Raw genomic sequence first — 115,343 nt, forward strand, 5'->3', positions numbered from 1 at the left:
ACCTGTCATTTTATCTGCATAAAGAATCGCTTTGCCTTCCAAATTACGAGCAGCGCGACCTATCGTTTGAATTAATGAGCGTTCTGAACGTAAAAAACCTTCTTTATCTGCATCTAAAATCGCAACCAAAGACACCTCAGGCATATCTAAACCTTCACGAAGTAAGTTGATACCAACAAGTACATCAAACTCTCCTAAACGTAAATCACGAATAATTTCGACACGTTCAACCGTATCAATATCCGAATGTAAATAACGTACTTTGACCTCATGCTCTGCAAGATATTCAGTTAAATCTTCTGCCATTCGCTTAGTTAATGTTGTAACTAAGACACGCTCTCCCACTTTTGTTCTAATTCGTATTTCAGATAAAAGATCATCTACTTGTGTTCCGACTGGACGCACTTCAATTATTGGATCAAGTAAACCTGTTGGCCTTACCAATTGCTCTGCGATATCTGTTCCTGATTTTTCTATTTCATACTTACCAGGAGTAGCAGAGACATAAATGGTTTGTGGAGCTAACGCTTCAAATTCGTCAAAACGCATTGGCCTATTATCTAATGCTGATGGAAGTCGAAAACCATATTCCACCAAGTTTTCTTTACGTGAGCGATCACCTTTATACATAGCACCAATTTGGGAGACTGTAATGTGGGACTCATCAATGATCAACAAGCCATCTTTTGGTAAATAATCGAATAACGTTGGTGGCGCTTCACCTTGAGGTCGACCACTTAAATAACGAGAGTAGTTTTCGATACCAGAACAAAAGCCCAATTCATTCATCATTTCAATATCAAACTGAGTACGCTGAGTAATCCGTTGCTCTTCTACTAATTTATTATTCGCCAGTAGTTCTTTTTGACGTTCAGCCAGATCGACTTTTATTTGATCAATCGCTTCAAGTACCTTTTCTCTTGGTGTTACGTAGTGAGTTTTAGGGTAAATGGTACATCGCGGCATATCTTTCGTAATAATAGAGCCCGTTAATGGATCAAATTTACTAATGCGCTCTACTTCATCATCAAACAATTCAATTCGAATCGCTTCATGCTCGGACTCTGCAGGGAAAACGTCCAATACCTCTCCACGGACGCGGAAAGTCCCACGCTCAAACGCCATGTCATTACGTTTATATTGTAATTCAGCCAAGCGACGTAAAAGATCTCTTTGGTTAACAACATCTCCACGTCGTAGATGAAGCATCATGCTTAAGTAGGCTTGAGGATCACCTAGACCATAAATAGCAGAAACGGAAGCGATAATAATCGCGTCTTTACGCTCTAAAAGAGCTTTCGTTGCTGAAAGACGCATTTGTTCGATATGTTCATTTACTGATGAATCTTTTTCAATAAAGGTATCTGTGGTCGGTACATAAGCTTCTGGTTGATAATAATCAAAGTATGACACAAAATATTCAACGGCATTATTTGGGAAAAAAGCTTTCATTTCTCCATATAGCTGAGCCGCTAATGTCTTGTTATGAGCCATGATCACCGTCGGACGACCAGATTTAGCAATCACATTGGCTAATGTGAATGTTTTTCCTGAACCAGTCACTCCAAGAAGGGTTTGATGAGCAAGACCATTCTCTAAACCTTCATTCAACGTTTTTATCGCTTGAGGTTGATCACCTGCCGGCTGATAATTGGACATTAATTCATACGTATTGGCCATTTGTAATACTCCACATACACTCATTTTATTTAGAATAAATACACCCTATCAAATCCACTCGGCTATTTATAGAAACTCTTAACAAGATAAAAGTTTTCCCCAAGGCTGATTAAATTATAAGCATTTAATTTTACCACCACCCACATAGGGCGAATAATAAACAAATTGAACACTCAAACACCAAGAAATATTCAACCGATTGATTTTAATATGAAAAATATTAATTAATCGTAATTAAAAGTAATAGAGATAAGATAAAACCTTACTTTTTCAGAGTTAATATAGTTTCATTAACACACTTATCCACAGTTTTAGTGGATAAGTACCCACAACCATTGATGTGTATAGCGCAGAGCTGATGTCAATGACTTTTTATATTGTTTTTCATATTGTAGATAAAAGAAACAAAGGTTTTTTTTATTGTTATATATTCTTGACATAACATTTTAGAGCCGATAGTATCTCATCCGTTAAATCGATTCCCTTTTAGTTCAGTTGGTAGAACGCCGGACTGTTAATCCGTATGTCGCTGGTTCAAGTCCAGCAAAGGGAGCCAAATTCTAGAGCCTTGTCTTAATGACGAGGCTTTTTTTTGCCTATTTTTTGCTTAAAATTTAAAAACCTATTCTTTCTAAGGTTGTTATCACGCGCTTAAAGTCCGATAATAACCAGATCATCTATTATCATAAAAATCATTGGCATGACTGAGTATCTATTACTACTTGTTGGTACTGTTTTAGTAAACAACTTTGTATTGGTTAAGTTTTTAGGTCTTTGTCCATTTATGGGCGTATCTAAAAAACTAGAAAGTGCAATTGGAATGGGCCTTGCGACAACTTTTGTCCTAACGCTTGCTTCGGTATGTTCATACCTTATTGAAACCTACATTTTAGCGCCTCTTGGCATTGAGTATTTACGCACCATGAGTTTCATACTTGTGATCGCGGTTGTGGTTCAATTTACTGAAATGGTCGTGCATAAAACAAGCCCAACGTTATACCGTGTTCTTGGTATTTTCTTACCTCTAATTACGACTAACTGTGCCGTTCTTGGTGTCGCACTACTCAACATCACGGAAAATCATAATTTCATCGAGTCTATTATTTATGGCTTCGGTGCTGCTGTCGGTTTTTCATTGGTTCTCATTCTTTTTTCTGCCATGCGAGAGCGAATTGCAGCAGCCGATGTTCCTTTGCCTTTTAAAGGTGCTTCTATTGCAATGATCACCGCAGGTTTAATGTCTTTAGCCTTTATGGGCTTTACTGGTTTAGTGAAATTATAAACATGAGTTCAATTCTTATTGCTGTTATTGCCATTGCCGTTCTTGCCTTAGTATTTGGTTTAATACTGGGGTTTGCGTCAATTAAGTTTAAAGTTGAATCCGACCCTATTGTTGAGCAAATCGATGCGATTCTTCCGCAAACTCAATGTGGTCAATGTGGCTATCCTGGCTGTAAGCCTTATGCCGAAGCCATTGCTAATGGGGATGTGATAAATAAATGCCCACCTGGCGGCCAAGCAACCATTGAAAAACTAGCGGATCTTATGGGCGTTGACGTTCCAAGCGCTGATGATGATGTCGTCAATGTAAAAACAATTGCTTTTATTCATGAAGATATGTGTATTGGTTGTACTAAATGCATTCAAGCCTGTCCTGTTGATGCTATCGTCGGTGGTACAAAAGCATTACATACTGTTATTGAAGCGGAATGTACCGGCTGTGATTTATGTGTCGCGCCCTGCCCTACCGACTGTATTGAAATGATACCGGTCAGCACGACCCCTGATAACTGGAAATGGGACTTACAAAGTATCCCTGTTGTTAATCTTCCGGCAGATAAGCCTTCTCAAGCATCGGAGCAGTAACCCATGTTGTCCATTATCGAGCAAATTAAACAAGGTCAACTTTGGGATTTTCATGGCGGTATCCATCCCGCAGAAAATAAAGTTATCTCTACACACAATGCCATTCAGCAAGCAGGTATTCCTTCAGAGTTGATCCTGCCATTAAAACAACATATTGGTGGTAAAGGCGATATCCTTGTCACAATAGGCCAAACCGTATTAAAAGGACAACCACTTACACAAGGTAATATTGCCATGTGTGTGCCTATTCATGCACCAACATCTGGTAAAATTGTTGCGATAGAGCCACGAACTGTTGCTCATCCATCAGGCCTAACCGATCTCTGTATTGTTATCGAAACCGATGGCAATGATCAGTGGATTGATCATCGTGAACCAATCGGTGACTTCTTAAATGAAGATCCTATCGATCTTATTGAGCGTATTCGTCAATCGGGTATTTCAGGTATGGGGGGCGCTGGTTTCCCTACTAGCCGTAAATTACAAAGTGGTGTAGGCAAAGCTGATATTTTAATTATCAATGCTGCTGAATGTGAACCCTATATCACTGCCGATGATCGTTTAATGCAAGATTATGCGAGTGAAATCGTTACTGGCATTAAGATCTTACAACATATTTTAACGCCTAAACTGGCTATTATTGCTATCGAAGACAATAAACCAGAAGCGGTAAAAGCATTAAACTCTGTTGTTTCAGAGCACGATAATATTCTGATCCGCGTTATTCCTACAAAATACCCATCAGGTAGCTCTCGCCAATTAGTTAAGATTTTAACGGGTAAAGAGGTTCCAGCTAACGGGCGCTCAACAGATATTGGCGTTATTATGCAAAACATCGGAACTGTTTTTGCTGTTAAACGCGCTATCTGTAATGCAGAGCCTCTAATTGAACGTGTTGTTACTCTCACAGGTAACAGCATTGATGCACCTGGTAATTATTGGGTTCGCTTAGGAACCAGTGTGCAATTTCTGATGGATCTTGTCGGTTATAAAGCTGATAAAAAACACCCTCGTATTATTATGGGGGGCTCACTAATGGGCTTTACTCTTCCTCATCAGCAAATTCCAATCACTAAAATTACTAACTGTATTATTACGCCAGATAGAAAAGAGCTTCCTCTTTATAATCATGAAATGGCGTGTATTCGATGTAGTAGTTGTGCTGATGCTTGCCCCGCATCACTGCTACCACAACAACTTTACTGGTACTCCAAATCAGAAGAGTTTGATAAATGTGAGGAATATAATTTATCTGATTGTATCGAATGTGGTGCTTGCGCTTATGTATGTCCAAGTGAAATCCCATTAGTTCAGTATTATCGCCAAGCGAAATCAGAGATATACGCTCGTAAACAAGATTCATTGGCAGCTGATCGTGCAAAAGTACGATTTGAAGAAAAAAATGCTCGAATGGAACGAGATAAATTAGAGCGTGAAAACAAATTCAAACTTGCCGCAGAGAATCGTCGTAAAGAGATGAAAGCAGAAAAACCGAATGGTTCTGGTAATGATGCCATCGCAGCAGCTATTGCAAGAGTTAAAGCGCAAAAAGCAGCAGAAGAATCAGGCGTAGCAGCACCAAGACCTGCCGTTGCCGCAGCAATTGCTCGTGCTAAAGCAAAACAAGCAGAAGCAACTAAATCAAGCTCAGATGAACCAGATAATACTGAGATGATGAAGTTGCGTGAGGAACGTAAACAACAAGCAAGAGAAAGAAAGGCCAAGCTAGCTGCTGAAACGGGCGACTCAGAAACAGAAAATTCTGCAACGGCTACTGATAAAAAAGACGCAGTTGCAGCTGCTATTGCTCGTGCAAAAGCGCGTAAAGCGGCTCAAGCTGAAAAAGAAGTAGTAACACCTGAACCTGTTGCGGCTAAAACAGAAGAAACAGAGAGCAGTACTGAATCGGTTGACCCGAAAAAAGCCGCTGTCGCCGCTGCCATTGCTCGTGCAAAAGCGCGTAAAACGGCTCAAGCTGAAAAAGAAGTAGTAACACCTGAACCTGTTGCGGCTAAAACAGAAGAAACAGAGAGCAGTACTGAATCGGTTGACCCGAAAAAAGCCGCTGTCGCCGCTGCTATTGCCCGCGCAAAAGCGCGTAAAGCGGCTCAAGCTGAAAAAGAAGCAGTAACACCTGAACCTGTTGCAGCTAAAACAGAAGAAACAGAGGACAGTACTGAATCGGTTGATCCGAAAAAAGCCGCTGTCGCCGCTGCCATTGCCCGTGCAAAAGCGCGTAAAACGGCTCAAGCTGAAAAAGAGGCAGTAACACCTGAACCTGTTGCAGCTAAAACAGAAGAAACAGAGAGCAGTACTGAATCGGTTGACCCAAAAAAAGCCGCTGTCGCCGCTGCCATTGCTCGTGCAAAAGCGCGTAAAACGGCTCAAGCTGAAAAAGAGGCAGTAACACCTGAACCTGTTGCAGCTAAAACAGAAGAAACAGAGAGCAGTACTGAATCGGTTGACCCGAAAAAAGCCGCTGTCGCCGCTGCTATTGCCCGCGCAAAAGCTCGTAAAGCAGCTCAACAAATTGAAAAGAATAAGGAAGAGTAATAGTGGCCTTTTTTATCACTAGTTCACCACACGCTCATAGTCAGAAAAGTACTAGAACGATCATGAAAATGGTAGCATTAGCAACTATCCCTGGATTAATCGCTCAGACTTATTTCTTTGGTTGGGGAACGATTTTACAAGTTTTCATTGCCATTATTACTGCTATTTTAGCTGAGGCTTTAATTTTACTCTGTCGAAAAAGGCCATTAGCACCCTATTTAAGTGACAATAGCGCCTTATTAACTGGATTATTATTGGCACTTGCTATACCTCCATTGTCACCTTGGTGGATAACAGTCATCGGAGTAACATTTGCTATAGTAATAGCCAAACATCTATATGGTGGGTTAGGTCAAAATATATTTAACCCAGCAATGGCTGCTTATGTTGTCCTGTTGATCTCTTTCCCTGTTCAAATGACAACCTGGCTCCCAGCAAAAGAGCTTCTCATCGAAAGTATTAATTTTTCAGATTCTATCTGGCTAATTCTTAATGGATTAAATCAAGATGGTTTTTCTGTTCACCAGCTCACGATGAATGTAGACGGAATGACAATGGCAACACCATTAGATACCGTAAAAACAGGGCTCAAAGCAGGATTAACAACAAACGAAATCTTATCAGCACCAATTTTTAATGGCATTGCTGGCCTAGGCTGGTTGTGGGTAAATATTGGCTTCTTATTAGGTGGTGTATTTTTACTACAACAGCGCCTTATTCACTGGCATATCCCTGTAAGTTTTTTAGTCAGTTTATTTATCGTTAGTGGTATGTTCTCTCTATTATCGCCAGATACTGCAACCTCACCAATGTTCAATTTATTCTCAGGGGCAACAATGTTCGGGGCTTTCTTTATCGCCACTGATCCTGTCTCTGCTGCGACAACATCAAAAGGTCGCTTGTATTATGGTGCACTTATCGGTGCTCTGGTTTACATTATTCGAACTTGGGGTGGTTTCCCTGATGGTGTTGCTTTTGCCGTACTCTTAGCCAATATGTGTGTACCTCTAATTGATTACTACACAAAACCAAGAACTTACGGTCACAAAAAAGGATAAAACAATGCTAAAGACCATGAAAAAAAGCAGCCTTGTATTAGCGCTTTTTGCTGTTGCATCGACAGCCTTAGTGACCATTACGTTTGCACTAACTAAAGACCAAATCGCGTATCAGCAACAACAACAGCTACTAACTACACTTAATCAGGTAGTACCAAGGTCACTGCATGATAATGAGCTATATAAAGCCTGTACTTTAGTTTCCAACTCTGATGCCTTGGGTACAGAACAACCAATGCCTATCTACTTAGCATCACTGAATGACAAACATTCTGGTGCTGCAATAGAGGCCATAGCTCCTGACGGTTACAGTGGAGCGATTAAAATCATTGTGGGCGTTGATGCCAACTCAATGGTGACAGGTGTTCGTGTATTATCTCATCAAGAAACGCCAGGGCTTGGTGATAAGATTGATACTCGAATTACTCGCTGGGTTGATTCATTCCTAGGAAAAAGTGTCGATAACTTAGAAGATAAAAGTTGGGCAGTTCAAAAGGATGGCGGTCAATTTGATCAATTTACAGGAGCAACAATTACTCCTAGAGCGGTTGTAAAAGCAGTCAAAAAAGCAGTGTGGTTCTACAAAACACACCAAGATGAATTACAGACTCTTCCCCTTAATTGTGAGGCTAACTAATGACAACTCATCAAGAATTAATCAAGAATGGCTTATGGGATAATAACCCTGCCCTAGTACAATTATTAGGCTTGTGCCCATTACTTGCAGTATCAGCCACAGTCACTAACGCATTAGGCTTAGGTATTGCTACAACGCTAGTTTTGATCGGCTCAAACTTGATAGTTTCTCTTGTTCGTCAATGGATACCACAAGAAGTCCGTATCCCTGTTTTTGTTATGATTATTGCCTCATTAGTTACCTGTGTTCAATTATTAATGAATGCTTATGCTTATGGTTTATACCTTTCTCTTGGTATTTTTATCCCCCTTATCGTAACCAATTGTATTATTATTGGTCGTGCTGAAGCTTTTGCATCAAAAAGTGACCCAATACCAGCTGTATTAGATGGATTATGGATGGGATTAGGTATGACTGCTGTTTTAGTTCTACTTGGTGCAATGCGTGAAATTTTAGGTAATGGAACTTTATTTGATGGTGCTGATTTATTATTAGGCGATTGGGCGACGGTATTACGTATTGAGCTATTTCATGTAGATAGCCACTTCCTATTAGCTATGCTTCCACCAGGTGCTTTTCTAGGGGTTGGTTTTCTTATTGCTCTGAAAAATGTCATTGATAAAAAATTAGCTGATCGTCAACCAAAACAAGAAAAAGAAAAAATTGAACGCGCACGAGTATCGTAAATAAGGGCATGAAGCAGTATGAATAATGTAAAACGTCGTGAAATGTTAGAACGCTTAAGAGCCGATAACCCACACCCTCAAACTGAGCTTGAATGGTCTACGCCGTTTGAATTATTGATCGCGGTTTTATTATCAGCCCAAGCAACCGATGTCAGTGTTAATAAAGCAACTCGCAAACTTTATCCTATCGCGAATACGCCTCAAGCTATTTTAGACTTAGGAGTTGATGGCCTAAAAACTTACATTAAGACTATTGGTTTATTCAATACTAAAGCTGTCAATGTCATCAAAACTTGCCAGATGTTAATTGACCTTCATGACAGTGAAATACCAGAAGATCAAGATGCATTAGAAGCGCTACCAGGAGTCGGCCATAAAACTGCAAATGTGGTACTTAATACTGCTTTTGGTTGGCCAACGATTGCTGTCGATACCCATATCTATCGAGTATCAAACCGAACAAAATTGGCAATGGGTAAAACAGTAAACGATGTTGAAAAAAAATTGCTCAAAGTCGTTCCAAAAGAATTTAAGTTAGACGTTCATCACTGGTTAATCCTACATGGGCGTTATACCTGCATTGCACGTAAACCACGTTGTGGCAGTTGCATGATTGAAGATTTGTGTGAGTTTAAAGAAAAAACAGATATTTAAAATATCAATTAATATTAAAAACTGGAGCAAAAAAATGGCTAATGGACGTATTTTACACACGATGTTCCGTGTGGGCAATCTAGACAAATCAATCGAGTTTTATACTAACGTCATGGGCATGAATCTTCTTCGTCAAAATACCAATGAAGAATACAAATACACTCTTGCCTTTCTTGGTTACGGTGATGAATCTCAAGGTGCAGTTATCGAATTAACGTATAACTGGGGTACTGAAGAATATGACATGGGTACTGCTTTTGGTCACATAGCTATCGGTGTCGATGATATTTATGCTACTTGTGACGCAATTAAAGCTGCTGGCGGTAATGTCACTCGTGAAGCAGGACCTGTAAAAGGTGGCTCAACACACATTGCGTTTGTTAAAGATCCTGATGGCTACATGATTGAGCTAATTCAAAACAGTAGCGCCTCTGCTGGCCTAGAAGGCTAATATATTTAGTATCTAAGTAAAGCAGCTTAAAACTTTATTTTATAAAACCTGCGATCTGTGCAGGTTTTTTTATACCCAAAACTTCTAATGATAACCATTCTCAATTAAGATGGCTTTTATCTAGACACTAAAGAAGAAGATATTATGATAGAGCTCTGGGAAAAGCACACTATATTAGCCGAGCAATCTTTTAAAAATAAAGATTTTTGGCGTACTATTTTACATTACCAACAAGCCTATGCTATTTCTGAAGAATTAACCAAGAGAAATAAAGGTTCATTAATTGATCAAGTCACTATCTCTGTTATTTCATGCCATAACTTAGCTCAGTTCTGGCGAAGCCAAAATGATAATCGATTTGAATTAAAATATTTACAGATTGCTTCCGAAAAGGTACTCACATTAGTACCTCAATGCCCGCGCAAAGATTGTGAGTCTTTTGTTTCTAATTTAGGTTGCTGCAAAAATGCCCTTCTCGACTTCATGAAGCGCCATCCTAACCCTGCAATAGCTAAACATATCCAGCATATTGATAGCGCCGTTCAATGTGAACTAATTGCTAGTTTTAAATTACAATAAAAAAGCGCCTATACATTAGACGCTTTTTAAAAACATTTTTCTTAAATAATAGTTCTACCTAAAGAGATAACTACTCTTCGGTTTTTATTCTTACCAATTGGTGTTTCATTATCCGCTATTGGACGACGCTCACCATACGATTGAACTCGAATTCGGTCTGCTGGTAAACCAATTGACTCAAAATAGTTTTGTAATTTTACAGCGCGTCGCTCAGACACTTGTTGGTTCACGTTTTTACCACCACTTGAATCGGTATAAGTCGCAACCAAAACCAAATCTACATCTTTAGTATATTTAATAAAATCTGCAATTTGAGATAGACGTTTTTTCGATGATTTATTTAATTCATCACTATTTTTATCAAAGTGTAAAATAGTAAATGAGATATCTTCAAAGCTATATGGCAATAAATTAGCAATACACATACTGAATACATTGTATTGTTCTTGGAATACAACAGGTGATAACGCAACTTCAATTAGCTGTTTAGGGCTCTGCCAATCAGCATAGGTAAATGTCGGAAAACGTCCATTCTCTAGCTCAGCTAACATCGACCATGCAGTTGTACCACCAACATAGCCATCGAATTGTTTAAAGAATTTTAAATTCGTCATAGAATCAGCACTCTCGCCAGGCATCCAACGAGCAGGCATAGAAACTAAATTAACTGAACGCGTCTCTCCCATTGGTCGACTCATTTTTAATTCAAAATCTAAATTCATCTTTTTATTTGCATAAGCCGTAAACTCTGCATTGCCATAATTGGGGATATTATGAGATAAACGACACTCCAGTGGCGAGTTTTCTAGCATCATCCATTTCGATTGTTCCGGCTTAGCAACATAGTTCTTATTTGCTAATGCTGGCATCGCAATCAATGAGCTTACTAGTAGGGCTGAAGTAAAAAGTGTTTTTTTCATAATACCTAAATCTATTGGTCATGCCGTTGACGATAGATTTAACAAAGCAAAAATTAGACCAACAATATTCATTTCTTAACTCTATTTTGTTTCCGCTTTACCAATCTTCAATAAATATATCTTCATCACACCTTATTTACAGTTTTTATGCTTACGATTATCTGCAATAATAGCGGTAACATTTTCTTACGTACCGAATGATGACTGAAGTAGAGCAACATAATTTATTAAAAAACCGTTTTCGTGGTTATTTCCCTGTCGTTATTGATGTAGAGACCGCAGGTTTCAACTCAAAAACTGATGCTTTACTTGAAATTTGTGCCGTCACTTTGGCAATGGATGAAGAAGGTTATTTAAAACCTGCAACAACTATCCACTATCACGTAGCTCCTTTTGAGGGGGCTAATCTTGAAAAAGAAGCGTTAGAATTTAATGGTATCCGTGACCCCTTTAGCCCTTTACGTGGTGCTGTCACTGAAGATATTGCCTTGAAAGAAATATATAAACAGATCCGAAAAGAGCAAAAACAACATGATTGCCGTCGCGCAATTATGGTCGCCCATAATGCCAATTTTGATCACAGCTTTGTTATGGAAGCTTCTGAACGCTCTAAATTAAAACGCATCCCTTTCCATCCTTTCTGTACTTTTGATACAGCAGCTATTAGTGGCCTAGCATTAGGTCAAACCGTTCTAGCAAAAGCTTGTAAAACAGCAGGTATGGACTTTGATGGAAAAGAAGCACACTCCGCACTTTATGATACACAAAAAACCGCAGAGTTATTCTGTCATATCGTGAATAAATGGAAAGATCTTGGTGGCTGGCCTCTGTTGCCAGAACCAGAGGAAGATAATACTAATAATAATTAATAGGCTACTTTGCTAATGCCAACAACAATGTATATTTTTGTTGGTATAATTACACAACATTTACAGGGAAACTAAACAAAAATGAATCCAATAATTCTTTCTGTTTCAGTAATGCTTATCCTCGCTTTACTTAGAGTTAACGTTGTTGTTGCTTTAACATTCAGCGCACTAATCGGCGGTTTAGTCGGTGGTTTGTCATTATCTGATACGATCTCAGCCTTTGAAGGCGGTCTAGGTGGCGGTGCGACTATCGCATTAAGTTATGCCATGCTAGGTGCTTTTGCTGTTGCTATCTCTAAATCAGGCGTTACTGATTTACTAGCTCATAATGTAATTAAACGCATTAATGGTAAAGATAATCTACATGCAGCCACTGGCGTTAAATATCTATTACTATGCTTAATTCTTTTGATCACTGTTTCATCTCAAAACGTTGTGCCTGTTCACATAGCATTTATTCCAATTTTAATCCCGCCACTTATTCAAGTATTCAATAAACTAAAACTTGATCGTCGCTTAATTGCCTGTGTGTTAACTTTTGGTTTAGTTACCCCATATATGGTACTTCCTGTTGGTTTTGGTGGCATTTTTCTAAATAATATCCTACTAAAAAACCTACATGACAATAATCTAGATGTTGTGGCGAGCCAAGTTCCTTTAGCGATGGCTCTGCCTGCTTTAGGCATGGTGACAGGTCTTTTAATTGCGGTATTCATCTCTTATCGTAAGCCTAGAACTTATGCGGATGTTGATAACGCAGAGATGCAAGCAACAAACGCAACACCTACGTTTAATAAGCGTCATATTCAAATCTCTATTGTTGCTATTATTGCCGCTCTATCTGTTCAATTAGCAGCAGGGTCAATGATTGTTGGTGCGTTAGCAGGTTTCATGGTGTTTACTTTTGGTGGCGTTATTGCGTGGAAAGAGACTCAAGATGTCTTTACTCGTGGTGTGCATATGATGGCGATGATTGGTTTTATCATGATATCTGCCGCAGGTTTCGCTGCTGTAATGAAAGCTACAGGCGGCGTTGAAACTCTTGTTCAGGCACTATCAACTTCTATTGGTGACAATAAACCACTAGCAGCACTACTGATGCTAATTGTCGGATTATTAGTTACAATGGGAATTGGCTCATCTTTCTCTACCATCCCAATTATTGCTACTATTTACGTTCCACTTGCTGTTGCATTTGGCTTCTCTCCAATGGCAACAATTGCCTTGGTTGGTACTGCCGCTGCCTTAGGTGATGCTGGCTCTCCTGCTTCGGATTCGACATTAGGTCCAACATCAGGTCTTAATGCAGATGGGCAGCATGAGCACGTATGGGAAACAGTTGTTCCTACATTCCTACATTATAACCTTCCACTTATTATATTTGGTTGGATTGCAGCAATGGTTCTTTAACCTTATGTATAACAAGGTTTAATTATGTATATTTAATTAAACCTTTATCACCTTTATATAAAGTGGCTGTAATTCTGCCACTTTTGTATAAAGATCATAAAATATATTTTCTAACTTTGGCTTTGGTGTGTTTTTAATGAATACTGTTGCTATACTCTGCCTCTATTTCACTTATCACCTATTTGAGCTTGCATGAAATTAATAAAGCTATCTTCTTTTCTTATTATTGATGACAGTAGCGTTATTCAAAATGCGATTCGTGCGTTATTGAGTCGTATAGGTGTACCTATTAATAATATTGCTTGCTGCCCAACCGCTGGTGCTGCAGTTGGTAACTGTAAGCGTCAAAAGTTTGATGTACTTTTTGTTGATCATAATTTAGGTCATGGAAGTACAGGTCTACAGATGCTAGAACAATTAAAGTTACTACGATTAATTAATGATAATACGTTGATTTATATTGTAACTGGAAATGAAGACCCACAAATTGAATTAGCTTATAGCGATTACAATCCAACAAAATACATTCAAAAACCAATACGCCCAGAAGAAATCATAAAAACGATTAATCATGATTTAATCAAACGTAAATTTTCTATGGGAATGATTGCTTCATACACAAAAAGTGGTTTGGCTGGCGTAAAACCTCTAATTTTTCAATCACCAAGTAAAATGATCTTAAAAGACGCCATGCTTAAATTAGCTTCACGCCTTATCAAAGTTAATCGATTAGATGAAGCAATGAGTGTCAATAAAGCCTTATTATCTATCATTAAAGCATCACTCGAAGCTGAAGTTCAGCAAGTTGAAATATATGTTGCAAGAAAAGAATTTGATGCTGCAAATCAGCTAATCGATACTCTATTACAAAAAGATGAGCAGAATCTTCGCCTTCTTGATTTGAAAGCAGAAACAGCATTTTATCGAAATAATCTTTCTATCGCTGTACGTTACTGGAAAAAAGGGTTTGAACTAGCTCCCTTTTCTTACTTACGATTCAGTCATCTCACTTGGTCATTGCTGGCTAAAGGTGATAGATATGATACCTTCGATTTATTAACTAAATACGCTTATTTACTTCCTCACTCCGCCTTTGATTCTGCAGGTAAACGAGCGATGGTTGCTTGGGGTGATTTATTTTTAGCTCCAGAAGAAATACTTCAAGAATGGTCACCAGAAAGTGCTTGGCAGCGTGCGAGTGCTAAATTAAAAGGTCGACTACGAGGTATTCCCTGTACCTCAGCTCAGCGTGCATTGTCTGCTTTGTGGCAACTAAAAATGAATCGTTATGGTGAAGCAAACCGTTTAATATCTGATATTCAACTGGCAGATATCACTGATTATGAAACTGCTTATATTGTTTATTTAGTGTATTGTGAAATGAAACTTGATGATGAAAAGAAAATCATTGAGGAGAAATGGCTAGCAAAACTGCAGCAAGGAACTTCTATCCTAGCTAAGCTACAAAGCCAAGCATTTGAAAAAGCAAAAATATAGAATTAGGTTCAACTGAAGAGGTAGGCTAATACCACCATAACAATATACTTGGTTAGATAGCCTATTGACGACGCATGAAAAAGCCACGTATTTTATTAATACGTGGCTTTTTGTTATTTTGTACTGGAATTCTTATTCAGCAGCAGGGGCATTACGCTCTGCAGCTTCTTGAACCAATGGCTTTAACTCACCTTTTTGGAACATTTCAAGAATGATGTCACAACCGCCAATTAACTCACCTTCAACCCAAAGTTGTGGGAAGGTAGGCCATTGTGCGTATGCAGGAAGTTCAGCACGAATGTCTGGGTTTTGTAGGATATCTACATAAGCAAACTTCTCGCCGCAATTCATTAGCGCTTGAGATGCTTGAGATGAAAAACCACAGCTTGGAAGCTTAGGTGAGCCTTTCATGTATAGAATGATGTGGTTTTCAGCAATTTGTTGCTTGATCTTATCGATAGTTTCCATTGTATCCTCTAATGGGTCGACACTAAGTTGTATCCATTCTACTTGTTATGCAACCAGAAAAAAATACCTAATATTTGTAGTGGTATTATTTATTGAAAATTCACCACTTTTTCTTTTAATAAAATCAAAACTTGCTAGAATCAGATCGAAGTCAGAATAAATTCTACACTCCATTGAGTGTATATTTTTGGAATTTAGTGAGGCGTAGACCTCTTACAACATGGAGACATGAGCAATGTCATTTGAATTACCAGCTCTACCGTTCGCAAAAGATGCACTATTACCACACATCTCAGCAGAGACTTTAGATTACCACCACGGTAAACACCACAATACTTATGTGGTTAAGCTTAACGGTCTTATCCCAGGTACTGAATTTGAAGGCAAAACTCTAGAAGAGATCATCAAAACTTCTACTGGTGGCGTTTTCAATAACGCAGCGCAAATCTGGAACCACACGTTCTACTGGAACTGCCTTGCTCCTCAAGCTGGTGGCGAACCAACTGGCGCTGTTGCAGAAGCTATCAACGCTGCATTCGGTTCTTTCGAAGAATTCAAAGCGAAATTCACAGATTCTGCAATCAACAACTTTGGTTCTTCTTGGACTTGGTTAGTTAAAAAAGCTGACGGCTCTCTAGACATCGTTAACACTTCTAACGCTGCTACTCCTCTAACAGAAGAAGGTGTTACTCCGCTTCTAACTGTTGACCTATGGGAACACGCTTACTACATCGATTTCCGTAACGTACGTCCTGACTACATGGCTGCGTTCTGGGCTCTTGTAAACTGGTCTTTCGTAGAAGAAAACCTAGCTAAGTAATACATTAGAATTAACTGGTATATTCTGGTTAACTCCCAATCAAAAGGTCAGTATTCGTACTGGCCTTTTTTATCTCTAATCATCTGCGGTAAGTAATTGCCCTAATATTAAAATAATTTCAATAAACGGCAATTATTTTCCTAAAAACACTAAAGTATTTTAATTTCTTTCCGATAAGTATTTATCATTAAGAGGAATTGATTCATGAAAGTACATACTTTAGATAAAGCAGAGTTAATCAACGAAGTTCAATTCGGTTCAAACCTAAACCATGCAATGGAAGCGGGTCGCCGAGCTGATTTTGCTTTAATGATGTCTTTACTATCTAATGACTTACGTGAAAATACGCCTGTTGAAAAAATTAATGAGAAAACATTAACTGAAAATTTGCTTCGTCAGCGTTTCCAGTTAGCTGATGCACAGATCCTTCGCAGCAATGAAGAGAGTTACTCTCGTTCTGCTTCTCAAGCAAACCAATTTCATAATGGTGGCTTAGCAAGTGCAAAGCTACAACACGGCCTAGCACCTGATGCAATGGCTTACATGCCTCAAGACACGTGTGATTTACCAGAAGATGTTTACCACAATTTATCTGGACACCAACGCCGTCAATTAGAATCAGGTAACGAGATATTTAACGCTATCCCTCAAGATCTTTACAATGAATTAGTGACTGCTAAGCGTCATTCAGAAATGAACTTATACGTTTAACGCACACTTAAACTTCTTTAGTTAAGTCATCACTCGATTTATCACCATTTGCTATATCACCCTTACAACTCATTCGTGATTATTATGTGAGTTAGTGCATAAATCCTATCATTGAATACAATTTAACCCTCATTTTCAACAAAGCTCACAGCAGATACCCTATTTCTATCCCATATTAATAGCACCTATTTCAGTTAATTCTGCTCTTCTAAGGAAGGATGCTATGAAAATTGAACACTCAACCATTCTGATAACATCAGCTGGCAATTTTATGGGTCGAGCTGTTGCTTGCCATTTTGCCTCACTTGGTGCACTTCTTATTATTGCAGACTCCAATAGCGATGCGCTTATTGAGACACACCGCCTCTGTAGTCAACTTAATGAAAATGTGATCAGTTTTGAGTTAAAAGATCAATCTTCAGAGAGCATCTGTCATTTATTTAATGCTATTGATAATCAATTCTCTCACGGTATTGATGTTTTAATCAATAACTACACTGATGTTGCTCTCCCTAGTTTATTTACTCCTCATCAAAGTCATTGTTCTTTTCAATTAACTGAATTAGCAACAACTCTGTTTACTTATGGTCAATTCGCAGCTCAGCATATGCGCGACCATAACAAAGAAGGGGTTATCATCAATTTGGGATATCACGAACACTCACAACAAGAGAAAACAATAGAGAGCTCTACTGCTTTACTCGCAGGGTTAACAAAGAGTTGGGCTAAAGAATTAAATCCTTTTAATATTCGCATTGGTGGCGTAGCTCCTCGCTTCTCTTCTGCGTCTTCAGAGCTTAACTTCAATTCAATTAATCAAGAACTCATAAAAAACACAGAGTACATTCTTGAAAATGATTACTTTAATGGCCGGATTATTGAAGCAACTGCTTAACCCCCCCTTGGCACAACAAGAATAAAAACAAAAAAGTAACAGGCATAAAAAAACCACCTTATAAATAAGGTGGTTTTTTTCATTTCAATATTTTCAAATCAGTGAAAACATCTTAGCTTATCCGCATCGAATTATTTCTTTGCTTTTTTAGCTTTAACTTCTTCTTTCACTTCTGGAGCGTCCATTACGTCAGCGTAAGCCGTACCGTAGTAAGAAGCGATTAATACTTCTTTAAGCTCTTTGATCAATGGGTAACGTGGGTTAGCACCAGTACATTGGTCATCAAACGCATCTTCAGCAATTGAATCCACTTTTGCCATGAATTCAGCTTCGTTAACGCCAGCAGCTTGAATTGACAGTGGGATATCCAATGCAGTTTTAAGCTCTTCTAACCAACCAAGTAACGCATTAACTTTCGTTTCAGTATTACCTTCACGGTAACCTAAATGCTCTGCGATTTCAGCGTAACGAGCACGTGCTTTAGGACGGTCGTACTGAGAGAACGCAGCTTGTTTAGTTGGGTTGTTAGTCGCATTAAAACGTACTGTGTTAGCAATTAATAACGCGTTAGCAAGGCCGTGTGGAATGTGGAATTCTGCACCTAATTTATGCGCCATTGAGTGACACACACCTAGGAAAGACTGCGCAAAAGACATACCAGCGATTGTTGCTGCATTGTGAACTTTTTCACGTGCAATTGGATCTTTCTTACCGTTAGCGTAAGAGCTTGGTAGGTACTCTTTAAGCATCTTAAGTGACTGTAGAGCGTGACCGTCTGAATATTCGTTTGCAAGAACAGAAACGTAAGCTTCTAATGCGTGCGTTACTGCATCGTAACCACCGAATGCACATAAAGACTTAGGCATATCCATAACAAGGTTAGCATCAACAACAGCCATGTTTGGCGTTAGTTCGTAATCTGCTAATGGGTATTTTTGACCTGTTTTTTCATCAGTTACAACAGCAAATGGGGTAACTTCAGAACCTGTACCAGAAGTCGTTGTGATACATACTAATTCAGCTTTTTGACCCATTTTAGGGAACTTGTAAATACGTTTACGGATATCCATAAAGCGCATAGATAAGTCTTCAAAATCAGTTTCTGGGTGCTCGTACATAACCCACATGATTTTCGCTGCATCCATCGGTGAACCACCACCAACCGCTAAGATAACATCAGGTTGGTAGCTTGCACATGCTTCAGCACCGGCTTTAACTACTGCTAATGTTGGATCAGCTTCTACTTCATGGAAAACTTCAACTTCCATGCCTTTTTCTTTTAAGATTGAGCGTAGGTCATCGATATAACCGTTGTTGAATAAGAAACGGTCAGTAACGATTAATGCACGTTTTTTACCTTCAAGGTCAGTCATTGCGATTGGTAAACAGCCGCGACGGAAGTAGATAGATTTTGGTAGTTTATGCCATAACATATTTTCTGCTCGCTTAGCTACAATTTTCTTGTTGATAAGGTGCTTAGGACCTACGTTTTCAGAGATAGCGTTACCACCCCAAGAACCACAACCTAACGTTAATGAAGGTGCTAATTCGAAGTTGTAAAGGTCACCGATACCACCTTGAGATGCAGGTGTATTCACAAGAATACGAGCTGTTTTCATCTTGTCGCCGAAGTACGCGATACGCTCTTCGTTGTTATCTTGGTCAGTATAAAGAACTGAAGTATGACCAACACCGCCTATGTCTAATACGATACCCGCTTGACGCACAGCATCTTCAAAGTTTTTCGCTTTGAATAGACCTAATGTTGGAGATAGTTTTTCATGAGCAAATTCGTCATCCCATGAAGCTTCTAAGCCTTCACCGATAAGAATTTTAGTAGAAGTAGGTACTTTAACATTTGCTAGCTCAGCAATTTTGTATGCTGGTTGGCCAACGATTTTAGCGTTAAGTGCGCCATCGATAAGTAATACTTTACGTACTTTATTTGCATCTTCTTTGCTTAGAACAACCGCGCCCGTATTTAGCGAAACGAGCTTTAACTTCGTCGTAGATAGATTCAACAACGATTGCCGCTTGCTCAGAAGCACAGATAACACCGTTATCGAATGTTTTAGACATTAAGATAGAAGAAACAGCACGTTTGATATCAGCAGTTTCGTCGATAACTACAGGAGTGTTACCCGCGCCAACACCGATTGCAGGTTTACCTGAAGAGTAAGCCGCTTTAACCATGCCTGGACCACCAGTAGCAAGGATCATGTTGATATCGTCATGCTTCATTAGGCCGTTTGATAATTCAACAGATGGTTGGTCAATCCAACCAATGATGTCTTTTGGTGCACCAGCTTGAATTGCAGCATCTAATACAACTTTAGCTGCGTAGTTAGTTGCATTTTTAGCGCGTGGGTGTGGTGAGAAGATACAACCATTACGAGTTTTAAGACAGATTAACGCTTTAAAGATTGCCGTTGAAGTAGGGTTTGTCGTTGGAACGATTGCACAAACAATACCTAGTGGTTCAGCAATAGTGATCGTGCCACCTTCATCGTTACGGTCGATGATGCCACACGTTAATTCATCTTTGTATTTATTGTAAATAAACTCAGAAGCAAAGTGGTTTTTGATAACTTTATCTTCCATGATACCCATGCCAGATTCAGTTGCTGCCATTTTTGCTAGTTCAATACGAGCTGTTGAAGCTGCTAGAGATGCTGCACGGAAGATTGCATCAACTTTCTCTTGAGGAAAGTTCGCAAATTCTTTTTGCGCCGCTTTAACGCGTGCTACTAGAGCATCAAGTTCAGCTAAATTAGTTACAGGCATATTGTTTCTCCTAAAAATAAAAATTATAAAAATCGTTAAAAACTATTTAGTAAGGATTTTGCTTTTACATCCTTTCAAGCGATTAAGCTTAACCATTCATTTCTGGTTACCTTGCTTTGCTTACTTAGTAAATTGCTTTCAAAACTGATTATATTCTTTCACAATTTTAAAAGTATTGATTCAGATCAGTTATCGGAAAATATTTACCACTTTCGTCTTACCCCTAACGGGTATCCCAATAAAAAGACCTTTTACATCACATACTTAATACAACTTACGATCCACATCAAAAAGTAGACTAGTAATAAAAGTATCATTTAAGCTGACACTAACTGTAATAAAATTACATATATCAGGTCAAAAATGACAAATTATGGCGAAATCTCCGTGCCACTAAAGAGTAGTATAACTGATAATAAAATCACATCATTTATCACTAAAATAACCTGTTCCAGATCACTTTATGATGAATATTTTACAATTGGGATATAAAGGTAGGCACAGTCATTCCAATCTAGGTGAATATTTGCTCAGAAAATCGTTCAGGAAATTCCCTAAAAACCTAGATAAGGACAAAGTGAGCTAAAATAACTAGTAAAGCTGACTATTTATTAGGTATGCTCGATTTGAGCAAGGTAGAATGCTCAATTATTTAGATTACTATTATAGTAAAGACAATTTATTACGCTTTATTCAAACCGTTCACTTATTGGTAGCTATGAAAAAACAACGTATAAAACATTATCTATATACCATTATTTTTGGTACACATACTAAAGCAGGTAAACGATTTGATATCATGTTGATTATCTTAATCCTCACCTCTCAAGCAACTTTAGTTTTAGATTCTATTAGTTCTATCAATGCTAGTTATGGTCATATACTGTGGCGACTTGAATACACCTTTACTGCAATTTTTACACTTGAATATCTTTTGCGGCTCTATTGCTCACCTAAACCTCGTTCTTATGCCCGTAGTTTTTATGGTGTTATTGATCTACTGGCGATATTACCTACTTATTTAGCTCTGTTTTTCCCTAGTGCCAGCTATATTGCCATTATTCGATTATTACGAGTAATGAGGATCTTTAGAGTATTAAAATTAGTCCGCTATTTACAAGATTCTAATATTCTCTTACGTTCTCTGCTCATGGCTAAAAGAAAAATTTTCATTTTCTTTAGTACGGTTGCAATTCTTATTTCGGTATTTGGTTCATTGATGTTTGTAATTGAGGGGCCAGAGAATGGTTTTACAAGTATCCCACAAAGCATTTATTGGGCAATAGTGACAATAACAACGGTTGGATATGGTGATTTAGTACCTCATACCGCATTGGGGAAAGCAATAGCATCCATAACAATGTTATTAGGCTATTCTATTTTAGCGGTACCAACGGGCATCATTACTGCAGAGTTAAATCAAGAAATGAATACTCATCGAAATTTAGTTCGCTGCCCTAACTGCTTAAAAAGCGGGCATGAATCGGATTCTATTCATTGCAGGCATTGTGGGGGACAGCTTCCTGAGCCAGAGAGTCGAGTAATCACAAATCACTCATAAGATCGTTGGCTCAGAAAAGAAACGGGGCTATATTATTCAGAATAAAGGGTTACAGTTCCTTGTGATGCGCTATTTACAGTTTCACCCCCGAGGAATTTTGGAGCGGCAATCACTGCAAGTAAAACGAATACAGCGGCAAATGCTGCAAATTTAGTAAGAACCTGTCCTTTGGTTTTTTTCATAATAACGTCTTATAATTTATTAAATTGTCGATAATCTACTTGAGTAAATCCCTATCGACAATATTATAAATTCATTTTGGGAGCAATGTAGCATTTATATTCTTATTGCTGATAATTTAAACATTATAGTTACATTAATCCAGAGAGACATTAACACGCACAATATCTTCTTGCCCTTTAGAGAATTGCTTCTTTAATTCAGCTTTTGATTTAAAGGCAATTTCACCACCTTCTGCCACTGTCATATGTTGTGCATCTTTATTATGTTTCGATTGGTACAGCATCATCGCTTGCATACAAGTGCTTCGTTGCTCAGCAGACAAAGGGGTTCCATTATGCCACTTTCCTGTTTCTACTGCATATTGCAAATTTTGAAACACGTCTGGGGTCATCGATTCTAATAATTTATTTACGTCCATCATTCACTCCATATCTAACGACAAGTAAACGATATCTTTTCATTAATGTTAGTCAACAAAGTGCCGATAAATAAGAGTAATGGATCACACTTCCCTCTTCTATATATAGGATTATCATGTTTTCAACTATTCAAAGATTTTCTTTACTCACTCTGACGACTCTTTTGTTATCAGCATGCTTTGACTCAACCCCTACTACTGAACAGTTATGTGAAGAGCACAAGGGTTTACAATGTAATCAATTAAACATGCATGATGGACAATGCTTACGTCAGCGTGACGCTCTCATTTTAAGCCGTTTTAAAACATTAAAAAGTCAACATGATTTAGATAAACTAAACACGATTAAACTCACTTATAATTATCAACAATGTTTAGGTTCAGCAGCACAAATTGAACCTATTACCGCTAAAGAAGTTAAATCTAAACGCTCAGAAGCTTTATTACATACTTATGATGCAATTGAAGCAATATCACTTGATCTACAAGATTCAAAAGAGCCTAAAGTGCTTTATTATCGTTGGGTAACCGGTGATAAAAGCGCATTACGTGAATTTTTACAACTTGAAGGCACTACAAAATTAGAATCAACAGAATTACAATATGCTCTAGCAACTTTCTATACTCAACGAGATGGTAATAAAACAATTTTGATTTTAAATCATGCTCTAGAACTACTTACAGAAGATGATTATGAAAAAAATCTGCACGCTACAGTTATTAAATCTTTAGCAAGTATTAACCACAAAGAAAATAATAAAGAACACGCTTATATCTGGGCGTTAGTTGGGAAAGAGTTTGAACTTCAAGTTGCTTCTGAAAAACAACTGTCTTTGCTGTATAACTTTTCTGCTATAGAAAAAGAAAAATTAGTACAATTCAGTGAAGCTATAACTGAAAGCATCAAGAATCAAAACTTTAAAGCCTCATTATGAAGTGACCCCGTTAAGTTGGACATTTTAGTTAAGCGGCTTGTAAGGCCTGGTTTCGATATTCTATCGGAGTCAGGCCTTTTAGTTTTACCTTAATCCGCTTCGTATTGTAATACTCGATATATTCTTCGATCTTTTCTATTAACTCATCTGCATCCTTGAAGATGTATCCATGATACATTTCAGTTTTAAGTAAACCAAAGAAATTTTCAGCTACTGCATTATCTAAGCAGTTTCCTTTTCTAGACATACTTTGTTGAAGCCTATGCTTTACAAGTTCCTGTTGATAAGTCTTATGTCGATATTGCCAACCTTGATCACTGTGTAAAATTGGCTTCGAGCCCTTACTTAGTTTGCCTATTGCTTCTTTAAGCATATCCGTGACTAGCGGTAAACGTGCATTCTTTGTCACTTTATAAGCGATAACTTCTTGATTGAATAAATCAACCACTGGCGATAGGTAAACTTTTTGTCCGTTAACTTTAAATTCTGTTACATCGGTTACCCATTTCTCATCTGGTTTCGTAGCACTAAAATCCCTTTCAAGTACATTTGGGACTGATTTACCCACCTCTCCTCGATAAGAACGATATTTTTTGGGTCTTACTATAGATTTTAGGTTTAGTTGCGCCATCAGCCTTTGTACTGTTTTATGATTCAGCTCTACACCTTTTCTTCGCATAGCTAAATGGATCCGTCGATAGCCATAACGTCCTTTATGTTCATGGTAGATAGACTCAATCATCTCTAACTCATGCTCATAAGTATCAGGCCTTCTACTTATTTGAGCCTGATAATAGAAGACACTTTTTGCCAAACTGGTGATACGAAGTAAATATTTTAAAGGGTAATTAGCTTTGAGAGCTAAAACAATTAACGCTTTTTCTTTGTTTGTTGGCGTTTTTTCTGTTTCAGCTCTTCGAACTTTTTTAGAACAGCATTCTCTGTTCGTAAATAACTTAACTCTTCTCTTAGCTCTTCAATGGTCATTTCGTCATCTGATTTTTGTGTAGTATTGGATAATAATTTCATTGAAGGCCTTCCTATATTACTATTCTTGAGTCCCTTAAACCCCGCTTCATTATATGTTTTAAGCCAGACTGATAGCGTGCCAGGGGAGGATAAGTTTAATACTGCACTAGTGTGAGTGAGAGACCAACTGTTAGTCCACATTAATTTCAATGCTTGTAATTTTGTTTTGGCATTATCGGCATGTGTAGTTGGTAAAAATGAGTTTTTACCATGGATAGAAAATACTTGAGTCCAATATCGTATCTGACGAGCAGATATCGAATATTCTTTAGATAATTGAATTGATGTACGACTAACTAAGCACTGCTTAGCAATAATTAGTTTTAGCTCACGACTATATTTGGACATAAAAAAGACCCTCAGTAATTGGTTGTCCAATTATTGGGGGTCAGTTCATTACTACCAGCTGAAATAAAATAAAAATTTAGCTTATATCATTAATTAAATGCTCAATTTATTACTGGTATAGCTATGTTCATCAATAATTTATTTAAGTAATGAAGGCCAACGCCATACCTTCATTACTTTCTAATTTCTTTTTTCAATAACTAAATGAAAAGCTACTTCTGTATTTTCATTCCGCTATCACATCGTCATTAAAACTTAAAGAAACTGAATTAACACAAAAACGCTCACCTGTCGTTTTAGGCCCATCATTAAATACATGCCCTAAATGACAATCGCAAGTCCTGCACCTGATCTCAATTCTCTCCATTCCATAACTGCTATCTTTCAAGTAACGAAGCACATCTTTATTAATTGGCGCATCAAAACTTGGCCAACCACAACCTGAATCGTACTTGTTTTCAGATTCAAATAAAATTGTCTGACAGCAAGTGCAGGCATATTTCCCTGTCGATTTATTATGCAATAACTTGCCAGAAAAAGGGGCTTCTGTACCTTGTTTTCTACAAATATCAAACTCTTCTTGTGTTAAACGCCCTTGCCAATCTTCTTCTGTTAATTCTGAAAAGGGTTTTGATCTATCCATTTGAAATTCTACCTCTTAAGACTTATTTAAATTAAACCTTGCTTATACTCACCTTTGTAGCACATACTTTGCCAAAGTAATTTTACACCAACCGCGAAAAATGTGATTGACAGTTATGTCACTATTTTTCACAAAATGTCATTAAGGTTATTAAGTAACCAACATTTCTATAAATTACGTAAGAATTTTTCTTAATGTTAACAGAATATGGTCTATTTTTTGATTTTAAACAATATAATTGGCATTTTCGCTTGCAGGTTGGCTCAGGATTTTGTAATTTTACTACCAGTTAATTTAAACCTGAAAATCAAATTTAAGTTGTGGAGCAACATATAATGACTATCAAAGTAGGTATTAACGGTTTTGGCCGTATTGGACGTTTTGTTTTCCGTGCATCTGTAGAGCGCAACGACATCGAAGTTGTTGGTATTAACGATCTTATCGACGTTGAATACATGGCTTACATGCTTAAGTACGACTCAACTCACGGTCGTTTCAACGGTACTGTTGAAGTAGTAGACGGTAACCTAGTAGTTAACGGTAACACTGTACGTGTAACTGCTGAACGTAACCCAGAAGATCTTAAGTGGGATGCAATCAACGTTGACGTTGTTGCTGAAGCTACTGGTCTTTTCCTTACTGACGAAACTGCTCGTAAACACATCACAGCTGGCGCTAAGAAAGTAGTTCTTACTGGTCCTTCTGGTGACGTACCAATGTTCGTTATGGGCGTTAACGCTGCAGATTACGCTGGTCAAGATATCGTTTCTAACGCTTCTTGTACTACTAACTGTCTTGCACCTATCGCTAAAGTACTTAACGACAAGTGGGGCATTGAATCTGGTCTTATGACTACAGTTCACGCAACTACAGCAACTCAAAAAACTGTAGATGGTCCTTCTGCGAAAGACTGGCGTGGTGGCCGTGGTGCTTCTCAAAACATCATCCCATCTTCAACTGGTGCAGCTAAAGCAGTAGGTAAAGTAATTCCTGAGCTTAACGGCCTTCTAACTGGTATGGCTTTCCGCGTACCAACTGCAAACGTTTCTGTTGTTGACCTTACAGTTAACCTAAAAACTGCTGCAACTTACGAAGAAATCTGTGCTGAAATGAAGCGTGCTTCTGAAAACGAATACGCTGGCGTTCTAGGTTACACAGACGAAGCTGTTGTTTCTCAAGACTTCATCGGCGAAACACAAACTTCAGTATTTGATGCTGCAGCTGGTGTTGCTCTAACTGACAAATTCGTTAAGCTTGTATCTTGGTACGACAACGAAATCGGTTACTCAAACAAAGTTCTTGACCTAATCGCTCACGTTTCTAAGTAAGCATTAGTTTAGACTTTCTTTGAAAGCTAACTTAAAAGGTTTTAGTATCTTTTAAGAATGAAAGGCGACTTAATTGTCGCCTTTTTTGTATCTGTAATTTAATACCATTCCATAAGTACCTATTCTTTTGCTAGACCAATTCAACAATTACTATCTAAAAAAGAATACGTATTTACTATTTTAGGAGTTACCTATGAATCTTACTCACCTTCCAACCATCAGTGTGTTATCTGATTGCGTTACCATTACTCAATTAGACGATGTAAAAGTAGTTCGCATACTTCATGAGAAAGCAGAGGCCGCAATTTCATTACACGGTGGCCATGTATTATCTTTCACTCCAAAAGGACAAGACGACCTAATTTGGATGAGCAAAGACGCTATTTTTAACCCTGACAAAGCAATTCGTGGTGGCGTGCCTGTATGTTGGCCTTGGTTTGGTCGTATCGCAAACCCAGCACACGGTTTTGCTCGTAATAGCACTTGGACATTAGTAGAGCATCGTGAAAACGAAAATGGCGTTATGGTCGTTCTTGGATTAGAAACGTCTGAAGAAACCAAAGCTATTTGGCCATGTGAGTTTGAAGCACGATTAACAGTAGAAATTGGCGATCAGTTAACGATTACTCTTAATGCGAAAAACACAGATAATAAAGCGTGGAACTGCTCAGGTGCATTACACACGTATCTAAATGTTGCTGATATTAACACGACAACAATTACCGGTATGGGATCTAGCTATATTGATGGCTTACTGGAAGGGAAAGTATGTTCGGGCGGTGATACATTATCGATTGATGCGGCTGTTGACCGTGTCTATACCCAACCACAAGAGACAATTACAGTATCAGACACGCAACGTAGCTTATCTGTCACTAATGCGGGTCACAATGCGGCTGTTATCTGGAATCCTTGGATTGAAGGTGCAGAGTCTATGGGTGACATGAACAATGATGGTTACCAAACCATGGTGTGTGTTGAATCTACTTATCATGCGACAAGTCTTGACGTTGCTAAAGTCATTCAACCTAATGAGTCATTTGTATTAAGCACAACAATCTCAGCTTAATTATTTAAATTCTAAAAACAAAAACGGAAGCACTAAGCTTCCGTTTTTTATATCATCTGCTTTTTATATTTTCATAATAAGCACACGCTGACATTATCTTTCCCAGTACGACTCTTCTAATGAATCTTCACGCTCTGGTAAACCACGAGATAAACGTGGTGAATGTTGCGCTAATACTTCAAAGCTTACGCGGTTTGAGTACTTACATACTTGAGAGAACGAAGAGTATGTAAGGTATGAGTGCTGATGCTTACTTGAGTTAGGTACATTATTACGGTGGTAATGGTTTGCTGCCATATCGTGTAATAAAGCCGATAACGCTCCATCACCTGCCCCATTAGTATTCTTGATTTTTTCTGGGCCACCCATGTATGGTGAAATATGAGAATACACCTTCATTGGGTTTTCACAGCTATCTTTAATAGCAGGACGACTAAATTCATATTGGTTGAATTCCGCAATCGTACCAGGAAGCAATGGCAAAGAAGTTTCACGCTTTGCTTCGTCTTCAGTATAACCCGCCATATAAAGCCCTACAGGGCCCGCAGTACACAATACAAGATCAACCCACTCAAGAGCCTTATCTGCTGCTTCTAGAGGATCTGAAGCACCAGTAAGCGCCTCTCCTTCCTCTTCATTCATAGCAACCACTGATACATGATCTTTTAGAAAGTCACGCCAGTATTGTGGGTCATCTTGAACAACAAACTTAGTACCCATAGTCAATACTACTGGTACGTCATGCTTTTTCGCGTACTCAATGGCTTGCATCGTAGCAGCTGGCATTGGATCACCATCTTTGCAGCGAACTAAATAAGCCGTCAGTACTAATGCAGACGCATTTTTAAAAATTTTCTCTGGAATGCTTTCTGCACGAAGTTGGTTCATGTCACCTTCGCTGATCGCAAACGTACGCTCTCCATCTTGGCTAATAAGCGCAAAACAGCGACCAATTGCACCAGGTACCGGCTGAAGATAGTTCAAATCCATTCGGCTAGACGTATTACATAAGTAGCGGTATGAGTAGCTACCAATATGAATGTCTTCACTCATCACACCTAGCAATGTAGATTTATCATCTGCTAATACAGAGTAGTTATGAAGTGTGTTACCAATTGTACCACCAGCAAATTCATTGGTGATCATGTTGTTATCTTTAAGCTCGTTATAAAGCATTTCCGCTTTATCATTATCGATAACCAGTGAGTGCCCTTTACTCAAGCCATACTTTTCAATAAAAGCATCATCAATTCGAGCTTCAATATCCACTAACGTTTGATCAATACCGATAATGTGCGTACGCGACATTTTTTTGGTTTCTTGAGCTTGGCTAACTAATGGATCACGAGCGTGAACTGGAAAATAATGCTTGGATTTACGCTGACCTGGAAATTTCATAAAATAATCATTCAACTGGCTAATGGAAGAAGTGCGAAGTTTAGCCGCTGAATAACTCTGCCGCAACTACTGATATTAGCCTCAACGAAAAGCAAACGTTTGCTCTTTCTATTTGTTGATAGCTCTAGCCTTATAGAGGACATTCGTGATAATTTATGAGCGTATTTTTTAAAGGTAACCACCATGACAACTGAACTAATTAGCTATGATGACGTAATCGAAGTCGCTTACGATATTTTCCTTGAAATGGCTCAAGACAATCTTGAACCTGCTGACGTTGCATTATTCACTCTGCAATTTGATGATCGCGGTGCTGCTGAAGTCGTTGATACTCGTGATGACTGGGCTGAACACGTTGGTTTTGAGGTTGATGGTGAAGTATATGCAGAAGTTCTAATTGGCTTAGTCAATGAAGAATCTGATGTTTTAGATGATGTCTTTGCTCGTATGCTAATAAGTCGTGATCCTGAACACAAGTTCTGCCACATGTTATGGAAGCGTGATTAATTTCACCAACCTTACCATTTCATACTAAGGAGCATCTATTTGCTCCTTTTTTATTGCTCTTTCTAATTGAATATCTCACTTAGTACCCCCATTATTTCTTTATGCTCACAAACTGCTGATAGCAGAAAATAATAAAGGAATACCATGACTCAATTTCAATCTCGATGCCCATCGTGTAATGGACTCAATCGCCTTCCTATTGAACGTATTAATGACACGGCTACGTGTGGTCGCTGTAAAGAGCAACTATTAGATGGAAAACCACTAGAAGGAACATCTGATAATCTTGCCGCTTTAATGAATAGTGATAAACCTGTTGTTATCGACTTCTGGGCCCCGTGGTGTAACCCGTGTGTTGGATTCTCTCCAGTATTTGAAGACGTTGCTGCTGAACGTAATGGCCAAGTTCGTTGTGTAAAAGTAAATACTGAAGCTCAACAACAAATTGCTGCACAATATCAAATCCGTTCTATCCCTACGATTATGGTATTTAAGAACGGTCAACGTGTAGATATGATTAATGGTGCATTACCAAAAGGTCAATTTGATCAGTGGCTAAATCAAGCACTGCTTAAATAAGCTATAAATAATTTAAACAACAGACAAACAAAAGCCGCTTTATGACTTAACATAAAGCGGCTTTTTAGTGTTTATCTAGTCTATGTTATAGAACAGATTAACCGATGAACTCTACATCGTTCATGTACTTACGTAGTACTTCAGGGATAGCAATCTTACCATCAGCTTGTTGGAAGTTCTCTAAGATCGCAACCATTGTACGACCTACAGCAAGACCTGAACCGTTCAGTGTGTGAACTAATTCTGGTTTTTTCTCGCCTTGACGACGGAAACGCGCTTGCATACGACGAGCTTGGAAATCCCACATGTTTGAACAAGAAGAGATCTCACGGTACGTTTCTTGTGCTGGAACCCATACTTCTAAATCGTAAGTTTTACGAGAACCGAAGCCCATATCACCAGTACAAAGAACTACTTTACGGTAAGGAAGTTCTAGTAGTTGAAGTACTTTCTCAGCATGACCTGTTAGTTCTTCAAGAGCTGCCATTGAATCTTCAGGTTTCGTGATTTGAACTAATTCAACTTTGTCGAATTGGTGCATACGAATAAGACCACGAGTATCACGACCGTAAGAACCCGCTTCAGAACGGAAACACGGTGTATGAGCCGTCATTTTCAGAGGCAAGTCAGCTTCTTCAGTAATGGTATCGCGTACCATGTTTGTTACTGGTACTTCAGCTGTTGGGATAAGTGATAGCATCTTAAGAGGAACATCACTTACTTGCTCTGTTAATGGGCTTGTGTGGAATAGATCTTCACCAAATTTAGGTAATTGGCCAGTGCCGTATAGGCTATCGTGGTTAACTAAGTATGGTACGTACATTTCCATGTAGCCATGTTCTTCTGTATGAAGATCAAGCATGAACTGCGCAAGTGCACGATGAAGACGTGCAAACTGACCTTTCATTACGATAAAACGAGAGCCTGAAATTTTAACAGCACTTGCAAAATCAAGACCGTCAGCAAGCTCACCAAGAGCTACATGATCTTTAACTTCAAAGTCATACGCTAGCGGTGTACCCCAACGTAACACTTCTACGTTTTCTTCTTCATCTTTACCATAAGGCACAGAATCATCAGGAAGGTTAGGTACAGACAATGCGATTGTGTCGATCTGTTGCAGAAGATCAGCAAGTACAACTTTTGCTTCATCTAATTCAGAACCTAGGTTTGCAACGTCAGCCATGATGCGCTCGGCTTCTTCGTGATCACCCTTCGCTTTTGCTTGACCAATGGACTTCGAACGGGAATTACGCTGCGCTTGAAGCTCTTCAGTTTTAACCTGAAGGGACTTACGTTGTTCTTCAAGGTTGCGAAGTGTCTCTACGTCTAGCTTAAAGCCACGACGTGCCAGTTTCTCTGCTGTTTCATCCAGCTCTGTACGAAGTAATTTTGAATCAAGCATTTGTAATCCTATGCCTTATGGTCATTGTGTGTTCAAAGTAAACGAACTCACTTAATAATAAAATTTTGTGCAATTTTTAATTCTAAATTGCGATTTGAATAAGATACCGAAAATGCCCTTTTATTGGTAGCGTTTTAAGGTACTGTTTTGATCTAATTTAGCTAAATACTCTAGCTTTTCGCTAATTTTGGTTTCTAGACCACGTTTTGTAGGAAAGTAATACTTACGATCCTGCATTTCTGGTGGAAAATAGTTCTCACCTGATGCATATGCATTTGGCTCGTCATGAGCATAACGATAGTCAGCCCCATACCCCATATCTTTCATTAATGAGGTTGGCGCATTACGTAAATGATTAGGCACATCGTAATCTGGTGAGTTAATGGCATCCATTTGAGCTTGTTTCCATGCCGTATAAACCGCATTACTTTTTGGTGCACACGCTAAATATACCACCGCTTGGGCAATTGCTCTTTCCCCTTCTGCCGGACCAATTCGCGTAAAACAATCCCACGCATTCATCGCAATTTCCATCGCACGAGGATCGGCATTACCGATATCTTCAGAAGCAATCGCTAATAAACGACGTGCAACATAAAGTGGATCACCACCTGCGGCAATAATACGCGCAGTCCAATATAAAGCTGCATCAGGATTAGAACCACGAATTGATTTATGAACGGCTGAGATTAAGTCGTACCACATATCCCCTTTATTATCGAAACGCGCCAGTTTTTCACCAGCAACTTCCGCTAATAAAGGCAAGTCCACCACTTTCTTACCTTCGTGATCTTCTTCTGCCATATCATGCAGAAGCTCAAGATAATTGAGTGACATACGAGCATCACCCGATACTAAATCGGCCAATTGCAGTTTTACATCATCAGGAATAATAAAATTATCATCATTTAAACCACGATTTTTATCAGTTAGTGCCTGATCGATAACGTGTACAATATCTTGTTTTTCTAATGATTTTAATTTGTAAACTCGTGCACGTGATAACAATGCGTTATTGAGTTCAAAAGAAGGGTTTTCTGTTGTCGCACCAATAAAGGTAATCGTACCGTCTTCAATGTGCGGTAGAAAAGCATCTTGCTGGCTTTTATTGAAGCGATGGACCTCATCCACAAACATGATAGTTCTTCTACCTGTTACTTGATTCTCTTTCGCTTTTTCTATTGCAGCACGAATGTCTTTTACACCAGAAGTGACCGCCGATACTCGTTCAACTTCTGCATTGGTGTAATTAGCAGCCACTTCCGCTAATGTTGTTTTACCCGTACCTGGAGGTCCCCATAAAATCATGGAGTGGATCTGACCTGCCTCAAGTGCACGACGTAACGGTTTACCAACACCTAATAAGTGCTGTTGACCAATGTATTGCTCAATATTTTGAGGGCGCATTCTAGCAGCAAGGGGACGAAAATCGTCCCCTGCTGAAAAATCTAAACTGAAGTTACTCACGTTTATCCTTTATCTTTCATTAGCGTTGGTCATCAATATCAACACCTGCTGGCACAGTAAAACTAAAATTACTTTGTGCTGGTTTTTTCGCTTCAAATTTCGTAAAGCTAAAGTCACTACGTTGTCCGTCTTGCTCTACAACAGAGAACCCGGTGACATTACCTGATGGCTGTATATTCACAATAAAGTCGCTTTTTACTGCTGAATCAGACTTTGGAGACACCGTAAACGCATCACCATTTTGTGTCACAGAATAATTATTCCAATCAGAAGACTTATTACGTGTCAGTAATACAAATGGGGTCTGTGTCGTTGCTTTTTCAAGTCCCATCAAGGTCACTTGTTCAACAAATGGATTGTAATACCATAGTGTTTCGCCATCAGTGACCAATAAATTCTCATCGGGAGTTTGAGTATGCCAACGAAACAAGTTAGGACGTAGGATTTTTACATCCCCTTCCCCTTGCATTAATACGTCCCCTTCAGGACTCACTACTTTTTGAGTAAATACCGCTTCAAAGCCAGCATTTTGATTTAAACGCTCAGTTAATTCACTTTGAGGAGATGCCAACGCTGCAGCGCTAAATACGCCAGAACTTAACAAACACAGAGAAACTAAAAATTTTTTCATCAATAATTTTCACTTATCTAAATAGAAATAATGCCAATACCATTAATCGCCACTGCCTACTGGAGGTGGGGCTATCACTTCACGGTTACCATTATGGCCCGGAGTACTTACTATTCCATGAGCTTCTAATTGTTCAACAATACGAGCTGCACGGTTATAACCAATTCTAAATTGACGTTGAACCCCTGATACTGAGCCTCTTCGAGAGGTCGTTACAAACTCAACCACTTGGTCGAACAATTGATCAAGCTCTTCTGCATTATCCGATTTTTCACCTGGTAGCAATGATTCTGCACCTTGTTCACTCTTGGTAATTGCTTCAATGTAATTTGGACGACCACGAGCTTTCCAATCATTCACTACGGCATGCACATCATCGTCCGATGCAAACGCACCATGAACACGAACCGTATGGTTAGAGCCTGGAGCTAAATACAGCATATCACCCATACCTAGTAGTGATTCAGCACCACCTTGATCAAGAATCGTTCTTGAATCTGTTTTGGTTGATACAGTAAAGGCAACACGTGTTGGAATGTTAGCTTTAATTAACCCCGTAATTACATCTACCGATGGACGCTGTGTTGCAAGGATCAAGTGAATACCCGCAGCACGAGCTTTTTGAGCTAATCGTGCAATCAGTTCTTCTACTTTTTTACCAACAACCATCATCAAATCAGCAAATTCATCAACAATAACAATGATAGAAGGTAGTTTCTCTAACAATGGTGGCATTTCATCCATGCTATCACCCGGTTTCCATAATGGGTCATGAATTGGATGCCCTGCTGCTGCGGCCATTTTCAATTTATCATTAAAGCCTTGTAGGTTACGAACCCCTAACGCTGACATTAATTTATAACGACGTTCCATTTCACCAACACACCAACGCAATGCATTACCTGCGTCTTTCATGTCAGTTACAACTTCAGTTAATAGATGTGGGATTCCTTCATAGATAGAAAGTTCCAACATTTTTGGATCGATCATGATAAAACGTACATCTTCTGGTGTTGCTTTATAGAGCACACTCAAAATCATGACATTTACACCCACAGATTTACCAGAACCAGTAGTACCAGCAACCAGTACGTGAGGCATTTTTGCTAAATCAGCAATAACCGCTTCACCTGCAATATCAAGCCCCATAACGACAGTTGTTGGCGATTTTGCATTAATAAAGGTTTCACTGCCTACAACATCAGAAAAGAAAACGGTTTGACGATTAAAGTTAGGAAGTTCAAGACCTACATAAGGTTTACCAGGAATAACTTCAACAACACGTACAGCCATCGCAGATAAAGAACGCGCTAAATCCGTTGCTAGTCCTGAAATTCGGCTTACTTTAACTCCTGGAGCTAAATCCAATTCAAAACGTGTAATTACCGGACCTGGGAAAATATCGACTACTCTTGCTTTAATTTTATAATCGGCTAACTTCGCCTCAACTAAACGAGCGGTTCGCTCTAGTGATTCACGTGACTCTAATTCTTCACGAGTATCTGGAGCATACAATAAATCCAACGTCGGCATCGGAGAAGTCGGTTTTGGTAAATTCGCCTCAGATTGAACTAAAAATGGATTCTGTAATGCGGCTTTCGTTGCTTTTTCTTTCGCCACCAATGCTTGGAAAGCGGCAATATCAGCATCACTATGTGTCGGTAACTCTTCGGCAGGTACAAGTTCTTCAGATACTAGTTCCTCAGCAGTCACCTCTTCAAATATATCATTAGCTTCAATATTTAAAGAACTCTCAGTGTCACTCTCTTCTGCAATGGCACTAAATGCTGGCAACTCATCATCATCTAAAGAAAAAGGCTCTTGTGCTAATAGTGGCTCTTCATTTATCACCACTTCTTCTATTGGTTCAAGCTGAGTTGAGAATGCTTCATTCATTTCAGCTTCAGTATTAGTGCTAACTTCTAAATCAGCATCTGAATCTAGATCGTTATTCTCTTGAACCAAAAAGGTGCGTTCTTCTTCAAGTTGCCAAAGTTTTGGTTCATTCGTAAGCTCTTCTTCTAATTGCTCATCTGTAGATTGAGCAAGAATTTCATGATTATCATGATTATTTTGTACAATAATAGGCTCTTCAGGCATTGATAAAAACGGTGCTGTTTTTTCAGCATTATCTAAATTTAAAAGCGGATCTTTTTCTTGTGCTTCACTTTCTAATTCAGCTATCGTTGCCTCACTACACGTTACTAAACTAATACCATCATCTAAGTCTTCAGGATCATCCATTCCGTCTAATAACTCAGAAACTGTTGGTTTATTTGCTAAATCAAATTCTGTTGCAGTTTCCACTAATTCAGATGTCACTAACACTTCACTACTATCAATACCAGCCATGATCTCAACATTAGTAACTGACTCTTCTTCAGTAACTTTAACCTCTTGCTTCAAAGTATCAGGTGTCGATGGAGAGAAAAGTGGATCATCAAACAACTCTAGAGAATTATCGTGTTCATAAGTACTTTCATTTCCAAGCCCCAACGCTTCTTGAGATGAGATTTTAGGCGTTTCAAAAGGGTCTATATCTACAATTTGCTCTTCTTTAATAGAAGTAAATGAGGGGGTATCAAGCAGCGTTTTTTCTGATTCGTCTATATTAATGTCATCTTCTACTTGATATGTTTCATCTTCTGTCTTTCTCATTTTATTAACAATAATTCGAATGCACTCTAAAACGAATCCACCTAAATTATCCACAATAGTAAGCCAAGATAGCCCTGTAAATAATGTTAAGCCAGCCCCCCATAGGAACATAAAGATAAGCGTTGAACCTAATAAATTCAAAGTCGGAGTTGTAATGCTAGTCAAAACATCACCAACGACACCGCCAGATGAGAAATACCAAAGATCATCAAAGCTAGTATCAGCGAGAGCGCAACTGGTAAAGAATAAAATTAGCAAACCAAGAATACGGCTACCAACAATCATTAAGTCAAGTTCTGCTTTTTCTACTGGTTTTTCTTTTTTTCTAAAAACTAACCAAGTGCAGCCCATTAAAATCACAGGTAACAGATAAGCAAGTGAACCAAAAGCAAAAAATAACGTATCTGCTATCCAAGCCCCCAAAGAGCCCCCTGCATTTTCAACCTTTCCACTCCATGACGTTTGGGTCCATGCTGGATCCGCAGGATTAAAGCTAAGCAAAGAAACGGTAATAAAAATGGTTGCTAATAAACCAACAATAAACAACGCTTCTTGTAAGCGCTGATTACCATTTAAACGTTCTTTTTCTGGCTCAATAACCGACTCAACTTTTAAAGTGGTGAGTTGTTTTTTTCGTTCTGATATTTTTTCTTTAATCTTGGTAAACAAAATACTATCCAATGCTACTGTACTTAGATTTAGTCATCCCTCTTTAATACAGTCGTATATTCAGAAGGCACAGTAAGAGTAGATCACTAAATCTTTATAAATTAAAAACAAGTCGAGCGGCATAATGCCGCTCGTCATTGCTTAAAGGCCTAAACAGATAAAATATACCTAAAAACCTTTAAGCTCTTCAAGATTATACAAATTAAAAACAAAATATTCTAATTTTCAACCTTGATTCAATTAGCGAGTTTTAATCACTAAATGATTAGTTTGTTTTACCTCTTCCATAACAACGTAAGTACGTGTGTCATTTACCCCAGGAAGACGTAATAGTGTATCACCAAGTAATCGACGATAAGCACTCATATCTGATACTCGAGTCTTTAAAAGATAATCAAAATCACCAGATACAAGGTGACACTCTTGAATATCATCTAATAACTGTACCGCTGTATTAAATTGCTCAAATACATCCGGCGCACCACGATTAAGCGTTATCTCAACAAATACTAATAATGATGCATCAAGATATTGTGGATTCAACAAGGCTGTATAGCCATTGATGTACCCTTGACGTTCTAAACGACGAACGCGTTCTAAACATGGAGTAGGCGATAAACCCACTCGCTTAGATAATTCAACATTAGAAATTCGCCCATCTTTTTGAAGCTCATTTAAAATATTGCGATCGATACGATCCAGTTCCTTGGATGGTTTCTTATTATCTACCATTTTTTATTCCACCTTATTACTTCCTTGCAAAAAAATATACTACAACTTTTTAATATTTAGCATCAAATTCTGCCAATTACAATCTATACTAGATTAAAGTTCGAAACAAAAACCCTACAAGCAGTCAAAATAACTATAACACAAAAGGAAATCAGGATGATCATTGGCGTACCTAAAGAAATAAAAAATCATGAATACCGCGTTGGCATGATCCCAGCGAGTGTTCGAGAATTAATATCTCATGGCCATAACGTTTTTGTCGAAACAAAAGCCGGTTCTGGCATTGGTTTTACTGACGATGATTATATCGCAGTAGGCGCATCCATACTTCCTACAGCTGAAGACGTTTTCGCTCAAGCTGACATGATAGTAAAAGTTAAAGAGCCGCAAGCTGTTGAGCGTGCAATGCTACGTGAAGGGCAAATTTTATTCACGTATTTACATCTTGCACCAGATTTTCCACAAACAGAAGACCTAATTAAGAGCAAAGCTGTCTGCATCGCATATGAGACTGTAACAGATTATATGGGTAGACTGCCACTATTAGCACCAATGTCTGAAGTTGCAGGCCGTATGTCTATTCAAGCCGGTGCTCAAACTCTTGAAAAATCAAACGGTGGTCGTGGTCTACTTCTTGGTGGCGTACCAGGTGTTGAACCAGCAAAAGTTGTTGTTGTTGGTGGCGGTGTTGTGGGTGCAAATGCTGCACGTATGGCTGTTGGCATGCGTGCTGATGTAACGATTTTAGATCGCAACATTGATACTCTTCGCTCTCTTGATGAAGAGTTCCAAGGTCGTGCTAAGGTAGTTTATTCTACGGTTGACGCGATTGAAAAGCATGTATTAGAAGCTGACCTAGTTATTGGTGCTGTACTTATTCCTGGTGCAGCAGCTCCAAAATTAATTACAGCAGATCACATTAAGCGCATGAAACCAGGCGCGGCTGTTGTTGATGTTGCTATAGACCAAGGCGGTTGTTTTGAAACCTCTCATGCAACAACACACGCTGATCCTACTTACATCGTAGATGAAGTGGTTCACTACTGTGTTGCTAACATGCCAGGCGCTGTTGCACGTACTTCAACATTTGCTCTAAATAATGCAACACTTCCTTACATTATTAAACTAGCGGATAAAGGCTATAAAGCAGCACTTCTTGAAGATAAAGGCTTCCTAGATGGCTTAAACGTTATTCACGGTAAAGTGACTTGTAAAGAAGTAGCAGAAAGCTTTGATTTAGAATATGTTGCACCAGAAGCAGCACTAACTGCTTAAAAGACATATCCTATAACAAAATCATTTGAGGGCACCCACTGTGGTGCCCTTTCTTTACTGCAATAAATTCCATACAATCACCTTAATCACTAAGGATGATGAACACACCCTTGTCGTTCCCACCTTAATTTCCTGTTTTTTTTGATTTTAGCTCGGAGATCCTATGAGCAACGTTAAGCATTCTAAATTATTGATCCTTGGTTCTGGCCCTGCTGGTTATACTGCTGCTGTATATGCTGCACGAGCAAACCTAAATCCTGTAATGATCACAGGTATGCAGCAAGGTGGACAATTAACTACAACGACAGAAGTTGAAAACTGGCCAGGCGGCGCTGCGGATATGACAGGCCCAGGTTTAATGGAAGAGATGAAAGCACACGCTGAACGTTTCAATACTGAAATGATTTTTGATCATATTAACGAAACTGATTTCAGTCAGCGTCCTTTCCGTTTAAAAGGCGATTCTGCTGAATATACCTGTGATGCTTTAATCATCTCAACAGGCGCTTCCGCTAAATACCTAGGCTTAGAATCTGAAGAAGCATTCAAAGGCCGTGGAGTTTCAGCTTGTGCTACGTGTGACGGTTTCTTCTACCGTAATCAAAAAGTTGCGGTTGTTGGCGGTGGTAACACTGCTGTTGAAGAAGCACTGTACTTATCAAACATCGCCGCTGAAGTGCATTTGATTCACCGTCGCGATACCTTCCGCTCTGAAAAAATCCTAATCGACCGTTTAATGGATAAAGTTGAAAACGGCAACATCATCCTACATACCGATCGTACGCTAGATGAAGTACTAGGTGATGAGATGGGTGTTACAGGCGTAAGATTAAAAGACACAAAATCAGACGCAACCGAAGACTTAGAAGTCATGGGCGCATTCATTGCTATTGGTCATCAACCAAATACCGCTATTTTCAATGGTCAACTTGATATGGAGAATGGCTACATTAAGGTAAAATCAGGCCTTGAAGGCAATGCGACTCAAACTAGTATTGAAGGTATCTTCGCTGCGGGAGACGTTATGGACCATAATTATCGCCAAGCAATTACCTCTGCTGGTACAGGTTGTATGGCAGCATTAGATGCTGAGCGCTTTTTAGATGCGTTAGAAGCAAAAGAAAGTTAAACTATCCCCTAGTTAACGTTAAGCCCGAAGTAAACACTTCGGGTTTCTTTTGCTCACCTTATTTTACTGATGTACATATGGTTTCTTATATTCTAATTATTAAAATAGATACTGTACGTATGTAAAATAATACAAAACGTAAGCCTTCAATATTATGGATAAAAAACAACAACGTGAGTTAGGACAATGGCTCAAAGGCCAAAGTAAACTTGCAAAAAAATGGCTAACCCTCTCTATCGGGCTTGGCTTTCTTTCTAGTATTTTTCTTATAGCACAAGCTGCATTACTTGCCGATATATTACATCAGCTGATTATTGAACAAGTTGATAAGTATGAACTCATTTCCCACTTTATCGCTATTCTCGCTATTGTTGCTATTCGAGCAATTTGTAGTTGGGGCCGTGAGATTGCTGGCTATCGATGCGGTGAATATGTACGTGTACATATCCGTCAATTGGTAATGGATAAACTTCAAGAGTTAGGCCCTGCCTATATAAAAGGGAAACCTGCAGGTACATGGGCAACCTTGTTACTCGAACAAGTAGAAGACATGCAAGATTTCTTCTCTCGCTATCTGCCACAAATGTCTTTGTCCGTATTAATTCCTTTTGCCATCTTGATTGTCGTCTTCCCACAAAACTGGGCAGCCGGTTTAGTGTTCTTATTAACCGCGCCATTGGTTCCATTATTTATGGCACTGGTTGGTATGGGTGCTGCTGACGCTAACCGCCGTAACTTTAAAGCGCTACAACGTTTGTCAGGCCATTTTTATGATCGCCTACAATCGATGACGACGATCCGTTTATTCAATAAAACAGCTCAAGAAACCGAGCATTTGCACGGCGCTTCTGAAATCTTCCGTAAACGCACTATGGAAGTATTAAGACTGGCTTTCTTATCTTCTGCGGTATTAGAGTTTTTTACTTCAATTTCAATTGCTATCGTAGCGGTTTACTTTGGTTTCACCTTTATTGGTGAATTAGACTTTGGCCATTACGGAACCACAGTTACGCTATTTACTGGTTTATTTATTCTTATTCTTGCGCCAGAGTTTTATCAACCACTGCGAGATTTAGGGACTTTTTACCATGCAAAAGCACAAGCTGTTGGCGCTGCTGAATCTCTTGTTGAGTTTTTAAATACTGACACTAATGCTCAAACTAATGGCACTAAAAAAGTGTCTGATTCCACCACGCTTGATATTCAAGTTACCGATCTGATTGTGACTACGCACGATGATAAAACGTTATTAGGCCCTATCAGTTTTCATCTCTTTGAAGGTTCTCAAACTGCCTTAGTCGGCCCAAGTGGTGCGGGTAAAACTAGCCTAATTAATGCCATATTAGGTTTCTTGCCTTATCAAGGCAGCATTAAGATTAATGGCATAGAGCTATCTGAGTTAGATAAAAAACAGTGGTATCAAGAAATTAATTGGGTTGGACAAAACCCTACCTTAGTTCATGGCACCATCGAAGAAAACATCACCTTAGGTAAGCAAGAGATCACAAAAGAACAACTTGATTCAGTAAGCCAACAAGCCTTTGCTAATGAATTTATTGATGGTCTTGGTTATCAGCATGCTATTTCAGATCGCTCTGGTGGTTTATCTGTTGGGCAGGCTCAACGTTTAGCGTTAGCTCGTGCGCTATTACAACAAGGTCGCTTATGGATTTTAGATGAGCCAACCGCTAGCCTTGATGCAAAAAGTGAACGTCTGGTAATGAAGAGCTTAAATGAAGCGACTCAAGGACTAACCACCTTAATGATCAGCCATCGTTTAGATCAACTTCATGCGATGGACACCATTTTAGTTATGGATAAAGGTCAAGTGGTTCAATCTGGTTCATTTGATGAAATTAAAGACTCCGGCTTATTTGCAACCATGCTTGCCGCAAAACAACCAAAGCAAGGTGATCTTGATGCGTGATTTACTGCCTTACATTAAATTATACAAAAAACATTGGTTCGGCCTAACACTAGGTATGTTACTTAGCTTTGCAACCTTATTTGCATCTATCGGCTTATTGACTATTTCAGGCTGGTTTATTTCAGCCTCAGCTATCGCTGGTTTAACCATTGCTCGTGAAACGTTTAACTACATGCTTCCTGCGGGAGCGGTACGTGGTTTCTCTATCGGCCGAACCGCTGGTCGTTGGGGAGAACGAGTCGTTAGCCACAATGCTACTTTTAAATTACTGACTGAATTACGTATTTTCTTCTTTAAAAAGCTAATACCGTTAATTCCTGGTCGTTTTTCAAAGCTGCGTGATGCCGATTTATTAAACCGCCTCGTTGCCGATGTCGATGCCATGGACCATGTCTATCTGCGTCTTATCAGCCCAATTATTGTTGGTACACTAGGTATTATCGGACTAACCGCTTTTCTTGCGTGGTTTGATCTCACTATTGGCCTTACTCTTGGCGCGATTCTATTTTCTCTACTGCTTATCTGGCCAACGCTTTTCTATAAGTTAGGCAAGCAAAATGGCGCAGATCTTACTCAAAATAAAGCCACATTAAGAATTAAAACGCTTGATTGGCTTCAAGGAAATGCTGAACTGCGTATCTTTGGTGCAGAAGAGCAATATCACCAACGAATCCTTGATGCTCAAGTCGCGCTGTTATCTAATCAACGTCACATGGCAACATTGACCGGTTTAGCCAATGGACTGCTGCTTTTAGCTAACGGATGGACACTGCTGTTAATGCTGTGGATCTCTGCAGATGGTATTGCAGGCATGACACCGGATCCAATGGTAGCTATGGTTGCCTTTGCAACAATGGCAAGTTTTGAATTATTAATGCCGATTGCTGGTGCTTTCCAATATTTAGGTCAGACATTAAGTTCTGCACGTCGCTTAAATGAAATCATCACCGCTGAACCAGATACCGTCTTTGATGAAAATGGCGTGACTCAAGAGATAAAAGGTAACTTAACCATCTCTGATGTGAGTTATCAATATCTTGATGCAGATACAGATGCAATCACACACGTATCATTAGATTTACTTGCAGGTCAAAAAATGGCGATTGTAGGTCAAACAGGCTCAGGTAAATCAACCTTATTGCAATTATTGACTCGTCAGTGGGACCCTAAATCAGGCTCTATTGCCATTGATGGTGTCCAACTACCTAAGTGGAAAGAATCAAGCCTACGCAGCGCAATGTCTGTTGTTAGTCAACGTGTTGATATTCTTAATGGCTCGTTAAGAGATAACCTCTTACTCGCAAACGATGAAGCAAGTGATGAGTTATTAACCCAAACGCTAAATAAGGTCGGCCTAGGCGATCTTACTGCTGATGAGGGCTTAAATACGTGGCTAGGAGATGGCGGACGTCAGCTTTCTGGTGGAGAGCGCCGCCGTATTGGTATTGCACGAGCTTTATTGCACAACGCGCCTATCGTATTACTCGATGAACCAACCGAAGGCTTAGATCAAAAAACAGAGCAACAAATAATGTCTGTACTAAATGATCATATTAAAGATAAAACGGTGGTATTTATTACCCACCGCCTAGTTAATTTAGAAAACATGGACCACATTTGTCTTATGGATCACGGTGAGATAACTGAACAAGGCACACATGAGAGCTTACTTGCACTCAATGGAGCTTATCATCAGTTGTGGCAACGTTTCTAAATCAAGCATTAACTCATTAATCATCTGCTTATTATGAAACCATAAAAAAGCCGATACTGTTTATTCAGTATCGGCTTTTTATTTATTCTGTATTTAGCTCATCTACTAATTAGATAAAACCAACACCTTATGCGTATTTAGTTTCAAATTCTTTCATAAATTCAACTAACGCTTGAACACCTTCTAGTGGCATTGCGTTATAAATCGATGCACGCATACCGCCAACCGCTCTATGGCCTTTTAAAGCTTTTAGACCAGCATCATCCGCTAATGATAAGAATTGATCATCCAGCTCTGGATTGGCTAATTGAAATGGAACATTCATTAAAGAACGGTTATTCGCATGAACATCATTACGATAGAAATCAGATTGATCAATATAATCGTACAATGCAGCCGCTTTCTTACGGTTATGTGCTTCCATAGCCTCAATACCACCGTTCGCTTTTAGCCATTTGAAAACTAAACCCGAAAGATACCAAGCGTATGTTGGCGGTGTATTGAACATAGATTCTTTATCAGCCAATACGCCATAGCTTAATACACTAGGAAGTGCATCTGCTGCTAGTTCAAGTAAATCATCTCGTACAATAACAATGGTTAGGCCAGCTGGACCAATGTTCTTTTGCGCACCCGCATAAATAACACCGTATTTTGATACATCAATTTGACGCGATAAGATCGTAGACGACATATCAGCGACAATGGGTTTATCAGTGACTGGTAAATCATTAATTTCGATACCGTCAATGGTTTCATTTGGACAAAAATGCACATAAGCCGCATCATCACTTAATGCCCATTCAGCGGCAGGCTGAACGGCTTTTTTGCCATCTACAGTAATAATGGTTTCAATGACATTCGGCGTACAATATTTTTTTGCTTCAGTCACCGCACTTTGAGCCCAATAACCCGCATCCACATAATCCGCTTTAGTGTTTCCACCAAGTAGATTCAATGGAACTGCTGCAAATTGTGCTCGTGCGCCACCTTGGCAAAACAATACTTTATAATTCTCAGGAATTGATAATAAATCACGCAGATCTTGCTCAGAATCTTCCGCAACTTTAATGAACTCTTTACTACGGTGGCTAATCTCCATAACTGAAGTGCCTAAACCGTTCCAATTCACCAATTCCTTTTGAGCTTGGGCTAGAACGTCTACTGGCAGCATTGCTGGACCAGCACAAAAGTTAAATACTTTTTCCATGTTTCTCAAAGGCTCCTGCTATTTTATAAAAGGTATTTACATAAAATAATGTATAGAAATTAATACCACCTTTTCTCTCACAAGGAAATCAGAAAGTGATCTAATTCACTAAATCACTCAAATATTGTCCCTAGATAAAAAAATAGCCCACCTAGTGAGCTATTTTGATTCAATAAAAGCGGTTAACGTAAATAGCTTAAAAAGCCTAATAGCATAAACAACGGCATTTTTTGTCCGTTAAGTAACTCAATTTGACCATCTGCAATAGTTGCAGATAAACGGTAATTATCACCCTCTTCTACAGCAAACTCATTAATCAATAATTCATCCATTTGCATACGCAATTCTGGTGTCTCATCGACCAATTTCTTTGCAATAACTAATTCTGTTTTCCCTTCTAGGGTTTGAACTAATTTATCTGCATTTTGAGAAGCTCTTGCTGTGCCAGCAGGCAGTGTTAATTTAATACTGCTATCGACTTTACTACCAAGTACTTCAGCACTGAATTGATTAATATTAACTTTAAAACCTTTTGCGGCTAACAAGTCAAATGAAAGCATTAACTGCTCTGTTTTTTCAGGAGTAAGCTCTTGATCTTGCAGTAAAGGAATAAGTTTTACTAAGCCGTCATAATTAAGATCTTCAAAGCTAATATCAAAGATACCATCTTTTAAAACACCAGCACTAGTTACAACTTCAGCAAGTGATACTGTGTTTTGAGAGGTAAAAGTTGCCTCTTCCGCTCTATCTTTAACTTCTACTAAACGATTACTAGTCGAGTAATTAAAGCCTTTAACTTCATTTTGGCTAGCAGTATCGATATCATTAAATATTAATTTATCTATACCTCCATTTGCTTCACCAATGAAGATATCGCCCACATAGTGACCCACACTTTCACCTGAGATGTTATCCATAACAACTTCTGACTGGTTATTTAAACGTAATTCCGCTTTTGGCAACTGATAAAACAGATTAAATTTACCATCTTTCTCAATCGTTGCTGATACCTGACTCGCTGCAAAGTACAGTTTTTCAATCCCTTGAGAGCGTAAATCTTCCGTAACAAAGTCATTTTCTTGGCTAGTTAACAATAAATCTGTTGCTCCTGTTAACTTGCTTTGAGTCGTTAATGTTAGCCCCTGAATAAACGCAGATGGTTCTATAGCATTTTTTTCTATAGATTCTTCAAATGTAGAAACAGAAGATACTGATAATAAACCGTGTGATATTTCATGGTTAATTATAATCTCAGTAGGATAACCAGCTTCTTCAAGCTCGTGACTTAGCCCTTGATCTATCACATAAATTCTACTTTGAGCTTGCGAGCTTAAATAACCCCTATCATAAGAGATTGATTCTATAGTAATAATAGAGTTTTCATAAGACGAAATGCCATCTTTAAAAATAGCTTCTCCAATCTTTCCCGTTGCAAAAGGCCAGCACGCAACAAGTGCTATCGCACCACCAATAGCCGCGTATTTCTTTAAGTCATTCATATTATTGTCCATTTTATTTATTTTCCCCAGTGTACCTAAGGCTATCAATTTAATACAAGTCAATTTATAACTATCATCTCTGTCTATATAATGGGTTTACTCTAATAGCAGGTTTTAGAACACAGCTTGACTTCACTCTGGCTTAAATATTGCATAAGAAATAAGTAAGAACACGTAATTTTTTTGACAATTTGCTGCAACTTCAAATTTATATATTGCCATCTAGTAAAAATGCTTCTTTCTGTTAGTATTTATGGCATATTTTATTTACAGCACTCAATTGATAGGTTTCAAGTATCATGATCCGTAAAACACTTTTAGCATCAAGCCTAATGTTTATCTCTGCGACATCAATGGCTGCCGATAATGATCCAAACAATACAATCATGAGCAACTTTAGTTATGATTACATGGAAGCTCGTATTGGTTTTAGTCCGTCAACATTTGGTGGTGGGTTCAGCAAATCTATTCACCCTAACGCACATGCAATTGTTTCTCTTGATTCTGAATTAGATGGCGATTTTGATCTATCTACAGGCCTAGGATTTCATGCTCCTGTAAATAATTGGGCTGATATCACTGGTGAAATGCTATTTCGTATGGTTGATGACAACAGTAAATACGATGGTGATGCAGGTATGGAATTAAACTTAGGCGTACGCCAATGGTTAGGTCCACAACTTGAAGTCGGTGGTAAAGTTGGTTACCTATCAATAGATAGTGAAGATGATACTTTATTCTCTGTATATGGTCGATTCCATTCAACAGAACTATTCTCTATTGGTGCTGAAGGTCGATTTAACGGCATCTATGGCGATCAAGTTATGCTAACTGCTCGCTTTAAGTACTAGCTAAGTTTTAATATCAAAGAAACAATTTAAAACAAAAAAACCTCGTTATTTCTTAGTCTCTAAATAAAGAAATAATGAGGTTTTTTTATAGCTATATATTTATCTGTCTACAATAGAAATTAAACCAATGTGAAATTGGTATTAAACCTGCCGTAATAAGGCTTTTTTAGCTGGGTCCTGTAACAATGTCCAATGCACTCCTGACTCTGCGCCAGCAAACTTCCATAAAAGCTTCACATCTACATCCCCACCATAGGCATGATTTACCTTTCTAAATACATCCACAGCGCCGATCTCTAAAAAAGCATCTACGTCTGGCACACCTGATTTTTTTACCATTCTTTCTAATGTTAATTGCATGTTTGGTAAATCACGTAACCGACGGTTTTCTTTAGATTTCTTAAATTCTCGCTCCGCTCGTGAATTATCCATTGCCTCTTTAATAATCGTCAGCAATAGCGTTGGTTTCTTCTCAAATAACTCACTGATATCAAAATAGTTAACCGTTGCGATAGTCGTTTTCTTTACGTGTTTAAAACGCTCACAGCCTAGTTTTTCAAATTGGGCGTCTACCTCACCACCACCACGAACATATAAACGTCCTTCAGTAACCAATGAAAACATAGCTTCGTCTGTAAATAACCCTACACCACCAAACATTGATCGTTTATTAAAGTGACCGAGTTTTTTTACAAAGTTAAAAAAGCGTTCTTCTAGATGACTCATATTAGATCTCCTTGATCTTGAATTATTGACCCCCGTCCCTGTCATAAAATTGACATCAAGCAATTGAATCTTAAACACACAATAAATAAGTTACTATGACTTTTCGCTTACACCCTGAATTTACTCTATATTTTTTTATTTCGATCACACATTTTAGTATTATTTCATGTAACGAACTAAGTTTTAATTCAGGGCCTTATCACATTATAGTCTCACATCATGTCCTATTGATTCGTTGATGAAGTTCACAAGATTCATTTACAATGCCAATAAATCGACTCTTATTTCTCAATTCGTAATAACTTTTAAATCACTCAATATAAAAATGATCTTTTTTCCTGGTAACTTCTCTCAGTTTTAAGAGTTTTTTTTAAGATTCAATGAAAATGATGTATGATTAAAACATTATTTAAAGATATGAATTAAGAATGGATCATTTATCGTTTTTCTGGCTATCCCACGATAAAGAAAAAGTGCTAGCTGCCTTAAGAACTGAATTTAGCCAATTAGCAGCTAAAAGTATCTCCTCAGGAAATATTCAATTACCACCAATCCCTGATGTTGTACTAAAAATTCAAAAATTATGTACTCTTGAGTGCACATTGATTAAAGAGGTCTCTGATACTCTATTAGAAGATCCCGGCCTTACTGCAATTGTCATTCGAATGGCAAATTCTGTTGTCTTCAATCGTCGTAATATTACCTGTACTGATGTACTAACTGCGGTTTCACGCCTGGGGATTTTCCGCGTTCGTGATATTGTAACAGCTCAAGCTATCGAACAATTAAAACACTCTAGCGATTTAAATAAAGACTGTAACACCCTACTTCGCAAAAGTGCGGCACGTTCACGAGAGTTTGCTGCTGTTATAACGATGGTTTGCCAAGAGCTTATAAATTCATGCGAGGATAACTCTTTAGATTATCTTGAACCAGAAAAAGCCTTACTGACCGGGTTACTTGCTGATATAGGACTATTCTGTCTTGTAAATGAATATTATGATTACCTTGAGAGAGGTAACTACTTAGATCTCGATTTAGCAATATATGTTTTTGATAAAGAATGTAATGACACAAGCTACCATATTTTAAATCACTGGCAATTTGATGTGGATTTTTTAGCCGTTGCTACTAATGAGCATAAAAAATCAAACACTCAGCAGTCTATTAATTACCTCGACATGGCTCGTATTGCTAATCATCTTCTTATGTTTAGAAGTAAAGACGATGCTATTGAAGATCATGACATTGAAATTACTCTTGAAGGAGCGGAAGCACTATATACGCTCAGTAACCTAACAGATGCTCAATTCCGTGACCGAATTAAAGAAACACTGAGAAGTAGTGGTTTGTAATTAAATTACAAAAAAACGAATAACTTATATTGATGTACTTAATAAGCCTTGATATTCTCAAGGTTTATTCATGGACGAGATAAAGAATAATGCTTTCAGGAATGCTATTTGTTTTTTTACCACTACTTTTTGGCTATTTAATCCCCTTACATAAAAAAAAGCCCCTTCAACATATTAATGCAGCAACTGGGCATCTAGTAACCGTTATCCTTGCTTTAATGGGATTAAGCCTTGCGGCTCTCGATAACCTTGCTGAAAATCTCAACCAGATAATTATCATTACTGTTGTATTTTTTGCTTCTATTAGTGTATGTAATTTGGCTATCCTTCCCATTATGGATAAACTCTTCCCTCTAAATTCAGAAGGGAATAAAAATACCCTACCTTTATTTAAAATGATCCTTGAGTCCGCTAAGTTATTACTTGCAGTCGCTGGTGGCTTACTTGTTGGTTTATTGAGCGGAATTGACTTATCTTGGGTTGAAGAGGCTAGTGAGCTTACCTTACTTATCTTATTATTTCTTATTGGTATTCAGCTAAGAAATAGTGGCTTATCACTTCGCCAAATTTTACTTAATAAACACGGTATTATCATCGCTGCGGTCATCATGCTGACCTCTTTGATTGGGGGATTGATTGCTGCACTAATTCTAGATATCCCCCTACAGCATGGACTTGCTATGGCTTCTGGCTTTGGTTGGTATTCTCTTGCTGGGATTTTAATGGGAGATGCATTAGGACCGGTGTACGGTGGTGCAGCCTTCTTAAATGAATTAATGCGTGAACTGGTCGCTCTTTTATTAATTCCAACACTAATCCATCGCTACCCTGTTACTTCTATTGGTTATGCTGGAGCAACAGCAATGGACTTTACTCTACCGGTGATTCAAAACTGCGGCGGTATCCGTTGTGTCCCAATAGCTATTGTCAGTGGATTCATTCTTAGTTTATCCGTTCCATTCTTAATGCTATTTTTTGTTTCCCTGTAATATTTATTTTCCAATATTAAATTTAAGAGGGAAACATCACACTGTGGATTGTTTCAATTGCATTTAATGCAACGATCCCTACAATCACAACCAATAATAATGATTCATTTCTAAGGATTTGTAATGAAACTTGCTGCTATTATCTTGCCGTTTGCTTTGCTAACCACCTCAGTTCAAGCTGCCGATACTGAATGCTTAAGCAATAAATACAGCCAATACGTAGACGCATCTTTAACTTGGTATAAAGAGTTAATTGCGATTACAGTAAAAAAAGATCCTAACTTACAAAGCGTAGGAGATTGGTTTCTAGAAGGTCGTCAGCATCACTTTGAACTAAATCGCGCAGCTGTTGATTTCTATCTTAAAAATGATTCATCAAAAGTAAAAACAAATCAGTCTATTGAATCTTGGTTACAATTAGATCAAAAAGAAATTAAAAACCTAGCTTCAAATAATGACGAATTAGGAAAAATAGCCAAAATTACCTTTGATGATCGTCAAGCTCAACCTCATAAGCAAAACTACGAACTACGCTCAGCGTTTGCCGATATCTTAAGTCACCCAAAAAATATTGATACTCCATTAAACGCGTATAATCAGAAAATGACTGAGATCAGTGAAATAAACTGCAAATAAATTGTTTATTATTTAACCTTTTGGTTTGATTTTATAACAAATTGCCTTATCAATCGTTTGTATGGCACATTTTAGACAAGACATTTTTCTTATTTTGTTCTAAATTGTGCCTTTCGTCGTAGGTAAAGAGAGTGATCCCTTTGCTTTTCAATCATCAACAGAATAGAACAGATACCATGGTAACAGACAACAAAACAGCGGATGCCAATTTAGAAAGCATGCTGCGAATTTTTACTGTTCCGGAAGCTCCCGATTCGACTCTTGGAAAAATTGAGCAAGAACTCTCTCAAAACCTGAATCAATTCTTACGAGAACATATTGTCGCAGAAGAGAAACCTCTCAGCGAAATTGAAAAAGATTTTACTGATCCTTCAATGCCAGAATCTCCTACCTATGTTTCTGAGCATACCGAGCATTTACTAGATACTCTAGTTTCTCAATCTGTTCATACTTCAGCACCAAGTTTTATTGGTCATATGACATCAGCATTGCCTTATTTTTTAATGCCGCTGTCAAAAATCATGATCGCGTTAAACCAAAACTTAGTGAAAATTGAAACCTCTAAAGCGTTTACACCACTAGAGCGTCAAGTATTGGGCATTTTGCATCGTCTTATTTATAGTAAGAAAGATAATTTCTACCAACATTGGATGCACAGTGCTGATCACTCTTTAGGTGCTTTCTGTTCAGGTGGAACCATTGCCAATATCACTGCATTATGGGTAGCAAGAAACCGTTTATTACAGCCAGATGGCGACTTTGAAGGTATTGCAAAGCAAGGCTTATTTGCTGCATTAACTCATTATAAATGCAATGGCCTTGCTATTTTTGTTTCTGAACGTGGTCACTACTCCATCAAAAAAGCCGCTGACGTATTAGGGATTGGTCAAGATGGAGTTATCGCGGTAAAAACAGACAATAATAATCGTATTTGTTTAACTGATTTAGAGAAAAAAATAGCGGCAGTAAAAGCAAACAACATTAAACCACTAGCTATTATCGGTGTTGCAGGTACAACAGAAACAGGCAGTATTGATCCATTACGTAAATTAGCTCAAATCGCTCAACAAGAAGGATGTCATTTTCATGTTGATGCAGCTTGGGGTGGTGCGACACTGATGTCTAACACATACAGAGACTTACTCGATGGTATAGATTTAGCCGACTCTGTCACTATTGATGCCCACAAACAACTTTATGTCCCAATGGGCGCAGGCATGGTTATCTTTAAAGATCCTGAATTAATGTCTTCTATTCAACATCATGCTGAGTATATCTTACGTAAAGGTTCTAAGGATCTAGGACGCCATACTCTAGAGGGTTCTCGTAGTGGAATGGCAATGTTGCTTTATTCTTGTTTCAATGTGATCAGTCGCCCAGGCTATGAACTATTGATTAACCAAAGCATTGAAAAAGCAAAATACTTTTCAGAGCTAATTCAACAACAAGATGACTTTGAAATTGTTTCTAAACCTGAACTTTGCCTGCTAACCTATCGTTACGTACCAAGCAAAGTAAAGGCAGCACTAAAAATTGCAAGCGCTAATCAAACAGCCGAAATTTATGAACATTTGGATAATTTAACCAAATACATTCAAAAGACTCAACGAGAAACAGGTAAGTCCTTCGTCTCTCGAACTCGACTAACACCACGAGCATACCAATATAACCCAACGATTGTCTTTCGAGTGGTATTAGCCAACCCGCTAACCACCAAAGAAATTTTACAAAATGTATTAATTGAGCAACGAGAAATCGCAAGTAGCAGTAAAATATCTTTACCACAACTGATAACGCTTGTTGATACTATTCTAAAGTAATCTGTTTTACCCTTACAATAAATAGGTTGTTTTATCGCCATAAAGTAACCTATTTGTTGTAATTATTTTCCCTTGCTACTGAAATTTAATCACAAAACCTCACGCATAATGACGAAATTATCGCATTTATAAATAAATCAACTTTCAAAATTGAAAGTATTTTTAGAGTTCTGTCATACTATTGTTATTAAAATACACTCAAGCCTGCCATTTGTTAGAGGCTAACAAAACAAACGTATATACTAATTATAAACTAGATAGCATTAACCAAAGTAATCTGAAACCTACTCATTTTGGTTAGGGTTATACCAAGAACTGAATGTAGAAGAGCGCATTATGAATACCATTGAAAGAATACAAAATAACCTAGATAATTTCAGTAAGTCAGAGCGCAAAGTCGCTGAAGTTATTATGGCATCACCACAAACTGCTATTCACTCAAGTATTGCAACACTTGCCAAAATGGCAGATGTTAGTGAACCAACAGTGAATCGATTTTGTCGCCGATTAGATACCAAAGGCTTCCCAGATTTTAAACTTCATTTAGCTCAAAGCTTGGCTAACGGCACTCCATATGTAAACCGTAATGTGGAAGAAAATGACGGTCCAGACGCTTACACTCATAAGATTTTTGAATCTACAATGGCGTGTTTAGATGTTGCAAAAAACAGTTTAGACCCGATGCAAATTAATCGTGCAGTTGATTTATTAACTCAAGCGAAAAAAATATCATTCTTTGGCCTTGGAGCATCAGCCTCTGTTGCTCATGATGCGATGAATAAATTTTTCCGCTTTAATATCCCTATCACTTGTTTTGATGACATTGTAATGCAACGCATGAGCTGTATTAACTGTACAGAAAATGATGTAGTCGTATTAATATCTCACACTGGCCGTACAAAAAGCCTAGTTGAAATTGCTGAACTAGCAAAATCAAATGGTGCAACAGTAATAGCAATTACAGCTAAAGATTCTCCGTTAGAAAAAATAGCTTCTTTAGCAATTTGTTTAGATGTTCCAGAGGATACCGATGTCTATATGCCAATGGCAAGCCGTGTTGTACAAATGACAGTTATTGATGTATTAGCAACAGGCTTTACACTTCGTCGCGGTGCAGGATTTAGAGATAATTTAAAACGCGTTAAAGATGCACTTAAAGATTCTCGTTACGAAAAAGACAGCTCAAATTAATTATTCGTTTTAAGAACTGCCTAGAGCGGTAATGCCGATCATTTAAGGTAAATATGATCGGTTGACCGATCCTTTTTAGATGTCAAAATCCAAGTGTATTTTATGCACTTGGATTTTTTTATGGATGTTTCTCAAGCTCTAAACATAATCAATGACTGGAAACCTAGCAACGTTGAGACACTCGCTGATTTACTTCCAATCCATCTGATTGATGAGGCTTATTCTCTCACTGATACGGTGACGATGAGGAAGCGAAAGCTTACTCTTGAATCAATGGTATGGTTACTTGTTGGTATGGCTATCTATAACAATAAATCCATGAAGGATTTAGTTAATCAGCTTGATATCGTAGACCGTACAGGTAAAGCTTTTGTCGCGCCTAGTGCCCTTACTCAGCGCCGGAAAAAATCTAGGTGAAGCAGCAATGAAAGCAGTCTTTGAGCGAATGACAAGTTCCTGGCTTAAGAGTGCTAATCTTCCTAAATGGAATGGGCTAACTCTCTTAGGGGTTGATGGAGTTGTATGGAGAGCACCTGATAACCAGCAAAATGAAGAGGCTTTTTCTCGCCAAAAAGGAACTCAATACCCACAGGTAAGAATGGTTTGCCAAATGGAGCTAAGCAGCCACCTTATTACAGCGAGCGCTTTCGATAATTACAATACAAATGAAATGATATTGGCAGAGAAGTTAATAGATAGTACACCTGACCATAGCGTAACCATGTTCGATAAGGGGTTCTATTCATTAGGATTACTACATAAATGGCAGATGACAGGCTCAGAGCGTCACTGGTTAATTCCCCTTAAAAAAAATACTCAGTATGAAATAATTCGATCGCTAGGTCGTAATGACAAACTTGTTATTCTTCGAAGTAACCCAAGAGCAAGAAAACTGTTTTCTGATTTACCTGAAACGATGACAGCTCGTCTCGTGACTCGAAAAATTAAAGGAAAAGATTATCAAGTTCTGACGTCAATGATTGACCCATTACGTTACCCATTAAAAGATATTATTGGTCTTTATGAGCATCGTTGGGAAATAGAATTGGGTTACCGAGAGCAGAAACAATACATGTTAGGAAATCGCTTAACACTACGAAGTCGTCTGCCTGAATTAGTGAAACAAGAACTATGGGGTATCTTGTTGACTTATAATTTAATTCGCTATCAAATGGTAGAGCTTTGCTTTAATTTAAAAGGAAATTATCTCCCTTATCAATTGAGTTTTAATGGGACTCTTGCTCATGTATCTGCGTTATTAGTTGGTTTACCATACTCAACGCCAGGAGCGATCCCTCGACAATTAAAAGGCTTCCATCAGATGGCTGAAAGCTTAATACTTGATAGGCGAAGAGAAAGAACATTCCCTCGAATGGTAAAACCAAGACCTCAACGATATGCCAGAAATAAGAATGCCGTTCACCCTTAAGTGAACGGCATTAGCCTAGAGCGGTTCTTTTTTTATAAAAACCATTAGCTTACTCGCTTTATTATCACATTAATTACCCACACAATTAATAGGTATTACCAATCAATCAAAAAGGTGAAACCATCTTTACTTTGCTAATTTCAACAGGCATAGTGTACTTATTGATTGCGAGTATTACGCATAATTTACTAATTGTTTGGAGTTAACACTATGTTTGTTGTTATTTTTGGTCGTCCTGGTTGCCCGTTTTGTGTTCGTGCAAAAGATCATGCGGATACGCTAAAAGAAAAGCGTGAAGACTTTAACTACCGCTATGTTGATATTCATGCTGAAGGTATTTCTAAGGCTGATTTAGAAACAACTGTTGGTAAGCCAGTTGACACTGTTCCACAAATTTTTGTTGACCAAGAGCACATTGGTGGCTGTACAGAATTTGAAGCGTATGCAAAAGAAAACCTAGGTCTTTTTGATTAATTCATCGCTTAAATCAATGTATTCTAAATCACCGCTTATTAGCGGTGATTTTTTTTAATTTTATTTATAAATACGGTTATACATTCACCATTTTTACGTTAGACTTGCATCACACTTTCTTCTTCTAAATTTCAGGCAAAATACAGTGAACATTGATGTTGCGACATTATTATCGCAAAACGATATCTTACTTTTATTCGTTGTTCTCGCTCTCGGCTTATTTATTGCTAAAGTTAAAATCGGCAGCTTTCAATTAGGCAGTTCAATTGGTGTTCTTATCACCGCCCTCTTTATGGGAAGCCTCGGCTATACCTTTACTGCAGACTCACTCAATATTGGCTTTATGCTATTTATTTTCTGTGTTGGCATTGAAGCTGGGCCAAACTTTTTTGGTATTTTCCTTCGTGATGGTAAACATTATTTATTATTAGTGTTGGTTGTCCTTATCTCCGCGATCTCTCTAAGCTTTTTGATCGACCACTACTTTCAATTAGATTATGGCCTTTCTACCGGAATGATGGCTGGTGCTCTTACTGCAACTCCTGTATTGGTCGGTGCAAAAGATGCCTTAAACTCTGGGTTAGCAGTACTCCCTGAAGGCGTTGATTTTAGTAAAGTCATAGATAACTTAAGTGTGGGTTATGCTTTTTCTTATCTAGTAGGTTTAACCAGTTTAATTTTATTAGCCCGTTTATTACCTACATTGCAAAAACAAAATTTACAAGACAGTGCAATGCAAATAGCCCAAGAACGTGGTATTGGCAGCGCAGGACAACGTAAAGTTTATCTTCCGATTATACGAGCTTATCGCGTAGGCCCAGAATTGATTGAATGGACTGATGGAAAGAACTTACGTGAACTAGGCATTCACCGCCAAACAGGTTGTCACATTGAGCGCATTCGTCGTAATGGTATTCTTGCGAACCCTGATGGCGACTATATCCTACAACAAAGTGATGAAATAGCGTTGGTTGGCTACCCAGATAGTCATGCTCGTCTAGATCCTAGCTTCAGAAACGGGAAAGAAGTATTTGACCGTAACCTATTGGATCTACGTATTGCGGAAGAAGAGATCGTTGTAAAAAATGACAACATTGCAGGAAAGCGCCTTTCTGAGCTAAACCTTTCTGAATACGGCTGTTTCTTAAACCGTGTTGTCCGTGCTCAAATCGAAATGCCGATTGAACATGATATTGTGTTAGCTAAAGGGGATATCCTTCAAGTTAGTGGTGAAAAGAGTAAAGTTCATCATATTGCTGATAAAATTGGTTTTATCTCTATCCATAGTCAAGTATCAGACTTGCTTGCCTTCTGTAGCTTTTTCATCTTAGGTATTATGTTTGGGATGATAACGATGAGCTTTGGGCAGGTTACTTTTGGATTAGGTAATGCGGTAGGCTTATTAAATTTCAGGTATCACTTTAGGTTTCTTACGAGCAAACCACCCTACTTTTGGCTATGTCCCACAAGGAGCGCTAAATATGACCAAAAACCTTGGGCTACTTGTTTTCATGGTTGGGATTGGTCTGAGTGCAGGTGGAAATATTAGTGAATACTTCTCTGAAGATGGCTTAAAAGTACTCGCAGCAGCTCTCATTGTCAGTGTCGTACCTGTTATCCTTGCTTACCTTGTTGGTGCTTATATTTTAAATATGAACCGTGCGTTATTAATAGGTGCCATCATTGGTGCTCGCACCTGTGGCCCTGCAATGGATGTCGTAAATGAACACGCGCGTAGTACTATCCCAGCATTAGGCTATGCCGGTACTTACGCTATTGCAAATATCTTAATGACCGTAGCAGGTACCATTATGATCTTACTGGCCTAACTCATTTATACCAATACACCATTTATACAAACAATTTTTTAGTGGTGGGTAATAAATAGTAAAAAGCCCTAGAATGATTATTCACTCTAGGGCTTTTTTTCTATTCATTGATTATAGCAAGGCTATTAATTAAATAGCGGCAACATCAAACTCAACCATTGGGTTCACGTCTGCGTCGTAATCAACACCATCAACGCCAAAACCAAACAGTTTTAAGAACTCTTCTTTATACTCAACGTAATCCGTTAAATCTTTTAGGTTCTCAGTCGTTACTTGTGGCCATAGCTCACGACAATGTTTTTGAATGTCTTCACGTAGTTCCCAGTCATCTAGACGTAGACGGTTTTTATCATCAACTTCAGGAGCTGAACCATCTTCTTTATATAGACGTTGGCTAAACATACGTAAAATTTGCTCTTGGCAACCTTCGTGTACGCCTTCTTCACGCATTTTCTTAAATACCATTGCGATGTAAAGAGGCATAACTGGAATTGCAGAACTTGCTTGAGTCACTACTGACTTAAGAACCGCCACGTTTGCAGTGCCACCAGTCGCTGATAATTTCTCGTTTAGCGCTGTCGCTGCACGGTCTAAATCCATCTTAGCTTTACCTAATGCGCCATCCCAGTAGATAGGCCAAGTTAGCTCAGTACCAATATAGCTATAAGCAACAGTTTTACAACCATCAGCTAAAACACCAGCATCAGATAATGCGCTCATCCAAAGTTCCCAATCTTCGCCACCCATTACAGTAACTGTATCTTGGATCTCTTCTTCTGTTGCAGGCTCAACTGAAGCTTCAATGATTGCATCTTTGTTAGTATCAACAGCTGTTGCTGTATACGTTTCACCAATTGGTTTTAGTGAAGAACGGATCACTTCACCTGTTTCTGGCATTTTACGTACTGGAGAAGCCAGAGAGTAAACCACCATATCAATCTGACCTAAGTCTTCTTTGATTAGATCGATTGTTTTTTGTTTTGCTTCATTAGAGAAAGCATCACCATTCAAGCTTTTAGAGTAAAGGCCTTCTTCTTTTGCAAGTTTGTCAAAAGCAGCTGAATTATACCAACCTGCGGTACCTGGTTTTTTCTCTGTCGCTGCTTTCTCGAAGAAAACACCAATTGTTGATGCACCACCACCAAACGCAGCAGTAATGCGAGAAGAAAGACCGTAGCCACTTGAAGAGCCAACAACCAATACACGTTTTGGTGCATTAACAATTGGGCCTTGCGCTTTAGTTAGAGCAATTTGTTCTTTAACGTTGTGCTCACAACCAACTGGGTGAGTGGTTGTACAAATGAATCCACGAATTCTAGGTTTGATGATCATGTTCAACTTTCCTTTTAATAATTACCTCTAGGATAAAAGGTTCTTATCCAGTTCGCATCCCATTTATGACAATTTTTGTCAAAATAGTGAGTGGTTGGAGGTGTGAAACGTCTTTTCATCATAAAAATGGAATTATCTTCACTTTTTTTGAACTATCTAAAAAATACGAAGTCTGATGTTATGTTCATAATTCCACTGCTTTTTCTTGATTAATTCAAGTAACCCGTTATCTCGCTTTTAGCACTAAAGATAACGGGTTTTTCTTTTTAAGCGATAAAACAAAAAATAAATATAAAAAATTGAACTAACTCGAATATCGCTAGTCATAATAAATACCCGTTGATAATAAACGACTATAAGATTTAGCAGGCCGCCAGATTTTATATTATCAACTACATAGCTTTTTCATAACTCCTTATATTCCTTTGCCCATTCATTTTTGTTTGGGCTTTTTTTTACCTTAAGAAAGGTGAAAGCCCTATAATATCTCTATTAATAGGGCTTTCTGGGGGTCTTATATCTAACTCAATTAAGCATACTATCGGCTCTTAATTAGATTAATATTGATATAATAGTTATGGCTTAAATAATACTTTGACACTCCCGTCAACATTAGCTTCGTCAATGTAACCAATGCCTTTAGGATTTTGAGCTATCATCGCTTTAATCATATTCGAATTTGAAACTTCTACTGGTGGCTTTCCTTTACCGGTAAATAATTGCTTTGACCAGTAAGATTCTAGTTGAGCCAAACTCTTTTTTGTTACCTTACTGTGAAACTCTTCTTTTTCTGCATTCGCGCTAGTCAGCTCAATTACCTTTAAGTTACCACCGGCATATTTTGATTTTTTGCCTAAGAAAACTTTTTTCGCATCACTTTTTGACATGCCATCAGGCAGTGCTGGGTTTCCAACAACCACTACATCAGCTAAGCTAGAAAATGAAAAAAGAGAAGTAAACGCTAAAATAATAATATTCTTTTTCATGATTCTATCCTTAGAATGTAGCATCTAGTTTAATTGTGTATACCATTGCACTGTCTTCGTCAGTCGTGTTTCCTGACATACCACCAGCAGTGTCACCAAAGTTAGTGGTATAAGTGGTATCAAACTTCATTGCTAAACCAGGTTGAATATCCCAACGAGCACCTAGGCTATAAGCTACGCGCTCATAGGTTAATGTTTCAAATCCAATAGAATGTATAGGGTGAGTCGTAATTCGCTCATCATTGTCCACGGTTTCTAAGCGTGCTAATGATACATACGGCATTACTGCATTAATGTGATAACCCACGGTTACATAACCAGAATCTGAATCAGAGAAGTAGCCATCTACACGAGTTTGAGTAGCTTCACCCATTACTAACCAAGTTTCGTCTTCATAGCGAATACCAATACTTGCATATGATCCTTTTTCTGAATCTATCTCAGGTAAAATGGTTGCAGGGCCACTTGGTAAAACAATCGATGGAAAATTTACATCTTTAACTGTTGCAACAGTATAGCTACCACGAACAGTCCAGTAGTCATCACTCCATAACATCACTGCACCTACGATATCTTCTACCTTACCAGAACCACCAGCAGCACTTGCCCCACTCATGTTCTCATTACCAGTAAAACCTTGCAGATTAATGTAAGAATCATCTAGTTCTATTTCATAGTTTACGTCAACACCTGTAAATGAAGTGATAGGTACGCGACCATACACTTCTTCAGGGCTAGTAGCCCACGGCATTGCATAACCCACATCGATATATTCAGACAACATAAATAGAGGAAGACCAAGTTTACCAATACGTACTTTTACATCGTTATCAAATGTGTAGCCTAAGTATGCCCAAGTAATCTCTGGCTCCCAGTCATACTTCCCTTTTGCCACTAATTGAATGGTTGCTTCAAAATTTTCAGTAGCTTGAAATGTCCCTTGCAAACCAAACAATGAATCTTGATTATAACTACCATCAGTTGTGTAACCTTTGTAGCCTATATCATTATCAGAGATACCAAACGCACCAGAAGCAAAGCCATTTACACGTACTTTTTCAGTCGTTGCGGCAGCAACTAAACTGCTAAGTGAAGCAATTTGTTGCTCAAGCTTTACAATCTTTTCGTCTGTAGTTTCTGCCATTACAAATGGACTGGCTAATGCAGCGGTTATCGCTGTTGTGATTATTGTTTTTTTCATGATTTGTCCTAATTCCTATTTCTTGGCAGACTAAATTTTAAATTGTTTAGTAAAGTTAAATAATTCGTCACTGACCGATTGAACTTCATGGCTAATTTGAGATAGTTCATTGGCATTATTTTTAACTTCGGAAGAACTACTTTCAATCGTGTGAATACTGGTTTCAATTAAATGTGATGATGAGCGCTGCTGCTCCGCCGCAGAAGCTATTCGCTCATTTATCTCATTTATAGCGCTGACCTTTTGCGTTATTCTTGCAAGAGCTTCAACTGCATTGTATGACTCTTTAACCCCTTCATTTGCTTGCTCAACACCACGATGCATTGCTTGTGAAGCAGTTTCTGAAATTTGATTAAGCTCTGCGAGCATTCCTTTAATATCAGCTGTTGACTCTTGCGTTCGAGAAGCCAGTTTTCGCACTTCATCCGCAACAACAGCAAAGCCTCGCCCTTGCTCTCCAGCACGTGCAGCTTCAATTGCCGCATTTAATGCCAATAGATTCGTTTGTTCTGCAATATCGCCAATAATATTAATTGCCCCACCCACTTTTGACGTGTAAGAGACTAATTGATTAACTACATCTGCACTATTTTCAACTTCACTTGCTAGTGAGGTTATTGAAGTAATTGTATTTTCAATAATACTATTACCTTCAATGGCATTATCGTTTGCTTCTGTTGCCTCTTTTGAAGCTTCTAGCGCACTTTCAGTTATTGAACTAATTGCTAAAACCATCTCATTAATACTACGAGATGTTTCTGAAACCTCATTTGCTTGTTTTTCTGAAGACGATACATTGTTATTACTGTTATCTTTAAGGCTCTGGGTAATCGTTACTAATTTATCAACATTTTGAGTAGTATGTTTCATTGAGGTTTGTAAACGCTCAACAAATCGATTGAAACCACTTACAAGCTCAGCAAGTTCATCTCTTCCTGTATATTCGATACGAACTGATAAATCACCATCACCATCAGCAAAACCTTCTAACGACTTACTCACTGCTTTTAAATTTTTACTCATTGAGGAGTTTGTTCGCCATGCGTACCCGCCCATTAACATTAGTCCACTTAGTCCAATAATGTTAAACCAAATAAATCGTTTTTTAGCAACATGTCCTTCCTCTAAAGTAGAGGAGATCATTTGCTCAAACTCATGCTCTAGTTGTCTTTTTAATAATTCAAAACCATCAACTAAACCACGAAATTCCTCATTATTTCTTTGAGCGTTAATTAATAACTCATCCATACTTTTTTCAGAATCAATAAAGTCCATTGCTAATTGATTCGCATGTTGAGCATAGCTCTGTAATGCAGTATTAAGCGAACGTGCATCTGATTGATATAATGTTGTAATATTTAATAATGTATCTAGATTCGAACTCATCGTTGTTGCAATATCAGTCGCAAATTCCAGGTTCTCTTCTTCTGATAGCGTTACTGCTGTCTGTATATGCTGATCAAACTGCATCAGTAAATTATTATTGGTAATAGCCAACTCTAGAGATGGATAAAACTCTGTTTGAATTTGCTTTAAATTGGAGCTCATCACATCTTCTAATTGGCCATGCAAATAAAATGACGTACCGAATAAACCAAAGATAAAAGAAGCAAATAATAAAAATTTTAATGTCAACGTCATTAGCATGCCGTATTGTTAAGTGGATGACAGAATGATATATCGTTATATTTGGAATTACAAGAACTTAACATTACGTTTACAGTTCATTATTTAGCCAATTAAAGAGAGGAGCTCGGATGAGTTAGGTAAGGTATTGTTAAATATTATTTTTTTAAATATAACAACAATTGTGAGGATGTTTAGAAATGAGATATTTATTCAAAATTCAGATAAAAAAATGCCCCGTATTAAACGAGGCATCTATTATTTTAGCTCAAACTATAAAGCTTATGCTTTAGTTTTCTTCGGTAAAGAAACGCTCAATAACACGTAACCAACTACTGCTGCTAGCGTCGAGCCCATTAATATACCCAGACGAGCCAATTTATCAAACTCAGGATTTACCCCACCAAAAGCCAGTGAAGAGATGAAAATCGACATGGTAAAACCAATACCACATAACACAGACACTGCAAATATGTGTCGCATCGTTATTCCTGTTGGTAACTTAGCAACACCAGACTTAACGGCAAAATAGCTGAAGCTGAAGATACCTAATGGCTTACCAAGGAACAAACCAAGTGCCACACCTAATGGTAATGTTGTCGTTAAGCTATCTAATGATACGCCTTCTAATGAAATGCCTGCATTGGCAAAGGCAAACAACGGTAAAATAGCAAATGCAACGTACGGATGAAGCGCATGTTCCATATGTTTAAGTGGTGAACGTTCACCTTTATTGCCTTTAAGTGGAATCGCAAAACCAAGAACAACGCCTGCTAATGTAGCGTGAACACCAGATTGAAGAACGCTGAACCATAAGATAAAGCCAACCAATAAGTACCAACGGATCTTAGAGACGTGCTTCGCATTTAGTAAGAACAAAATCCCTGTCATGATAAAGCCAATCACCAGTGCTAAGATTGACAAATCACTTGTATAGAAGAAGGCAATAATCACGACAACACCAAGGTCATCAATAATTGCTAAAGCAAGTAAGAATACTTTTAAGCTTACAGGGACACGATTACCAAGCAGTGCCATGATACCTAACGCAAAAGCAATATCGGTTGCCGCAGGAATTGCCCAACCAGATAACGCTTCTGGATCACCAATATTAAATGCAACATAAACGAGTGCAGGAGCAAGCATACCACCGACCGCTGCAATCGCTGGAAAAATAGCGGTTTCTTTAGATTTTAAAGCACCTTCAAGTAGCTCTCGCTTCACTTCCAAACCAATTAAGAAGAAAAAGACAGCCATTAAACCATCATTGATCCAATGTGAAACTGACATACCACCAATATAAGTATGTAAAAAGGTATTGTACATTGGTGCTAAAGAAGAGTTTGCAATAATCATAGCAATAGCTGCTGCAATAACCAGAAGGATCCCTCCAGCTGACTCTAATTTAAAAAAATTCTTAATAACATCACTCATAAGATGTCCTTCACTTATAATTATAGTTTATTGAAATAATGAATAGGAAAAGTCTACCTCTTGTTCGAGATCAAGAATAATCGCTTCTTCAGAGAAGTACCATCGGAAATTCCGAACTATTAGTCCTTATAGTCTGATTTATTCGCATCGAACAGAAATCAGTTCTATTTAGTAGACATTATCTAAACTCAAGATCTATTAATATCCCGTCAACTGCATAAAGCCTGTTACTTGATGAGAGCCTGTTGTGGTTATCGGTCCCTGCCAATAAGGAATAAGGGTATCTAACCACTGTTCATTTCTTACTACCTGTGTCGTGAGGTTAATATTGTAACTAGGCAAATTAATTATCCACTGAAGTGGTAATCTTCGGCCATTTTTTAATTTACGAGCAGGCAATGTTTGTAAAGAGAAGTCATCTTCGCTAAGAGGTTTATATTCCCCATTTTTATAAAGTAACACACCATAACGATAAGGTGTCTGATTTTTATGTCTATATTGAGCTACCAGAAGCTTACTATTTTGATCAATATTTATAATGAACCAGTCCCAACCCTGTTGGTGTTCATCTAGAAAACCACTTGCCCATTCATGTTCTAAAATCGCCTGACCTGAAATAGTGTAAATTTGATTATTCAAAGTTACATTTCCACGAACGCTAAGAAACGGAAAAATATATTCATAAGAAGCTACGGGGATTAAATCGTGTTTTCTAGAATAGCCATCCTCACCAAGTGGGATTACTGGAGAATTGGAATTTATAGACAACTTTAGTGAAAATTCATCTGATATTATGGATAATAATCCAGGAAAAGGGCTACTACCTAAGCTTCTCCATTGCCAATCGTCAACCCACATACGATAAGGCTTAGCTGAAACCCCAGCTTGACCAATCCCTCCACGAGCTAAACGCTCCTCAACCCATTTACCATCTTTTGTAGTAACAACGACTTTGGCCACATACAAACGAGGATCTAACCAACCTTTTGTTTCTCTATCGTCATTTGAAATACGAAATATTGTCCATTGAATAGCAATCTCTTCGCCCGCTTGATTCAAAGCATTTACTGTCATCACCCACTTTTCATGCTGAAAGCCAGAGTGCTCACTAAAATCTTTAGGAAAACGTAAGGGTGAATTAGGTAAAACAGGATCAAAGTAAACCCCATCTGATTGGGAGAAAATAGAGTTGATCTCGTTACTTCCTTCGCTATCAACTTTTCTCCAATTAAAATAATAAGCAACGCTAAACATTAAGACACATACTACAATAATGAGGGATACTTTTAGGTTGTAGGCATTTTCATTATTTTCCAGCATTACAAAGACTCCCTCAATGAAGTGATAGCTTGCCGTTTAGTTACTCTCCACACGGTGGCGGCACCTGCAATTGTTAAAACGAATAATGTCCACATGAATGTTCGTAGATATTCTAATGGATAATAGTTAATTTCCATTGTCCATCCAAATGCATATTTCATAACAATATCAATTAGTAACTGAGAGAGAACCAAGCCTAAAGGCAACGCGATCAAAATGGTAAATAACCCAATAGTAAGTAATTGTAAACCACCTAATAAGATCAATTCTTTTCCTGACAAACCTAAACAACGTAATAAAGCAGTTTGTCTCTGACGAGAGATCTCACCAACCAATGTAGCGAAAAATAGCCCAAATACAGCAATAATTAATGTCAAATTGCCTAATGTGCCAGTCACAATAAAGGTACGGTCAAAAACCTTCATTGCTTGAATTTGAATCGAATTATTATCACTTATTTGTTCAATTGGTAATCGATACTGCTTTAAAATCCTATCTATTAACTCTGTGCGTTGATCTTTATCCGTAAGCACAACCCCTATTCCGGTCTTGCCTTGTCCACCAAATGCTTTTAACCACGTTTTATGAGAAAGCAGTAACTGATTATAAGGATTACCGTAGTCATAATAGACACCAGAGATCTGCCAGTTGTCTCCCATAGGTACTGGTAAATCTAAATAATCCCCTGGTTTTAAATCCCATTTCAAAGCCATTGATTCGCTAATTAATACGCTACGGCGATGATGAAGTGAATACCAAAATTCAGGAATAGCCACTTTCATAGTCAGTGCACTCTTCTCCCCAAGAGTAGCTCCTGTGCTTAAAATCTCAAGATTACCATATTCAGTTTGATAATCTATTTGCCACTGTCTCCATACCGATTCTACTTCTGGTTGCTTTTCCAACCAGTAGCTAATACGACTAGCAGAAGCTTTACTTGGTTGAATATAAATATCAGCAGCGAGGCGCTGTTCAAGCCAGTTATTAGTTGTTGCTCTAAAGCTTCCGACCATAGTTTCAACACCAATATTGGAGGCCAACGCCAACATAAAGGCCATTGCTGCAACACCACGATAACTTAGGCTAGCTGCAGAATCAGAGAAAAACCACCGTGCTTTTGCTGAAGGTAGTCGATAAGATAACCAATCAAAGAACTTCCAAATAATATATGGGGTTATTAAACCAACACTAATCATTAAAAAGCCAATAAGGTAAAATCCATTTTCATGGCTATGAGGCAGTAAATTAATTAAATAAGCTGCTACAAAAAATACACATGCAATAATGGCTTGAACTTCAAACTCTTTACCTGCAAAACGAGCGATAGACAAACGTGCAGTTAAGCGAATAGGCTCAATGCTCAATAGACGGTAAAGTGGCCAACCACAAGCCAAAATACAACCTAAGATGGCCATCCATAAACTTTGATAGCTCCAACTCCATGAGATCAAAAGATCTACGTCTGCGTTATAGAGTGAATATAAACTATTAGATACCGTTGGTATTAACTGGTTTGCCAATATTAAACCAAAGAAATTACCACTAACCCAACCGACTATAACCCATAGAAATACTTCCATCCCCATAGCCAAAATAAGCTCTTTTGTAGACACTCCTATCTGCCTTAACGTGCCAACAAGCGGCTGTCGTTGAACAAAAGAGAGAGACATAGCTTGATAAAAGATAAACAAACCCACGACAAAAGAGAGCATACCCATAGCAAGTAAATTAGTATGAAATGCTTTTGTTAATGCTGTTAATCCAGATTCTTTATGCGTTTCTAACTGTAAACCTCGTGGTAACATTCTCTCTAATCGTGCTTTTTTCTTATCTGACATTTCACCGCAAAGAATAATATCTAAGCCAGTTTTGTGTCCTAACATTTTGGTTAAAGCAATATCAGAGAAAATTCGAGAACCTGATAAACGTTGGTTTTTATCGATAATAATAGGGCCAACATTCGATTCATTTTGCAAATCGATGTAATCACCATCGCTAAGACCAAAATACGAAGCTAAGGGCTGGCTAACCAATACAGGGAACGGAGGTCTAATTAAAGAAAGCATGTCTTCTGTACTAGCTAAGTTTTTTACTGATATTTGCATTAAGGCAATAGGGTCAATACCGACTAACGAAATATCAATATCATTTTTTGTTTCTAAATGTAGAGTTTGTACTGGCATACAAGAGGAGTAACCAGCACGACGTAAGTTTATATAAAACGCCTGAGGGATCGTAATGCTTTCTTGAATAGCGCGAATACGATTAGGAAAAGGATTAGAGAATAATTTCTCCCCTTCACTATAGCTGGTTTTTGCATGGTTATTAATCGCTAGAACACCGACAAGCAGTGACACGCCAAGCGTTAAACCAAGCCAGACTAAAAAAATTTGTAGGGGATGTTTTCGGTAGTGCCCAAAAAGTGCTTTAGCTACCGGGAATAACATTTAATAACCCTCCTTGAAGCTTAACTAAACCATCCATATGTTCAGCCACTTTTTCACTGTGTGTCACTAATAAAAGCGTACAGTGAAGATCGCGAGATAAACGCGTCAATAATCGCATTACCGCTTCTGCATTTTTCTCATCTAAACTTCCTGTTGGTTCATCTGCTAACAATAGCTTAGGTTCCATATATAAAGCACGAGCAATAGCAGCACGTTGTTGCTGTCCACCAGAAACTTCTTCAGGATAACGACCGAGTAATGGCATAAGATCCAATGCAGAAATGATTTGACGCCATAACGCACCATCATCTCGCAGCCCTTTTAATTGGCGACAAAAACGAATGTTATCAGCAATGCTTAAGGTCGGTAGAAGATTAAACTGTTGAAAAACAAGGCCTATATTATTACGGCGATAAGAAGTCCGAGAGCTTTGTTTTGGAGAATGCATAGAAAAGCCAGCAATATCTATTTGACCACTGTCGACACTATCTAAACCTGCAATTAAATTTAAAAGGGTACTTTTGCCTGAGCCACTTTCACCCATTAATGCAATTTGAGCGCCCTGCTCTATTGTTAACTCTGCCCCTTGAAGGATAGGATGAAACTCTCCACCATCCAAGTAACCTTTATTCAGGTTTGTCAGCTTTAACATGTACCCTCTCAAAAGATGTTTTGTGATATCGGTAACAGAATTTACACTATAACCCTGCTTTCATAAAGCTTTTTATACCTTAGGTTACGACTCTGTTCCGATAGCAACTAAAACCCATCTTTTGTTATGCATCTACCAGATTTTTAATCCATTTTTTTGATTTCATTCTATAAATTGAACCAAACCATTTTACTATTTCTTCAACAATAAATAGTGCATAAACATACTCAGGAGGGAAGCCTAAAACTAATGCTCCAATAGCTGCGATAGGAATACCAATAAACCACTGTGAGATAATATCCTGATACAAACAGTACTTAACATCCCCACCCGCTCGCAACACTCCTACAATAGCCGTTAAAGGCACACTTCTGATCACAATAATAATGGCAAGAATTGCCATAAATTTCTCAGCAATAGCACGAGTTTCATCAGTTAATGCAGGGAACATATCCAAGATTTGATGCTGAAAAATCATAACAAATAACGCAATGACAAAGCTCGTCACTACACTTAAACCTAAGACTCCCCAACTTTGGTAATAAACCGCTTCGTATTTTTTTGCTCCCAACTGATTTCCCATCAATACTGACGCAGCCCCTGCCGCACCAATAAGAAAACTTAATGCAATAGATTCAATTGGAGAAATAACAGATAACGCAGCTAAACCTTGAACTCCCGATTGACCCATAATGGCATGATAAGTAAATATACCCGCCGACCAGACTAAGAAATTAAACGTCGTAGGCAAAGATAAAGAGAGGAACTTAGATATTTTTGGCCAATTTAATACCGCTTTAATTTCAACTAAGCCAAAACTTAATAAATGAGAACGACCATAGAGGTAACCATACAAGCAGATAATCTCAATAACACCACTGATCAAGGTTGCTAAAGCTGCCCCTTTTATCCCCATAGCAGGCGCACCTAAATGACCAAAAATCAACACCCAGTTCAAGAAGACGTTAGAAACGATCCCTATCCCACTAAAAAATGTACTAACTCCTGGTTGATGAATAGAGCGTAACCCTACCGCCATACTGCTACCACAAGAAACAACGTACATAGTTAATGCCGTTATAAATAGATACTCCGCCCCTAGGTCAATAACTTCTTGAGAATCGGTCGCTAAAGACATAATTTGCTCTGGGATCAAAAAGAACAGAGCAACAGGAATCGTCGCCATAGCCATGCTTACCATCCAAGTAAGCGCCGTACTTTGACGAACTCCTTCCTTATTTTGAGCTCCCCAGTATTGGGCTGTTAATAGCGCACCACCTGTTGTTACACCAACCAACATAATGGTAGTCACAAATGTTGCACGGCTAGCAACACCAACTGCAGCAATATCTGCTTCGCCAAGTTGACCTAGCATAAGCACATCAACCAAACCACGGCTAGAGAACATAATATTTTGCAGAGCAATTGGAATTGCGATCATCAATAATCGCTTTAGAAATTCACCGCGAGTGTGTAGTGCAACATTGGAAAGAAAAGTAGACATAAGCGCCTCAAATAGAATAACAAATCATACAATTCGCAACCCACAATATTCTATTGAGTGTATGCCTATAAATTGTACTATCACCTATGAAAATTTCATATTTATATTCTTCAATTATACCAATCTAAATAATTACATGGATATTAAGAAAAAATCTTAAATTAAAAATATAAAAAAAGCGCAGATAGACCGCGCTTTTAGGCTGTATTGACCTTTCGTACTTATTTTTTCACATTAAATGAAAATGGGATCTCACCTAGCTGTGTTCCCTGATTGTTAGGATAAATCAGGTATTCACCGTGATATTTTACTTTTGACTTATAGTCCGAACGTTTATGCACAATAAATCCATGTTCATAGGCAGATTCAATAAACTCATGATGATTACCACGAACATAACAGGTCAATGGTTTGATTAACTCAGCTGAGCCATCCTCACCGTCAAAGCAAGACTCTAGTTGTGTTGAACAGATAATCAACGAGTGATCACCATCCGAAAATAACGAGGCTTTTGGCAATACTTCGTACTCAGTTGTCACACACCAGTCTTTATCTTCTTCTAAAAACTCACTCCACACGCTAAAATCGCATCTTTTGTGATAGGTTTTGTCGCTTCAGCAGGTGCTAATTCACGATACAATCGTGAATAATGCTCAAAACGTGTCGGTAGCTCAGTACCCGTTCCTTTTGTACGACCTTCTTTCTGCCACGTTACTAAATCTTTTGCAGCACAATGAGCAAAACGTTGTGTTTTAATTGCCGTAGTTACCCAGCGAATTAAAAAGTGATTTGCACTTACAGGGTTCTTAGGTAAGCGTCCACTGTCTTTACTTTCTTGTAAATCACCTAGTGCCGCATTGATTACACATTGAATTTCTTGATAATACTGCGCTGATTTTTTTTCACTCATTTACTATTTTCGCCCAAAAACAAAATAACAACCAAAAGATAAAATAGAACACGCCGTCATTGCACTAACCATAGGCCACGCTGAATCTGACGGCAACATGGCAATACTAGCACCAATTAATGAGCCAGTACCAAACCTCAATGTACCCGCAAGTGATGACGCCGTTCCTGCCATCTTAGGGTAATGACTTAATAACAGAGCCATACTATTACTACCAATAGTAGAAATACAGCCAACAAATAGCACTACAGGGATCACTGTGCCCCATAATCCCCATTCAAACCATTGACCAACGACCATCAATAAGCCTGCAAATAACTGAATAGATAACCCCAACTTAAGCATATTATGAGAGCCCATTCTTTTCACAATACGGCCATTAATTGTGGTCATAATAATTAAGAAAATGATATTTAAGCCAAAAAGATAACCAAAATTAGAAACACTCACACCATAAATATCAATATAAACAAATGAGCCTGCGGTTAAGAAAGCAAACATCCCTGAAAATGAGAATGCTCCGGCAAATATCAAACCAAGCGACACTGGGTTTTTAAATAGAGATAAGTAATTACGAAAAGAAGTTGTTAGCTTAAAAGGTTCTCGATTCTCTTCTTTTAGTGTCTCGGGGATTTTCCAAAAAATGGCTAAAATAATTAGGACAGAAAAAGCAGCCAATAACCAAAAAATTGAACGCCAGCCAAACCAAACCGCTAAGTGACCACCAATCATAGGAGCAGCTAAAGGGGCAATTGTCATCACCAAGGTAATAAATGCCATGGTACGAGCAAAATCTTCTTTATCAAACATATCACGCACAATAGCCTGAATAACCACAGAAGAGGCTGCGCCTGCAACACCCTGTAATACTCGGATATACATTAATGATTCAATGCCATCGACTAAGGCACCAATAACCGCACAAATAGCAAATAAAACCGTACCGATAATAAGAACTGGACGTCGGCCATAACTATCAGCAAGGGGACCATGAATTAACTGTGCAATAGCAAAGCCTGCTGTATATGCCGTTAATGTCATTTGAACAGAGCCGGCAGACACTCCAAGATCTTTCGCAATACTTGGCATTGCAGGTAAGTACATATCAATCGCAAGTGGTGTTAACGCAGCAATAGCTCCAAGAATAACGATTAAAAGTAAACTTAGCGGTGGACTTTCAGAAGATTCAGGAGAGCTCGTTGACATAAAAAACCTAAAGGAATAAAGAGCGATTAATGATCGTTAATTTTATCATGAGCCGTAAACTAAGCCTATTTAATACTAATTATTTTCATTAATTTACAAAAAACGGTATGACATAACATCATACCGTTTTTATACCAATGTAATTAATTAGATGATCTATTTATTACGCAGGAAAATCGCTTAAGAATAAGGAAAAAATTCTTATAAGTAGTTATTCTACAATAAAAATTTTTAACGAAATTATTAAGTGACTTAACCAGTAATAACGATCAGATAATTACTGGAATTGGTATTATTAATAATTTAAGTAATGATTAGCCAAAAACAGCAATCACTTCTTCTTCTGTCAAATAACGATATTCACCAGGTTCAAGTGAGTAATCTAAGCCTAATTGACCAATTTGAGAACGGTGTAAACCTTCAACTTTGTTACCAAGCGCTGCGAACATACGCTTCACTTGGTGGTATTTACCTTCTTGGATCGTTAATAGAAGCTCATTTTCGTCTTCATTAACTATTTCCATTACTGCTGGCATAGTTAAGCCAGTTTCGCTCTTAAGCTGAATGCCTTCGGCCAGTTGCTCAGCGTAATCAGCACCAATTGATTCAGCTAACCATACACGGTAAGTTTTTGGACATTTACGTTTTGGTGACGTGATCTTATGAGACCATTGACCATCATCAGTGATCAGTACTAAACCAGTGGTATCGACATCAAGGCGACCCGCAAAGTGAAGCTTTTCTAAGTTAACTTCATCCAATAACGTTAACGCTGAAGGGTGTGTACTGTCTTCGTGAGAACATACATAACCATCCGGCTTGAATAGCATAATATAACGAGGACCATGGAATTTAAGTTCACGACCATCCCACTCAACCGTTGAATCATCTGTTACTTTTACTGAAGTAACCTTGGTTTTCACACCATCAACGGTAACCGTACCACTTTTAATAATACGAGTTGCCTCTTTACGAGTGGCACCTGTTGTTTCGCACAAAAATTTATCTAAACGCATGAGAACCTCATTTCAATATTCTGGCGCATTATACCCAAACCTTTTAAAGAAGCGAGTACCGACTGTCATTTGACCTAGATCTAATGCGCGCCAGCAGCCATAGAATCGGGTTTAGAGTCTGATTTTACAAAAAACATTAATACAGCAGCAAACGCTAAGAAGCACGTCATCATAAAAAAGACATCGTTATACGCCATGATTGAGGCATCTCGTTGCATTGTCATCATCAATGAGGCTTGAGCTTGATGCAGTGCAGTGGTGGCATCGCTTCCTTTTTGCATAAACATTGCTGTACTTTGTTGTAATTGGTACCAACCATCAGTATTTACCGTCGTTAATGTCTCTTTAATGTGCCCCAAATGCTCACGAGTTTTGTTATCAAGTAAGGTCGCAATAAACGCAATACTAAACGCTCCTCCTAAATTTCTAAGAACATTAGTAATAGTTGAGGCATCAGCGACGTCTTGTTTTTTAATCCCCTCCATCGCCACTAAAGATAACGGCACCATAATAAACGGGCTGCCAATCGCACGTAATAACATAGAGAAAATTAGTTGGTCGCCACCAAACAAATAACTCATATGAGTATTTACAAAACAGCTAATACCAAACATTGAAAAGCCGAAGAACACCAAGTATTTAGCTTTAATGATCTGCGTTAATTTCGGTACTAATGGGAAAATTAACAGCTGAGGAAACCCCATCCACATTAATACTTCACCAATCTCCATCGCGTTATAGCCCTGTATTTGAATCATATACATTGGCAACACATAGATAGAACCAAGCAAAGCCATACCTAAGATCAAATACGCAATGCATGACATTGCAAATTGGCTCTGTTTTAACAGCCGTAAATTAACTAAAGGTTTTTTATGTTGCAACTCATTGATTATAAAATAGGTTAAGCTGATAACTGAAATGATGGATAGCGTAATAATGAAACCTGAGCTAAACCACTCTTCTCGGTTTCCTTCTTCTAGCACCACTTCTAAGCAACCAAGACCAATTGCCATTGTGGTGATACCAAACCAATCGGCTTTCAATAAACTGTCTAGCTTTAACGGCTCATCATCAAGACCATAATTCACCATGCAGATCAGCGCGATTGCAGGCGGAATATTAATATAGAAAATGTAGTGCCAAGAAAAGTTCTCGGTTAACCATCCGCCTAATGTCGGGCCAATGGATGGTGCAAAGGTTGCAGTTACACCAAACAACGCCATCCCCACAGCACGCTTATGCAAGGGTAATAATTGCACCACAAGCGAGAAAGCGAGTGGAATTAACGCTCCACCACTAAAGCCTTGAATAGCACGAAAGACGATCATTGATCCCATATTCCAAGAAATTGAACACAGTACCGATGCTACCGCAAAAATGATGGTCGTCCATGTAAGATAGCGACGCTTACCAATTGCTACCGATAACCAACCACTCAATGGAATAGCTATCATCTCAGCAACTAGATAAGAGGTCGATATCCAAGAACTCTCATCCATGGTTGCCGAAAGCGCACCTTGGATGTCTTTTAATGATGAGTTGGTGATCTGAATATCAAGGATCGCCATAAAGGCACCTAATAAACCACCAAATAATGCAATCCAATTACGTCTTGGAATTTCAGGCTCTAAAGATTTATCCATGCCTTCTTTTGGATGAGAGAGTGCTGCTTCTTGAGTCATGACTAACCTCGAGTATCAACCGTCGCCACAACAGACAGCCCAGGGATCAATTTTCCATCTAATAATTCAGCATTAATAATATTAATTTTAACAGGTACACGTTGCACAATTTTAGTGAAATTACCGGTTGCATTCTCAGGTGGTAGCAACGCAAACTTTGCACCTGTTGCCGGAGAAAAACTATCAACAATGCCTTTTAGGTGTAAATCTGGGTACGCATCAAGGTCAACAAATACTTTTTGCCCTTTATGAATATCCCCTAATTGTGTTTCTTTAAAATTCGCTTCAATCCACACTTCTTTTGTTGGCACCAAACTTAATAGCGGCATACCCGCTTGAACCAATAGCCCTTGACGCAAACTACGCTTACCAACAACGCCATCAATCGGCGCATAAATATGAGTGTAAGACAGATTAATTTCTGTTTGTTCTAATGCTACCTTTGCTTGAGAAAGAGACGCTTTAGCCTGTTCAATCTCGCTATCTAGCACATTCACTTGCTCTTTCGATGCTTGGTAATTCGCCTTTGCTGCATCAACATTCGCCAGCGACACTTTAAGGTGGGATACATTATTATCTAACTCATCTTGTGATGAATAATTCTTTTTAATTAATGCTTTGGTGCGTTTTACTTGCTGCTGTGCACGCTCATATTCCGCATTTGCTGATTCAACTTCACTGTTTGCTTGTCGAATTCTGATCGTCTGTAATTTTCGCTCTGCCGCTAAATTTTTAATCGATGCTTCACTGACCAAGACATTAGCCTCTGCTTTCTCTTTTTCTGCTAGAAAATCACGGTCATCTATCGTCGCTAGCAAGTCACCTGCTTTCACCATTTGGTTATCTTCAACCAAGGTTTTTTCAATATAACCACCCACTTTTGGGCTGATAATAGTAATGTCACCTTGAAGATAAGCATTATCGGTTGATTGAAAATATTGTGCATAGCTATACCAATATCCCGCGCCTGCAAGTCCACATAAGATAAAAATCATCGTTGCTATCAAAGGCGCTTTATTTTTTTTCTGTTGTTCTGCCACTGGTCTACCCACCTGAAAATGAAACCACTCTCATTTGCAATAAACAAGAATGTAATAAATAAGAGAGCAGAAGTATAAAACGAAAATGATTAATTGATTAGATAGGAAAAAAAGGAAACACTGTTGCATAAATATAACCAATTAACTGAGAAAAAGTAATGATGGACTTAAATAGCATTACCATAATAAACCAAGTTATTGATTCTGGTAGTTTTACTCAAGCTGCTGTTAATTTAGGTATGACGAAATCAACAGTAAGTCGAAAACTGGCTGAACTTGAAGATCATCTTGGTGTGAAGCTGATCACTCGATCAACACGAAAATTAGGCTTAACCCAAGAAGGTGAGATTTTTTATCAAGCCAGCGTCAAAGTGCTCGATATTATGCAGCAAACTGAATTAGAGCTGACCGCAAATCAAAACTTGATCCGAGGTCATCTTAATTTAGCCATGCCTGTAGAAATTGGCCATAGTGTCATGTCTGATTACATCAACAGCTTTCTTATTCGCTACCCAGAAATCTCTATCAATGTTGAAATGACCAATCGAGAAGTCGATATCATCGGTGACAATATCGATCTCTATGTGCAAATTGGTGAAATTAATGACTCTTCATTAGTCGCTAGAACCATTGATTTTTCTGAGCGTATCATTGTTGCAAGCCCTGAGTATCTGAAAAACTATGGAGATATTCAGACCCCAGAAGATCTCCAAGCGCCTCATCATCAAATCAAAGTAGTTAATGCCGTAAAAGTACCTGATCTTTATTTTAATCAGGTAGATAAAGCCATAAAAGTCAACTTACCTTACCGTTTAAAAGTCAATACTATTACCGCCTCTAAATCGGCTTGCTTAAGTGGACTAGGCGTTGCTTTATTACCTGAATTTTTATGTCGAGAACACATTAAAAACGGAGAGTTAATTCAAATTCTACCTGATTGGGATTTACCTAAAGCCGCCATTAGCTTGGTTTTTCCACAAAATAAGCTGATACCAAAACGATTACGTGTTTTTATTGACCACGTGCTTGAGCGATTTGAATTAACGGCAGCGGAAAGAAATAAGACCAAATAATTTCACTAAAATTACATCAATTTTTCTGAATCTATTAATTTCACTTGCCAGTAAGGCCATTCATCGAATACGATGCGATGGTCTATTAACATCAGCACTGGGTTTTTCGTGGTACAACTGTTTCGATTATTGATAATTTGTCTTTGCTTTGGGGTAAGTTCGCTTGCTCAGGCATCTGCATATCATCAAAACGACAACAGCCACTTTGTAGAGCTGACGATTGAGCAGCACTCTACGGTTCCAGTAACGATTTCCGTTGATAACTCTCATATCCAATCTATTGATTTTGTCACTTGTAACATCAATAGCAACCAAACTGACTCGACTACATTACATTCTAACAACGTCTCTCAAAGCCACGATGTAAACTTAGGTATTGGTTACTCTTCTCGCATGGCAAACTTGGCGCGTCATGAACCAGAAGAAGTCTTCCCTGTTTATGAACTCGCGTTAGAGATCCCTGCAATACCATCAGAACAATTGACGATTGGTTATCAAGAAAAACCAAAACCTACCGTAAATTGGGCACTGAATAGCTATTCTTCAAGCTCTCGCGTATCTGCTTGGAAGGAAAGTAACCTTCTCTACAGCCAGCGGTTATACCCACACTCTTAATTTCACACTCAAAATCCATTGATTTATCACTTAGTTATTATTCGTTTATTACGAACTGACTAGATTTGTGACTTTTTCGCATACGCAACTTCGTATGTGAGGTGAAATTATTATGCAAAGAAAACAACCAATACAACGACTGAACCATTATTCAAAATGGAAATACGTTGTTCTTATTACGACTCTTGTGATTCTATTATTAAGCGCTATCCCTACTTGGTATGGTGAAGATGCCGCCGTTCAAATTACCAATAAAGACGGACAAATCCCTTCTATTGTTCAATTACAAAATACGTTAACCGACCAAGGCATTATCGTTAAACGCATTGAACAAAAAGGCGATAAAACCATCGTTATTTTGCAAGATGAAGCTCAACAAGCCGCAGCAAAAAATGTATTAGCTTCTGTTATTGATGACAGTAAAAAAGGCACAACATTAGCGTTATCTTTAGCGCCAGCAGCCCCTGCTTGGTTGCAAAATATGGGCTTTGAGCCGATTAAACTGGGCCTAGATTTACGTGGTGGTGTTCAATTCTTATTAGATGTTGATGTAAACCAAGTTTTCCAAGCACAACGTAATGAGCTTTCAGATTCTTTAAAACAAGAGTTACGTGAAGAACGCATTCGCTCAGTTCGCTTCCAAAAAGAAGGCAGTGACAGCTTAGTGGTTCGCCTTCCATCAGAAGAAGCAAGCCATGCTGCTCGCCAATTTATTCATAAAAACTACCCTACTTGGCAGGTATCAAACGGTGACGGTTTTGATCTTAAGCTAACACTAAAAGAAGATGAAAAAATTGCCGTTCGTAACCTTACCGTTCAACAAAACTTACAAACCATGCGTAGTCGTATTGAAGAGTTAGGTATCACTGAAGCCTTAGTTCAACGTCAAGGTGAAAACCGAATTCGTATCGAGCTTCCTGGTGTTCAAGATCCAGCTGCTGCAAAAAATGTTATCGGTGCTACCGCGAGTCTTGCGTTCTACGCAGTAAAAGAGCAAGGCACTGGCAGCACAATGGAGGTGCCTGATGAGAATGGCCGTCCTGTACGTGTGGGTAGAAAACCCGTACTAAGTGGTGATCACATTGTTGATGCTCGCGCAAGCTTAGGCGAAATGGGCATGGCAGAAGTAAACATTGTTCTTGATAGTTCAGGCGGCAAAATCATGTCTGAGTTCTCTCGTCACAATGTAGGTAAACCAATGGCTACGTCGTACAACGAATACGGTCGTAACAGCAAAGGCGAAACCACTCAAAGCAACAAAATCATCAGTGTTGCGACAATTCAAAGCCAACTAGGTAGCCGCTTTAGAATCACAGGTTCTGGTTCACTTCAAGAATCTCAAGAACTTGCATTACTACTACGAGCAGGCTCACTCACTGCGCCTGTAACTATCGTTGAAGAGCGTACTATTGGTCCAACGCTTGGAGCTGAGAACATCCAAAATGGTTTTGCGGCTTTAGGTCTTGGTCTTGGTCTAACTCTGCTGTTTATGGCGGTATGGTATCGTCGTTTAGGTTGGGTTGCTAACCTTGCACTTGTTAGCAACATGGTGATGCTATTTGGTTTACTTGCGCTTATTCCGGGTGCGGTTCTTACCCTTCCGGGTATTGCAGGTTTAGTATTAACGGTCGGTATGGCGGTTGATACCAACGTTCTAATATTTGAACGGATTAAAGATAAACAAAAAGAAGGTCGAACATTAGCGCAAGCAATTGATAGAGGCTTTAGTAGTGCATTTGGTACGATTTTCGATGCCAACTTCACCACAATGATTACCGCGGTGGTTCTTTACACTATCGGTAATGGCCCTATTCAAGGCTTCGCATTAACACTGGGCTTAGGTCTATTAACCAGTATGTTCACAGGCATCTTCGCTTCACGTGCCATTATCAATTTAGTTTGGGGTCGTGATTCTCGTCATGATGTTAGGATTTAAGTTATGTTTATAAATATGAAAAATGCAACAAAATGGCGTCACATGACGAGTGTGGTTTCTATCGGTTTAATGATTTTTGCATTATCGATGATAGCAATGAAAGGCCTTAACTGGGGTTTAGATTTCACTGGCGGTATCGTGAGTGAAGTTCAAATTGATAGCAAAATAACAAGCAGTGAAATTGCTCCGTTATTAGATGCAAGCTTTAAACAAGATGTGGCAGTGATTGCCTCTGGTGAGCCGGGTCGTTGGGTGTTGCGTTATGCGATCCCACCAAAAGGCGTTGAGCTTCCTGCATTAACTGAGGTTCTTGCTCCGCTGCATTCAGATGTTCAAGTATTGAACACTAGTATCGTTGGTCCACAAGTAGGCCAAGAGCTAACTGAACAAGGTGGCATGGCGTTATTAGTGTCGGTTCTGGTTATCTTAGCGTACTTGAGCTACCGCTTTGAATGGCGTTTGGCTTCTGGCTCTTTGTTTGCCCTAACCCACGATATCGTGTTTGTGCTTGGTTTCTTTGCTGCAACCCAAATGGAATTTAATTTAACTACCCTAGCCGCTATCTTGGCGATTTTAGGGTACTCGTTAAATGACTCGATTATCATTGCAGATAGAATTCGTGAGCTGTTAATTGCCAAACCTGAGTTATCTATCCAAGAGATTAATAACGAAGCGGTTGCAGCAACCTTCTCTCGTACGATGGTGACATCAGGAACTACCCTAATCACTGTTGGTTCATTATGGTTATTAGGTGGTGGTCCATTAGAAGGCTTTGCGATTGCAATGTTCATCGGTATCGTGACTGGTACTTGGTCTTCTATCTCAGTAGGTACAAGTTTGCCTGAGTACTTTGGTTTGAATTCGGATCACTATAAGCCGAAGTCAATTTCTGAAGAGCCGTAAGGGTTAGGTTTAGATAGATAGTAAAAAGCCGCAGGGAATGCGGCTGATGTTGGGGGGGATCTGGTTTAGGCTGGGTCCCTTTTTGTGGGTGGAATGTAATTACTGGACAATAATGAGTTAGTAACTGTACTAAATGAACAAAAAATAGATAGCTTAAGTATGAAAATTCAATAGGAAAAGACTCAAAACTAGCCACAAAAATTAATCAAAACAGCCCATAAACTTTTATCTTCAACAACACTAGCTAGCATTAGTTTAAGGTAGAAAAGTCTATCTACATCATTTCAATTTCATCTTCCCTAAACCAACCAGACTCTAAACTCTTCCTCTTAACAGCTTCAGGATCTTTTGTATATGCAACGACAGCTAAGCTCTTTTCTGCCCTACTACATATCACATAAAATAACCTTCTAGTTCTTGATAGAACAGAGTCTTTACCTTCTGATTGATTTCGTATATCCGTCTGGGACAACTCTTGAGCACCAAATAGTTTTTCATAGCGGAACAAAAATCCATTTGCACTATTATCGTCCATAATTGCCATAACACGCTCAAACTCTAACCCTTTAACCCCTTGATGTGTTCCATACCCTAACTCTTCATTAATATAAAGAGCATAGTTTTCCAAATGACTGATAGGAGCTAAAAAAGCCTGATTCCACGCAATTGATCGTTTACTTAAATTCTCTTCTTCCTCGTCGTTTGTCTCGTCAGATGAACCTACAAGAAGAACATTTAGTTCATCAGGAATGTAAAGTAGCTTGCAATCTTTTATCAAACGCAGAACCTGTACTAAAGGAGGATCAAGTTTCGAGACTATGGCTCTTACTTTATCAACTGACTTATCTGTATTTTTAAGAGTCAATATTGGATCTAAGCAAAAATCCACGTTATTAGAGCTAATAACTCCAGAGTATTTTTTGATAATACTTGCAATAGCAAACTCATCTCGAACTCGAATTGCGTTAACAAGAGGTAACAAGCTATTGCACAAAAACCTTAAAGAAACATTTGTTCCGTTAAGTAAGGAATCTCTCAGACTGTCAACTGTTGCAAGTGGCAAATAAAACTTATCGAAGTTCCCCCTGATAGCTGCCATTGCATGTTCCAAAGTAAGAGCTTTTATCTTATTTGGTTCAAGCCAAAAAGAATCATCTGAAATAGCTGACATCTTAGCTCTAATTAAAGCTTCTACATCTCGCTCACGCGCAGTATCAGAATCAATAATAAACAACCTAACGATTCCAAGCGACGCTCCTGATTTTGGCTCCTGCTTTTTCTTGTCATCCTCTTCGCGAATACTGTTAATTAACTCTATTACTCGCTGCGGACAGCGGTAATTTATCGTCTTTAATGGGGTCTTCCAATCGTCAGGCAATGAGGATTCAAGATCATGTTTCCCTCCTCCATATATCCTTTGCATGAGATCTCCAAATAACCCAAGAGAAAACTTCGAACAATTCAGACTTTGAGTTTGAATGAAAGCCTCCATGAGCTCTTTTCTAGTGTCCTGACTTTCATCTATTAAAAGTATGGGATACCTATTCGTAAGTATATTTTGGAGTAACGGGCTCTCATTCAATAGAGTTGCAGTAATCTGTATCACTTCTTCATGAGAAACCGTACCTCTTTCGGCTCTATTACTTGTAGGCGAGTACGAAAATTTTTTAACCAATCGTAATTCGTCTAATCTCGTAACTTTAGACTCTCTTTTTCTAATATTTTGCTGAGCTGTCTTACCGTTAATGTCTCTGGCTTTCGAGATTTTTAAGTTAAGATCCTCGATATCGGCACTAAGTTTTGTCTTAAGCCACCCTTTAATATCTTCGGTAAACGGTTTAATCATCTCCCAAACAAAGCTATGGATTGTGGATACGTGAAACAATGGGTCATAAGACAAACGTCGTTGAATTTCGTTACACGCTGCATTTGTATATGTTATGACCCCGACCCGTTGACCATTTTGGATAAGGCGATCTAAGTTGTTCTCTCGTATTTCTTGTAATACATTTACTAGAGATCTAGTTTTACCTGAACCAGCACCAGCAAATAATAGAAAGCTCTTGGGGTTATCAAGGTTTAGATATCCGTAGATTTCATGATCGACCCCGATTAGGCTGTTAGGCTTACTCACCAATCATTTCCTCCATAATTTTAGAGGCTTGATTTTCTGGTACCCATGTATAGTCTAAGCTCATCGTCTCTAGCTCACTCTCTAGCCAAGCTAGCCCCTCGCTTATGTACTCTGGGACAAGCAGCTCGTTAGGTTCAACATCAAACAGTAGGTCTAAAGCCATTTTTGCTTTCTCTCCATCGAGAGCTTTATACATAGCATTGCAACAAGCATTTAGTGTTGTCATTTTTGTAGCTAAATGCATTTTCTTTACCATTCCAGTTGAGTTTCTTAGCGTCTTAAAGAGCTCGAAGTTCGTCAGAGCTACTGCATCTTCGAACGTATAAGGAATAACTTCTTTCGTCGTTCTCGCATTCGGCGTGAATTTAGTCTGAATACCATATTGGAAAGATACGCGAACGTTACCTTGAACTTTTCGCTCAGGCGGTAGGTCAAGCAGGTCATCCAAAGTCAACTTACTAAAATCAAACCAAGTTTTTAGTGTTTCACTGCCAAACTCTAAAGAAGCCCCTCTTTTCGGGCGTGCTTTATTTCTTAGAGAGTCACACGCATCAGTATCGGTAATGACTAATGTTGGTAAACCTAGTAGTTCAATTAGAGGACGTAATCTTTGCGCATGAGCACCACCAATTTCCAATATTGAAATATAGCTTCGTCTCAAATCCTTATGATGGTTGGAAATGAAATGTGGTAGAAGCATCCGTTCCGCAGCCCCCTCTACCAAAATCACCCCATTAGCAAAGAACAAGTCGCAATGAGTTGTCTTTAGATATCTTGAAACAAATTTGTTCGTGGATGATACATCAGTTTCACTTTTCTTCTCGGAGGGAAAAACTGTCGCAAGGTTCACCACTTCAGCCTGAGGAGTAGGTTGTTCTCTAGAAGCAGGTTTTCTTTTGAAATAGCGAAGGGATTCAAAACCTGCTTCATAAGCAACGTAGCTAGAGTGGGTACTAATAACCATTTGGGTCGTCAGATTATCTTCAACGGCTCCATATTCTCTGAGTACCTTATAGGCTTTACGAACAAAAACCTGTTGTACTTGAGCATGAAGGTGAGCTTCTGGTTCTTCAACCAAAACTAAATGAATAGGTTCAATCGCCGCATCTTCTTCCGAACGCTTTTTGCCTATTTTTCCGACCTTCAACCAACGATCTCGGAAGGTAATCAACTGAAAAATTATATGGATCAAGTTTTTGTAACCCAATCCATTGTATTGCTCAGGAAGAGAAAATGTATTGTCACCGAAATTCTGTTTTCTAACGTCAAAGATTACAGCAGCATCATGCTCTAAAGTATCGATCGGGTTCAACCTGCTCGATAGCTTAATATCAGGATCGGTAAACCCTGGATATCCAAGCTCCTTTATCTCGCCAAGAGTTTTTTCAAAGGCTTTATCCAATCGAGAATCAAACTCGATTTGAGCCTTTTCAACTGCCTCTAACGCATCTAAATCTTCAGCCTCAGGCATATCAGATGGGTTTAAATGACGCTTGTAGTATTCATTTAGCTGTGAAGATAGACTGCTAGCTGGCTTTCCTAAATCGGAGTGAGGGTCAGAAAAGCCTCTTTGCGCTTCAATTGTATCGACTCGAAAAATACCCTTAAATGGATCAGAATCAAAACAAATAGCGTCATTTGTAAGCGTTTGTGCTATATCTCTCTTAGCAGGGTCAAGTAAGAACGCTTTGATTTCAAATTCAACATGTAGTTTTTCCTTGAGATAATCTTTAAAGTCTCTTGGCCAAAGTGATAGTTGTTTCTCACCATTCACTTTAACTACAGCTTCACGCTCACGTACGTAATTTTCCCGTAAATTATCCAAATTTTTTGGCTGATATACCAAGCGAACCCCCAAAGGCTCGCCATTCCACTTCAACGTAGGTATCAAGTGAGAAACTCTCTGAACCTCACTAACGTCCGCTTCAATCCAAACATCCAACGACGGACAATAAGGTTGCCAATTTAATAAATCTAATCCAATAAAAGCACTTGTATCCTCATTCATCCATGATTGAGCAAATCTATTCAAAAATATCCAATTGCATAAAGTAAAATCTGTTGACGTTATTTTTTTCCCTTTATCTAGAAAACAAATCAACGCATCTGTCGCAGAAGTCTTTCCACTATTATTTGCACCAACTAAAAGTGTTTGCTCCTCCGAAAAATCCACACGACAACGCTTTAATTTTCTAAAATTTTGAATATCTACAAAGCTAATTTTCATGAGTTTCTCATCAGGTTACCATTAAGCAATTATTTTAATATTAAATCGTATATACATTGTTGATCCATATATCAAATAAACTCAATAATTTTAATTTTAAGAATAGACCAATTAAAAACTCATCATAACCAAACTTTCTACTCCCTCAAAACATAACGAGTACTGCGACCACCCGCCCCTGCTTTAACCAAACAACCAAGATCACCAACATAGTTAAATGCCGAGATGCTGTGGGCTTACTTACCTTTGAAACTTTATGGTATTGATAGGTGTTAATACCCTCTTCAAAATCTCCATCTAACATTCAATTAAGCACTTTTACTTACTCTTCTGTCAGCTTGGTTCAATGTACAACCGTCAATATTAGAACTTGCATTTACCAACCAGATAATCCAAGATCATTTTGTAGGTATATTAAGCCTACAAGGTAAGAGAGAGACTAAGTCGGATTGAAATACCCTCTCCTCCCGCTGACTAAAACAGCATTTTAAGCGAGTAATGTCGGGTTAAAGTGTATGTCGGTGACCATGCAAGACATGGTGTTAACTAGGTAATCCGGAATTATTTATGAAAATGAAAAAGGCTCTGACAAAATCAGAGCTTCTTTTATGCATTCAACTTTGGTAAATCGACTCATCTATATTTTACTCCCCCAAAACATAACGAGTACTTCGACCTCCAGCCCCTGTTTTAACCAAACAGCCAAGCTCAACTAACGTTGCTAAGTGCCGAGTTGCAGTGGGCTTACTGACCTTTGCAACTTTATGGTATTGAGAGGTGTTAATGCCCTCTTCAAAATCGCCATCTAACATTCTATTCAGCACTTTTACTTGCTCTTCTGTCAGCTTGGTTTGATCAACCTTGCGCCAAAAGTTAGTTTTAAAAATCGTTCTGTCTATTTCGTTAAAGACTTCTGAAAACGTACTCTCAAGAGTTTCAAAAAACCATTGTAGCCAAGCGGTAATATCTAACTCTCCTTTTTGGGTTTGCTCTAAAATCTCATAATAGCTTTTGCGGTTCGCCAAGATACCCACCGACATCGCATAGAATCGAACCGATTGCTGCTCAGCTTGGGCTAATGCGAGATCGGTAAGTAGACGAGTGATTCTTCCATTACCATCATCAAGTGGATGAAGCGTCACAAACCACACATGAGTTATTGCCGCTCTTAATAGAGGATCTAACGAAGTGTCATTTTTTGACGTGTTGAACCAATCAATAAACTGATTCAATTCAGCATCAAGAGTATCTCGGCTTGGCGCTTCAAAATGGACAATAGGACGATCAATGCGGCCAGACACGACTTGCATAGGTGCATCGCCTCGTAATTGCCCACCCACCACAGGATTAAACATGGTGTAGCCTTGAGGAAATAAACGATGATGCCAATGTAAAATACGATCTAGCGTTAAAGAGGTGTCTAAGTTTTCTACCGCATCAAGCATGATCTCGGCAAGGCCATCAGTTTGCTCTGTGGTTGGAAAAGGTCTTTCTTCACTTAATCCTAATTTATTAGCCAGAGAAGAGCGCACCGAGAACGCATTCAACGTTTCACCTTCAATCGCGCTTGAGTGGACAATATTGGCAAGTAACGTATCAAGCATCGCTTTTTCTTGGTCTTGACTCGTCATCTTGCCTAATAAAAGCCCTTGGTTAAATCTAACCGACCTTAATAACGGTTCAATAACGTGTTCATCCCAATAAAAATGAGGCCATTTATCTTGCTGCCATATCCACATAATGCCTTCCTCTGATTCAATTTCGCTTAATCTAATCACAGTATGATTTGAATATAACGCTTATTCAAATCATTTAATGATGTGATTAACCCTCCTATTCACATCAAAACGTGATGTGATTAGAGGTATTATTCGCATCACGACAAGTCAAAACTCGATTCACTTTCTTTGATAACCGCTACTTGCGATTTTTCTGTGTATCGTAACTGATGTGCTTATCTACGTTCTTTAGTTGGACCCCAACCTTATTAAACGCCTTTTGGATAGTTGCTGAAACGTGAAGCTGGTCTTCTCCCATTAAAAAGTGTGCTCTATCTTGATCCGTTTCAAATACGCAGACGATTTTTAAGCTCTGTGGAAAAGATGAGAATTTGACCGTATGAGTCACCCAAAGAAAACCATCGTAGCCTTTTAACGTATCTTCACAAACTTCGGTTAACACTTCTCTAATTTGATTTTCGATCTTCTTATCTGATTTACGCATAATGCAAACTTCCTATTTAACACTTTTAAAAACGTTTTCGAGCAATATTATCTTAAACGATATTAAGTTGTGTGGCAGTTTCAAATGCAAAGTATTTACAGTAACACCTGAAAACCTCACAGTGTGGGAATGTAGTAAATGAGTAAATATGGCCACAGAGTTTGAGATTGGAGCCGAGGAGTTAGATAGACAATAAAAAGCCGCAATGAATGCGGCTTGATATTGGAAAAATGTGATTTTCACGCAGTGACGTTAGTTTGTTTTTGATATTGCGTGCTGCTCTGCAATGAAAGCGATCTCTTTATCATTTAAGCAAGATTTACTGACATATTGGCGCTGTTTACCTATATGCAAGATAAACCCTAAATCGCTTTGTTCAAGTTGATCAATTTCACTCCATGCAATGCTACGAGTGATTTTAGCGCTTTTATAACTCACTCCTTTAACGTCAGCCTGAAACACCACTTTAGTACCAGAAAGCGAGCTGATTTTTTGTCGCCATAACCACCACGTTCTTTTAAAGTAGATACTAAGCCCCTCAATAATACTCAAAACAATAAAGAACCAACCAACATATCCATTAGGTAATAGTTCAAGTTTTAATAAAACCACACCAAAAAGAAGAAATAATATTCCTTTTAAATAGGCTTTGGGAAATTTAACAGGGTGACTAGTTTGATCATAACACTCGGCAAAGAAAGTCTTGTCGAGTGTGTATTCTGTGGTGACACTAAAATCTTTAGACATATAGGGCTACTTTACGCTTTTATGTGAATGAGTTTCTTATGCTGCGATGTGCAACTCGGATATTGTACCGCTTCTCGGTGCTTTTCTACATTCAAATATATCTTAAAGTCGATTAGGTATATAGAATCAGCCCAATCAAAATCAGTGAACTCTATAGGGAAATAAAATGACATATGAAGTACTAGATGTCAGCCAGTGGGCGCGAGCTCAACACTTGAAATTTTATCAAGGCTTTAGTCACCCTTGGTATAACATCTGCTCTAATATCGACGTAACGGCGCTGCACCAATATTGTAAGCAGCATAATCACCGTTTCTTTCACGCTTATCTTTACCTAACTCAGCAAGCACTAAATAAATGTGGAACCGATGAGCTATCGCCTTGTAGGGGAAGAAGTACGTATTTACTCGCCTATGTGTGTCAGTGTCGCGCTGCTCGCCGATGATAATACGGTACGTTTTTGCGATTTAGACCATGAGCCTACGTTTTCTGACTTTACGATCAGTGCAGCAAAATCCGAGACTAGGATTAAGAACACGCCTTTTATTGTAGAGCAGTTCATTGGCCAAGAAATGAAGCAGAATACGATTCATTTAACCGTATTGCCATGGGTCGATTTCACTAGTATGACTCATGCTAGAGACGTTAACTTCCCTGACAGTGTGCCAAAAATGGCATTTGGGAAATTGGTTCAGCAAGGTGAGCACTGGCGCATGCCGCTATCCATTGAAGTGCATCATGGTTTAATGGATGGCTTGCATGTGGGGCAATTCATACAGACATTACAAGCGATGTTTGATACCCCATCACAGCTTGAACAATCAAAATAGGCTTACTTATCTTTATTATTTTAATAGTGGTAATAGCTTTAACCATCCATAAATTGGCTTTCTGCCGATGAACAGATATAACCCTCTTGTATAATTTTGCTTTGTAATACATGTAAATGACGTCTGCTACTTACCCATTTAGCATGAACTTCAATCTTTATACCCAGTTTTATTGGTCGGTGAAAGCGAGTACATAAACTAACCGTCATTGCATGAATTTCAAGATTATATAAACAATGCAGCATTGCACTATCATGCAATGCTGTAATTAATCCCCCTTGCATAACACCGTCGTAACCTTCTACTTTTTCTATTGGTACAATTTCGGCATATATTTCTCGGTCATTACTCACTTGAAAATTGATCGGCTGTTCAGAAAAAAAAGCATGCTGACAGACCCGACATTGTTGATGATCATTAGGTATAGAGAGTGACATTATCCACCAATAATTTTTGTTAATTTAATGAATAAACTATAACTCCATGTTGTTAGCATATGCCAATAACCATTTCGCATTCTAAGATCTCATATATAACGAATACTTGTAAGATCAAGGCTATTTGTCAAATCACGTTATTCCGTTAACCATAAAGGTTTTGAATTCCAATGATAACAAAAGGTTATTATTTTAATAAAATTTGATAATTTCACGTAATATCAATTCTTACCTATACTCTCCTACATCGAAACAACATAACGAATTAATAAAACGTATTTGGAGCACATTATGAAAATGAATCACGTTGGTATCATGGTTGGCGATATGGACAAAGCTGTTGAGTTCTACACTAAAGCGTTAGGCCTACGCATTGTAATGAACAACACGAAAGTAATCGAAGAGCGTGAATCTGCTATTGGTCGTATGTGTATCGCCGTATTCGGTGAAGGCTTTAAAGGCTTCAATATTGCGCACCTTGTAACATCTGATGGTATCGGTATTGAGCTGTTCGAAATGAAAGAGCGCCAAGAACGTCATGACGTAGATTTTTCTCGTCTAGGCATCTTCCACTTCTGTCTACAAGTGCCAAAAGAGCAATTTCATACCGCAATCAAGCGTGTTGAAGAATATGGTGGCAAGGTTCGTATGGACATTATGCGTTACCACCCAGAAGACGAACTAAAACAAGCACAAATGGTTTACCTAGAAGACCCATTTGGTAACCTTTTTGAGTTCTATTCCCACTCTTACGAAGATACATACGCATCTGATTACGAGTAATCGTTCTCTGTAAATACGGCATTAAAAAAGGATTGGTAGATATGCCAATCCTCTCACCAACACAACCGATTGATTTTATAATTAAAAAAGATTTATGATAAATTTTAAATCACAACTTAAATATTTTAATTATTCACCTCAAAAGCACTTCCCTATTAGTAATAACTGTAAAAAATAACAGTTTGAACTATAGTTTAAGTAAGGTTAAACCATCATTTTTGCAACCTAGAGTATAACTAACCTCAACTCAGAACCACCCAAGCCATTCAGTACTGTTTCTTTAGCCTCACTACGTTGAAATCAAATAATATCCGTTTCTAAATTTGTATTGCCCATATTTTATCTCCACATCAGAAGGGTTAATAAATTCATATGAAAAAATCATTACTTTTAAGTACTGCCACATTATTAGGACTGACTTTCTCAGCATTTGCCAAAGAACCTGTAAAATTACTTTTACTAGATTGGGGGAGCCAAAAGGTATTAACAAAAGCCCTAGGAAACCTGCTTACGCAGCAAAATATTCCGATTGAGTATGTTTATTCTGATGAAAATTCTCAATGGTACAAACTTGCTCATGGTAAAGCTGATGTGCAAGTCGAAGTCTGGGAGGGCTCAATGGCTACAAAGTTTCAAGAACTCATTGATTCTGGTTATATTTTGGATGGTGGCACACATATAGCGACGACTAGAGAGGAGTGGTGGTATCCTGATTATGTCGAAAAACGTTGTCCAGGGTTACCAAATTGGGCCGCATTAAAAGAGTGCTACACTATTTTTTCTGAAGGAAAGGAGCGTGGTATTTATTATACAGGTCCTTGGGAAAAGCCTGATGAGGCACGCATAAGGGCCCTAGAACTCCAATTTGATGTAGTAAAATTGAAAAATGGTGACGAAATAAATAAAAAAATCAGAAAGTACATCGCCGACAAAAAACCACTCTTGATTTTTAACTGGACCCCAAACTGGGTTGAAGCACAATATCAAGGAAAGTTTGTGGCATTTCCCGAATATGCTAAAGAATGTGAAAGTAAAGCCTACTGGGGAATAAACCCTAAATTCATGTGGGACTGTGGAAACCCTATCGATGGCTGGCTAAAAATCGCTATATCAACATCCCTACTAGATAAATCCCCATGCGCTGTGGATATTATCCACTCATTTTCCCTAGATAATGAACAAGTTGCACAAGCTGCAATCCTTATTGATGAGAAAAATATGTCTATTGATAAAGCCAGTAATGTATGGATGGAGCAGAATAAAGAATACGTAAAAAAATGGCTGTCACATTCCTCATGTAACAAAGAGATCTTATGAATAACTCTTTATGAAAAAATTAAACAGCCATCAATTATAATTGGTTTAATGTCTTAACGTTCTGTTCGATTTACAAGTATTTCTCTATTGGCAGCAATTGCAATAATCGGGATTCAAATCGCTCCCATCGGCCAGTTTCGGGCTCTTTTTCCCAATACTGCTCACCTGAATACCAACGAATATCCCCCTCTTGCAACTTCAAATGCCAACTGTTCTTTTCATCCATCGCTTTTTCTATATCGCTAGCAAGACGCTCTGCAATCTTTTGATTTTTAATAATTAGAATTGATTCTGTATTAAGGTAAGTTGAGCGTAAATTGAAGTTAAAAGAGCCGATACTCGCTATTTTATCATCAAAAACAGCGGATTTGGCGTGAAGACCGTACGCTAATGTTGGCGCACATTTAGACACATTACGGGTCGATTCCTCACACAATTCAGTTTCTGGCTTTAACTCAAACAATTGTATACCATGCTCAAGCATATCTTTACGGCGACCTGCATAGCCAGAGTGATTAGTGGTTAAATCATTTGAGGCCATTGAGTTAGTTAATGCTTTTATTTGCACACCGTTGTTACTTAACTTCTGCCACTCTGCTAATTGGCTATCATCAAATATCAAATAAGCCGATTCTAATACGATCTCTTTATCTGATTCACTGGCTAGTTTAGCTAATTCTTTCGCTGTTGCTTTGGGTTCATTGGTATTGTTTGTGTCTAAAGGTACTGGGCGATCAAATACAAAACGGGCGTTAACCCAAGTCATTTTACCCATCAGATCTTGTAAGAATTGGTGTGCGATTTTATTGCCTTCTGGTAAGGCCGGATAATTTGTATAAATTGGTGCTGCTATCTCATCCAATACGGGTTGATCTGGTGATGTTGCCTTACCCAATAAATCAACAGGGTAAGACCAAGTACTGTCCCAATATTGACTAAAGCTCGTCTGAATATCAGCCACCACAGAGCCCGTCACTAAGACATCACGGTCACGAAAGTTAATGTCATCAGAGAGATCAAAATATTCATCGCCAATATTGCGTCCACCAACAACAGAGAAAGCCCCATCAACAGTGAATGATTTATTGTGCATACGACGATTTAAACGAGAGAAATCCCCTAAGAAGTTCACCCATTTGGTAACACCGCGGCGAGTTGGAATAGGATTAAACACACGGATCTCAGCTTGAGGGTGCGAGTTAAGTGCAATCAAGAGATCTTCACGCTCATTCAAATTGATATCATCGAGCATTACACGTACTTTTACACCGCGATCAGCAGCAGCTAATAAACGGCTTGCAAGATAATGACCTGATGCGTCTGAGTTCCAGATGTAATACTGGATATCAATGGAATGTTCGGCGGTTTCAATTAATGCTAAGCGTTGAGCGAGTGCATCCCACCCTGAATCTTGCAGCAAAACCGCACTTGTTTCTTGTGTCTCTTTTTGAGGTAACGATGTGTCTCTTAACTCAGATAAGCGACTTGCTAATGGCGTAACAGCGGGCTCATTAGCGTGTTCAACCTCATCAGGAAGTGATCCACACCCTGAAAGAATAGCGACAAAAAATAGGGTGATATTAATGCGTTTAAGCACTGACATTTATTAAACTTCCTTTTTACTATTGAGCAATTTTTAATATTAAACAATCAATCCTGAGAGATCTGAAATTGATGATGAGATCTTTATATAAAGAGAGTATATCAGACTCATCACTCACGCTCTGTCTCTGTCTCTATCCAGAAATTCGATAAATCATCAAACAGTTGATCATTATCTAAAATACTCAAATGATCTTCATCATAGCCACGTATTTTCTCGGCATGTAACTGAGCTTCGCGGTCTAACTGGCTTGATAAATCAATTACGCCATCATTACTGTTGGTATTAAGCAAATCACCAGAGTTATAACCAAACAATAAAAAGTGGGGGGTATTGCCTTTATTTCTATCTTTGAATAGCCCTTCAATAAACTCGCCATCTGGGTTTAAATCAACCCATGCAGGCATGACTACTGGCGAGTACTCAACACCTTGTTTTGCTGATTCAACCCCACCAAATGGTGAAGAAATGGTTGAGGTACTATTTACGAATTGGCACAGCTTACCAAGATTACATTGGCGCATATAGTTTTCAACGACAAGGCCTCCCATACTGTGTGCAACAATGTGCATTTGTTGAATATTGTATTCACTTGCAACGGTGTACAACACATTAGCAAGACCTTTTGAGGTTAAAAACAACGATAAACCAGAAGGGTAGTTAAATACCCACACTTGATACTTTGATTGGTCTACTTTATCAATTAAAGCTGTAAAATCAGAGGCAGTTGAGTTGATCCCATGAACAAATAAAATCGGGATCTTCTTTGGGTCATATTCAGATAAAAAATAGAGCCCAGTATTATTTTCAAGTAAAAAAGTCAGTGGCTGCCACATGCCTAACTCTGCATTTTTTTTATCAAACGGCGGATCACGTAGACTGACCACTTTGCCAATATTAACCAGATCTAACTCAATATTCAGTAGTGACGATAAAGAACGATCAACAAATGCCTTAGGGATCGCTTTTCCATTCACATTTAACGTGACAAGTATTTCCGCTTTATCTTTATAATCGTGCAAATTAATAAGACTAAATGCTTCGTCAGATTGCAGTGTTAAATCTTTATTCTTATCTTCAAAAAGTAATAAATAATGGATGTCATTCGACATTTGTAAATCAATGCTCTCGCTACCAATAATGGCATCATAGCCATCAATATCACTCTTATTAATGTCTTTGATTTGCTCGATCACAATCGCAGATCCAGAAACAGGTTCACTCAAAGTAAGCGTATACTCATGAGTTAATGAATCAATCGCCTTCATCTCATGGGATAAGTTTTTAAAATTACTGCAACCAGATAATACCGAGCTTAGTAATAACACCGTAAGTAATAGTCTCATTGTCATATTCATCCTTAAATCAACTATATTTATCTTAGCAAGAAAACAAAGAGAGTAATCTTTTATATTCTGATATGATGCCAACTTGTCTTTACCACTGTGTTTATATCCATGTATACGTTACGCCCTTATCAGCAAGATTCCGTTAAAGCCGTTATTCATTATTTCCGAAAGCATACCTCTCCGGCAGTCTTAGTGTTGCCTACTGGTGCGGGGAAAAGTTTGGTAATAGCGGAGTTGGCGCGTATTGCTAAAGGTCGTGTATTGGTGCTTGCTCACGTTAAAGAATTGGTTGAACAAAACCATGAAAAATACGAAGGCTATGGCGAAGAAGCCTCTATATTTTCAGCAGGATTAGGTCGTAAAGAGAACGATAAAAAAGTGGTATTTGCCTCTGTGCAATCTGTGGTTAGAAACCTTGATTCGTTTAAAGACCAATTTTCATTATTAGTTATTGATGAATGTCATCGAGTGCCTGATAACAAAGACACCAGTTATCGTAAAGTGATTGAACATCTACAAGCTCAAAACTCTGGTATTAAGGTGCTTGGATTAACCGCAACGCCTTATCGCTTAGGTATGGGTTGGATTTACCAATACCATACCCGTGGACAAGTCAAAACTGATACGCCTCGATTTTTCCGTGATTGTATTTTTGAACTGCCTATTCAGTACCTATTGGATGAAGGCTTTTTAACCCCAGCAAAACTGTTAGATGCCCCAGTATTGAGTTATGACTTCTCACAATTAAAACCCGCTTCTACTGGTAAATACAAAGAGTCTGAATTAGATTTGGTGATTGAAGAGTCTAAGCGTGCCACTCCGCAAATTGTTCAGCAAATTGTGGAGTACGCAAAAGACAGAAAAGGCGTGATGATCTTTGCAGCAACGGTTCGCCATGCTCAAGAGATATTATCATTACTGCCACCAGATCAATCCGAATTGGTGATTGGCGATACCAAAGTGATTGAACGTGATGCCATTATTCAACGCTTCAAGAAGCAACAAACCAAATTTTTAGTTAATGTTTCGGTATTAACAACGGGGTTTGATGCGCCTCATGTTGATTTAATCGCTATTTTACGTCCAACAGAATCTGTCAGTTTATACCAACAAATCATAGGTCGAGGCCTACGTTTAGCGGAAGGAAAAACAGAGTGTACCATTTTAGATTACGCGGGTAATTGCTACGATCTCTACCAACCAGAAGTGGGCGACCCTAAACCTGACAGTAACAGCGAGATCATTACTATTCCCTGCCCTGCTTGTGGTTTTAATAATAACTTCTGGGGCAAGTTAGACAGTAATGGCTTTTTACTTGAGCATTTTGGTCGTCGTTGCCAAGGTTATTTTGAAGATGATGAAGGGACTCGTGAAGAGTGTGGCTATCGTTTTAGAGCCAAATATTGCAATGAATGTGGTGCAGATAATGATATTGCTGCACGTATTTGTCATGAGTGTGATGCGATCTTGGTTGATCCAGATAAGAAGCTAAAAGAAGCCTTGAAACTGAAAGATGCACGTATCCTAAATTGTATTGATTTAACCCTTACTGCGGGGAAAAATCAGTTCGATAAGCCACAACTTAAAGTTACCTATTTAGGTGATGATGATTCTGAATTACATGAAGTATGGCAAATGGTGACCAAAAAACAGAAGCAATTATTTTTGAATAACTTTGTGCGCCCTCATTTGGTTGATAGACATCGTCCATTTGAAGAAACAACCGCAATTAAAATCGCGAATAACCAACACCGTTTTCGTCCACCGAGTTTTGTAATTGCTCGTAAACAAGGAAAATTCTGGTCGATTCGCGATAAGATCTTTGAAGAGTGATTTAGATAATTACTGGCATTGATATTATCTAACAAATTACCACAGCGAACGATAATTCATGTGACAAGAGCGGCACTGAGAGAACGCTTTATCAAGGGCTGCCCGTGCTGCCACTTCATCTTGCTCTACTGCCGCTTCGCTAATTAACATGAATTGCTGCGATAAGGTATTAAACTTGCCTTCAAACTCTGCTTTTTGCTCCCAAATTTTAGTCCGCGCTCGGCTGTTGTCTGCGCTTCCTTCTGGAAACAGGGTTTTCTGCTCTTCTACTGTTAAGTACGCACTTTGGGCTAACGGCATAATGCGATCCCAATCTAATACACCTTTGTCAAATTCATCATCTAACAAATCAGCGGTCGCATCGAGATGCTGAAAATTATCTTGCCGAGTCTCTATCTCTTGAGAGTAATCTGCTGCCATTACTGAAAACGAAAGTAGCCCAACTATCCCTATTTTTTTCATATTTGCCTCCATTCATTTCAATCAATCCAATGCCAATTGAGATTGCATGCCATGTATGCTCTATCTTAGCGGTGATTTCTTTACCTTAGAAAAATACTATTTAAAACACACGAAAATAGGTTGTTAGATAAATAATCTGATGGTACTATTCGCGCTCGTTTTTCGAAACGAAAAGTCTGTTAAGTTAGGTCGCTAAGCTTAATGGCATTTTTTTATTTTACTATTTTTGAGAGTAAAGACTATGAAATTTGAAGCAGTAGTACGTACTGAACAAGGTAAGGGTGCGAGCCGCCGCCTTCGTCACGCTGGTAAATTCCCTGCAATCGTTTACGGTGGCACAGAAGCTCCAGTATCAATCGAACTAATCCACTCTGATGTTATCAACCAAATGGATAAGCCTGAGTTTTACGAAGCAATTGAGCTAGTAATCGATGGCGCTACTGTTAAGGTTAAGCCGCAAGACGTTCAACGTCACGCGTTTAAGCCTAAAGTTGAGCACATGGACTTCATCCGCATCTAATTCGAGTCTGTTTTACTCTTTTGCATTATGTTATTTCTTTCTTACCAATTGAAATAACAACCCCTTTAAAGCCCTGATATTACCAGTATCGGGGCTTTAATCTATCTGGTATAGAAAATAAAAAGTCCGCATTATTTTTACAATGCAGACCTTCACCTTCTGTTTATCTTTTACTTCTCTAGTATTAACTTGCTACTTTAAAGCTGGATACCATTCGACTTAAGTCATCAGATAAACTCATAACCGTACTACTTGTTATCGCCAACTGCTCTGCACCTTTTTTAGTATCTTTAGTTAGATCACTAATCCCATTCAGAGAACGATTAATTTCTTCTGCTACATGCTGCTGCTCTTCACATGCAGATACAATGACTAAATTCATATCTGTAATGCTACCAACAGATGTAACTATAGATTCTAAAACCTCGCCTGTATAACCAACCTGTTTACCAGTCATATTCGCTTGTTCTTGACTTGATTTAGTTTCTGCTACAGCACCTTTCATTCCAGTTTGTAAGCGTTCAATCGCATTATGTATCTCGGTAATTGAAGATTGCGTACGAGAAGCAAGTGTTCTTACTTCATCGGCAACAACAGCAAAACCTCGGCCTTGCTCCCCTGCTCGGGCAGCTTCAATCGCTGCGTTTAATGCTAATAAATTAGTTTGCTCTGCAATTCCATTAATTACATCAATTACAGAACCAATACCATCCGTTTCTACTTCTACAGATAAAACTAATTCATTAACATTATCAATTTTTCCAACTAAAATGGTAGAGGCTGATACGGCATCTTCTACAGCATCACGGCCAGTGTTCGCTCGTAGCGTTGTTTCTTGTGCTGAACCCTCAGCATTACTTGCACTTTGTGTTACCTCTCGAGACGAACAAACCATTTCTTCCATTGCCGTCACAACTAGTTCTACTTCTAATGTTTGTTGTAATACTTGTTTATTGGTCTCTGTACTAATTTCACTCATTTTTTGTGCATTTTGAGCCAAATTATTAGATGCTTGATTAATATCATTAACCAAGCCGTTAATATTAGAAATCATTAGATTAAAATCTTTGGATATTTTAGCCAAATCAGAAGGACCTTTATCACAAGCTAATACCTGTAAGTTCATATCTTGAGATACTTGCTGCATGACAGAACTAAGGCGACCTAATGATGATCTAATTACTGAAAAATTATTAATATTAAAGAATGCGAGAATTGCGGCAATAACCCCACCAATAATTAAGAGTTTCGTTACCGACGTATTATAAAGATTATGTATATGGTTAAATTCTTCTTCTGCCACATTTAGTTGAAGATCGACAAGTTCTGCTATTTTTTCACTAATTGGATCAATACTGCTATATAAAACACCATTAAATCCATCAAGTTTTCCGGTAATGTTTTCTAATGGTAACTTCCTCAATAAATCCTCTAATTGACGTAGTGATTTATCTGCTGCTACAAATAACACCTCAGCTTCTCTAGCTAATCTTTCTTCTTCTGTTGTTAATGTGGTTGCTATATAACCTGCCCATTTAATATCTATATCATCAATAGCAAGAATTACATTATCTAATGCTTGTGTACGAGAAATTAACCCTAAATTTGCTTTGTTTACAGTATCAATAATAAAGACTCCGTAGTCATCTGAGATCATTTTCAGTCCTTTTAAAGGAACGACACGATCTAAATACATAGTTTCCGCACTCTGGTTCGCTTTACCTAATTGATATAAAGAAAGAATAATTAATACAATTATAAAAAATACAGGCAATATTGTATTAATAATTAACCTATTTTTAACTGATATATGATTCATAATTCAAGGTACCTTTTATACATTACATTTTATGACACACGTTGCTACATCAGTAATTAAATGCTACCTAAATGTTAATAACATAAGGTAAATTACTGTGATACGCATCACACTATTAAGGAGGTGAATACTAAAGGATTAATTCGCTTTGTAAAAGAAGTTTTACTTTATATTTATCTTTTTCGGAGTTTCAATGAAGAAATTATTAATTGCCATATACCCACCTATTCTAATTACAGCAAACGGTAACGCTGGTTGTAATAACTTCTTTGGCCAAGGTGAGCTAAACACAGAAGGTCAATTTCGCATTGAGAGAATGGGCATGACTATGAAGATATGTATGGGTGATGCAATGACAACGGAACAAGCGATGTTTAACACTCTCTCTTCTTGAAGTGACATTACACTAACAAAAGAAAATTTAATCCTTAAAGGGAAAAAGCACGAACTAATGTTCACATTGCGTGATTGGGTAAACTAATCAAATAGTGTGAATGGTTATTTCAGTCATTATTTTATCTTTGATATAACCAATCTGAAGAATCGAGGAGGAGGCCTCCTCACACCACCGTACAAGCCTGGGTCGCATACGGCGGTTCCGAATATGTTTTCAGTGGCTTATACTCATAAAGTTTAATTGCCCTCACCTTATTTTTCTATTTTGAAGCTAGACACCATTTCACCTAATTCTTTAGAAAGCAATGTAACTTTAGAGCTTGATAGTGCAATTTTTTCTGCACCATTTTTACTCTCTTGCGTTAATGAACTTATACCAGATAAAGATCTGTTAATTTCTTCAGATACTTGTTGTTGCTCTTCACACGCTGACACAATTACAGTATTCATATCCGTAATACTTTCTACCGATGTTATAATTGACTCAAGAACATCCCCTGTCTCCCCTACCTTATCTCCTGTAGTTTGCGCTTGGGATTGGCTTGATTGCGTTTCTTTTACCGCTGATTTCATGCCTATTTGCAAACGTTCAATCGCACTTTGAATTTCAGTGATCGAAACTTGAGTTCTCGATGCTAAGGTTCTTACTTCATCAGCAACAACCGCAAAGCCTCTTCCTTGCTCACCTGCACGAGCTGCCTCTATTGCTGCGTTTAAAGCTAATAAATTCGTCTGTTCAGCAATGCCGTTAATCACATCAATAACTGAACCAATACCATCAGTTTCAACCTCAACAGATAATACTTGTTCGCTGACTTGATCTATCTGTCCAACTAAATTCAAAGAGGCAGTAACAGAGCTATTCACTACATCAGTTCCTTTATTCGCTTTATCTAACGTTTCTTGCGCAGATAAATCGGCTTTTGTTGCACTTTCAGTGACTTCACGAGAAGCGCATACCATCTCTTCCATCGCTGTTGCTACTTGTTCCATTTCTAGTGTTTGTTGCATTATCTGTTCATTAGCTTCAATACTAATTTGATTCATCTCTGCTGCACTGGATGCCAACTGTCCCGAGACGGTATTCATATTATTCACAAGCGTATTAATATTACTGAGCATCTTATTAAAACCCGTTGATATATCGACTAAATCAGCCGGACCTTCTTCACTAGCCCTTACTCTTAAATCCATATTTTTTGAAACGTTTTTCATTGCCGAGCGTAATATAGTGAGAGAATTTCGAATAACTATGAAATTATTCAGATTAAACCCTATCAATAAAAGAGAAACGATAACTGAGATAACCGACATTACAACTATCGATTCATCATAAATCTTGTTTATCTCACGGTACTCTTCTTCTGCTACTCTAAGTTGTAAATCAACTAACTCTGTGATCTTCTCACTTATTGGATCAATACTGGTATATAAAGCACCGTCGAAATCGTCAAGCTTTCCCGTAACATCACCTGAACCTAAGTTATTTAATTTTTGCTTTAAACTGACTAATGCGGCTTGAGCGGGTATAAATAAAGTTTCTGCTTCACGAGCTAACTTAGATTCCTCTAACGTTAGCTCTGTCGACATATAAGACTTCCACTCTTTATCAATATCTTGGATTGCATGCTCAACATTGCTTAAAGCTTCTGAACCTGTAATAAGCCCTGAATTAGCTTTATTTACAGCATCAATAATCAAGACTGCATAATCGTCAGCAATAACCTTTAATCCTTTTAATGGAACCACACGATCTATATAAATCGTTTCAGCACCACGATTAGCTTTACCTAATTCACTCATTGCTAAAATACTGAGAGAAACGATAACTAACACAGGTAAAATGGTATTAATAATTAAACGGTTTTGAACTGAAATTTTATTTAGCATACTGACAACCTTAGTACTAAAAACATAACAAGGCGCTATTCTATAATTATATGCGCTCTATTTTATGTAAGATAAATGCTACCAACCTGACTATTAAATATGAATAATTTCACATCAACAGTATAGTCAAGCCTAGGTAACATTACTAATCAGTACGATAAATAACCAATGCAATTCTTAACTCGCAGTTTTGAAGCCCGTTACCATTTCACTTAATTCATTAGATAAGTCTGTTACTTTAGAGCTCGCTAACGCTATATTTTCTGAACCATTTTTACTTTCTTGTATTAATGCTCTAATTCCAGATAAAGAGCGATTTATCTCTTCTGATATTTGTTGTTGCTCTTCACAGGTTGAAACTATCACGGTGTTCATATCAGTAAATTGAACTCTGTTTTTTACTTTTTTTTGACAAAAGATCCAATTTATCTCTTATACTTAGTGACATTAAACATTAGGCATCCCTAATGAGTCTCTCTAGGAGTTAAAATGAAAAAATTATTAGTGGCTGTATCTTTACCTGTATTAATGGCTGCATGTGCAAGCAATGGCGATAACCTAATGGCTGACACTCAAGTTTCAGCAGATATGCTTCAGCACCACAACTGGCAGTTAACTCAAGTTGACGGCAAAGACGTTGCAACTCCTGAAAAAATGGAAGCTCCACGTCTTGAGATTGGCGAGAAAATGACAGCTAATGGTAACGCAGGCTGTAATAACTTCTTTGGTCAAGGTGAACTAAACGCTGAAGGTCAATTCCGCATTGAGAAAATGGGAATGACAATGAAAATGTGTATGGGCGATGTGATGACAACTGAACAAGTTATGTCTAGCACTCTATCTACATGGAGCGATATTACACTAACTAAAGAAAACTTGATCCTTAAAGGTCAAGAGCACGAATTAACATTCACACTGCGTGATTGGGTAAACTAATCAAGTCGTGTTAATTATTCTATCTTCGATCTAACCAATTTGAAGATACAAAAAAACCGGTGAATTTCCCTCACCGGTTTTTTCTTATCTGTTATTTCAAATTTATCATTTAAAGAGAAAAACTAGGCTTCAGTCCAACGCTTAAAAATAAGTGATGTGTTAATTCCACCAAAAGCAAAGTTATTACTCATGATGTAATTGCAATCAATCTCGCGACCTGTGCCTGTGATGTAATCAAGCTTGCCACAACGTTCATCAACATTGTTTAGGTTCAAGGTTGGGCTAAACCAATTGTTACGCATCATCTCTATCGATAACCACGCTTCAATCGCACCACAAGCCCCTAACGTATGACCAAAGTAAGACTTCAGTGAACTGATTGGCATCGATGAACCAAATACGTTCTCTGTTGCTGTACTCTCTGCAATATCACCACGTTCAGTCGCTGTACCGTGAGCTGATACATAACCAATGTTCTCTGGCGATAAGTTTGCATCTCTTAATGACATTTCCATACATAGTTGCATGGTTTCCATTTGAGGTTGTGTTACATGGGCTGCATCACAGTTGCTCGCAAAGCCAACTAATTCTGCATAGATGGTTGCACCACGAGCTTTCGCATGTTCATATTCTTCTAATACTAATGCGCCTGCACCTTCACCGATAACTAAACCATCTCGATCTTTATCGTACGGGCTTGGTGAGGTTTTAGGTTCATCATTTTTTAAGCTTGTTGCAAACAGAGTATCAAATACCGCTGATTCTGTTGGGCATAATTCTTCAGCACCACCAGCAACCATCGCCGTTTGGTAACCGTGTTTAATCGCTTCATACGCGTAACCTATCGCTTGGCTACCTGATGTACACGCGCTGCTTGTTGGAATAACACGGCCACGTAAACCAAAGAATAAACCGACGTTTACTGCTGCTGTGTGAGGCATCATTTTTACATAAGTTGTTGCTGTAATCGCTTTGGTACTTTTCTCACTCAGCATGACACCGAATGCTCCAACTGCGTCTGTTGAACCTGTCGATGAACCAAAAGCGATACCAGTTTGTCCATTGGTTAAAACGTCATTACCAATCAAACCACTCTGCTCTAGTGCCTGTTCAGAAGCAACAGTAGATAGTAGTGACACTCGGCCCATTGAACGGATCTTCTTACGGGTGTAATGCTTTGGTAAAGTGAAGTCATTAATCGGTGCGGCAAGCTTAGTATTTAGGCCATCATAGACCTCAAAACTTGGCATATATTGAGTAGCATTTTCACACTTACGAAGGTTTTCGCCTACCGTGTTCCAATCACTACCTAGAGCGGTTACACCAGACATACCTGTAACGACTACGCGACGACTCATACTAAACCACCATTAATAGAAATAACTTGGCGAGTCACATAACCCGCTACATCTGACATTAGGTAACTAACAAGACCTGCAACTTCTTCTGGATCACCCATACGACGCAATGGTACTTGTGGTAATGCATGCTCTTTTACATGCTCATCAACCATGCCTGTATCAATCAGTCCTGGAGCTACACAGTTTACTGTAATTTTACGTTTTGCTAATTCTAGTGCTAACGATTTAGTCGCACCAATAACTCCGGCTTTAGCTGCGCTGTAGTTAGTTTGACCACGGTTACCAACAATGCCCGATACTGACGCTAATGTCACAATACGACCACCTTTACGCAGTTGAACCATAGGCATTACGCAAGGATGAAGTACATTGTAGAAGCTGTCTAAGTTGGTATGAATAACACCATCCCACTCTTCTTCTGTCATTGCTGGGAATGCTGTATCACGAGTAATACCTGCATTACTCACAACGCCATAATATGCACCATAAGTTTCAATATCGTTTTCTAATCTCTCTTTACACTGCGCGCGATTACTAATATCAAATTGAATTAAGCGACCTGAACCGCCATTCTCTTCAATCGTCGCCAATGTTTGTTCTGCGCCTGCTTGATCACTCATATAGTGAACAACTACATAAAACCCATCTTTTGCTAGCTGCTCTGAGATAGCGCGACCAATACCTTTACTGGCTCCGGTCACTAATACTTGTCTTGTCATGGTTCCCTCTACTGCTTATCTTGCTTAGGAGCGAGAAGCTCTTCTAATTTTTCTTCTGTTGGTACAAATACATTAAGCTGGCTCGAAGCCACTTGCTGACCATTTGATTCAATATAACAACTGAATACTGCCATGCCATTATTCTCAAGCACTTGCTCTGCAAAAATGTCGAGTGTGTCGCCTTGTTGAAATTCACTGCACTCCGCTTTATATTTTCGGCTGCCAAGCAAAAAGCCTATCGGTGACTTATTGCCCTTTTTCCACGCGTGGTAACCAGACCACCCTGCAACACTTTGTGCCATGAACTCAATACCAACCCATGCAGGAATGGTTTTTGTTTCATGATTAAAGAAAATATTCTTATCGCTAATAGTCACTCTGCAATGAATGGACAGCTCTTGCACATCAATCAACTCATCAACTAAAGCTAATGGCATATCATGAGGCAAAAGGTCGATTAAATCTGGAATATGGCTCATGAATGATACCCAAAAATTAAACTAATATTGTTGCCACCAAAAGCAAAAGAGTTACTGATGATCGCTTTCTTTTCTAAACTCTGGCTTTGAACCAAGTTAATCTCGGCTAATTCAGGATCAATCTCACCATCATTGATTTGTACAGGCAATGCTAAATTGAATTTGAGTATATGCCAACAAATTGAAGCCTCAATAATACCAGCCGCTCCTAACGTATGTCCGGTTAATGGCTTGGTTGAACTGATTGGCGTCTGAGAGCCAAAAACAGCATGTGCAGCTTTTGATTCCATCGCATCATTCAATGGTGTCGCTGTGCCGTGAGCATTAATGTAACCAATATCTTCGGCATTAAGTCCTGCATCTTTTAATGCTTTTTCCATCGCTTCTATTGCTCCCTTTCCTTCTGGATGAGGGGCTGATATATGATGAGCATCTGAGCTGTCACCCGCCCCTAATAGAGTAATGGGATCATCGGAGTCTTTTTGCTCTGCGCTCAGTAGCATATACGCACTTGCTTCACCGATATTAATCCCTTTTCTATTCGGACTAAATGGTAAACAAGGCGTATTTGATAACGCTTCTAGGCTATTAAAACCGTTCAGTGTTAATTTACACAAGGTATCTGTGCCGCCAACGATAACCGCGTCAACAAAGCCTGATTTTAATAATCGCTTTGCAGATAAAAAGACACGACCACTCGAAGAACACGCCGTAGAAATTGCATACGTTGGACCGGTAAGTTCTAAATACTCTGCAATAAATTCTGCAGGATTACCCAACTCTTGCTTATGGTAATGATAGCCTTCAGAAAACTCGCCAGAATTTAGCTTGGCACTAAGTGCCACTTCACCATCAGAGATCCCAGAAGTACTTGTCCCTACCACCACAGCAATACGATCAGCGCCGTACTTTTCTTTTGCTTGCTGAATTTGTTCTTCAATTTGCTGTAATGCAGACAGTACTAGCTGATTATTTCGAGTATCAAATGCAGCCAGTTGCGATGGTACCGTTGGCAATTCACCTTCAGCTTTACCAACAACGGTTGATTTTCCATCATTTAGCCAACCATCTTCTGCTCTCATCGATGGTGCTTTTGTGCCTTGAAGCGTCTGATGGATATCAACTATCTCTTTGCCTAATGCGGAATGCGAACCACAGGCATGAATATATACAGGAAATGCACTCATTTTATTTATCCATTATTCTTTTGAGTTTGTGTTTCTTGTGAATGTGAAAACGTTTTTATGGTTATAACATAGCCCAAATGAGGACTACTTAACCTAATATCACCATTAAGCTTGTCTTTGATTGAATCATAACGCGCATCAAGAACAATGTTGCCCGAAGCATCACGTAGTACTCGATGATCTCCACTTTCACTTAGCTGCCAATTAATACTATCCAATGATGACTGCCACGCATCCAGTGGCCACAAAGTAATCATGACATTAAACAATACTTGCTCTGGAGGCGGAAGCGTATCCGCAAGCCCTGCCATCACATAGGTCTCTAAGGTTAGCCCGTCATAATCTAAACTCAATAGGCGAGATCCCCATGAGGCAAAACCGGCAAGAACAAGATCATTGCCAGTTAGTTGCAATTGAACAGGAAGTTGTTGTTTAGTTCCTTGAAACTCAACCGAGATCAGCTGGCTCAATGATAAGTCACTGCCGTATTGCTCTGGCTGAGGTAGCGTAACAAAAGTTCCTTGAGCCACTTCAACTTGATTAGGCTGTTTGATCGGTTTTGATGCACATCCCATAAGGATAAACGACAAAATAAAGACACTAAAATAACGGAGTGTTAACGGCTTGCTCTTCATTATTTATCCCTTTTACTGTGAATATGAGAAGGGGCTAATTGGCTTAGTGGTGCAAGTAACCAAGCGACAATGATACCTGTTAATACCGTGATACCAAAACTGTGGATCGCTTGGGTTTCACTTAATGCCAATAATCCAAACGAAAGAATGGTGGTTAGTGCCGATAATGAAATCGCCAATAAGGTACTTTCTTTATGAGAATCGTCACCTTGTTTATTCTGCTCAGCAAAAAACAGGGTGTAATCTATCCCTATTCCTAAAATCAGCATTAACGCTAATAAATTAAACAGATTTAATGGCACACCCGTTAATACTGTCACCGCAAGCCCTGCACAACCTGCGATAAACGGAGGCAATACAATTAAGAACGCTTGTTTCACTTTATAGCGAGGTAATAAAAGTAAAAATATTGCTGCATATGCCATTAATAACAGTTCGGTAATTCGTTGGCGATATTGAGCAAATAAGGTAGAGATCTCTTCGGCTTTATTGAGATAAGTCGCGTCGTTATTTTTGGCAAACTCACTCAATGTTGCACTGTCTACTTCTTGATTAAAGGTGATCACTGAAGCAAATACATCATCAATATGACCAAGCCACAAGAACCCTACAGTCTCTGATATTGGGGATGCTAAAAAACCTTCAATCGTTAGAGCTTGATACGGCTGTAATGCTGACAGTGCTTGCTTTTGCTGTATCACTTTTTGATAAGCATCTGCTTGTTGTTCATATAAATCAGTCACAAGCAGATAGTTCTCTTGCTGTGTTTTTTGTGATGGCACATAACGGCTAATGGATTGGAATCCACCAAAATCACCACTCTGCTCAAGCTTATCTGACACTCGCTCTAACTTTTGTAATAACGCTTCTTCTGTCTTTGCTCTGACCAACAATAATTGTTGAGATCCACCCACGCCCGTGATGGCTTTTATTTCTCTTTCTTGCTGCTGTAATGCTTGAGGCAATGCTTGAAGTTGGCGAATATCATCATCGTATTTAGCCTGTGTTACCCCAAATACTGAAGCGATTAAAAGGCTGAATGGCAGTACTAAACGGATCAGCGGTTGTTGCCATACCAATAGCCATTGACTTAGCGCTCGTTGAGCAGGAATAACATGGTGCTTGCTCGGCTTACTAGCTAATACAGGATACCAACACACAACGGTGAAATAAGCAGCGGTTAAGCCAATCGCAGAAAAGAGGGATAATTGCTGTAATCCAGGGAACGGCGCAATCAACATGCCAAGATAGCCAATTAAACTGGTAATCAAGCCCAGTGTGATTGCAGGTAAAAGCTGTTTAATTCCTTCGACAGAGTTCCACTTAGCTCCGGCATTTAAACGATCGGTTAAAAAGTGAAACGCATAATCAATCGAAACACCAATTAAACTGGCACCAAATACCAAACTAAATAAATGAATAGAACCAAATAAACTGATGGTTAATACATAAGCACAGAATAGGCCTGTGGTTATAGATAATAGGGCTAACGCTAATGGCAGCGTACTGCGATAGACCACCAAAACCAGTACAAAAATACCAATCAATGATCCTAAACCTATAGTACTGATCTCGCCTTTTGCACTTTCTGTTCCATGCGCGGCATAGAAGATGACACCGGTATGTTGAATATCAACATCAAACTGAGTTTCTATCTTCTGCTCTACTGTCAGTAAATCAGGTAATTGTTGCTGTAAAGAGAGCTGATAGGATGATCCGGCAAGATCGGCGGTGATCACTATGTATTTCTGTTGATCCACCGTGGCAGTTAAGTAGCCATTCTCGATTTGGATATTACCTGAGCTTTGAACCAAGCCAGATAAATAATCTCGAAATAGTAAAAAGGGATCGCTCTCTAACTCAGCGCCAGTGACACCAGAAAAAGGATTGTATAATGCATGTAATACTTTCTGTACTTGTTGCTCTGGTTTATCCGTTAGCTGTTGCTTTTGTTTATCACTTAGCAATTGCGCTCGTGCAGGAAAGTAGTATTGACCCCACGCTTGCTGCTGATTTTCACTCACCGTTGCCGTCACTGAATCAAACATTGGCAATTCAGTTAAGGCTTGGCTAAAATTATCAACCGCTGTAATCAGTGTTTTATCTTGGCCCTGCGTTTGATGTACGACAAACACCACTTTATCACTCATGGTGTTAGCAATATTATCAAAGGCTTGTTGAGCAACCGGATCTTGTTGATTATCTGGCAGCAGCGCTAGAATATTAGTTTCAATCGGTAATGCGCCCTTGGTGCTGGTTTGATAGCCAAATACACCCAAGATCATCAGCAATACCAATGACCAAATTAACGCCAGCAAACGCGGTTTCATTATCATCTATTTAATACCGTTAGAAGGCAAATGCAGCTAACTCTTTTTCAGTTAAGGTGTTTGGCTGAGTGGATTGCTGAGTAAATACCATTTCAGTAACATCACCACGAACTTCGCTTAATACGACTCGGTTCAGGTACTGCCCACCTTCAATTTTAATCGATTTAAATACACTATCAATTGGTGAGATTTTTGGTATAAGTAGCAATGTCCAAACGTCTTTCTCGCCTGAGAGTTGCAATGTAAAATTCTCTTTTATCGCATCGGTATCGCCTTTAAACAGAGACAAGAATAGACGCGTAAAATAGAAAGCCATCGGGTTCTCAGAATCATTCATTACTTGAGCTTCACCATTAATAGACTGGCGAAGTTTGTTCTGAGTTAATGTTAAATTAATTGGAAATGGCTTGGTTTGTTGCCACAACAGTCCTTTTTCATGATCCAACAAAAAAGTGCCTGATGTCGATAAAGGCTGATTAAACATCTGCATGGTTCGAACTTGCTGAAACTCGCCACGAACCAGTGTCGATTGTGCTAATTGCTGTTGTAAATCACTAATGCCAAAAGCAAAGCTATTCACGCTAAACAATAAAAAGATCGAAGCAATCCATAATGCACAGCGATGTTGACGATTAAGCATGTTGGTAAGCCTCTACTTTATCCGTAAATATACGAGGTGATACAAAACACATTTCTTCAGTTTCAATTGAAACTGCGACTTGCATCGTGTGAGCTTTTGTCATTCTAACGCCTGAGTCTGCATCATAAATGACGTAATCTACGCGCATACGATTTTCCCATTCGGTTAATGTCGCCACCACGCGAATGGTGTGATCATAAGGAATGGATTTTACATATTTCACACGAGTGTCAATGATGGGCCAAACATAGCCTGACGCCATCATATCTCGGTAGCTATACCCTATCTTCTCAAGCATTTCATGACGTGCTTTTTCGAAGAAGCGAAAATAGTTACCGTGATACACCACGCCCATAGGATCGGCATCCTGAAAGGCGGTGGTGATCAACACTTCTGCACTTAATACGTGGGTATTCTCTTCAGCATTAACTACAGAGTTAGACATTAGTATAGCGTCCAATGTTGTTGTTGGATTTTATTAATAAAGTTACGTAAGTCTTGCTCTAACGGACGATCTTCATTTACAAATTCAAACTCAGACAACACAGCATCACGCATGGTTTTTAGCTCCACACTTAGCTCGTCATCGCTTAGCTCGCCTTGTCTCTCACGTAATACTAACGCTTGAGTCGCGGCTAATAGAGAGGCCGACGTAACTTGTTCTGTTAACTGAAGTACACGTAAACAATCACGTGAAGCAATTGTACCCATGCTCACTTTATCTTGGTTATGACACTCTGTTGAACGTGAGAATACACTTGCTGGCATCGTGCCTTTAAGCGCTTCTGCTGTCCATGCTGAGATACCGATTTGTACCGCTTTAAAGCCATGGTTAATTGGTTTCCGAGCGCCGGTTGCGCCAGTTAAGTTGAATGATAAGCCATTATTAAACTTATAATCCATTAACTGTGCCATTTGACGATCCAGTAGATCAGCAATATTGGCAACCGCTGTTTTTAGCATGTCCATCGCCATCGCAATGTGACCACCGTAGAAATGACCGCCATGAAGAACACGCTCATTATCACCATCAATAATTGGGTTATCGTTAGCACTGTTCAGTTCGTTCTCAATCATTTGACGTAAGAACGGGAGGCTATCTTGAAGAACACCAATCACGTGTGGCGCACAACGTAGAGAATAACGGTCTTGCAGACGATCACTGTTTCTTGGTGGCGTTTCGTTGTGTAAATCAGAACGTAACCACGAAGCGATTTGTTGTTGGCCTGGATGCGGTTTTACCGCAAATAATGCTTCATCAAAGTGGAAGTCATTACCTTGCATACCAACAGAAACCATTGCTGTGATCTTGGTTGCCATTTGTGCTAAGTACTCAGCACGTTTATACGCTAAACACGCTAATGCCGTCATTACCGACGTACCATTCATTAATGCTAAACCTTCTTTTGGTTTTAGCTTAATAGGTGTGATGTTTAGCTCTTTAAACACATCGGCAGTTGCGCGGATTTCACCTTTATAGATAACTTCACGCTCACCAATAAGGGTAGCAGCAAGGTAAGAAAGCGGCGTTAAGTCACCACTTGCACCCACTGAGCCTTCTTGAGGAATACGCGGTGAAATTCCGTGATTAATTAGGGTAACAATTTGATTTAACAAATCGTGAGTGACGCCTGAGACACCTTGGGATAAAGAACACAAACGAGTGGCTAATACCGCACGAGATTGTTGTTCATCTAGATTTTCACCTAAACCACAGCCATGAAAACGAGTTAAATGTAATGGTAGTTCATCCACTAAATCCATAGGGATCGCAACCGTACAAGAATCACCATAACCCGTTGTTACGCCATAGATAACGCCTTCTTCTTTTAGAAGTCGCTCAAGGAACTCAACACCACGATCTATTTTGGCAATGAATTCATCGGCATTATTAAGTTGTGCATCTGCACCATTTGCAATCTCAACAACGTCTTCAATCGTCAGACGTCCCTTACCAAATGTAATTGAATTAGTTGTCATCTTTCTTTCCAGTTAACTGCCAAAAATTAAAAAAGTTATACCACTGTGATGGTGCCTTTAATGTGAAATGCTCCAAACGTTGGGCATAATTTTGTACGACTTCTTGCAAAGCCTCTTCTCGCTTACCACGAGGTAAAATAATTTGCTCAGAAAACGGTTCAAAATACACATCAAAACGTGAGTCTTTTTGTGTATCGTCACGCAATCCAAACATCAAATAAACGGGTTGTTTTAAAATAGACGCCAACATAAATGGCCCTTGTGGGAACGGTGCTGGTTTACCTAAGAAATCAGCCCAGATAACACGATCTTCTTTGGTGACAGAAGTTCTATCCCCCACAATCACAACCCATTCACCAGCATCAATTTTCTGCTGCAATAAAATGGCGGTATCTGGCCCCATTTTACTGACTTGAATTAAATTAATATCCGATTGAGGATTCACTGTACTCATGACAGTATTAAAACGCTCAGCGTGTTCCGTAAATACTAGCGCATTAATTTTTAAATCTTTATGACGACGACTGAGTGCTCGACATAGCTCTAAATTACCCAAATGTGAGCCAAGCATAACAATGCCTTTTTCACGTTTAAATAATTCCTCATAATGCTCAATGCCATGCACGGTTAAGTTTTTCTCTGAGAAATCACCACGCCATGCTGCTAACTTATCTAACATGGTTTCGCCAAATGACACCAAATGACGATAAGGAGTGAGTTTTTCAGGTAATGTAATGCCTTTAATTCGAGCATAAGCGTTTACTTGTTGAATAAAATCATCAGACGCTTGTTTTACTGAACCACCACGTAAGTAGTAATACGCCATCACAGGCTTTAGCAATACAGAAAACACGCCACGACCAAACGTTGAATAAATCCAGAGCAGAAATTGAATCCCCAAAATCGTACCGCGCTCGGCGTGTGAAGACCAATGATCGTCTTGAATTGGTTGACGACGAAGCAGCGATGGAATGCGTGGCAACATACCAAAAACAAGTTTTGTATGCATCCAACTGATTTTTACGTTATCCCACAAAGCATCAAAATGAGAAATGCCATCTTCAGGATAAATAACACGAGTATTAACAAAACGGACATCCGTCTCATTCCAATACATGCGAACCATGATTTCGGTATCAAAATCCATTCGACGACCAATAACTACACGTTCTAACACGCTAATAGTTGGTCCTATTGGATAAGAGCGAAAACCACACATACTGTCTTTAATAGCAAAAGAAAGCGTCTCAATCCAAACCCAAACATGGGTAACATAACGGCCATATAAACGTGATTTAGGCACACTCTCGTCATAAATAGGTTGTCCTGAAATCAAAGCAGTTGGGTAGGTTTGTGACTCTTTAATCAGTTTTGGTAAAGCCTCTAAATCATGCTGACCATCAGCATCAATTTGAATCGCATGGCTGAAACTTTGTTGATACGCCGCCTCTATCCCTGCAATTACAGCTCCGCCCTTGCCTTGATTTTCAGCTAGCGTAATTAAGGTTATTCCATCATTACTTGCTACTACATCCGCTAATATCTGTTTTGTTTCTGCATTACTGCCATCATCAACAATTAGCATTGGATAACCAAAGCTGATTAATGATTTCACCACAGCTGGAACGGTTTTACCGTGGTTATAACAAGGAATGAGAAAACAAGGACGAAAGGTTGTCATATTATTGTCCTAATAAAATTCGGCCAGAGGAGTGTTTACTCATACTCTCGCCTTGTTTAGAACTAAAAGAAAAATATAGCTTTTCTTTATCTTTTACCCAGCGAAGCTCTAATTCAACTTCTGCATTAGGTAAGATTGGTTCCTGAAATTTTAAAACTTCCATACCTTGGAAAACAGAATTCGCTTGTAGGTATATCTGGCCATAATAAATAGCCCAATCTACCTGAGTGACCCCTGGTAATAATGGGTGATTAGGGAAGTGGCCTGTAAAATCCAAAATATCACCATCCACACGCATCGTAATAACAACACTTGGCTGATTATCATCTTGAGCCTGTGTTTGCGTAGAAATAATTGTCGGTTTACGTTTTGTCATGAGTACTTCTTTTAATCATTAACATCATTAAATAGCTGTTGTAAATCGTGCATTTGACGCTTACCTTGGCTATTCAATGGAATTTCTTTAACCGCCCTAAAGCGACGTGGAATACCCACAGGTTCTAACCACTCTCTTAATTCAGATCGTAATTTTAACCAAAACTTACCTTTAGAGCCTTGTTGTATTGATTTGTTCCCTGCATCTGAAAGAACAATAACAGCACCTAATACGGTACGTTTCGCTTCTTCCATTGGGATAACAGCCGCCTCATCAATCCACTCTAGTTGCATCAAACGCTTTTCAACTTCGGTCAGTGAAAGGCGTTTTTCTTCAATTTTGATAACTCTATCGACTCGCCCTTTTAGCATGAATTGTCCATTATCCAACAAATCACAGTAATCACTGGTCGGATACCATAATGACTCATCAATAAAGGGAGATAACAATTCGAGACAATGCTCAATATTTAAGCGAGCTTGGTGAGACGGGAAGAAGGTCCAAAGTGAGGCTGGTTCTATTTGTTGGCGATATCCAACACCACCCGTTTCGGTGCTTCCGTAGACTTCAAATGGACGTAAAGAGAGTTTAATTTCACTCTGCTCAGCCCCTTCAATAGAAAGAGGACCACCTGAAGAAAAAACCATTTGATAGTGATTGTGACCTTCATGATCAGCAAGGCGTTTTAATAATGCAGGGCTGCAAATGAGTGTTTTTTTATGCTCAGGTTGATGAGATAAAATTTGCTCTGGATAAATGAAATTGGTTCGACAGAACGCACGACCAGCACACAATGGCCATAACACTCGAAATAATAGACCATAAATATGTTGATGAGAAACGGTGCTGTAAATTTCAGTCGCGTCTAGCTTGTCACCCCATAACTGCTCCAATTGCTGGATTTCGTTACTCAGTAACTGCAACGTTTTTTCGATTGGTTTTGGGGTATCAGTAGAACCTGAAGTAAATAAAGTAAGGCGAATATCATTTAACACTAACGGGGATAATACGCTCATGACATTATCGGTGATAGTTTGATAATGGCAATGATGTTCGCATGGCATGACTTGAATTATGTCATCATGCAATAAAGCATCAAAATGCTCAGATAATTCAGTCAACGCAGCAGGCTGATGATTACCTGGTAAAATAATGTGTTTGCCAGCATGAGCTAAAGCCAGAAAAGAGACGGAAAATTGATAACTATCATCAAAACATAATGCCCATTTTTTTTCTGGTTGATGAGATAAATAACCACATACTCGTTGCACGTCATGCCGAAACTGCTCATAACTTACATAAGTGTGCTGCTCATCAAAACACACGTTATGAGCTAGGCTTTCTTGATTGGTAAGATGGGAAAGTGCTGTGTAGCTCATACTTCTTTTCTCTTTATCCATTGACGCACTAA

97 protein-coding genes, 1 tRNA gene and 7 pseudogenes (2 of these 105 only partly in view) are annotated in these 115,343 nt (G+C 38.6%); 47 read left to right on the forward strand and 58 right to left on the reverse strand.

All coding sequences use genetic code 11. The features are described from left to right. Window positions 1-1,680: the 5' portion of an excinuclease ABC subunit UvrB gene (gene uvrB, locus ACU5DF_RS13730; protein ID WP_446713281.1), read on the reverse strand. It extends 351 nt beyond the left edge of the window; only the first 1,680 of its 2,031 coding nucleotides appear in the window; its start codon is at window positions 1,678-1,680; its stop codon lies off the left edge, out of view. A gap of 480 nt (window positions 1,681-2,160) precedes the next feature. Between uvrB and ACU5DF_RS13735 the strand changes: the two genes are divergently transcribed. The 10 genes from ACU5DF_RS13735 (at window position 2,161) to ACU5DF_RS13780 (ending at window position 10,164) form a co-directional block, all read left to right on the forward strand. Continuing rightward, window positions 2,161-2,236, forward strand: a tRNA-Asn gene (locus tag ACU5DF_RS13735). Window positions 2,237-2,380: 144 nt separating this feature from the next. Continuing rightward, window positions 2,381-2,962 carry an electron transport complex subunit RsxA gene (gene rsxA, locus ACU5DF_RS13740; RefSeq protein ID WP_446713282.1) on the forward strand — a complete coding sequence of 194 codons (582 nt, stop codon included), beginning with the start codon at window positions 2,381-2,383 and terminating at the stop codon, window positions 2,960-2,962. Between the two features lie 2 nt (window positions 2,963-2,964). Continuing rightward, window positions 2,965-3,546: an electron transport complex subunit RsxB gene (gene rsxB, locus ACU5DF_RS13745; RefSeq protein WP_122035458.1), complete on the forward strand. Its 582-nt coding sequence runs from the start codon at window positions 2,965-2,967 to the stop codon at window positions 3,544-3,546. A 3-nt stretch (window positions 3,547-3,549) separates the two neighbouring features. Next, a complete protein-coding gene (gene rsxC, locus ACU5DF_RS13750) occupies window positions 3,550-6,099 on the forward strand; it encodes an electron transport complex subunit RsxC (protein ID WP_446713283.1) in 2,550 nt (849 codons plus the stop codon). Window positions 6,100-6,101: 2 nt separating this feature from the next. Further along, window positions 6,102-7,157 carry an electron transport complex subunit RsxD gene (gene rsxD, locus ACU5DF_RS13755; protein WP_446713284.1) on the forward strand — a complete coding sequence of 352 codons (1,056 nt, stop codon included), beginning with the start codon at window positions 6,102-6,104 and terminating at the stop codon, window positions 7,155-7,157. 4 nt (window positions 7,158-7,161) lie between these two features. Further along, the gene (gene rsxG / locus ACU5DF_RS13760) at window positions 7,162-7,794 is read left to right on the forward strand and encodes an electron transport complex subunit RsxG (RefSeq protein ID WP_446713285.1); all 633 of its coding nucleotides are present in this window, start codon (window positions 7,162-7,164) and stop codon (window positions 7,792-7,794) included. Then, window positions 7,794-8,480 carry an electron transport complex subunit E gene (locus ACU5DF_RS13765; RefSeq protein WP_045101677.1) on the forward strand — a complete coding sequence of 229 codons (687 nt, stop codon included), beginning with the start codon at window positions 7,794-7,796 and terminating at the stop codon, window positions 8,478-8,480. The genes rsxG and ACU5DF_RS13765 overlap by 1 nt, the downstream gene beginning before the upstream one ends. A gap of 18 nt (window positions 8,481-8,498) precedes the next feature. Continuing rightward, window positions 8,499-9,134 (forward strand): endonuclease III, encoded by a 636-nt coding sequence (gene nth / locus ACU5DF_RS13770; protein WP_446713286.1) that lies wholly within the window; start codon window positions 8,499-8,501, stop codon window positions 9,132-9,134. 34 nt (window positions 9,135-9,168) lie between these two features. Beyond that, a complete protein-coding gene (gene gloA, locus ACU5DF_RS13775) occupies window positions 9,169-9,585 on the forward strand; it encodes a lactoylglutathione lyase (RefSeq protein WP_446713287.1) in 417 nt (138 codons plus the stop codon). 144 nt (window positions 9,586-9,729) lie between these two features. After that, window positions 9,730-10,164, forward strand: coding sequence for a DUF2753 domain-containing protein (locus ACU5DF_RS13780; RefSeq protein ID WP_446713288.1), 435 nt, complete (start codon window positions 9,730-9,732; stop codon window positions 10,162-10,164). Between the two features lie 41 nt (window positions 10,165-10,205). Here ACU5DF_RS13780 and motY read toward each other — a convergent pair whose 3' ends face one another. Continuing rightward, window positions 10,206-11,084 (reverse strand): flagellar protein MotY, encoded by an 879-nt coding sequence (gene motY, locus ACU5DF_RS13785; protein WP_045101673.1) that lies wholly within the window; start codon window positions 11,082-11,084, stop codon window positions 10,206-10,208. A 200-nt stretch (window positions 11,085-11,284) separates the two neighbouring features. On the opposite strand from motY, the gene rnt reads away from it, so the two are divergent. The 3 genes from rnt to ACU5DF_RS13800 all read left to right on the forward strand — a co-directional run bounded on the left by rnt (window position 11,285) and on the right by ACU5DF_RS13800 (window position 14,860). Then, complete coding sequence (gene rnt, locus ACU5DF_RS13790; protein WP_446714241.1) at window positions 11,285-11,953, forward strand: ribonuclease T; 669 nt, start codon at window positions 11,285-11,287, stop codon at window positions 11,951-11,953. A gap of 81 nt (window positions 11,954-12,034) precedes the next feature. After that, complete coding sequence (locus ACU5DF_RS13795) at window positions 12,035-13,363, forward strand: Na+/H+ antiporter family protein (protein WP_045101672.1); 1,329 nt, start codon at window positions 12,035-12,037, stop codon at window positions 13,361-13,363. A 192-nt stretch (window positions 13,364-13,555) separates the two neighbouring features. Next, window positions 13,556-14,860, forward strand: coding sequence for a response regulator (locus ACU5DF_RS13800; RefSeq protein ID WP_446713289.1), 1,305 nt, complete (start codon window positions 13,556-13,558; stop codon window positions 14,858-14,860). 132 nt (window positions 14,861-14,992) lie between these two features. Here the strand turns inward: ACU5DF_RS13800 and grxD are convergent, their stop codons facing one another. After that, window positions 14,993-15,328 (reverse strand): Grx4 family monothiol glutaredoxin, encoded by a 336-nt coding sequence (grxD, locus tag ACU5DF_RS13805; protein WP_045101670.1) that lies wholly within the window; start codon window positions 15,326-15,328, stop codon window positions 14,993-14,995. 235 nt (window positions 15,329-15,563) lie between these two features. Here grxD and sodB point away from each other — a divergent pair, with 235 nt between their 5' ends. From sodB to ACU5DF_RS13820, 3 genes are all read left to right on the forward strand, one after another. After that, window positions 15,564-16,148 (forward strand): superoxide dismutase [Fe], encoded by a 585-nt coding sequence (sodB, locus tag ACU5DF_RS13810; RefSeq protein ID WP_446713290.1) that lies wholly within the window; start codon window positions 15,564-15,566, stop codon window positions 16,146-16,148. A gap of 204 nt (window positions 16,149-16,352) precedes the next feature. Continuing rightward, the gene (locus ACU5DF_RS13815) at window positions 16,353-16,859 is read left to right on the forward strand and encodes a VC2046/SO_2500 family protein (RefSeq protein ID WP_045101668.1); all 507 of its coding nucleotides are present in this window, start codon (window positions 16,353-16,355) and stop codon (window positions 16,857-16,859) included. A gap of 223 nt (window positions 16,860-17,082) precedes the next feature. Next, a complete protein-coding gene (locus ACU5DF_RS13820; RefSeq protein ID WP_446713291.1) occupies window positions 17,083-17,754 on the forward strand; it encodes an SDR family oxidoreductase in 672 nt (223 codons plus the stop codon). 199 nt (window positions 17,755-17,953) lie between these two features. Here the strand turns inward: ACU5DF_RS13820 and adhE are convergent. Continuing rightward, a pseudogene (adhE, locus tag ACU5DF_RS13825) lies at window positions 17,954-20,538 on the reverse strand (bifunctional acetaldehyde-CoA/alcohol dehydrogenase); the annotation flags it as partial. Window positions 20,539-21,256: 718 nt separating this feature from the next. Here adhE and ACU5DF_RS13830 point away from each other — a divergent pair. Continuing rightward, window positions 21,257-22,099, forward strand: a complete 843-nt coding sequence (locus tag ACU5DF_RS13830; RefSeq protein WP_446714242.1) for an ion transporter — start codon at window positions 21,257-21,259, stop codon at window positions 22,097-22,099. 32 nt (window positions 22,100-22,131) lie between these two features. Here ACU5DF_RS13830 and ACU5DF_RS13835 read toward each other — a convergent pair whose 3' ends face one another. Next, a complete protein-coding gene (locus ACU5DF_RS13835) occupies window positions 22,132-22,281 on the reverse strand; it encodes a hypothetical protein (protein WP_446713292.1) in 150 nt (49 codons plus the stop codon). 134 nt (window positions 22,282-22,415) lie between these two features. Beyond that, window positions 22,416-22,700: a YeaC family protein gene (locus tag ACU5DF_RS13840; protein WP_446714243.1), complete on the reverse strand. Its 285-nt coding sequence runs from the start codon at window positions 22,698-22,700 to the stop codon at window positions 22,416-22,418. Between the two features lie 116 nt (window positions 22,701-22,816). On the opposite strand from ACU5DF_RS13840, the gene ACU5DF_RS13845 reads away from it, so the two are divergent. After that, the gene (locus ACU5DF_RS13845; RefSeq protein ID WP_446713293.1) at window positions 22,817-23,635 is read left to right on the forward strand and encodes a DUF2989 domain-containing protein; all 819 of its coding nucleotides are present in this window, start codon (window positions 22,817-22,819) and stop codon (window positions 23,633-23,635) included. A gap of 28 nt (window positions 23,636-23,663) precedes the next feature. On the opposite strand, the pseudogene ACU5DF_RS13850 reads toward ACU5DF_RS13845, so the two are convergent. From ACU5DF_RS13850 to msrB, 3 genes and pseudogenes are all read right to left on the reverse strand, one after another. Next, window positions 23,664-24,542: pseudogene (locus ACU5DF_RS13850) on the reverse strand (IS3 family transposase); the annotation flags it as partial. Next, complete coding sequence (locus ACU5DF_RS13855; protein WP_446711479.1) at window positions 24,506-25,012, reverse strand: helix-turn-helix domain-containing protein; 507 nt, start codon at window positions 25,010-25,012, stop codon at window positions 24,506-24,508. The gene ACU5DF_RS13855 and the pseudogene ACU5DF_RS13850, both read right to left, overlap by 37 nt. Before the next feature lie 226 nt (window positions 25,013-25,238). Continuing rightward, entirely contained in the window at window positions 25,239-25,655 is a 417-nt protein-coding gene (msrB, locus tag ACU5DF_RS13860; protein ID WP_446713294.1) for a peptide-methionine (R)-S-oxide reductase MsrB, read from the reverse strand. Window positions 25,656-25,990: 335 nt separating this feature from the next. Between msrB and gap the strand changes: the two genes are divergently transcribed. Next, a complete protein-coding gene (gene gap, locus ACU5DF_RS13865; RefSeq protein WP_045101662.1) occupies window positions 25,991-26,983 on the forward strand; it encodes a type I glyceraldehyde-3-phosphate dehydrogenase in 993 nt (330 codons plus the stop codon). Window positions 26,984-27,176: 193 nt separating this feature from the next. Continuing rightward, a complete protein-coding gene (locus ACU5DF_RS13870; protein WP_446713295.1) occupies window positions 27,177-28,052 on the forward strand; it encodes a D-hexose-6-phosphate mutarotase in 876 nt (291 codons plus the stop codon). 93 nt (window positions 28,053-28,145) lie between these two features. Here ACU5DF_RS13870 and ACU5DF_RS13875 read toward each other — a convergent pair whose 3' ends face one another. After that, window positions 28,146-29,450, reverse strand: a complete 1,305-nt coding sequence (locus ACU5DF_RS13875; RefSeq protein WP_446703569.1) for an inosine/guanosine kinase — start codon at window positions 29,448-29,450, stop codon at window positions 28,146-28,148. A gap of 183 nt (window positions 29,451-29,633) precedes the next feature. Between ACU5DF_RS13875 and ACU5DF_RS13880 the strand changes: the two genes are divergently transcribed. Then, window positions 29,634-29,957, forward strand: a complete 324-nt coding sequence (locus ACU5DF_RS13880) for an HI1450 family dsDNA-mimic protein (protein ID WP_446713296.1) — start codon at window positions 29,634-29,636, stop codon at window positions 29,955-29,957. A 144-nt stretch (window positions 29,958-30,101) separates the two neighbouring features. Further along, window positions 30,102-30,536, forward strand: coding sequence for a thioredoxin TrxC (trxC, locus tag ACU5DF_RS13885; RefSeq protein WP_446713297.1), 435 nt, complete (start codon window positions 30,102-30,104; stop codon window positions 30,534-30,536). Window positions 30,537-30,633: 97 nt separating this feature from the next. Here the strand turns inward: trxC and serS are convergent, their stop codons facing one another. From serS to lrp, 5 genes are all read right to left on the reverse strand, one after another. Continuing rightward, the gene (gene serS / locus ACU5DF_RS13890; RefSeq protein WP_446713298.1) at window positions 30,634-31,941 is read right to left on the reverse strand and encodes a serine--tRNA ligase; all 1,308 of its coding nucleotides are present in this window, start codon (window positions 31,939-31,941) and stop codon (window positions 30,634-30,636) included. A 120-nt stretch (window positions 31,942-32,061) separates the two neighbouring features. Next, complete coding sequence (locus tag ACU5DF_RS13895; protein WP_446714244.1) at window positions 32,062-33,414, reverse strand: replication-associated recombination protein A; 1,353 nt, start codon at window positions 33,412-33,414, stop codon at window positions 32,062-32,064. A gap of 13 nt (window positions 33,415-33,427) precedes the next feature. Further along, window positions 33,428-34,039, reverse strand: a complete 612-nt coding sequence (gene lolA / locus ACU5DF_RS13900) for an outer membrane lipoprotein periplasmic chaperone LolA (protein WP_446713299.1) — start codon at window positions 34,037-34,039, stop codon at window positions 33,428-33,430. Between the two features lie 42 nt (window positions 34,040-34,081). Then, on the reverse strand, window positions 34,082-37,378 hold the full coding sequence (locus ACU5DF_RS23900; protein WP_512700521.1) for a DNA translocase FtsK 4TM domain-containing protein: 3,297 nt from the start codon (window positions 37,376-37,378) through the stop codon (window positions 34,082-34,084). 228 nt (window positions 37,379-37,606) lie between these two features. Beyond that, a complete protein-coding gene (lrp, locus tag ACU5DF_RS13915; protein WP_045101653.1) occupies window positions 37,607-38,098 on the reverse strand; it encodes a leucine-responsive transcriptional regulator Lrp in 492 nt (163 codons plus the stop codon). Window positions 38,099-38,254: 156 nt separating this feature from the next. Here lrp and ald point away from each other — a divergent pair, with 156 nt between their 5' ends. The 4 genes from ald (at window position 38,255) to cydC (ending at window position 44,143) form a co-directional block, all read left to right on the forward strand. Next, window positions 38,255-39,373, forward strand: coding sequence for an alanine dehydrogenase (ald, locus tag ACU5DF_RS13920; RefSeq protein ID WP_446713300.1), 1,119 nt, complete (start codon window positions 38,255-38,257; stop codon window positions 39,371-39,373). A gap of 163 nt (window positions 39,374-39,536) precedes the next feature. Further along, complete coding sequence (gene trxB / locus ACU5DF_RS13925) at window positions 39,537-40,502, forward strand: thioredoxin-disulfide reductase (RefSeq protein ID WP_045101651.1); 966 nt, start codon at window positions 39,537-39,539, stop codon at window positions 40,500-40,502. A gap of 154 nt (window positions 40,503-40,656) precedes the next feature. Next, complete coding sequence (cydD, locus tag ACU5DF_RS13930; protein ID WP_446713301.1) at window positions 40,657-42,429, forward strand: heme ABC transporter permease/ATP-binding protein CydD; 1,773 nt, start codon at window positions 40,657-40,659, stop codon at window positions 42,427-42,429. Then, window positions 42,422-44,143 carry a heme ABC transporter ATP-binding protein/permease CydC gene (gene cydC, locus ACU5DF_RS13935; RefSeq protein ID WP_446713302.1) on the forward strand — a complete coding sequence of 574 codons (1,722 nt, stop codon included), beginning with the start codon at window positions 42,422-42,424 and terminating at the stop codon, window positions 44,141-44,143. The genes cydD and cydC overlap by 8 nt, the downstream gene beginning before the upstream one ends. A 127-nt stretch (window positions 44,144-44,270) precedes the next feature. Here cydC and serC read toward each other — a convergent pair whose 3' ends face one another. Beyond that, a complete protein-coding gene (gene serC / locus ACU5DF_RS13940) occupies window positions 44,271-45,353 on the reverse strand; it encodes a 3-phosphoserine/phosphohydroxythreonine transaminase (protein ID WP_446713303.1) in 1,083 nt (360 codons plus the stop codon). Window positions 45,354-45,535: 182 nt separating this feature from the next. Then, window positions 45,536-46,852 (reverse strand): DUF945 family protein, encoded by a 1,317-nt coding sequence (locus tag ACU5DF_RS13945; protein ID WP_446713304.1) that lies wholly within the window; start codon window positions 46,850-46,852, stop codon window positions 45,536-45,538. Between the two features lie 302 nt (window positions 46,853-47,154). On the opposite strand from ACU5DF_RS13945, the gene ACU5DF_RS13950 reads away from it, so the two are divergent. After that, window positions 47,155-47,703, forward strand: coding sequence for a hypothetical protein (locus ACU5DF_RS13950; protein ID WP_446714245.1), 549 nt, complete (start codon window positions 47,155-47,157; stop codon window positions 47,701-47,703). 141 nt (window positions 47,704-47,844) lie between these two features. Here ACU5DF_RS13950 and ACU5DF_RS13955 read toward each other — a convergent pair whose 3' ends face one another. Beyond that, window positions 47,845-48,474, reverse strand: coding sequence for a TfoX/Sxy family DNA transformation protein (locus ACU5DF_RS13955; RefSeq protein WP_446714246.1), 630 nt, complete (start codon window positions 48,472-48,474; stop codon window positions 47,845-47,847). Between the two features lie 383 nt (window positions 48,475-48,857). Here ACU5DF_RS13955 and ACU5DF_RS13960 point away from each other — a divergent pair, with 383 nt between their 5' ends. From ACU5DF_RS13960 to ACU5DF_RS13995, 8 genes and pseudogenes are all read left to right on the forward strand, one after another. After that, a complete protein-coding gene (locus ACU5DF_RS13960; RefSeq protein WP_446713305.1) occupies window positions 48,858-49,784 on the forward strand; it encodes an HDOD domain-containing protein in 927 nt (308 codons plus the stop codon). Between the two features lie 89 nt (window positions 49,785-49,873). After that, window positions 49,874-50,773 carry a LysO family transporter gene (locus ACU5DF_RS13965; protein ID WP_045101643.1) on the forward strand — a complete coding sequence of 300 codons (900 nt, stop codon included), beginning with the start codon at window positions 49,874-49,876 and terminating at the stop codon, window positions 50,771-50,773. Window positions 50,774-50,896: 123 nt separating this feature from the next. Beyond that, window positions 50,897-51,409, forward strand: a complete 513-nt coding sequence (locus ACU5DF_RS13970) for a hypothetical protein (protein ID WP_446713306.1) — start codon at window positions 50,897-50,899, stop codon at window positions 51,407-51,409. Window positions 51,410-51,585: 176 nt separating this feature from the next. Next, a complete protein-coding gene (gene panP, locus ACU5DF_RS13975) occupies window positions 51,586-53,229 on the forward strand; it encodes a pyridoxal-dependent aspartate 1-decarboxylase PanP (RefSeq protein WP_045101641.1) in 1,644 nt (547 codons plus the stop codon). A 336-nt stretch (window positions 53,230-53,565) separates the two neighbouring features. Further along, window positions 53,566-54,420 carry a MurR/RpiR family transcriptional regulator gene (locus ACU5DF_RS13980; RefSeq protein WP_045101640.1) on the forward strand — a complete coding sequence of 285 codons (855 nt, stop codon included), beginning with the start codon at window positions 53,566-53,568 and terminating at the stop codon, window positions 54,418-54,420. Window positions 54,421-54,540: 120 nt separating this feature from the next. Next, window positions 54,541-55,849 (forward strand): annotated as a pseudogene (locus tag ACU5DF_RS13985) (IS4 family transposase). A 210-nt stretch (window positions 55,850-56,059) separates the two neighbouring features. Next, entirely contained in the window at window positions 56,060-56,323 is a 264-nt protein-coding gene (locus tag ACU5DF_RS13990) for a GrxA family glutaredoxin (RefSeq protein ID WP_045101639.1), read from the forward strand. 145 nt (window positions 56,324-56,468) lie between these two features. Continuing rightward, window positions 56,469-58,152 (forward strand): annotated as a pseudogene (locus tag ACU5DF_RS13995) (aspartate:alanine antiporter). Between the two features lie 129 nt (window positions 58,153-58,281). On the opposite strand, the gene fabV reads toward ACU5DF_RS13995, so the two are convergent. From fabV to ACU5DF_RS14065, 14 genes and pseudogenes are all read right to left on the reverse strand, one after another. Then, window positions 58,282-59,484 (reverse strand): enoyl-ACP reductase FabV, encoded by a 1,203-nt coding sequence (gene fabV, locus ACU5DF_RS14000; RefSeq protein ID WP_045101637.1) that lies wholly within the window; start codon window positions 59,482-59,484, stop codon window positions 58,282-58,284. 575 nt (window positions 59,485-60,059) lie between these two features. Next, the gene (locus tag ACU5DF_RS14005) at window positions 60,060-60,470 is read right to left on the reverse strand and encodes a phosphate ABC transporter substrate-binding protein (protein WP_446713307.1); all 411 of its coding nucleotides are present in this window, start codon (window positions 60,468-60,470) and stop codon (window positions 60,060-60,062) included. A 10-nt stretch (window positions 60,471-60,480) separates the two neighbouring features. Further along, a complete protein-coding gene (locus tag ACU5DF_RS14010; protein WP_446713308.1) occupies window positions 60,481-61,671 on the reverse strand; it encodes a hypothetical protein in 1,191 nt (396 codons plus the stop codon). A gap of 30 nt (window positions 61,672-61,701) precedes the next feature. Next, on the reverse strand, window positions 61,702-63,312 hold the full coding sequence (locus ACU5DF_RS14015) for a methyl-accepting chemotaxis protein (protein ID WP_446713309.1): 1,611 nt from the start codon (window positions 63,310-63,312) through the stop codon (window positions 61,702-61,704). 267 nt (window positions 63,313-63,579) lie between these two features. Then, window positions 63,580-64,731, reverse strand: coding sequence for a Na+/H+ antiporter NhaA (nhaA, locus tag ACU5DF_RS14020; RefSeq protein WP_045101633.1), 1,152 nt, complete (start codon window positions 64,729-64,731; stop codon window positions 63,580-63,582). Window positions 64,732-64,929: 198 nt separating this feature from the next. Next, on the reverse strand, window positions 64,930-66,051 hold the full coding sequence (locus ACU5DF_RS14025; RefSeq protein ID WP_446713310.1) for a lipocalin-like domain-containing protein: 1,122 nt from the start codon (window positions 66,049-66,051) through the stop codon (window positions 64,930-64,932). Further along, window positions 66,051-68,498, reverse strand: a complete 2,448-nt coding sequence (locus tag ACU5DF_RS14030) for an ABC transporter permease (RefSeq protein WP_446713311.1) — start codon at window positions 68,496-68,498, stop codon at window positions 66,051-66,053. Before ACU5DF_RS14030 ends, ACU5DF_RS14025 begins: the two co-directional genes overlap by 1 nt. Further along, complete coding sequence (locus ACU5DF_RS14035; protein WP_045101630.1) at window positions 68,479-69,150, reverse strand: ABC transporter ATP-binding protein; 672 nt, start codon at window positions 69,148-69,150, stop codon at window positions 68,479-68,481. Before ACU5DF_RS14035 ends, ACU5DF_RS14030 begins: the two co-directional genes overlap by 20 nt. Window positions 69,151-69,274: 124 nt before the next feature. Then, window positions 69,275-70,654 (reverse strand): MATE family efflux transporter, encoded by a 1,380-nt coding sequence (locus ACU5DF_RS14040; RefSeq protein ID WP_446713312.1) that lies wholly within the window; start codon window positions 70,652-70,654, stop codon window positions 69,275-69,277. A 221-nt stretch (window positions 70,655-70,875) separates the two neighbouring features. Continuing rightward, a pseudogene (locus ACU5DF_RS14045) lies at window positions 70,876-71,564 on the reverse strand (DUF2913 family protein). 3 nt (window positions 71,565-71,567) lie between these two features. Next, window positions 71,568-72,770 (reverse strand): Bcr/CflA family multidrug efflux MFS transporter, encoded by a 1,203-nt coding sequence (locus ACU5DF_RS14050; protein WP_446713313.1) that lies wholly within the window; start codon window positions 72,768-72,770, stop codon window positions 71,568-71,570. 314 nt (window positions 72,771-73,084) lie between these two features. Further along, window positions 73,085-73,786, reverse strand: coding sequence for a 16S rRNA pseudouridine(516) synthase RsuA (gene rsuA / locus ACU5DF_RS14055; RefSeq protein ID WP_446713314.1), 702 nt, complete (start codon window positions 73,784-73,786; stop codon window positions 73,085-73,087). A gap of 80 nt (window positions 73,787-73,866) precedes the next feature. Continuing rightward, window positions 73,867-75,432, reverse strand: a complete 1,566-nt coding sequence (locus tag ACU5DF_RS14060) for a DHA2 family efflux MFS transporter permease subunit (protein WP_446714247.1) — start codon at window positions 75,430-75,432, stop codon at window positions 73,867-73,869. A gap of 41 nt (window positions 75,433-75,473) precedes the next feature. Beyond that, a complete protein-coding gene (locus tag ACU5DF_RS14065) occupies window positions 75,474-76,466 on the reverse strand; it encodes an HlyD family secretion protein (RefSeq protein WP_446714248.1) in 993 nt (330 codons plus the stop codon). A gap of 203 nt (window positions 76,467-76,669) precedes the next feature. On the opposite strand from ACU5DF_RS14065, the gene ACU5DF_RS14070 reads away from it, so the two are divergent. From ACU5DF_RS14070 to secF, 4 genes are all read left to right on the forward strand, one after another. After that, window positions 76,670-77,584: a LysR family transcriptional regulator gene (locus tag ACU5DF_RS14070; protein WP_446713315.1), complete on the forward strand. Its 915-nt coding sequence runs from the start codon at window positions 76,670-76,672 to the stop codon at window positions 77,582-77,584. A 108-nt stretch (window positions 77,585-77,692) separates the two neighbouring features. Next, window positions 77,693-78,199, forward strand: a complete 507-nt coding sequence (locus ACU5DF_RS14075; RefSeq protein ID WP_446713316.1) for a hypothetical protein — start codon at window positions 77,693-77,695, stop codon at window positions 78,197-78,199. Between the two features lie 112 nt (window positions 78,200-78,311). Further along, window positions 78,312-80,135 (forward strand): protein translocase subunit SecD, encoded by a 1,824-nt coding sequence (gene secD / locus ACU5DF_RS14080; RefSeq protein WP_446713317.1) that lies wholly within the window; start codon window positions 78,312-78,314, stop codon window positions 80,133-80,135. A gap of 3 nt (window positions 80,136-80,138) precedes the next feature. Then, the gene (gene secF, locus ACU5DF_RS14085) at window positions 80,139-81,038 is read left to right on the forward strand and encodes a protein translocase subunit SecF (RefSeq protein ID WP_446713318.1); all 900 of its coding nucleotides are present in this window, start codon (window positions 80,139-80,141) and stop codon (window positions 81,036-81,038) included. Window positions 81,039-81,312: 274 nt separating this feature from the next. On the opposite strand, the gene ACU5DF_RS14090 is transcribed toward secF, so the two are convergent. From ACU5DF_RS14090 to ACU5DF_RS14115, 6 genes and pseudogenes are all read right to left on the reverse strand, one after another. Then, complete coding sequence (locus ACU5DF_RS14090) at window positions 81,313-83,172, reverse strand: UvrD-helicase domain-containing protein (protein WP_446713319.1); 1,860 nt, start codon at window positions 83,170-83,172, stop codon at window positions 81,313-81,315. Further along, entirely contained in the window at window positions 83,165-85,399 is a 2,235-nt protein-coding gene (locus ACU5DF_RS14095) for an ATP-dependent nuclease (protein WP_446713320.1), read from the reverse strand. Before ACU5DF_RS14095 ends, ACU5DF_RS14090 begins: the two co-directional genes overlap by 8 nt. A 137-nt stretch (window positions 85,400-85,536) precedes the next feature. Next, a pseudogene (locus ACU5DF_RS14100) lies at window positions 85,537-85,703 on the reverse strand (DUF4172 domain-containing protein); the annotation flags it as partial. 340 nt (window positions 85,704-86,043) lie between these two features. Further along, window positions 86,044-87,138 (reverse strand): Fic family protein, encoded by a 1,095-nt coding sequence (locus ACU5DF_RS14105; RefSeq protein WP_446713321.1) that lies wholly within the window; start codon window positions 87,136-87,138, stop codon window positions 86,044-86,046. A gap of 178 nt (window positions 87,139-87,316) precedes the next feature. Beyond that, entirely contained in the window at window positions 87,317-87,622 is a 306-nt protein-coding gene (locus ACU5DF_RS14110; protein ID WP_446713322.1) for a Fis family transcriptional regulator, read from the reverse strand. Window positions 87,623-87,874: 252 nt separating this feature from the next. Then, window positions 87,875-88,369 carry a YcxB family protein gene (locus tag ACU5DF_RS14115; protein WP_446713323.1) on the reverse strand — a complete coding sequence of 165 codons (495 nt, stop codon included), beginning with the start codon at window positions 88,367-88,369 and terminating at the stop codon, window positions 87,875-87,877. A gap of 166 nt (window positions 88,370-88,535) precedes the next feature. Here ACU5DF_RS14115 and ACU5DF_RS14120 point away from each other — a divergent pair, with 166 nt between their 5' ends. Together ACU5DF_RS14120 and ACU5DF_RS14125 are read left to right on the forward strand one after the other, a co-directional pair. Next, window positions 88,536-88,814, forward strand: coding sequence for a CatA-like O-acetyltransferase (locus ACU5DF_RS14120; protein WP_446713324.1), 279 nt, complete (start codon window positions 88,536-88,538; stop codon window positions 88,812-88,814). Next, window positions 88,738-89,199, forward strand: coding sequence for a CatA-like O-acetyltransferase (locus ACU5DF_RS14125; RefSeq protein WP_446713325.1), 462 nt, complete (start codon window positions 88,738-88,740; stop codon window positions 89,197-89,199). The genes ACU5DF_RS14120 and ACU5DF_RS14125 overlap by 77 nt, the downstream gene beginning before the upstream one ends. A gap of 38 nt (window positions 89,200-89,237) precedes the next feature. On the opposite strand, the gene ACU5DF_RS14130 is transcribed toward ACU5DF_RS14125, so the two are convergent. Further along, window positions 89,238-89,636, reverse strand: coding sequence for a PaaI family thioesterase (locus tag ACU5DF_RS14130; RefSeq protein WP_446713326.1), 399 nt, complete (start codon window positions 89,634-89,636; stop codon window positions 89,238-89,240). Window positions 89,637-89,927: 291 nt separating this feature from the next. Between ACU5DF_RS14130 and ACU5DF_RS14135 the strand changes: the two genes are divergently transcribed. Beyond that, window positions 89,928-90,419, forward strand: coding sequence for a VOC family protein (locus tag ACU5DF_RS14135; RefSeq protein ID WP_446713327.1), 492 nt, complete (start codon window positions 89,928-89,930; stop codon window positions 90,417-90,419). Window positions 90,420-90,791: 372 nt separating this feature from the next. Beyond that, window positions 90,792-91,736, forward strand: a complete 945-nt coding sequence (locus ACU5DF_RS14140) for an ABC transporter substrate-binding protein (RefSeq protein WP_446713328.1) — start codon at window positions 90,792-90,794, stop codon at window positions 91,734-91,736. A gap of 70 nt (window positions 91,737-91,806) precedes the next feature. Here ACU5DF_RS14140 and ACU5DF_RS14145 read toward each other — a convergent pair whose 3' ends face one another. After that, window positions 91,807-93,339, reverse strand: coding sequence for a phospholipase D family protein (locus ACU5DF_RS14145; protein ID WP_446713329.1), 1,533 nt, complete (start codon window positions 93,337-93,339; stop codon window positions 91,807-91,809). A 110-nt stretch (window positions 93,340-93,449) separates the two neighbouring features. Continuing rightward, entirely contained in the window at window positions 93,450-94,691 is a 1,242-nt protein-coding gene (locus ACU5DF_RS14150; RefSeq protein ID WP_446713330.1) for an esterase/lipase family protein, read from the reverse strand. Between the two features lie 105 nt (window positions 94,692-94,796). On the opposite strand from ACU5DF_RS14150, the gene radD reads away from it, so the two are divergent. Continuing rightward, window positions 94,797-96,521 (forward strand): DNA repair helicase RadD, encoded by a 1,725-nt coding sequence (gene radD / locus ACU5DF_RS14155; protein WP_446713331.1) that lies wholly within the window; start codon window positions 94,797-94,799, stop codon window positions 96,519-96,521. Between the two features lie 36 nt (window positions 96,522-96,557). Here radD and ACU5DF_RS14160 read toward each other — a convergent pair whose 3' ends face one another. Continuing rightward, window positions 96,558-96,983: a cytochrome c gene (locus ACU5DF_RS14160; RefSeq protein ID WP_446713332.1), complete on the reverse strand. Its 426-nt coding sequence runs from the start codon at window positions 96,981-96,983 to the stop codon at window positions 96,558-96,560. Between the two features lie 241 nt (window positions 96,984-97,224). Here ACU5DF_RS14160 and rplY point away from each other — a divergent pair, with 241 nt between their 5' ends. After that, on the forward strand, window positions 97,225-97,503 hold the full coding sequence (gene rplY, locus ACU5DF_RS14165; RefSeq protein WP_017022066.1) for a 50S ribosomal protein L25: 279 nt from the start codon (window positions 97,225-97,227) through the stop codon (window positions 97,501-97,503). A 184-nt stretch (window positions 97,504-97,687) separates the two neighbouring features. On the opposite strand, the gene ACU5DF_RS14170 is transcribed toward rplY, so the two are convergent. Further along, a complete protein-coding gene (locus ACU5DF_RS14170) occupies window positions 97,688-99,322 on the reverse strand; it encodes a methyl-accepting chemotaxis protein (RefSeq protein ID WP_446713333.1) in 1,635 nt (544 codons plus the stop codon). A gap of 238 nt (window positions 99,323-99,560) precedes the next feature. On the opposite strand from ACU5DF_RS14170, the pseudogene ACU5DF_RS14175 reads away from it, so the two are divergent. Further along, a pseudogene (locus tag ACU5DF_RS14175) lies at window positions 99,561-99,803 on the forward strand (META domain-containing protein); the annotation flags it as partial. 167 nt (window positions 99,804-99,970) lie between these two features. On the opposite strand, the gene ACU5DF_RS14180 reads toward ACU5DF_RS14175, so the two are convergent. After that, complete coding sequence (locus ACU5DF_RS14180) at window positions 99,971-101,608, reverse strand: methyl-accepting chemotaxis protein (protein ID WP_446713334.1); 1,638 nt, start codon at window positions 101,606-101,608, stop codon at window positions 99,971-99,973. A gap of 177 nt (window positions 101,609-101,785) precedes the next feature. Next, window positions 101,786-101,974 carry a hypothetical protein gene (locus tag ACU5DF_RS14185; RefSeq protein WP_446713335.1) on the reverse strand — a complete coding sequence of 63 codons (189 nt, stop codon included), beginning with the start codon at window positions 101,972-101,974 and terminating at the stop codon, window positions 101,786-101,788. A 123-nt stretch (window positions 101,975-102,097) separates the two neighbouring features. On the opposite strand from ACU5DF_RS14185, the gene ACU5DF_RS14190 reads away from it, so the two are divergent. Beyond that, entirely contained in the window at window positions 102,098-102,544 is a 447-nt protein-coding gene (locus ACU5DF_RS14190; RefSeq protein WP_446713336.1) for an META domain-containing protein, read from the forward strand. Between the two features lie 122 nt (window positions 102,545-102,666). On the opposite strand, the gene ACU5DF_RS14195 is transcribed toward ACU5DF_RS14190, so the two are convergent. The 13 genes in view from ACU5DF_RS14195 to ACU5DF_RS14255 are tightly spaced (at most 13 nt apart) and all read right to left on the reverse strand, a layout consistent with a single transcriptional unit that may run on beyond the window. After that, the gene (locus ACU5DF_RS14195; RefSeq protein ID WP_446713337.1) at window positions 102,667-103,902 is read right to left on the reverse strand and encodes a beta-ketoacyl-ACP synthase; all 1,236 of its coding nucleotides are present in this window, start codon (window positions 103,900-103,902) and stop codon (window positions 102,667-102,669) included. Further along, window positions 103,899-104,624, reverse strand: a complete 726-nt coding sequence (locus tag ACU5DF_RS14200; RefSeq protein WP_446713338.1) for a 3-ketoacyl-ACP reductase FabG2 — start codon at window positions 104,622-104,624, stop codon at window positions 103,899-103,901. The genes ACU5DF_RS14195 and ACU5DF_RS14200 overlap by 4 nt, the downstream gene beginning before the upstream one ends. 8 nt (window positions 104,625-104,632) lie before the next feature. Further along, a complete protein-coding gene (locus tag ACU5DF_RS14205) occupies window positions 104,633-105,103 on the reverse strand; it encodes a hotdog family protein (protein ID WP_446713339.1) in 471 nt (156 codons plus the stop codon). Then, complete coding sequence (locus ACU5DF_RS14210; protein WP_446713340.1) at window positions 105,100-106,290, reverse strand: beta-ketoacyl-[acyl-carrier-protein] synthase family protein; 1,191 nt, start codon at window positions 106,288-106,290, stop codon at window positions 105,100-105,102. Before ACU5DF_RS14210 ends, ACU5DF_RS14205 begins: the two co-directional genes overlap by 4 nt. A gap of 5 nt (window positions 106,291-106,295) precedes the next feature. Continuing rightward, complete coding sequence (locus ACU5DF_RS14215; RefSeq protein WP_446713341.1) at window positions 106,296-106,925, reverse strand: DUF3261 domain-containing protein; 630 nt, start codon at window positions 106,923-106,925, stop codon at window positions 106,296-106,298. Continuing rightward, complete coding sequence (locus tag ACU5DF_RS14220; protein ID WP_446713342.1) at window positions 106,925-109,261, reverse strand: MMPL family transporter; 2,337 nt, start codon at window positions 109,259-109,261, stop codon at window positions 106,925-106,927. Before ACU5DF_RS14220 ends, ACU5DF_RS14215 begins: the two co-directional genes overlap by 1 nt. Window positions 109,262-109,274: 13 nt before the next feature. After that, entirely contained in the window at window positions 109,275-109,895 is a 621-nt protein-coding gene (locus ACU5DF_RS14225) for a LolA family protein (protein WP_446713343.1), read from the reverse strand. Next, the gene (locus ACU5DF_RS14230; protein ID WP_446713344.1) at window positions 109,888-110,340 is read right to left on the reverse strand and encodes an acyl-CoA thioesterase; all 453 of its coding nucleotides are present in this window, start codon (window positions 110,338-110,340) and stop codon (window positions 109,888-109,890) included. The genes ACU5DF_RS14225 and ACU5DF_RS14230 overlap by 8 nt, the downstream gene beginning before the upstream one ends. Beyond that, complete coding sequence (locus tag ACU5DF_RS14235) at window positions 110,340-111,875, reverse strand: HAL/PAL/TAL family ammonia-lyase (protein ID WP_446713345.1); 1,536 nt, start codon at window positions 111,873-111,875, stop codon at window positions 110,340-110,342. Before ACU5DF_RS14235 ends, ACU5DF_RS14230 begins: the two co-directional genes overlap by 1 nt. Then, on the reverse strand, window positions 111,865-113,556 hold the full coding sequence (locus ACU5DF_RS14240; protein WP_446713346.1) for a glycosyltransferase family 2 protein: 1,692 nt from the start codon (window positions 113,554-113,556) through the stop codon (window positions 111,865-111,867). The genes ACU5DF_RS14235 and ACU5DF_RS14240 overlap by 11 nt, the downstream gene beginning before the upstream one ends. A 1-nt stretch (window position 113,557) precedes the next feature. Then, window positions 113,558-113,932: a 3-hydroxyacyl-ACP dehydratase FabZ family protein gene (locus ACU5DF_RS14245; protein WP_446713347.1), complete on the reverse strand. Its 375-nt coding sequence runs from the start codon at window positions 113,930-113,932 to the stop codon at window positions 113,558-113,560. A gap of 11 nt (window positions 113,933-113,943) precedes the next feature. Beyond that, entirely contained in the window at window positions 113,944-115,332 is a 1,389-nt protein-coding gene (locus ACU5DF_RS14250) for an AMP-binding protein (RefSeq protein ID WP_446713348.1), read from the reverse strand. Next, window positions 115,308-115,343 carry the 3' end of a COG4648 family protein gene (locus ACU5DF_RS14255; RefSeq protein ID WP_446713349.1) on the reverse strand. 525 nt of this gene lie beyond the right edge of the window, so only the last 36 of its 561 coding nucleotides appear in the window; the start codon falls outside the window, past its right edge; it ends in the stop codon at window positions 115,308-115,310. Before ACU5DF_RS14255 ends, ACU5DF_RS14250 begins: the two co-directional genes overlap by 25 nt.

It is taken from the genome of Aliivibrio wodanis, assembly GCF_052920805.1.

What these genes read in the sequence shown, in the direction of transcription:
- rsxA (WP_446713282.1), top strand. Translation starts at nt 2,381, where the DNA reads ATGACTGAGTATCTATTACTACTTGTTGGTACTGTTTTAGTAAACAAC.
- rsxB (WP_122035458.1), top strand. Translation starts at nt 2,965, where the DNA reads ATGAGTTCAATTCTTATTGCTGTTATTGCCATTGCCGTTCTTGCCTTA.
- rsxC (WP_446713283.1), top strand. Translation starts at nt 3,550, where the DNA reads ATGTTGTCCATTATCGAGCAAATTAAACAAGGTCAACTTTGGGATTTT.
- rsxG (WP_446713285.1), top strand. Translation starts at nt 7,162, where the DNA reads ATGCTAAAGACCATGAAAAAAAGCAGCCTTGTATTAGCGCTTTTTGCT.
- ACU5DF_RS13765 (WP_045101677.1), top strand. Translation starts at nt 7,794, where the DNA reads ATGACAACTCATCAAGAATTAATCAAGAATGGCTTATGGGATAATAAC.
- nth (WP_446713286.1), top strand. Translation starts at nt 8,499, where the DNA reads ATGAATAATGTAAAACGTCGTGAAATGTTAGAACGCTTAAGAGCCGAT.
- gloA (WP_446713287.1), top strand. Translation starts at nt 9,169, where the DNA reads ATGGCTAATGGACGTATTTTACACACGATGTTCCGTGTGGGCAATCTA.
- ACU5DF_RS13780 (WP_446713288.1), top strand. Translation starts at nt 9,730, where the DNA reads ATGATAGAGCTCTGGGAAAAGCACACTATATTAGCCGAGCAATCTTTT.
- motY (WP_045101673.1), bottom strand. Translation starts at nt 11,084, where the DNA reads ATGAAAAAAACACTTTTTACTTCAGCCCTACTAGTAAGCTCATTGATT.
- rnt (WP_446714241.1), top strand. Translation starts at nt 11,285, where the DNA reads ATGACTGAAGTAGAGCAACATAATTTATTAAAAAACCGTTTTCGTGGT.
- ACU5DF_RS13795 (WP_045101672.1), top strand. Translation starts at nt 12,035, where the DNA reads ATGAATCCAATAATTCTTTCTGTTTCAGTAATGCTTATCCTCGCTTTA.
- ACU5DF_RS13800 (WP_446713289.1), top strand. Translation starts at nt 13,556, where the DNA reads ATGAAATTAATAAAGCTATCTTCTTTTCTTATTATTGATGACAGTAGC.
- grxD (WP_045101670.1), bottom strand. Translation starts at nt 15,328, where the DNA reads ATGGAAACTATCGATAAGATCAAGCAACAAATTGCTGAAAACCACATC.
- sodB (WP_446713290.1), top strand. Translation starts at nt 15,564, where the DNA reads ATGTCATTTGAATTACCAGCTCTACCGTTCGCAAAAGATGCACTATTA.
- ACU5DF_RS13815 (WP_045101668.1), top strand. Translation starts at nt 16,353, where the DNA reads ATGAAAGTACATACTTTAGATAAAGCAGAGTTAATCAACGAAGTTCAA.
- ACU5DF_RS13820 (WP_446713291.1), top strand. Translation starts at nt 17,083, where the DNA reads ATGAAAATTGAACACTCAACCATTCTGATAACATCAGCTGGCAATTTT.
- ACU5DF_RS13830 (WP_446714242.1), top strand. Translation starts at nt 21,257, where the DNA reads ATGAAAAAACAACGTATAAAACATTATCTATATACCATTATTTTTGGT.
- ACU5DF_RS13835 (WP_446713292.1), bottom strand. Translation starts at nt 22,281, where the DNA reads ATGAAAAAAACCAAAGGACAGGTTCTTACTAAATTTGCAGCATTTGCC.
- ACU5DF_RS13840 (WP_446714243.1), bottom strand. Translation starts at nt 22,700, where the DNA reads ATGGACGTAAATAAATTATTAGAATCGATGACCCCAGACGTGTTTCAA.
- ACU5DF_RS13845 (WP_446713293.1), top strand. Translation starts at nt 22,817, where the DNA reads ATGTTTTCAACTATTCAAAGATTTTCTTTACTCACTCTGACGACTCTT.
- ACU5DF_RS13855 (WP_446711479.1), bottom strand. Translation starts at nt 25,012, where the DNA reads ATGTCCAAATATAGTCGTGAGCTAAAACTAATTATTGCTAAGCAGTGC.
- msrB (WP_446713294.1), bottom strand. Translation starts at nt 25,655, where the DNA reads ATGGATAGATCAAAACCCTTTTCAGAATTAACAGAAGAAGATTGGCAA.
- gap (WP_045101662.1), top strand. Translation starts at nt 25,991, where the DNA reads ATGACTATCAAAGTAGGTATTAACGGTTTTGGCCGTATTGGACGTTTT.
- ACU5DF_RS13870 (WP_446713295.1), top strand. Translation starts at nt 27,177, where the DNA reads ATGAATCTTACTCACCTTCCAACCATCAGTGTGTTATCTGATTGCGTT.
- ACU5DF_RS13875 (WP_446703569.1), bottom strand. Translation starts at nt 29,450, where the DNA reads ATGAAATTTCCAGGTCAGCGTAAATCCAAGCATTATTTTCCAGTTCAC.
- ACU5DF_RS13880 (WP_446713296.1), top strand. Translation starts at nt 29,634, where the DNA reads ATGACAACTGAACTAATTAGCTATGATGACGTAATCGAAGTCGCTTAC.
- trxC (WP_446713297.1), top strand. Translation starts at nt 30,102, where the DNA reads ATGACTCAATTTCAATCTCGATGCCCATCGTGTAATGGACTCAATCGC.
- serS (WP_446713298.1), bottom strand. Translation starts at nt 31,941, where the DNA reads ATGCTTGATTCAAAATTACTTCGTACAGAGCTGGATGAAACAGCAGAG.
- lolA (WP_446713299.1), bottom strand. Translation starts at nt 34,039, where the DNA reads ATGAAAAAATTTTTAGTTTCTCTGTGTTTGTTAAGTTCTGGCGTATTT.
- lrp (WP_045101653.1), bottom strand. Translation starts at nt 38,098, where the DNA reads ATGGTAGATAATAAGAAACCATCCAAGGAACTGGATCGTATCGATCGC.
- ald (WP_446713300.1), top strand. Translation starts at nt 38,255, where the DNA reads ATGATCATTGGCGTACCTAAAGAAATAAAAAATCATGAATACCGCGTT.
- trxB (WP_045101651.1), top strand. Translation starts at nt 39,537, where the DNA reads ATGAGCAACGTTAAGCATTCTAAATTATTGATCCTTGGTTCTGGCCCT.
- cydD (WP_446713301.1), top strand. Translation starts at nt 40,657, where the DNA reads ATGGATAAAAAACAACAACGTGAGTTAGGACAATGGCTCAAAGGCCAA.
- cydC (WP_446713302.1), top strand. Translation starts at nt 42,422, where the DNA reads ATGCGTGATTTACTGCCTTACATTAAATTATACAAAAAACATTGGTTC.
- serC (WP_446713303.1), bottom strand. Translation starts at nt 45,353, where the DNA reads ATGGAAAAAGTATTTAACTTTTGTGCTGGTCCAGCAATGCTGCCAGTA.
- ACU5DF_RS13945 (WP_446713304.1), bottom strand. Translation starts at nt 46,852, where the DNA reads ATGAATGACTTAAAGAAATACGCGGCTATTGGTGGTGCGATAGCACTT.
- ACU5DF_RS13955 (WP_446714246.1), bottom strand. Translation starts at nt 48,474, where the DNA reads ATGACAGGGACGGGGGTCAATAATTCAAGATCAAGGAGATCTAATATG.
- ACU5DF_RS13960 (WP_446713305.1), top strand. Translation starts at nt 48,858, where the DNA reads ATGGATCATTTATCGTTTTTCTGGCTATCCCACGATAAAGAAAAAGTG.
- ACU5DF_RS13965 (WP_045101643.1), top strand. Translation starts at nt 49,874, where the DNA reads ATGCTTTCAGGAATGCTATTTGTTTTTTTACCACTACTTTTTGGCTAT.
- ACU5DF_RS13970 (WP_446713306.1), top strand. Translation starts at nt 50,897, where the DNA reads ATGAAACTTGCTGCTATTATCTTGCCGTTTGCTTTGCTAACCACCTCA.
- panP (WP_045101641.1), top strand. Translation starts at nt 51,586, where the DNA reads ATGGTAACAGACAACAAAACAGCGGATGCCAATTTAGAAAGCATGCTG.
- ACU5DF_RS13980 (WP_045101640.1), top strand. Translation starts at nt 53,566, where the DNA reads ATGAATACCATTGAAAGAATACAAAATAACCTAGATAATTTCAGTAAG.
- ACU5DF_RS13990 (WP_045101639.1), top strand. Translation starts at nt 56,060, where the DNA reads ATGTTTGTTGTTATTTTTGGTCGTCCTGGTTGCCCGTTTTGTGTTCGT.
- fabV (WP_045101637.1), bottom strand. Translation starts at nt 59,484, where the DNA reads ATGATCATCAAACCTAGAATTCGTGGATTCATTTGTACAACCACTCAC.
- ACU5DF_RS14005 (WP_446713307.1), bottom strand. Translation starts at nt 60,470, where the DNA reads ATGAAAAAGAATATTATTATTTTAGCGTTTACTTCTCTTTTTTCATTT.
- ACU5DF_RS14010 (WP_446713308.1), bottom strand. Translation starts at nt 61,671, where the DNA reads ATGAAAAAAACAATAATCACAACAGCGATAACCGCTGCATTAGCCAGT.
- ACU5DF_RS14015 (WP_446713309.1), bottom strand. Translation starts at nt 63,312, where the DNA reads ATGACGTTGACATTAAAATTTTTATTATTTGCTTCTTTTATCTTTGGT.
- nhaA (WP_045101633.1), bottom strand. Translation starts at nt 64,731, where the DNA reads ATGAGTGATGTTATTAAGAATTTTTTTAAATTAGAGTCAGCTGGAGGG.
- ACU5DF_RS14025 (WP_446713310.1), bottom strand. Translation starts at nt 66,051, where the DNA reads ATGCTGGAAAATAATGAAAATGCCTACAACCTAAAAGTATCCCTCATT.
- ACU5DF_RS14030 (WP_446713311.1), bottom strand. Translation starts at nt 68,498, where the DNA reads ATGTTATTCCCGGTAGCTAAAGCACTTTTTGGGCACTACCGAAAACAT.
- ACU5DF_RS14035 (WP_045101630.1), bottom strand. Translation starts at nt 69,150, where the DNA reads ATGTTAAAGCTGACAAACCTGAATAAAGGTTACTTGGATGGTGGAGAG.
- ACU5DF_RS14040 (WP_446713312.1), bottom strand. Translation starts at nt 70,654, where the DNA reads ATGTCTACTTTTCTTTCCAATGTTGCACTACACACTCGCGGTGAATTT.
- ACU5DF_RS14050 (WP_446713313.1), bottom strand. Translation starts at nt 72,770, where the DNA reads ATGTCAACGAGCTCTCCTGAATCTTCTGAAAGTCCACCGCTAAGTTTA.
- rsuA (WP_446713314.1), bottom strand. Translation starts at nt 73,786, where the DNA reads ATGCGTTTAGATAAATTTTTGTGCGAAACAACAGGTGCCACTCGTAAA.
- ACU5DF_RS14060 (WP_446714247.1), bottom strand. Translation starts at nt 75,432, where the DNA reads ATGGATAAATCTTTAGAGCCTGAAATTCCAAGACGTAATTGGATTGCA.
- ACU5DF_RS14065 (WP_446714248.1), bottom strand. Translation starts at nt 76,466, where the DNA reads ATGATTTTTATCTTATGTGGACTTGCAGGCGCGGGATATTGGTATAGC.
- ACU5DF_RS14070 (WP_446713315.1), top strand. Translation starts at nt 76,670, where the DNA reads ATGATGGACTTAAATAGCATTACCATAATAAACCAAGTTATTGATTCT.
- secD (WP_446713317.1), top strand. Translation starts at nt 78,312, where the DNA reads ATGCAAAGAAAACAACCAATACAACGACTGAACCATTATTCAAAATGG.
- secF (WP_446713318.1), top strand. Translation starts at nt 80,139, where the DNA reads ATGTTTATAAATATGAAAAATGCAACAAAATGGCGTCACATGACGAGT.
- ACU5DF_RS14095 (WP_446713320.1), bottom strand. Translation starts at nt 85,399, where the DNA reads ATGAAAATTAGCTTTGTAGATATTCAAAATTTTAGAAAATTAAAGCGT.
- ACU5DF_RS14105 (WP_446713321.1), bottom strand. Translation starts at nt 87,138, where the DNA reads ATGTGGATATGGCAGCAAGATAAATGGCCTCATTTTTATTGGGATGAA.
- ACU5DF_RS14110 (WP_446713322.1), bottom strand. Translation starts at nt 87,622, where the DNA reads ATGCGTAAATCAGATAAGAAGATCGAAAATCAAATTAGAGAAGTGTTA.
- ACU5DF_RS14115 (WP_446713323.1), bottom strand. Translation starts at nt 88,369, where the DNA reads ATGTCTAAAGATTTTAGTGTCACCACAGAATACACACTCGACAAGACT.
- ACU5DF_RS14120 (WP_446713324.1), top strand. Translation starts at nt 88,536, where the DNA reads ATGACATATGAAGTACTAGATGTCAGCCAGTGGGCGCGAGCTCAACAC.
- ACU5DF_RS14125 (WP_446713325.1), top strand. Translation starts at nt 88,738, where the DNA reads ATGAGCTATCGCCTTGTAGGGGAAGAAGTACGTATTTACTCGCCTATG.
- ACU5DF_RS14130 (WP_446713326.1), bottom strand. Translation starts at nt 89,636, where the DNA reads ATGTCACTCTCTATACCTAATGATCATCAACAATGTCGGGTCTGTCAG.
- ACU5DF_RS14135 (WP_446713327.1), top strand. Translation starts at nt 89,928, where the DNA reads ATGAAAATGAATCACGTTGGTATCATGGTTGGCGATATGGACAAAGCT.
- ACU5DF_RS14140 (WP_446713328.1), top strand. Translation starts at nt 90,792, where the DNA reads ATGAAAAAATCATTACTTTTAAGTACTGCCACATTATTAGGACTGACT.
- ACU5DF_RS14145 (WP_446713329.1), bottom strand. Translation starts at nt 93,339, where the DNA reads ATGTCAGTGCTTAAACGCATTAATATCACCCTATTTTTTGTCGCTATT.
- ACU5DF_RS14150 (WP_446713330.1), bottom strand. Translation starts at nt 94,691, where the DNA reads ATGACAATGAGACTATTACTTACGGTGTTATTACTAAGCTCGGTATTA.
- radD (WP_446713331.1), top strand. Translation starts at nt 94,797, where the DNA reads ATGTATACGTTACGCCCTTATCAGCAAGATTCCGTTAAAGCCGTTATT.
- ACU5DF_RS14160 (WP_446713332.1), bottom strand. Translation starts at nt 96,983, where the DNA reads ATGAAAAAAATAGGGATAGTTGGGCTACTTTCGTTTTCAGTAATGGCA.
- rplY (WP_017022066.1), top strand. Translation starts at nt 97,225, where the DNA reads ATGAAATTTGAAGCAGTAGTACGTACTGAACAAGGTAAGGGTGCGAGC.
- ACU5DF_RS14170 (WP_446713333.1), bottom strand. Translation starts at nt 99,322, where the DNA reads ATGAATCATATATCAGTTAAAAATAGGTTAATTATTAATACAATATTG.
- ACU5DF_RS14180 (WP_446713334.1), bottom strand. Translation starts at nt 101,608, where the DNA reads ATGCTAAATAAAATTTCAGTTCAAAACCGTTTAATTATTAATACCATT.
- ACU5DF_RS14190 (WP_446713336.1), top strand. Translation starts at nt 102,098, where the DNA reads ATGAAAAAATTATTAGTGGCTGTATCTTTACCTGTATTAATGGCTGCA.
- ACU5DF_RS14195 (WP_446713337.1), bottom strand. Translation starts at nt 103,902, where the DNA reads ATGAGTCGTCGCGTAGTCGTTACAGGTATGTCTGGTGTAACCGCTCTA.
- ACU5DF_RS14200 (WP_446713338.1), bottom strand. Translation starts at nt 104,624, where the DNA reads ATGACAAGACAAGTATTAGTGACCGGAGCCAGTAAAGGTATTGGTCGC.
- ACU5DF_RS14205 (WP_446713339.1), bottom strand. Translation starts at nt 105,103, where the DNA reads ATGAGCCATATTCCAGATTTAATCGACCTTTTGCCTCATGATATGCCA.
- ACU5DF_RS14210 (WP_446713340.1), bottom strand. Translation starts at nt 106,290, where the DNA reads ATGAGTGCATTTCCTGTATATATTCATGCCTGTGGTTCGCATTCCGCA.
- ACU5DF_RS14215 (WP_446713341.1), bottom strand. Translation starts at nt 106,925, where the DNA reads ATGAAGAGCAAGCCGTTAACACTCCGTTATTTTAGTGTCTTTATTTTG.
- ACU5DF_RS14220 (WP_446713342.1), bottom strand. Translation starts at nt 109,261, where the DNA reads ATGATAATGAAACCGCGTTTGCTGGCGTTAATTTGGTCATTGGTATTG.
- ACU5DF_RS14225 (WP_446713343.1), bottom strand. Translation starts at nt 109,895, where the DNA reads ATGCTTAATCGTCAACATCGCTGTGCATTATGGATTGCTTCGATCTTT.
- ACU5DF_RS14230 (WP_446713344.1), bottom strand. Translation starts at nt 110,340, where the DNA reads ATGTCTAACTCTGTAGTTAATGCTGAAGAGAATACCCACGTATTAAGT.
- ACU5DF_RS14235 (WP_446713345.1), bottom strand. Translation starts at nt 111,875, where the DNA reads ATGACAACTAATTCAATTACATTTGGTAAGGGACGTCTGACGATTGAA.
- ACU5DF_RS14240 (WP_446713346.1), bottom strand. Translation starts at nt 113,556, where the DNA reads ATGACAACCTTTCGTCCTTGTTTTCTCATTCCTTGTTATAACCACGGT.
- ACU5DF_RS14245 (WP_446713347.1), bottom strand. Translation starts at nt 113,932, where the DNA reads ATGACAAAACGTAAACCGACAATTATTTCTACGCAAACACAGGCTCAA.
- ACU5DF_RS14250 (WP_446713348.1), bottom strand. Translation starts at nt 115,332, where the DNA reads ATGGATAAAGAGAAAAGAAGTATGAGCTACACAGCACTTTCCCATCTT.